This window comes from Streptomyces sp. NBC_01198 (assembly GCF_036010485.1).
Taxonomy (GTDB): Bacteria; Actinomycetota; Actinomycetes; order Streptomycetales; family Streptomycetaceae; genus Actinacidiphila.
This window is the reverse complement of sequence record NZ_CP108568.1, coordinates 7,217,675-7,322,500: the sequence shown is the minus strand read 5'-3', so window position 1 is coordinate 7,322,500 and position 104,826 is coordinate 7,217,675. Positions and strand designations below refer to the sequence as shown.

Sequence of the window (104,826 nt, the reverse complement as noted above, 5' to 3'; positions counted from 1 at the left end):
CTGCTCTCGCGGATCGCCGTCCCGTGACAGGCTGTGACGGCGTTTGTGATCTCCGCATCTAGGAGGCTTCCCTCATGACGACCGTTTCGTCTCCCCTGGCCGGCCGGGTCATCGGGCTCGCGGCAGTGCCCGACCCGGTGTTCTCCGGGGCGATGGTGGGTCCCGGTACGGCGATCGACCCGGTGCGCGAGCCCGGCGAGGCGGTGTCTCCGGTGGACGGAGTGATCGTCTCCCTGCACCCGCACGCCTTTGTCGTCGTGGACGACGCGGGACACGGTGTGCTCACGCATCTTGGCATCGACACCGTCCAGCTCAATGGCGAGGGCTTCGAACTGCTGGTGTCGAAGGGCGACACGGTGGCCCGCGGCCAGGCCGTGGTGCGCTGGGACCCGGCGGCCGTCGAGGCGGCGGGGAAGTCGCCGATCTGCCCGGTGGTCGCGTTGGAGGCCACCGCCGAGGCGCTGTCGGAGCTGGTCGACGCCGCCGACGTGGCGGCCGGCGACACCCTCTTCAGCTGGAAGTAGGGCGCGGACCGATGGAGACAACGCTGCGGGGTGTCGGTGTCAGCCACGGTGTGGCGATCGGCGAAGTACGGCATATGGGGACGGCGGTCCTGGAGCCGCCTGCCAAGCAGATCGCTTCCGGGGACACCGCCCGTGAGCAGGGACGGGCCCGGCAGGCGCTGGAGGCGGTGGCCGCGGACCTCGACGCCCGGGGCAATCTGGCCGGCGGTGAGGCGCAGGCGGTGCTCGAAGCCCAGTCGCTGATGGCGCTCGACCCGGAGCTGATGGCCGACGTCGAGCGCCGGGTCGCGGTCGGCAGCTCTGCGGAGCGTGCCGTCTACGACGCCTTCGCTTCCTACCGTGCCCTGCTCGCAGGCGCCGGGGACTATCTGGCCGGGCGGGTCGCGGACCTCGATGACGTACGGAACCGGATCGTGGCGCGGCTGCTGGGGGTGCCGATGCCCGGTGTGCCGGACAGCGACGAGCCGTATGTGCTGATCGCGCGCGATCTGGCGCCGGCCGACACGGCGCTGCTCGACCCCGCGCTGGTGCTGGGCTTCGTGACCGAGGAGGGCGGGCCGACCAGTCACAGCGCCATCCTGGCGCGGGCGCTCGGTGTGCCCGCGGTGGTGGCGCTGCCGGGCGCTGGTGAACTGGCCGAGGGGACCGTCATCGCGGTGGACGGCAGCACCGGTGAGGTCTTCGTCGAACCGAGTGCGGAGAAGCAGGCAGCGCTGAACGAGGCGGCCGCGGAACGCAAGGCGGCGCTGGCGGCGTCGTCCGGGCCGGGTGCGACGTCGGACGGGCACAAGGTGCCGCTGCTGGCGAACATCGGCGGGCCCGCGGACGTGCCGGCCGCCGTGGAGGCGGGTGCCGAGGGCGTGGGGCTCTTCCGTACCGAGTTCCTCTTCCTCGACGACTCGGCGAACGCGCCCTCCGAGGAGAAGCAGGTCGAGGTCTACCGGCAGGTGCTTGAGGCCTTTCCCGCCGGCCGGGTGGTGGTGCGCGTGCTGGACGCGGGCGCCGACAAGCCGCTGGACTTCCTGACGCCGATGGACGAGCCGAACCCAGCACTGGGTGTGCGCGGGCTGCGGTCGCTGCTCGACCACCCGGAGGTGCTCGACACCCAACTGCGCGCGCTGGCCGCGGCCGCGGCCGGACTTCCGGTGCACCTGGAGGTCATGGCGCCGATGGTGGCGGACCGGCAGGACGCAAAGGCGTTCGCGGACGCGTGCCGTTCGGCGGGGCTCCACGCGAAGTTCGGCGCGATGGTGGAGATCCCGTCGGCCGCTCTGCGGGCCCGGTCGGTTCTGCAGGAGGTGGAGTTCCTTTCGCTCGGCACCAACGATCTGGCGCAGTACACCTTTGCCGCCGACCGGCAGGTGGGTGCGGTGGCGCGGTTGCAGGACCCGTGGCAGCCGGCGCTGCTCGACCTGGTGGCGCTGGCCGCCGAGGCCGCGAAGGCCGAGGGGAAGAGCTGCGGTGTGTGCGGTGAGGCCGCGGCGGATCCGCTGCTCGCGTGCGTGCTGACGGGCCTCGGTGTCAGCAGCCTTTCGATGGGTGCGGCGTCGATTCCTTACGTGCGGGCGACGTTGGCGAAGTACACGCTGGCGCAGTGCGAGCGTGCGGCGGCGGCTGCCCGTGCGACCGACAGCGCTGACGAGGCGCGGCGGGCCGTGCAGGGCGTGCTGTCCGGCGAATAGCCGCAAGTACCTGGCGGGTGTCCGGGGGGCGGGATCGACCGGGCGGCGGCAGGTTCGTCGCCGGCTGCGGGAAGGGCGCTTCACCCCAGGGTGGGGCGCCCTTCCTGCTGTCCCGGCTCATCTCCTGCCGGGTTCGTCGCCGGGCAGCGGAGGTGGCAGCGGGAGGCCCGCGCGGTAGCGCACTCCGGGCTCCGGTGGCACGGGCTCGCCGGTGTCGAGGTCGGTGCAGTACGCGTTGAAGACCTCGGCTTCGGTGAGCGGGCGGGGGCCGTCCGGGTGCAGGGACCAGCCGTACACGGTGTCGGTCCCTTCGCTGTCGGTGGTGCGCAGGACGAGCCCGCCGGGGCGGGCGGCGACCCGGGCCGCGGCCATGACGGTGCAGAGCACGAGTGCCTCGGTGTCGGAGAGGTGCAGCTCGCCGTCGGGGTCGGCGGTGATGTGGGCGGTGGCGAGCAGCGAGCTCCCGTCGGGGGCGGGCAGGCTGCAGACGAAGTGGTGGGCGCCGGGTCCCGCGGCTTCGACGATGCGCAGCAGGGTGTGCGAGGCGAGGTCGAAGGCGCAGTGGGCCAGCGGCTCGTCGCAGTCGGGGCACTGGCCTGCGGCGGTGAGCATGTCGCCGGCGCGGTCCCAGGTGGCACGGCGGTCGGCTTCGTGGGCGAGTTGGGTGCGCAGCAGCGCCAGCGGTTGCCGGGTGTAGGGGACGGCGGCTCCCGTGGTGCTGACGGCGGCCGTGTAGTGGATGCGGGAGGCGGAGGTGTCCGGTGGCCGGCGGGTGTCGGCGCAGTGGTCGGCGTACCGGTCCGGGTCGAAGAGGGTGACGGTGACGCTGGTGCCCTGGGCGTGCAGGGAGCGCAGCAGCCCGTCCAGGTGGTGCAGATACAGGCCGTAGTCGTGGAAGGGGAAGCTCGGATACCCGGTCATGGCGGTGAAGTCGTGGTCGTCGAGCAGCAGCCCGACGACGGTGGGTGCTTCCCGGCGCAGGGCACGGCGATACGCCGTGCGCCCCGGCGGCCGGCTGCCCGCCGGGCGTGCTGCTTTCCGGTTCCGAGTGTGCTTCGGCCTGCGGGCGGTGGTGCGGCTGCCGGCACTTCCCCTGCTGCCGGTGCCGGGGCCGGTGCTGCCGTTGGTGCCGGTGTTGCTGGCGTCGCTGCTGGTGCGTGACATCATTCCCCCTGCGGACGGATCCGAGTGATCCCTACTGCTCACTGACTGTAATCGGGGCCACTGACAACGGGAGCTCGGCGGCTGCCGGGCGGGGTCCGCCGAGGCGGCGCAGGACCATGCGCCGCTGGAGGAGCGCGGAGCCGGCGACGACGGCGCCCAGGCCGATCCAGCCTGCGGGTCCTGCCGCGATCACCACCGAGGTGATCAGCAGCGGGCCGACGCAGCGGGAGGTGGACTGCGCCAGGCCGTGCACCCCGACGTAGCTGCCCTGGCCGTGTGCGGGGGCGAGGCTGACGGAGAGTTCCCAGGAGACGGCGGACTGGATCATCTCCACCACGGTGAAGGCGACGGCGGCGACCACGACGGCGGCGGTCGCGGCCCACGGGGTGTGCAGGACCGCGACGGCGGTGGCGGCGCAGGACAGCAGGAAGCACAAGGCGACCTGGCGCAGCGAGTTCGCGGCCACCCGCGCCGAGCTGCCGTAGCGGGCGAGGCGTACCTGCAGGAGGACGACCAGCACGGTGTTGACGACGAAGATCGCGGCGGCCAGTTCGTGCGGTGCGCTGGTGCGGGTGACGATCCACAGAGGCAGGCCGACCGTGAGCGCGGAGCCGTGGAGGAAGGTCACCGAGTCGAGTGCCGCGAAGCCGAGGTAGCCGGTATCGCGCCAGGGGCTGCTCGCGGCCGGTAGTGCGGTTGCGCCGGCACCGGCAGGGCTGTCGGAGGCGGTACGGACGATGACGACCCTGAGCGCGGACGGCGGTTCGGCGCACCGGGTGACCAGGAGGGCGACGAGGACGAAGGACAGGCCGTCGCCGAGGAGCAGGATCCGGTAGACAGCGGTGGTGCCCACCGCCAGGGCGGCGGAGGCGGCGAGGCCGCCGAGGGTGTAGCCGAGGTTGACGACAGTGCGCTGGACGGCCTGGTAGCGGGGCCGGTCCGGTCCGGCGACGCGGGCGGCGAAGAGTTTGGTGAGCACCGACGCGGAGCGCTCACCCAGGCTGCCGAGCGCGACGAGCGGGAGGAGCTGCCAGAATCCGTGCGCGGTCAGCAGCAGCAGGCCGGAGGTGGCGCGGACGACCTGGACGGCGAAGAGCACGCGAGTGAGCGGCAGGCGGTCGGCGAGGCGGCCCGCGATGGGTGCGCCCGCGATGCCCGCCACGCCGCCGAGGCCGAGCAGGAGTCCGGTCCTGCCGGTGTCGAGGCCCGCCGCGACGACGAAGTAGAGGGCCGTGACCGAGAGCCACAGGCCCGAACCGATCTTGTCGACGAGGTTGATCCAGAGCATCCGCCGCCCGTCGGGGCCGCCGGGTATCTCCGGGATCCTCAGCACCCGTTGTACCCGCTCCGTCATCGGTGCCCCCTGCACGGCATCACGTCCCCAGGTCGGTGGTGGCGGGCCGGCGGCCCGCGCTTGCCCCTGCTTTTGTATTGATACATAATTAATTCTGTGGCGATACAATATGCGATCCAGGGTGCGACGGCCAGGGAGATTTCCGCGTCGGCCGAACGCGCGGTCAGCGAGGGCAGGTTGCGGCCGGATGAGGCCCTGCCGCCGGTGCGTGCCCTGGCCGACGCGCTCGGGGTGAGCCCGGGCACGGTGGCGAGCGCGTACAAGGAACTGCGGCGCCGCGGCATCGTGGTGACCAGGGGGCGGGGCGGCACGGTGGTGGCGCCCGCGCCGGTGGTGACCTCGCGGCGGCCGCCACGGGTGCCCGACGGGCTGCGTGATCTGGCCGGCGGCCACCCCGATCCGGCCTTCCTGCCCGACCTGGTGCCGCCCGGGCGGCTGTCGCCCGGCGCGCGTTCCCACCGGGCGGCGCCACGGCTTGCCGAGTTGGAGGAGCTGTCCCGCGCATGGTTCGCGCGGGACGGGGTGCCCGCCGAGCAGGTGACCTTCGCGCACGGAGCACTGGACTGCGTCTCGCGCCTGCTGTCGGTGGAGCTGCGCCCTGGGGACGCGGTGGCGGTGGAGGACCCGGGGTTCCACCATCTGCTGGACCTCGTACCGGCGTTGGGGCTGCGCACGGTCGCGGTGGCGGTGGACGGCGAGGGGCTGCGCCCTGAGGGTCTGCGGTCGGCGCTGCGGGGCGGCGCGCGGGCGGTCGTGCTGTGCCCGCGGGCGCAGAACCCGTACGGCTCGCGGATGTCGGCGGCCCGCAGGGCGGAACTGCTGGCCGTGCTGGCCGAGGCACCGGAGGTGCTGGTGGTCGAGGACGACCACAGCGCGGACACCGCAGGCGGCCCGCTGCACTCGCTGGTGACCGCGGGCACGGACGGCCCTGCGCGCTGGGCGCACATCCGCACCGTCTCCAAGCACCTGGGGACCGACCTGCGCTGGACGGCGATGGCCTGTGACGCGACGACGCTCGCCCGGCACGACGGGCGGCTGCTGCTGACGTCCGGCTGGATCAGCCATGTGCTCCAGGAGACGGTGGTGCGGCTGATGACCGATCCGGCCACCGGCGTGCTGGTGGCCGGTGCGGCGAGGGCGTATCAGGAGCGGCGGGAGGGGCTGGTCGGTGCGCTCGGCGGGTACGGGATCGGCGCGCACGGCGTGAGCGGGCTCAACGTCTGGGTCCCGGTGCGGGATGAGTCCGCGGTGGTCAACGGGCTGCGGTCGCACGGCTGGTGGGTGGCGGGCGGCGCCCGTTTCCGGATCGCCGCCGGGCCCGGGGTGCGGATCACCACGGCGGATCTGGCGCTTCCCGACGCGGAGCGGCTGGCGGCTGACTTCGCCGCCGTGCTGGCCGAATCCAGCAGCACTTACGGGGGTTGACGGGACGTCAGAGGCGGAGGGTGCGGCTGTCGGCACTCTTGACGGCGGTGGCGCGGGTCAAGTATCCAGTGTGCGGGGGGCATTGGTACAGACCAAATGGGAGTCCGGTATGCGAAGATCCCTCATCCTCCTCCTCGCGCTCTTCGGCACGCTCGTCCTCTTCCTCGTCCCGACCGCCTCCGCGGCCGGCGGCGCGGGTGCCGCCTTCACCAAGACCTCCGACTGGGGCAGCGGTTACCAGGGCCAATACACGATCACCAACAGCGCTACGGCGACGCTCGGTTCGTGGAAGGTCGAGTTCGACCTGCCGGCCGGCAGCAGCGTCGGCAGCTACTGGGACGCGCTGCTCACCCAGAGCGGCACGCACTACACCTTCACCAACCGCGACTACAACGGCTCCGTCGCGCCCGGCGCCTCCGTGGCCTTCGGCTGGGTCGGCGCGGGCAGCGGCGTGCCGTCCAACTGCAAGCTGAACGGCGGCTCGTGCGCCCCGGGCGGCAGCAACGGCGGCACCACCGCGGGCACCAGCTCCGGCACGTCGACCGGCACCAGCACGGGTACGAGCACCGGCACATCGACCGGCACCAGCTCCGGCACCACCACCGGTACCACGACGGGCGGCAGCACCGGCGGCAGCAACCCCGGCACCGGCCCGATCCGCACCGCGCCTTACGTGGACATGGGCGCCTGGCCCACCCCCAGCCTCACCGCGATGTCGCAGGCCGGCCGGGTCAAGAGCTTCACGCTGGGCTTCGTCACGTCGGCCGGCTGCAAGGCGAGCTGGTTCAACGCCTATGACCCGCGCCAGGCATGGGCCAAGGACCAGATCGACGCCATCAGGGCGGCGGGCGGCGACGTGAAGGTGTCCTTCGGCGGCGCCAGCGGCATCGAACTGGCCCAGGCGTGCTCCTCGGTGGACGCGCTCACCGCCGAATACGCGGCCGTGGTGGACGCCTACCACCTCACTTACGTCGACTTCGACATCGAGGGGTCGGCGGTCGCCGAGCCCGCGTCCATCGCCCTGCGCTCCCAGGCGCTTGCCAGGCTCCAGCAGAGCCACCCGGGCCTGCGGATCTCGCTGACCCTGCCGGTGCTGCCCGAGGGCCTGACCTCGGACGGCCTCAATGTGGTGACGTCGGCCAAGAACGCCGGGGTGAACCTCGACCTGGTCAACCTGATGGCCATGGACTACTACCGCACCGGAGACTACGGCGACGCGGCGGTCCAGGCGGCCGCCAGCACCCAGGCGCAGCTCAAGTCGCTCTACCCGGCGAAATCCGACGCCCAGCTGTGGGCGATGCTCGGGGTGACGCCGATGCTCGGCCAGAACGACGACGGCCACGTGTACGACCAGGCCGACGCCCGCCAGCTGGTCTCCTTCGCCCAGGGCAAGCACCTGGGCATGCTGTCCTTCTGGGAGGAGGGCCGGGACGCCAACGCCTGCAACGGCGCGCTGTACAAGTGCACCAACATCACGCAGGCGCCCTACGACTTCTCGAAGATCTTCGCGGCCTACACCGGCTGACCGGGCTGTCACCGGCCCTGCCCGGTGGTGCTTCTACGGGCGGTCCGCGGCGCGCTCCGCGCCCAGCCGCTCGTAGAAGCGCAGCACGTCCAGGTCGTCCACCGAACCGGGGTTGACAGCCTTGTCCAGCTCGGCGCCCTGCAACAGCCGTTTGACCGGCACCTCGATGCGCTTGCCGGTGAGGGTGTGCGGGACGCCGGGCACCTCGATGATCTCGTCGGGCACGTGGCGCGGGGACAGTTGGGCGCGGATCGCGTCGTTGATCGTGGCACGCAGCCCGTCGGTCAGCTCCGCGCCCTCCGCGAGCCGCACGAACAGCGGCATCCAGTAGCCGCCGTCCGGCTCCTCGATGCCGATGACCAGGGACTCGCGCACCTCGGGAAGGCGCTCGACCACCTCGTAGATGTCGGCGGAACCCATCCGCACCCCCTGCCGGTTGAGCGTGGAGTCGGAGCGGCCGTGGATGACGACGGTGCCGCGCGAGGTGAGGGTGATCCAGTCGCCGTGCCGCCACACACCGGGGAACATCTCGAAGTAGCTGTCGTGGTAGCGGGCGCCGTCCGGGTCGTTCCAGAACCGCACCGGCATCGACGGCATGGGGTTGGTCACGACGAGTTCGCCGACCTCGTCCACGACCGGCCTGCCCTGCGCGTCCCACGCCTGCAGGTCGGTGCCCAGGCACGCGGCCTGCAGCTCGCCGATGTGCACCGGCAGGGTCGGCACGCCCCCGGCGAAGCAACTGCACACATCGGTGCCGCCGCTGACCGAGGCGATCCACAGGTCCTCAGCGACCTCGTCGTGCAGCCAGCGGAAGCCGTCGGGCGGCAGTGGCGAGCCGGTGGTGGCGACGCAGCTGACCCGCGACAGGTCGAAGTCGCGGCCGGGGTGCACCCCGGCCTTGCGGCAGGCGATGACGTAGGCGGCGGAGGTGCCGAAGACGGTGGTGCCGGTCTGCTCGGCGACCCGCCACTGCGCCTCGATCGAGGGATGGCCGGGGCTGCCGTCGTAGAGCACCAGGGTGGCGCCGACCAGCAGCCCGGACACCAGGAAGTTCCACATCATCCAGCCGGTGGAGGTGTACCAGAAGAAACGGTCGTCGGGGCCGAGGTCGAGGTGCAGGCCGGTCTGCTTGAGGTGTTCGAGCAGGATGCCGCCCTGGGACTGGACGATCGCCTTGGGCAGCCCGGTGGTGCCCGAGGAGTACAGCACCCACAGCGGGTGGTCGAACGGCACCTGCTCGTAGGCCGGTTCCGGGTCGTCGGCGACCAGGTCCCGCCACTCCAGGGCGCCTTCGGGCGCCGGCGTGCCCAGCAGCGGGATGTGCACGGTCGCGCGCAGCGAGGGCAGCCCGGCCCGGGCCTCGACGACGACGCCGGTCCTGTCGTGCTCCTTGCCGCCGTAGCGGTAGCCGTCGACGGTGAACAGCACCACGGGCTCGACCTGCTGGAAGCGGTCCAGGACGCTGCGGGCGCCGAAGTCGGGCGCGCAGGAGGTCCACACGCCGCCCACCGCGGCGGTGGCGAGCAGCGCCACAGCGGCCTGCGGGACGTTCGGCAGATAGCCGCTGACCCGGTCGCCCGGCGTGACGCCGAGCCGGCGCAGCGCCGCGGCGAGCGAGGCGACCTGCCGGGACAGCTCGGCCCAGCTGAGGATGCCGGTCTCCATCCGCTCGTCCACGTACAGCACGGCGGGCAGCTCGGCGCGTGCGGTGTCCAGGGCGGGACGCAGGGCGTGCTCGGCGTAGTTGACTGTCGCGCCGGGGAACCAGCGGGCGCCGGGCATCGAGGCGTCGGCGAGGACGGTGTCGGAAGGGGTGCCGAAGCGGACGTCGTACCACTGGGTGAGCGCGCGCCAGAAGGTGGCCGACTCCGCCACCGACCAGGCGTGCAATGCTGCGTAAGTGGCCTGCGGGTCGTCGGGGAGTACGGCCGGGGCGCCGTGCCGCTCGTGCGCCCACTGCTGGAAGCGGGTCACCGACGCCCGGGCGACGCGTTCGGGGCCGGGTGTCCACAGCGCTTCCGGCGCTCGGTCGGCTTCGGTCTTGCTGGTCATGGGGCGGCTCCAGGACGGTCCACGGCACGGCTGGTCAGGACGATGCCATGTGATCGTCCGGCGCGCCAGGGCGGCCGTCCACAGGTGCGCGGGCCGCGATGTGTGGGCCGCCGGTCGTCGCCGAAGGTGAACACCGGCTGAACGGTCGGCGTGGCGGGCGCGGGCGGTGGAAAGGTGGGGGTCATGAATGCTCGGGACCTGCTGCGGTCGGTACGGGTGGCGGGTTCCGCCCAGGGATGGCGTACGGCGAGGTCGGCATGGCGCCGCCGGCGCGCCGACGCGCGCGATCTACCCGGGCCGGTGGCCGAGCGGGCGCGGGTGCCGGGCACGGCGCTCGACGCGGCGCCGATACCGGGCGGCGGCACGGTCCGCTTCGCCCGGTCCGAACTACGGGTCAGGGTCGGGATCGGCGGGGCCGTCTTCTGCGGCTGGGACGGCGCGGAGCCCGAGCCGTCGTACGCGGTGGCCGGAACCGCGAAGTGGGGTTCGCCGCGGGAGCGGCCGGCCGGCGGCCTGCCGGAAGCGGACCCGCGGGCACTGCTCGAACCCGACCCGGACGGCTGGCGGGTGGTCTCGGAGCGAGTGACGGTGCGCGTCTCCCGGCACGGTGCGGTGGAGATCCGCACCCCGGGCGGCAGGCTGCTGCGCCGTGAGCTGCCGCCGCGCTGGTGGGACCCGGTCGGCGCGGAGGAGGGGCGGGCCGGTGCGCGCTGGGTGCAGCGCTCGGAGACGCCGGCCGACGCCCGGGTCTACGGTCTGGGCGGCCGGGCCGCCGGGCCGCGGCTGGCGGCAGGCACCTACCGGCTGTGGAACACCGACCCGGGCGGCTCGTTCGAGCCGGGGGACGACCCGCTGTACATCACCATGCCGGTGCAACTGGTGGTCGCCGACGCGGGCTGCCACCTGGTCTTCCACGACAACACCTGGGACGGCCGGGTCACGCTGCGGGACGGCGAGGAGGGCGCGGGCTCCGGCCACGACCGGGCGGGCGGCTGCGAGGTGCGGATGGACGGCGGCCCGCTGCGCTACTGGGTGATCACCGGTACGCCGTCCCGCGTACTGGCCGGCTGGACCGCGCTGACCGGGCGCCCGGCGGTGCCGCCGCGCTGGGCGCTGGGCCCGCAGCACTCGCGGTGGGGCTTCGGCAGCGAGCAGGAGGTCCGCAGGGTCGTCGCCGGCTACCGCGAGCGCGGGCTGCCGCTGTCGGTGCTGCACCTGGACATCGACCACTTCGACGGCCACCGGGTCTTCACCGTGGACCCGGCGCGCTTCCCCGACCTGCCCGGCCTGTCGCGGGAGCTGGCCGGCCATGGGGTGCGGCTGGTGTCGATCGTGGACCCGGCGGTGAAGGCCGAGCCGGGGCTCGCGGTCTACGACGGAGGGCAGGCGGCGGGCGCCTTCGTACGGGACGCGCGCGGCGAGGAGGTGCGCGGTGTCGTGTGGCCGGGCGAGACGGTCTTCCCGGACTTCACCGACCCCGGGGCGCGCCGGTGGTGGGGCGGCCTCTACGCCGAGCGGCTGGCGCAGGGCTTCGCCGGGGTGTGGCACGACATGAACGAGCCGGTGTCCTTCGCCGCCTTCGGTGACGCCACCTTGCCGCGCTCCGCCCGGCACGCGCTGGACGGGCGCGGCGGGGACCACCGCGAGGCGCACAACGTCTACGCCCTGACGATGGCCCGCGCCGGATACGAGGGCCTGTGCGAACTGCGGCCCGAGCAGCGGCCGTTCCTCTTCTCCCGGTCGGGCTGGGCGGGGATGCAGCGCTACGGCGGCACCTGGTCGGGCGACGTGGCGACCGGCTGGGCGGGGCTGCGGTCCTCGCTGGCGCTGGTGCTGGGGCTCGGCCTGTGCGGGGTGCCGTACTCGGGCCCCGACGTGGGCGGTTTCACCGGGACGCCGTCGCCGGAGCTGTATCTGCGGTGGTTCCAGCTGGGCGCGTATCTGCCCTTCTTCCGTACGCACTCGGCGATCGACGCGGGGCGCCGCGAGCCGTGGGAGTTCGGCCCCGAGGTGCTGGTGCACGCCAGGGCCGCGCTCGCCGGACGGGCCAGGCTGCTGCCCTACCTGGACACCCTCGCGCATGTCGCGCACCGCACCGGGGCGCCGTACGTACGCCCGCTGTGGTGGAACTCCCCCGGTGACCGGGCCCTGCGGGAGTGCGGGGACGCCTTCCTGCTGGGTGACTCGCTGCTGGTGGCACCGGTGTTGGAGCCGGGCGCGACGACCCGGGCGGTACGGCTGCCGCGCGGGCTGTGGTACGACACCGCCACCGGTGAGGCGCACCGCGGCCGCGCCCAGGTGCTGCTGGACGCTCCGCTCGGCCGGATACCGGTGCTGGCCAGGGCGGGCGCCGTCCTGCCGGTGGCGGGCGGGGACGGCGGGACGGAGCTGGAGGTGTGGGCGCCGCGGCAGGGACGCACCGGCGGCGGGGTGGTGGTCAGCGGCGACCCGGAGGGATGGGGCAAGCCGCGGATGGAGCGCTTCGTGTCGCGGTGGGAGGACGGCGCGGTGGTCGTCGAGCGGGACGGCGGGGCCTCGCCCGCCTACACCGTCCGGATACGCGGCGCCGGGTCGTAGCCGCCGGCGAACCAGCGGCCGGCCGCCAAGGTGTGCAGCGGGAAGCCCAGCTCCTGGGGAGAGTGCAGGAGTTGGTGGCCCTCGGTCTCGTCGGTGGGTACGGACGGCGGCAGTTGGTCGCCGTCCCGCTGCGGCAGCAGCCCGAACAGCAGCAGATAGCCGCCGGCCTCGTCGGTGAGGGCGTCGGCGAGCACCACGTCGGAGGCGGCGGCGCTGATGCCGGTCTCCTCGGCCAGCTCGCGGACGACGGCGTGCTCCCAGCTCTCGCCGTGGTCGATGAAGCCGCCGGGCAGGGCCAGCCGGCCGCGGCTGGGCTCGATGGTGCGGCGGATCACGACCAGCCCGGTGCCGTGCGGCCCGCTGACCGGCAGCAGCGCGACGGCGACCGGCAGCGGGTTGCGGTAGGCGAAGGTGCCGCAGGACGGGCAGCGGCGCGGCCAGCCGGCACCGGCCGGGTAGCGCGCCCCGCAGGCGGAGCAGTGCGAGTTCGGCGCCGGGGACTGCGCGGGGGGCGCCGTCGGGGGCGCCGTCGGGGGCTCGGGTGTGGCAGCGGACACGCCCGGACTGTATCCGATCATCTGTCGCTGCACGCCCGGGAACTGATAGGCCAGGGGCATGCCGAAACTCACTGCTTTACTGCGAGCACTCGTTCTGCCTCTCGTCACACTGGTCGCGGTCGCCGCGGGCGGCCCGGCCCAGGCGCGGACCGACCGGCCCGCGCACCAGGAGCCCAAGGCTCCGCCGCAGTTCGTCGCGCTGCGGAACGTCGATCCGACGATCATCCAGGAGATGCGGTACTACACCCCGCACAACTTCACCGGCGCCCCGATCACGGGCTACCAGGCGCCGATGTGCATCCTGACCAGGGCCGCCGCAGAGGGCCTGCACCGGGCCCAGGTGCGGCTGCTGCGCAACGGCTACTCCCTGAAGGTCTACGACTGCTACCGGCCGCAGCGGGCCGTCGACACCTTCGTCAGCTGGGCCGAGGACCTGGACGACACCACGATGAAGGCGGAGTTCTACCCGCAGGTGGACAAGACCCGGCTGTTCGCGGACGGTTACATCGCCGCGAAATCCGGCCACAGCCGCGGCAGCACCATGGACCTGACGATCGTCCCGCTGCCGGCCAGGCCCACCCGCCCCTACCGGCCCGGTGAGCCGCTGACGCCCTGCTACGGGCCGAAGGACCAGCGCTTCCCGGACAACTCGCTGGACATGGGCACCGGTTTCGACTGCTTCGACACCCTCGCCCACACCCTCGACCCGCGCATCCAGGGCGTGCAGCACGCCAACCGGATGCTGCTGAAGAACGCGATGGAGGCGCAGGGCTTCACCAACCTGCCGGAGGAGTGGTGGCACTACACCCTCAACGCCGAGCCGTTCCCTGACACGTACTTCGACTTCCCGATAGACCGCGGGTCCCTGACCCGCTGACGGGCGGGCCCTGAGGACTCCAGCAGCACGGGGGCCCCGAGCAGCGACCCGATCGCCTCGCTCCACCGGCGCGGGTCGCGGCCCGGGGTGTCCCACCGCGCGGGCGCCGCACGCAGCAGCCGTCCGGTCAGTTCCGCCTGCCGCACCAGGTCGCCGGGCGGGCCGGCCGGCAGCCGTTCGACCATGGCGCCGTCGATGCCGTAGGCGCGGCAGATCCGCAGCCCCCGGCACCGGCGGGGCGCGTCCAGGTGGGTGACGGCCAGCGCGTCCACTCCCCCGCAGACCTCGGCCGCGTAGCCGTGTGCGACCGCGTCGAAGTGGCCGATGCGGAAGTCGCCCTGCCAGCGGCCGTGGCCGTTGTGCGGTTCGGGCAGCAGCGCGGTCAGCTCCGGGTCCTCGGTGACCAGCGGCCCGGGTCCGTGCCGGGTGGTGTACGTCCGCACCACGCCCAGCCGCAGCCCTTCGCCTGCCGCGCCCGCCTCGGCCAGCAGCGTCTCGGCGTGCGCGAAGGTGGTGGTCGACCAGGTGGTGTACGGGTGGAAGCCGTGCCACTCGTCGAGCAGGACGCCCTGGGCGCCCTCGAAGACCAGCCGCCCGCGGGCGGCCAGTTCGCGCAGCCGGGTCTCGTCGGTGAGCCGTACGGCCCGGGCGAAGGCCGTATACGCCTCCGCGCAGGCCTCCACCGGCGGGGCGGAAAGCGGCCCGAGTTCGTCGGTGAGGCGGTCGCGCAGCAGCCGCAGCCGGCGCAGCAGCCGGGGGCGTGCCGCGCAGTCGCCGGCGGTCGGCGCGTCGCCCGGATGTGCCAGCGCGTAGCGGGCGGTCTCCCCCACCCCCAACCCGCACGAGCCGTGCCTGCCCTCCCCCCTGGCCTGCTCGCGCAGCCGGTTGGCGGCCGCGTGGTAGGGCGTGGTCAGCGGCGCGGCCCGGTCGACGCCGACCAGCGCGTAGGGGTCGGGCACGCCGAGCGCGCGCAGATGGTCGGCCTCGGCAGCCAGCGCGAGCGGGTCCACGGCGGTGAGACGGGACAGCTGGGTGGGCACCCCGCGCAGGGTGCCCGCGCCGAACTGGGCGAAGGTGTGGTGGCGGCCGTCTGCGGTGACGACGTTGTGCGCGGCCTGCGCGCCGCCGTTGAAGCGCACGACGGCGGCGACACCGCCGGCCTGGCAGAGCCGGTCGACGGTGGCGCCCTTGCCCGCGTCGCCGAACCCGAGGTCCACCACGAGGGTGTGCCGTGGCGTCCCGCCGTCCGCCGCCGCGGTGGCGGCCGTCACCGGCCCGACAGGGCCCGCGCGACGGTGTCCACCGCCGCCGAGCCGACGTCGGCCAGGTCGGCGAGGCCGGTGGCCAGGTCGATGGCCTCCTCGCCCAGGCCGACGGTCAGCGCGATGGTCTCGCAGACGGCGTCGAGGTCGTCCAGCTCGATCACGTTCTGCCCCAGCAGGCGGCGCCACACGGTGAGGACTTCGGGGTTGCCCGCGTAGGAGGCGCCGGCCGGGAGGATGTAGTGGACGTGGTATTTGCGCTTGAGCTCGGCGAGGATGTCCCGCACGGGTATGTCGTGGCGGATCGTCTCGCCGAGGACGGCGCGCACTTCACGCGCCTTGACCTTGCCGTAGGGCATCTCGTCGCCGATGAGGAACAGGTAGCCGCGCCGGCCTCGCTTGTCGTGGCAGTCGAGTGCGGTGTGCCGTGCCATGGCGTAGAGGGCGAGTTCGTACGACTCGGTCATCTGGCCGCCGCCCCCGCCCTCCAGCAGGATGTTGCCGAGGTCGTCGTCCATCCGGTTGTCGGACTCGAACTGGCCGAGCTGGAGCGGGACCCGGTCGCAGGTGGCGTCGCCGACGGCGCCGAAGAGGATCTGCGGGTCCTGGACGTAGCCCTTGCGCAGCAGCAGGCCGAACAGGTCGGGCAGTTTGGTCTGCAGGGTGCGCGGGACGCCGCCCATGGAGCCGGTGACGTCGAAGAGCACCGCGATGGCAAGGGAGCCGGGGTGCTCGTCGGAGTCACGGCTCTCCCGGACGGTCAGGCCGTGCGGGTCGAGCGACTGGTGTGCGCGCCAGGTGTGCCGGGGCGCGCTGTGCCGGACCTGGTCGCTGTAGGCGAAGGCGTCGGTGCCCGAGGCGGCGCGATAGCGCGCGGCGGCGTCGTAGACGTTGGTGGACCAGCTTCCGCTGCCCATGGTCGTCCCCCTTGCGGTGGTGTGGTGTGCGGTGGCTCCAGCGGGTGGCGCCGGTCGGTCACGCGGGGCGCGCGGCCGGCATCGTGAACGGCCGGAAGGTGCGCGGCCCGTAGAGCCGTTCCAGCAACTCGTCGAGTTCGGCGAGCAGTTGCCAGGCGTCCTGCGGGCGCCGGCGCTGCTCGGGCAGGGTGCAGCCGCGCAGGAAGGCGCGGATCGGCGGCGGTGCCAGGTCGCCGGTCAGCGCCCCGACGCACAGCGACGCGAGGTGGATGTCGGTGGCCGGGGTCGCCGGCAGGTGCGCCGGCGCCTCGGGCGGATAGCTGCCGACGTGCCGGTGCGGCAGGACGGGGAGGTCGGTGCCGGTCGCGGTGGCGTAGCACCAGTCGATCAGCACCAGGCCGTGCAGGCCGGGGTGGATCAGCACGTGCTCGGGGAAGACCGCGCCATGGATCAGCCGGGCGCGGTGCGCCCAGCCCAGCGCCGTCAGCAGGCGCCGCCACATCCAGGCGGCGTCCCTCGGATCGAGTCCGCCGGGGTGGGCCGCGGCGACCTCGGCGAGGGTGTGGAAGCCGGTGAGCGGCGCGAAGGCGTCCACCACCTGCTCGGTGCCGTCGCCGTGCCGCAGGCGGAAGCTCTCGATCAGGGTGGGGGCGTACGCGCGGTGCCGTGCCTCGCCGACCGTGCGCAGCCGGGTCAGCACGGCGGCCTCGTGCTCCATCAGGTCGTTGTCCCGCGGCTTGCGGGGGATCTTGAGGACGGCGTCGCGGCGGTCGCCGTCGTGACCGTAGCGGGCGGCGCGGACGAAGGCGAGGTCGCCCTCGGCGATCAACGGGCCGAGTACGTAGCGGTGCTCCCCGCCGGTGACCGTCTCCTGCCGGGGCCGCCTGGCCTCCCAGGCGGCGCTGAGCCGGGCGAAGGCCGCGGCCGCCTGGGAGGCGCGGCCCGCGGGCGCCGTGTCGGGGTGCAGCAGCAGGGCGAGGCGGTGGTAGAGCCTGGCGGCCTCCCGCGGGTCGGCGGGGAAACCGCCGCTCAGCGCGGCGAGGGCGTCGTCGAAGTCGGCGGGGCGGGGGGTGGCGGCGCCCGCCGTGGCGGGGCCGGAGGCGGCGCCGGTCATCGCACCCCCGCTTCGCGGTCGGGGCGCAGCAGCGCCGGGTGCAGCAACCGGGCGTCACCGGCCCGGTAGAGGCGGGCGCGCGGACCGCCGCGGCTGCCAGGCCGGGAGTCGGTCTCGCCGGTGGACTCCACGAAGCCCGGCACGGACAGCACCTTGCGGTGGAAGTTCCCGGCGTGCAGCGGCGCGCCCCAGACCGTCTCGTAGACCTCCCGCAGCTCGGTGATGGTGAAGGTCTCGCCGAGGAAGGCGGTGGCCAGCGGTGTGTACTCGATCTTCGCCCTGGCCCGCTCCAGCCCGTCGGCGAGGATCACGCCGTGGTCGAAGGCCAGGTTGCCGGTCGCGCTGTCAGGACCGGGCCGGCGGACGGCACCACCCCCGTAGGTCCCGGTCCGCCGACCCTGCTCGAAGGGACGCGGACCTGCCTCGTCCGGTTGCCCCGTTGGTGATATTGCCTCGACCGGCAGCCAGCCCGCGCCGGCCGCGTCTCCGCCGGCCTGCGCGTCCGGCAGTCCGGGCGCGAAAGCGAGGTAGGCCACCGAGACGACATGCATCCGCGGGTCCCGGTGCGGGCTGCCGTACGAGCCGAGCTGTTCGAGGTGCACCCGGCCGAGGGCGGCGGCGTCCAGGCCGGTCTCCTCGGCCAGTTCGCGGGCCGCGGCCTCGTCCAGCGATTCCCGGCCGGACCGGACGAAACCGCCGGGCAGCGCCCAGTGGCCCGCGAACGGCTGCCCGCCGCGCTCCACGGCGAGCACCTGCAGCCGGCCCGCCCGCAGCGTCAGCGCCACCACGTCCACGGTGACGGCGATCGGGTCGAAGGCGCGCGGGTCGTACTCGGCCAGGAAGTCCCGTTCCGCCTGCGTGCCGTGCGGCTCGGTCATGACGGGCACTGCCTTCCCACGCTGCTCAGCGTCGTCATTCTCATGATGAGTATTTCTCCCTACGAGAAGAACGTAGCACGGGGTGGCGGGAGCGTCCACGGCGGATCAGGAACTTTCCGTGGCGCACGACGGCTTGACGCTCCGTCACCGCCGGGGAACACTTCCGGCAGCGCGACGCCGGTCGGGGGGAAGGGAGTTGCGCACTCCGGCATCCGCGCACGCCCATTCCCGACACGGTCGTCACCGACCGGGCAAGGGAGCGTGACATGAGCCAGACCGTCCCGACGTATGTGGCCGCCATCGACCAGGGCACCACCTCCACCCGCTGTCTGATCTTCGACGCGGCAGGGCAGGTCGTCGCGTCGGACCGGCGCGAGCACCGGCAGATCCTGCCCAGGCCCGGCTGGGTCGAGCACGACGCCACCGAGATCTGGGCCAAGGTCCAGGCCGTGGCGTCGGGCGCGCTGGCCAGGGCCGGCCTGCGGCCCGACCAGCTGACGGCGCTGGGCATCGCCAACCAGCGTGAGACGGCGGTGCTGTGGGACCGGGCCACCGGCCGCCCGGTGCACAACGCCGTGGTCTGGCAGGACACCCGCACCGCCGCGCTGTGCTCGGAACTCGGCGGCACCTACGGGCAGGACCGCTTCCGCGACACCACCGGGCTGCCGCTCGCCCCCTACTTCTCCGGGCCGAAGGTCGCCTGGCTGCTCGACCACGTGCCCGGGCTGCGGCACCGGGCCGAGCACGGCGAGATCGCCTTCGGGACCATCGACTCCTGGCTGATCTGGAACCTCACCGGCGGCACCGCGGGGGGTGTGCACGTCACCGACGTCAGCAACGCCTCGCGCACCCTGCTGATGGACCTGCAGACCCTGGACTGGGACCCGGCGATCCTGGCCGCCATGGACATCCCCGAGGCGGTCCTGCCGCGGATCCGCCCCTCGGCCGAGGTCTACGGACTGGCCACCGGCCGGCTCGCGGGCGTGCCCGTGGCCGCCGCGCTCGGCGACCAGCAGGCCGCGCTGTTCGGGCAGACCTGCTTCGACCTCGGTGAGGCCAAGAACACCTACGGCCCGGGCAGCTTCCTGCTGCTGAACACCGGGGAGCGCCCCGTCCCCTCCGCCAGCGGCCTGCTCACCACGGTCGCCCACCAGTTGGGCGGCGAACGGCCGGTGTACTGCCTGGAGGGCTCGATCGCGATCACCGGGGCACTGGTGGAGTGGCTGCGCGACCGGCTCGGCGTGATCCGCACCGTCGAGGAGATCGAACCGCTGGCCGCCAGCGTCCCCGACAACGGCGGCGCCTACGTCGTACCCGCCTTCTCCGGCCTCTTCGCGCCCTACTGGCGGTCCGACGCGCGCGGCGTGGTCACCGGCCTGACCGCGTACGTCACCAAGGCGCATCTGGCCAGGGCCGTCCTGGAGGCGACCAGCTGGCAGACCCGCGAGGTGGTCGACGCGATGCAGCAGGACGCGGGAGTGCGGATCGGCGCGCTGCGGGTGGACGGCGGCATGACCGTCAACGGGCTGCTGATGCAGCACCAGGCCGACGTGCTGGGCGTGCCGGTGATCCGCCCGGTGGTCGCCGAGACCACCAGCCTGGGCGCCGCCTACGCCGCCGGGCTGGCCACCGGGGTGTGGGACGGGACGGACACGCTCAAGGCGCACTGGCGGGAGGACACCCGCTGGAAGCCGGCGATGTCCGGCCAGACGCGGGTCCGCGAGTACCGGCGCTGGAAGAAGGCCGTGGAGCGCAGCTTCGGCTGGCTGGACGACGACGAACCCGCGGTCCCCGCCGGCCGGGGCGGCTGAGCCGGCGGGACGACCCGCGGCGGACGGGCGCCGGCGGGGGCGGTCAGGTGGCGGCGGGCGCCCGGCGGCCGGCCGCCATCGCGGCGGCGTGCTCGACCACCGTGATCAGCACCTGCTTGGCCGACTCCCGCTCCCGCGCGTCGCACAGCACCACCGGCACCCCCGGGTCGAGGTCCAGCGCCTCGGTGACCACGTCGGGGGCGTGCAACTGGGCGCCGTCGAAGCAGTTCACCGCGACAGCGAAGGGGATGGCGCGCCGCTCGAAGTAGTCGATCGCGGCGAAGCAGTCCTCCAGCCGCCGGGTGTCGGCGAGCACCACGGCGCCCAGCGCGCCCTGCGCCAGCTCGTCCCACAGGAACCAGAACCGGTCCTGCCCCGGGGTGCCGAACAGGTAGAGCACCAGGTTCTCGCGCAGCGTGATCCGGCCGAAGTCCATGGCCACGGTGGTGGTGTGCTTGCCCTCGACGCCCGCGAGGTCGTCGACCGGGCGCCCCGCCTCGCTGAGTGCCTCCTCGGTCCGCAGCGGCCTGATCTCGCTGACCGTGCCGACCAGGGTCGTCTTGCCGACCCCGAAGCCGCCGGCGACCAGCAGCTTGAGCGCGACCGGCTCCGCAGCGGACGGCGGACGGCGGCGCTCGGCGTGGGCGATGGCCATGGTGTCTTCTACTTCCGTGCGGAGATGCGGACTTGGGGGGATTCGCAGGGGGATACCAGCAGCCTAGCGGTCGCTACAGCGCCCGCAGGCCGTTGATGACCTCGCGCAGGATGCTCTCGTCGGGCAGTTCGGCCGGCGGCACCGGCTGGTGGACCATGACGTGCCCGGCCTCCAGCAGGTCGCCGATGAGCACCCGGACGACGCCGACCGGCAGGTCGAGGTCGGCGGCGAGCTCCGCGACCGACACCGACTGCACCCGGCAGCGCTCCACGATGTCCAGGTGCTCGGGCGACAGGGTGCTGTCGTCGTCGACATCCGCGTCGGCCTCGTCGCTCCGCGCCATCACCAGGGCGATCAGGTCGAGCTTCGCCTCGGCCGCGTGGCTCGTACGCCCACGGGTCATCGCGTAGGGCCGTACCACCGGCCCTGCCGCGTCGTCGTACCAGCGGTCCGATTCAGACGTCATGTCACCCCGTCACCCCCAAGTCCGCTCGCCGGCCGTCAGCCGCTCAGTGCTGTGCCGCCGCTGTGCCTCGGCTCGGCGGCCAGATGGACCCCCACCCGCTTGACCAGCAGGGCCATCTCGTACGCCACCTGCCCGACGTCGGAGTCGGAGTCGGCCAGCACCGCGAGGCAGCTGCCGTCCCCCGCCGCCGTGACGAACAGGAACGCGTCGTCCAGTTCGACGATGGTCTGCCGGACCCGCCCGGCGTCGAAGTGCCGGCCGACGCCCTTGGCCAGGCTGTGGAAGCCCGAGGCGACCGCCGCGAGATGCTCCGAGTCCTCGCGGGTCAGGCCGTCGGAAGCGCCGGTGGCCAGGCCGTCCCCGGAGAGCACCAAAGCCTTGCGGATACTGGCCACCCGTGTGACCAAATCGTCCAGGAGCCAGCTCAGCTCTCGTGTCGGGCTCGATGCTGCAGTCATCGACCGTTCCCCTCAGGTGTCGTTCTCGGTGCTGTCGTCGATGGGTCGTCGCCGGGAGCCGCGCCGCCGTCCGGCTCGGCCTCCGCTGCTTGCCGGCCGCGCTGCCAGCCGCGCTGGATCGCGGACATCCGATCGCGTACCTCGTCGGCGGACCGCTCCCGGCCGCCGCCGCGCTCCGCGTCGTCCGGTCCTGACCGCGCCGCCTCGGCCCGCAACTGCGGTGCCAGGCTGGCCTGTCTGACCCGCTTGGGCAGCACGACACCGCCGTCCGTGCCGCCCTCGGACGGCTCGGGCGCCGCGGCGGCCGCCTCCGCCGCGCCGGCCGTCTCCTGCCGCGGGCGGGGCAGCGACGGCACGGCCGTCACCGCCCGCGGCACCTGCGGGGCCGCCGTACGGGGCCGGCGGCGCGGCAGCGGCATCGGGGCGGCGGGGGCCTGCTCCTCGGCGCCGCCGACCGGGTCGTCCGGGTCGTCCAGCGCGTCGAGGCCCCGGGCGAAGGCCGCGGTCAGCGACTCCTCGTCGTGCGAGGCGTGCTCCTTGTGCCGCTCGCCGCCGATGTCGTCCACGCCTTCGAGACCCCACTGCCGGAACGTGTGCTCGGTGTCGCCCGCCGCGTCCAGGCCCAGCGGCTGCGTGGCGCCGGGCAGTTGGGTGCCGCCGGTGTCCTCGCCGGTGTCGCTGAGCAGCGTCTCGGAGATCATGACGACGGCGGTGGTGCCGCCGTACGCCGACTGCCGCAGCGAGACCCGCACGTTGTGCCGCTGGGCGAGCCGGCTGACCACGAACAGGCCGAGCCGGTCGGTGTCGGACAGCTCGAACTCGGGCGTCTCGGCGAGCCGCAGGTTCGCTTCGAGCAGCGCGTCGGGGGTCAGGCCGAGACCGCGGTCGTCGATCTCCAGGACGAATCCGTTGGCGACCGGCTCGCCGTGCAGCTTGACGGTGGTGTGCGGCGGCGAGAACACCGCGGCGTTCTCGATGAGTTCGGCGAGCAGGTGGGTGAGGTCGGCGACCGCGGCGCCGGCGACGGCCAGCCGCGGCAGCCGGCGCACCTCGATGCGCTCGTAGTCCTCGACCTCCGCGATCGCGGCACGGACCACGTCCATCAGCTGCACGGGCTTGCGCCACTGCCGGGAGGGGGCCGCGCCGGACAGGATGACCAGGCCCTCCGCGTGCCGGCGCATGCGGGTGGTCATGTGGTCGAGCCGGAAGAGGTCGGCCAGCTCCTCGCTGTCCTCGGCGCGGCGTTCCATGGCGTCCAGCAGGGTCAGTTGGCGGTGGAGCAGCACCTGGCTGCGGCGGGCGAGGTTGACGAAGACCTCCGAGACGCCCTTGCGCAGGTCGTTCTGCCGGACGGTGGCCTCCACGACGGCCCGCTGGAGGGTGTTGAGCGCCTTGCCGACGTGGCCGATCTCGTCGTCGGCGTACTCCAGCCGCGGCACCTCGGTCTCGACGTCGATCTGCTCACCGGCCGCCAGCCGGCGCATGACCCGTGGCAGCCGGGTGCCGGAGACCTCCTGGGCCTCCCTGCGCAGCCCGGTCAGGTCCCTGATCAGGCCGCGGCCGATGCGTACGGAGACGAACACCGAGGCGATCACCGCGATCAGGCCGACGCCGCCGACGAAGGCGGCCTCGACGATCGCGGTGGTGGCGATCGGGTGGTTGCGGTCGCTGAGCCGGCTCTCCGAGGCGGCGTCGAGCCGGCCCAGATCGTCCATCGCGGTCGCGGCGACCCCGGGCCAGGACAGCTGGGCCGCGACGATCGGCGCACGGTCGACGCCGCCGGCGATCACCGCGTCCTCCGCGGAGCGCAGCGCCTTGCCGTCGCCTTGCTTCCAGTACGCGTCGTAGGGCGCGCGCTCGTCGTCGGTCAGCTGCCACAGGCTGTTGTCGTAGTAGTTGCGCTGCTCCGCCACCGCGAAGGTGTAGGACCGCAGTTCGGCCCCGCTCATGTGCCCGGTGCTGATCGCGGCGGCCATCAGCGCGTCCTCGCGGCTGACCTCGTCGCGGGCACGGCCGAGTTGGACGACGGCGCGGTGCTGGTCGTCGAGTTGCAGGTTGTTGTGCGGGTTGAGGGAGTCGAACAGCTGGAAGGCAGGTTCCGTCATCGAGTTGTACGCCTCGAAGACGTCGTTGCGGCTGATCCGGCCGTCGTCGGCCCGCTTGCGCAGCGAGGTGAGGCCCTCGACGGTGCTGAGGAAGGTGTCGAGCCGGGTGCGCGCCTCGGGCTCGAGCGAGCCGCGCACGCCGGAGGCGGCGACCCGGGTGCGCATCTTCGCGATCGACGCGTCGGTGGCCTGCTGCTGCTTGTTGTAGCCGATCCTGGCCTGGGAGTCCCGGGTGTTGGCGACGTAGATCATCGCCGCCCGGCGCTCCTGCTGGAGGCTCTGGACCGCGTCCTGACCGGGGTAGCCGACGTTGTCGACCACTCGCTGGACGTCCGGCCGGTCAAGCAGCGCGCGGCCGGTCACCGTGGCGGCGAAGGCCCAGATGACCGTCAGTGACACCAGAGGGATCAGCAGCAGCGCCACGATCTTCCGGCGGATCGTCGTACCGCGAAAGCTCATGGCCTCCCCAACGTCTCCCCCGCTGTGGGGGCGTCTGACTCGTTTAATCGGCGTGAGCCTACTACCGCCTCAGGGGTAACTCGAAAGTCTGTCTGTGGGTTGGGCAGGTCTGCGGCGAAACGTACCCCGGAATGCACCTGGGGGATTCGGGGCAGCCACTCTTCATGGACTTCCAACGGCGGACCGTATGGGTCGAAGAGACCGCCAGCCGACCGCGGATGGCCGATCCGGTGCGGGCCGCCGCGGTGCGGGCGGGACTGATCGCCGCGGTGGCCCTGGTGCAGACGATCATCGACGTGCTGCTCGCGGCCGGGCACTCCTGGCTGTCCGCGCCGGTGCTGCTGACCACGGTGCTCACCTCGGTCGTGGCCACCTGGGCGGTGCTCGACGTGTGGGTGACGCGGCAGGTGTGGAATCAGCGCAACGGTGTGGTGTCGAGCCCGAGCAGCGCCGCCCGGGCCCTGCGCCGGGAGCGGCGCAGGGCCCGGCGGCAGGCACGCAGGGCCAGGTCGCAGGGTGGCTCGGCTGCGACGGCCGGTTCGGGCCGGGCGGCGGGACGGCGGCACGTGCCGCGGCACCTGGGGGTGTGAGCGCTCAGCGCCCGGCAGGGCGGCCGGCGGTGGTGCCGTCCGGTACGGCTGAGGCCGGTGCCGCCGCCGGTTCCGGTGCGGCCGGCGGTGCGGGTGGGGTTTCTGCGGCCGGTGCCGGGGCGGCTTCCGCTGCCGCTTCGTGGGCGGCTTCCGGCGGGCGGCGGAACATCCGGGTGGCGGTGATCTCGCCGTGCACCTGCTCGCCGTGCGGGTCCTGGACCGGAAGTCCGGGCCTGAGGTGTTCCTCGACGCTGATGTATTTCAGCCCCGCCCGCAGATCCGCGTCATTGCGCAGCCTGACCACGAGCGGGAATTCGGCGAGGGCGGTCGTGTCGAATAGCCCCGTCGTGTAGATGAGCTGCACACCGAGCGCGTCGGCCACCGCCCGCTGGAGCTCCAGCAGATACGTGGCATTGGCCCGGCCGATCGGATTGTCGAGGAAGAGCGTGCCGGCGTGCCGCTGCCGGTCCCTGCCGCGGTCGTTGCTCCGCAGCGCGGCCATGGTGCAGTACAGCGCGATGGCGGCGGTGAGCAGCTGCCCGCCGGAGAACACGTCGCCCATCTGGCCGACGGGGACGCGCTCGGCCCGCAGTACCGCGTCGGGCTTCAGGATCTCCACGGCGATACCCCGCGGCTGGAGGGCCGCGCCGACCCCGCGCAGCAGCAGTGACATCCCGTCCCGCCGCAGGTCGGAGTTCTTGCGCAGCGCCGACCTGGTCGCCTCGTCGATGACCTCGCCGAGGCGCTCGGTGAGCAGCGCCTGGTCGGGGTCGTCGAAGCGGATCCGGAGGAATTCCTGGCCCGACCACTCGCCCAGGCCCTCGGGCAGCCGGGACAGCCGCTGGGCCGAGCGCAGCGTGGCGAGCGCCGACTCGACCAGGCCGCGCAGCCGGTCCACGATGATGTCCCGGTTGCGCTCCAGCTGGCCCAGCTCGTCGGTCAGCACCCGCAGCCGGGGGGCGAAGGCCGCCGCCCAGGCGGCCGCGTGCTCGGGCAGCGCCGCGCCGGGCAGCTCCCTGATCTGCTGCCTGGCCGGGGTCCTGACCTGTTCGAAGCGGACCGCGTTGGCGTGCCTGACCAGGACGTCCGCGGCCTCGCGCAGGTGGGCGTCGGCCGCCGACAGGTCGGCGGCGCAGCCGCGCAGGCCGCGCCGGGCCTCGGCGGCGGCCTGCCTGGCCGCCTCCTGGCTGCCCGGATACGGCTGCGGCTCCTCCTCGTCGGGGTGCTGCTGCGGCCCGCCGTCCCGCAGCAGGTCGCGCAGCAGCGCGGCGGTCTCGTCGAAGCCGCCGGCCGCGTCCTCGGCGGCCCGGTGGGCCGCGACCAGGTCGGCGTGCGCGGCGGTGGCCAGCTCCAGGGCCTCGGTACGGGCGGCGACCTCGGTGGTGGCCGCGCGCAGCAACTCCTGGGCGTGGTCGGCGTCGCGCGGCTGGAGGGCCTCAGGCAGCTCGGTGTGGTGCGGTGCGCCGTCGTGCGGCGCGAGGCGTTCGGCTTCGCCGCGGAGGCGGCCCAACTGCTCGCTGGCGGTGGAGGCGCGGGATTCCAGGGTCTGTACGAGCGCTTCCGCGCGCCCGGCCGCGGCCTGCCTGGACGGCCCGTCCGAGCCGTCAGGACCTTCGAGCAGCTGGGCTGCGCGGCTGCGTACCTTGTTGGTGAGCCGGTCCAGTTCGACCAGCGCGGCATTCTCGGTGCTCTCCGCCCTGGCCTGTTCGGCCCGCAGGTCGGCGCCGACGCCGACCTTCTCGTAGACCTCGGAGGCCGCGCGGTACGCCTCCCGCAGTGCGGGCAGCGACCTGGCCGTGTCCGCCTCCGGGGTGGCGGCCGCCGCGCCGTCGTCGGGGGCGCCAGCGATCTCGGACCGTTCCGCGCGCAGGACGCGGGCGGTGCGGCGGGCGTCGTCCGAGGCGCGCTGGGCGGCCCTGCGGTCCTCGTCGGCGGCGCGGGCCTGCGCCAGGCAGGCCTCGGCGCGGGCCTCCGCCTCCGCCGCGTCGGCGGACAGTTCGCGGGCCCTGCGCTGCCAGCCGGCCCGCTCGCGCAACCGGTGGGCGAGTCCGGCCAGCGCGTCGGCGGCCCGGCGGGCCTGCTCGGCGGCGGCCCTGCGGGTGTCGCTGTCCTGCGCGGCCTCCGCGGCGACGGCCTCGGCCTCGGCGCGGGCGGCGCGCGCCTCGGACAGTTCCGCCCGGGTGCGCTCGACGGTCTCCCGGGCGGCCGCGGTCTCCGCGGCCAGCTCGGCGAGCCGGCCCTGCGGGCAGGCGGCGCGCCAGGAGGCCAGCCGTGCCGCCAGGGTGCGGTCGTGGGCGAGGCGGCCCGCGAGTGTCCTGATCTCCCCCTCGCGTGCCGTCGCCCTGGCCCGCAGCGCCTGGCGCTCGCCGTCCGCGGCGAATTCGTCGTGCATCGCCGGATTCGGCGGTACCAGGAAGACGTCCGGCTCGGTGCCTGCTGCCGGCGGCGGGGCGAGCAGCGCGGCGGCGGTGCCGACGGCGACGGTGGAGCGCGGCAGCAGGGCCGCCTGGGCCAGGACGTCCCTGGCCCGCAGGTAGGTGCCGGGGTCGGTCACCACGACCCCGTCGACCAGCTCGGGGCGTGCCGCGAGCACCACGGCGTGGTCCACCGGGTCCACGGCCTGGGCGAGATAGCGCCAACCGGGCAGCGCGGGAATGCCGTGCTCGCCCAGATACTCGACCGTGGCCAGCACGTCGGGCCCCGGGGGCAGCAGTCCCCCGTCGCCGAGCGCCCCGAGGATCCGGGCGTCGTCCGCCGCGGCGGTCCGCAGCTCGAACAGCTGCCGCTCGGCGGCCGCGACGGCGTTGTCCAGCAACTCCCGCAGCGGCTCGGCGAATTCGTCGAGCATGCCGGGGCTGATCCCGCCGTCCTGCCCGGTGCCGCCGCTGCGGGCGGCCGGTGCGGCCTGACCGTGCCGGGCGGTGTCCTCCGCGGCGCCGGGGGCCGGGGCGCCATCCGACCGCTCCCCGTCGGCGGCGGCCCCCGGCGCGCTGTCGCCGGCGGGGGCCGTGCGGGCGGCCGGGACGCCGTGCGGGGCGGACGAGGCGTCGGGCGGGGCGGACGAGGCGTCGGTGCGCGGGGCGGGGAGGCTGAGCAGGGCGGTCAGGCGGGAGTCGGTGGTCAGCGAGGTGGCGGCCACGGTCGCCGCGGCCAGGGCGGACTCCGCGGTGGCCGCGGCGTCGGTGGCGCGGGCCGCGGCGAGCTCCGCGCGGGACTCGGCCGCCGCGGCCTCCCGGGCGCGGGCTGCCTCGGTGCGGGCGGCCTCGGCGGCGGCCAGGGACAGGGTGGCGGCCGACTCCTCGGCGTCGGCGGCGGCCAGGGCCGCGCGGGCCGGGTCGGCGTTCGGCGCGGAGTCGTCGAGCCAGCCGGAGCGTACGGCCTGCGCGGTCTCCTGTTCGACCTCGGCGAGCCGCTGGGCGAGGTGCCCGGTCTCGCTGCGGGCGCGCTGGGCCTCGGTGGCGGCGGCGGTCGCGTCGCGGTGCGCGGTCTCGGAGCGCGCCTGGAGCTCCGCCGAGCGCTCCTCCTCCTCGTCGGCCTGCCGTTCGGCGCGGGCGGCGGCGCCGTGCAGCGCGCGTACCAGCTCGGCGGCCGCCGTGGTGCGGGCGGCGAGCGCGGGGGCGGCGTCCCTTTCCGCCTCGCGGATGGCCGCGCTGACCCGCTGCAGCCTGTCCCCCGCGGCCCGTTGCCGCAGGACGGTCTCGGCGGCCTGCCAGGCCGCGTGCAGGGTGCGCGCGTCGCCCAGCTCGCGGCGCAGCGCGGCCGCGCCCTTGTCCGCCGCGGCCAGCGCGAGCGACGCGTGCCGGTAGGCGATCTCGGCCGCGGTCAGCGCGCTGCCGGCCCGTGCCTGCTCGGCGTCGGTGACGGTGTGCGCGGCCCGCGCCATGTCCTGCGCGATCTCGCCGGTCCTGGCGCGTTCCTGCTGGGCGCGGGCGGTCAGCCGCCGGGCCAGCGCGCGGGTGCGGCGCTCTGACTGGGCGTGCACCGCGCGGGCCCGGTCGCGGGCCTCGGCGCCGTCGACGATCCGCTCAAGCAGGTCCAGGGAGCCGGCGGTGAAGTCGCGCTCCGCCGTCAGTTCCGCCCGGCGGCCGAGCTTGCCCGCGAAGCCGTGGACCAGGTCGGCGAGGCCGTCGGTGTCGCGGGTGTCGGTGACCGCGCGCAGCAGCAGGTCGGTGAAGTCGGAGTCCTTCTTGACCGCGAAAAGGCCCGCGGCCTCGCCCTCGTCGGCGTTCATCTCCCGCTGGTAGCGGAACAGTTCGGGGTCGAGGCCGAGCTCGCCGAGGTGTTCGTTCCACCGGTCGTGGATCTCCTCCCACACCACGTCCAGGTGCGGATACGCCTTGCCCGCCTCGGTGAGCGCGTCCCTGAAGCCCTTCATGGTGCGGCGCCTGCCGCGTGCCCCCGAGACGCCCTCGACCGGCGGGCGTACCGCCGTGGACTCGGCGACCGGCAGCGAGTCCAGGCTCATCCCCGGGCCGGGCCGGAAGGAATACCAGGCCTCGGCGAACTTGCGCGGGTCGGCGGAGACCTGGCGGCCGCGCCACTCGCTGACCTTGCCGGCCACCACCAGCTCGCCGGTCAGGGTGTGCTGCCACTCCAGCGCGACATGACCGCAGTCCTCGGCCAGCAGGAACTTGCGCAGCACACCGGAACTGGCGCCGCCGAGGGTGTTGCGGTGGCCCGGCAGCATCACCGAGAAGATCAGCTTGAGCAGGACGGACTTCCCGCCGCCGTTCTCCAGGAAGAGCACTCCGGCGGGGGCCGGGCGGCGCGGCGGGCCGGCCGGCTCGTCGGCGAAGAAGTCGCCCTGCGCCGGTGCGGGCAGCGGCACAGGTTCGCCGACGCCCCGCAGGTCGAGCACCGTGTCGGCGTAGCGCGCACCCGCGGGCCCGATGGAGTAGAGGCGGAGTCGGGAAAGCTCGTACATGCGGCGGACTCTCGTGGCTGGGTAGGGGAAGTGGGCTCGGGCGGCGGCGCGTTCAGACAGAGCTGTGGAAGGGCAGTCCGGCGTCCGCGACCAGGTCCGAGCCGTCGTCGGAGGCGGCCGCGGGCAGCAGGCTCGCGGTGCCGTCGGTGACCGGTACGACGCCCAGGTCGAGAAGCTCGGCCATCGCCGCGCTGCCCGCCATGTCGCGGACCTGGAGCTGGTAGCGGGCGGTGGTGCGGTACGTGCCGCCCGACTCGTCGCCGGTGCGCTGCAGGAAGCCGGAGTCGACCAGGAAGGCGACCGCCTTGCCGATGATGCCGGTGGTCGAACTCGCCAGCCGCCTGGCGTCCTTGGTGGCGCCGGTGGCGCTGCGCCTGGTGTAGACCCGCCAGGCCGCCTCCAGGCCGGGGGCGTCGGTGGCCGGGTCGGAGTTCTCACCGGTCTCGTCGGCGCGCTCCTCCAGCCGCCGGCAGGCCTGGCGGACGAAGGCGTCCACCCCGTTGACCGTGATGCGGCCGATGTAGCCGTCGTCGGCCAGATCCTCGGGGCGCGGGAAGGCCAGCGCGGCGGCGGCCAGATGCGCCAGACCGTGCAGGAAGCGGTCGCCCGCGTCGGAGGCGGCCCGGCGGGCGTAGTCGCCCATCCGGACGGCGAAGACCGAGTCCTCGCCCGCCGCGACGGCCATACCGGCCCGCGGTGACACCTCCAGGACGACCAGGCCGAGCCCGGCGGCCACCGCGTCGGCGATCCGGGCGAAGCCGGGGTCCTCGCGGTGCCGTCTGACCAGCTCCGCGTACTCCACGTCCCGGGCGGGCAGCAGCTTCGGCTGCAGGCCGAAGCCGACCAGGCGGGCGGCGTCGGCGACGTCGCCCGCGGTCAGGGCCGCGCCGGACCGCGGGATCTCGCGCGGGTCGTGGGCGTCCCGGGGGTGGGCGCCGTCCCTGGCGTCCGTCCCGTCGTCGCGGTGGTCGCTCACGTCGTTCTCTCTTTCGGGTCCGCGGGGCTGGCGGTGAGGCGGGCGGTGCCGAGGATGAGGTCGGCGCCGCCGAAGTCGGGGTCGTCGAGCTCGGTGCCGTCGTCCACCGCGAAGAGCACCTGCGGCTCGCCCTGCCGCACCGCGGTGCCCACCGGCGGCGACGCGGCGTGCAGCGCCAGCAGCGCGACCAGATACGGCAGGTCGGGGTCCGAGCGGCGGGCCTGGGCCAGCAGTCCGGACAGCCGGCGCGGCGCGTCGTGCGGCAGGTCGAGCAGGTCGAGGGCGGACTCCAGCTGCTCGTCGGAGAAGCGGCTGTCGTCCGGGGTGGCGACGAGGTCGGGCTCGGGCATCTCCGCGCCCAGATGGTCGCGTTCGACCGGCGGCGTCAGCAGCAGGTCGACCAGGTCGGTGACCCGCACCGCGGCCGGTGTCCGCAGTCCGGTGCCACGGGCGAAGAACGCGTCGGTCACCCGCGAGGCGCGCTCCACCGGCAGCGGCAGCAGCGGGGCGACCAGCTGGCCGTACAGGTCGAGCCCGGCGCGGGCGGGCGGCGCGGCGAAGGCCTGCCGGTCCTGCTCGGCCCTGAACAGCGGCCCGGCCTCCAGCAGCCGGGACTGCAGCTGGGTGTGCCGCCGGATGCAGTCCTTGACGATGTCGACGAGCTCGGCGGCCCGCCGCTTGTGCTCGGGCTCCTCCGCCTCGTCGCGCGCCTTGCGGATGTTGGTCAGGATCGCGTTCTCGTGGCGGTAGCGGTCGGCGACGTGGTCGAGGGCCTCGGCGATCATGTCGGGGACCTGCCGCAGCCAGTCCACCGCCCGCACGTTGCGGCGGGTGGCCTCCAGGGTGCGGCGCAGCGTCTCGGCGTACTGCACCGTGCGGTAGCGCGCCTGCTCGGCGGCGAGTTGGGCGTCGGCCAGCCTGCCGCGGCTGATCAGCACCTCCAGCTTGACCTCGGCGGCGATCTGGGCGCTGGTGACGTCGGTGTCGAGGGCGCCCACCAGGACGTTGACCGCCTCGTCGGTGGTGCGCAGGTAGACGCTGCCGCCGGAGCCGGCCACCTCCTCGATCAGCTTGAAGTCGTAGTCCCGCCGCACGTAGGCGCCGTCCGCGGCGAACGTGCCGTAGACGGCCCGGAATCCGCGGTCGGCGCTGCCCACGTTGATCAGATTCTCCAGCACCCAGCGGGCCACCCGCTCGTGCTCGGCGTGGCTGCGGCCGGGGGCCTGGGCGGCGACCCGGGGCAGCACCCTGGCCACTATCTGGTCGTGGTCGGCGCCGGTGTCGAAGTCCATGTTGAGCGTGACCAGGTCGATCGCGGCCAGCGCGACCTCCGCCATCGCATACACCGAATACTCGCCCGCGAGGTTGGCCTTGCGGACGTCGAGGTCGTGCAACGGCGCGGTGCAGGCGAGTGCCTTGAGCCGGCGGGCCAGGCCCTCGTCGGCGGCGGGGCCCGGGGCCGGCCGGGCGGCACCCGGCAGGGGATACGGGACGGTGCTGGTCACGCCCCACACATTAGGCGGTGCCACCGACAACGAACGAAACGGCACGGATCGCCACGGGGCGGGCACCCGTTGTCGGTGCGGGATGCCATGATCGGAGCGCGGGCATCCTACGGCAGCGGTGGACACGACGGGCGGATCACCATGGCGGGCACGGACATCGGGGCGGGCGGCGAGGCCGAGGGCGACGCGGTCGTCGACCTCAACGCCGACCTCGGCGAGGGCTTCGGACGCTGGCACCTCACCGACGACGAGGCGCTGCTGTCGGTGGTCACCAGCGCGAACGTCGCCTGCGGCTTCCACGCCGGCGATCCGGCGACGATGCGGCGGGTGTGCGAGCGGGCCGCGGTCGGCGGGGTGCGGATCGGGGCGCAGGTGTCCTACCGCGACCTGGCCGGCTTCGGGCGCCGCTCGATGGACGTGCCGCCGGCCGAGCTGACCGCCGAAGTCGCCTACCAGATCGGGGCGCTGGAGGTCTTCGCGCGCGCGGCCGGTGCGACGGTGGCGTACGTCAAGCCGCACGGCGCGCTGTACAACCGGGCGGTGCACGACACCGAGCAGGCCGCGGCCGTCGTGGCGGGCGTCGTGCTCGCCGGCGGGCTGCCCGTGCTGGGCCTGCCCGGCTCGCAGTTGCTGTCCGCCGCCACCGCCGCGGGGCTGCGCACGGTGAACGAGGCCTTCGCCGACCGCGCCTACACGGCGCAGGGCACGCTGGTCTCGCGCCGCGAGCCGGGCGCGGTGTTGGGCGAGCCGGACGAGGTGGTGGCCCGGGCGGTGCGGATCGCCTCCGGCGACGGGGTGACGTCGGCGGACGGCCGGCCGGTACGGATCGCGGCGCGCTCGCTGTGCGTGCACGGCGACACCCCGGGAGCCGCGCGGCTGGCCGCCCGGGTGCGGCAGGCACTGGAGGCGGCCGGGCTGCGGGTGGCGGCGTTCGCATGAGGGGCGAGGTGGCGGCGGCGTGAAGTGTCGGGTGCTGGCGATGGGCCGAGGTGCCGTGCTGGTCGAGACCGAGGACGGTGAGCGTGCGCAGGCGCTGCACGCCGAGTTGCTGCGGCGGCGCGCGGCCGGGGAGTTCCCCGAGGTGCGGGAGATCGTGCCGGCGGCGCGCACCGTGCTGGTCGGCGGCCTCGCCGACCCGCGTGCCTTCGCCGCCGAGGTGACCGCCTGGGACGTGCCCCCGGTCGAACCCGGGCAGGGCGAACTGCGCGAGGTGCCGGTGCGCTTCGACGGCCCCGACATCGAGGAGGTCGCCGCCCGCTGGTCGGTGACCCCCCGTGAGCTGGCCGCCGTCGTCACCGGCACCGCTTTCCGGGTGGCCTTCTGCGGCTTCGCGCCGGGCTTCGCCTACCTGACAGGCCTCCCCGCCGGCCGGCACGTCCCCCGCCGCCCCACCCCGCGTACGGCGGTGCCCGCCGGCTCGCTCGGCCTGGCCGGCCCCTACGCGGGCCTCTACCCGCGGTCGTCCCCGGGCGGCTGGCAGCTGATCGGCACGACGGACGCTCCGCTGTGGGATCCCGGCCGCGAGCCGGCCGCACTGCTCTCCCCCGGTACCGAGGTGCGCTTCGTCCGGGCGGACCGGTGAGGGCGGTCGCGGGCCGGCGGCCCGCGACCGGGGCCTCGCGCCGGGTGTCCCGCCGCCGGGCGGCGGGCGTGGGCCGCGGCGGGCGGCTGCCGCTAGCCCGCAGCCGTTGCCGTTGCCGTTGCGGCGATGGCAGGGAGGAGCGGGCATGAGCGGGGACGTACTGCAGGTGGTACGGGCGGGGGCGCTGACGACCGTACAGGACGTCGGGCGAGCCGGCTTCGCGCACCTCGGGGTGCCGCGGTCCGGCGCGCTGGACCTGCCCGCGCACCTGCTGGCGAACCGGCTGGTCGGGAACGGAGCGGGCGCCGCCGGGCTGGAGACCACCGTCTCGGGCTGCGCGCTGCGGCCGACGCGGACGGTGGTGGTCGCGGTCACCGGCGCGGCCTGCCCCGTACGGGTCGACGGGCGCCCCGTCGCCTGGGGCGCACCGGTCCCGGTGCCGGGCGGCGCGCTGCTCGACGTGGGGGCGGCCACGGTCGGGCTGCGCAGCTACGTCGCGGTCGCCGGCGGGATCGCCGTCGACGCGGTGCTCGGCAGCCGGGCCACCGATCTGCTCTCCGGGCTCGGCCCGGCGCCCCTCGCCGACGGTGACTCCTTGCCCGTCGGGCCGGAGCGGGGCCGCGGCGTCGCGGCTGACGTCCTGCCGTACGGGTCGGCCGGTCCTGAGCTCGTCCTGCCGCTCCTGCCGGGGCCGCGCGACGACTGGTTCGCGCCGGGGGCGCTGCGCGCGCTGGTCACCGGGGAGTACACCGTCTCCCCCGCCTCCAACCGGATCGGCCTGCGCGTCCTCGGTCCCGCGCTGCACCGCGCCGCCGGGCGGGACGGCGAGCTGCCCAGCGAGGGCATGGTGCTCGGCGCCGTCCAAGTGCCGCCCGACGGGCTCCCCGTCGTCTTCCTCGCCGACCACCCGACGACCGGGGGCTACCCGGTGATCGGCGTGGTCCCCGAACAGTCGCTCGCCGCTGCGGCTCAATCCGCTCCTGGCGCCAGGGTCCGTTTCGTGGCCCTGCGCGCCACCCGGCCGGCCCTCTGACGCCGCCACCCGCTTCCCGCGGGGGGGCGGCCGTCACCGCACAGCGGTCCGTGGGTGGTTGCTCGCGCCGTTCCCCGCGCCCCCGGGGTGGTCCCGCCGTCACCACACAGCGGTCCGTGGGTGGTTGCTCGCGCCGTTCCCCGCGCCCCCGGGGTAGTCCCGCCGTCACCACACAGCGGTCCGTGGGTGGTTGTTCGCGCCGTTCCCCGCGCCCCCGGGGTAGTCCCGCCGTCACCACACAGCGGTCCGTGGGTGGTTGCTCGCGCCGTTCCCCGCGCCCCCGGGGTGGTGACGGACCGCTCCCACACCTCCGTCCGGACAGCAAGTCGCACCCACCCAGGGGCGCGGGGAACTGCGCCACCACCCACCCCGACCCGAGCGGCAGCGCTCAGTGGGGGATGGGCGTCGGGGTGACGGCACCGTGGGCTGTCAGGAAGGCGTTGACCGCCGTTGGCCAGGTGTAGAGCTCGGCGCGGTGGCGGGCGCGCTCGCGGCGTACGGTCGCGGGCACCGCGAGAAGGCGGCGGACCGCGGCCGCGTACTCGGCCGGGGTGCGGGCGGCCGTGCCGGCCGGGCCGATGAGCGCGGGCAGCGCGGAGTTGGCGCTGGCCACCACCGGCGTGCCGCAGGCCAGCGCTTCGAGGGCGGCGAGCCCGAACGTCTCGACGGGGCCGGGCGCCAGCGCCACGTCGGCGGTGGCCAGCAGCGCCGCGAGGTCGTCGCGCCGCGCGACATGGCCGAGGAAGGTCACCGGGAGCCGGTTCGCCCGGGCGCGGGTGGTGAGCCGCGCGCGCAGCGGCCCGTCGCCGGCCACGACCAGCGCGGCGTCTACCCCGTCGCGCCGCAGCCGCGCCAGCGCGTCGAGCGCGTCGTCCGGCCGCTTCTCCGGGCTGAGCCGGGAGCAGAGCACGAGCAGGACGGCCGCGCCGTGCCCGTAGCGTCCCCGCAGGGTGACGTCGTGGTGGCCGGGGTGCAGCCCGGCGAGGTCGACGCCGAGCGGTGCGTGCACGACGTTGCGGGCGCCGACGCGTTCGAACTCGGCCGCCGCCCAGGCAGTGGTGCACACCACCCGGGTGTAGGCGCGCGCGGTGCGCCGGTTGAGCGTGTCGGCGGCGCGCCGGGCGGGCCCCGCCGGGAGGCCCCAGGTGCCGAGGACGCCGTCGGCGCTCTCGTGGGACACCATGACCGCGGGCACCCGGTGGCGCCTGGCCCATTCGCCGGTCCAGCGCAAGGTGGTGCGGTCGGAGACTTCGAGCCGGTCGGGTGCGAGCTGTTCGAGCAGCGCGGCGACGGGGGCGCGGCGGGCGAGCACGCGGTAGCCGCCGGTGCCGGGGATCTCGGGTCCCGGGAGGGTGATGACCCGGCCCTGTGCGGTGTGCTCGTCGGACGCCGCGGGTCCGGGGACGACGAGGACGGGTTCGTGGCCGGCGGCCGCGTACCCCTCGCCGAGGTGGCGCAGCGCGGTGCGCAGGCCGCCGGAGACGGGGGTGACGAAGTTCGCCACCCGGACGATGCGCAGGCCGGCGCCGCTCACGCGGCGGCCACCGCTCGCTCGCCGAGCACCTGGTCGTAGTGGCCGAGGAGCTGATCGCCGACGGCCTCCCAGCTGCGGTCGGCGACGGCCGTGCGCCCGGCGGTGCCGTAGCGGATCCGCAGCCGCGCGTCGGCGTGCAGGAGCTGGACCGCGGTGCGGATCGCGAGGTCGTCGCGGGGCGGTACGAGCAGGCCGGTCCTGCCGTGGTCGACCAGGTCGAGCGGGCCGCCCGCGGCGGGGGCGACCACCGGGATCCCGCTGGCCATGGCCTCCTGGACGGTCTGGCAGAAGGTCTCGAAGGGGCCGGTGTGGCAGAACACGTCCAGCGAGGCGTAGATGCGCGCGAGGTCGCCCCCGGTCCTGCGGCCGAGGAAGACCGCGCTGGGCAGCGCCTGGCGCAGCCCCGGCGCGCTGGGGCCGTCGCCGACCACGACGACCCGCACGCCGGGCAGTTCGCTGGTGCCGGCCAGCAGCTCGACGTGCTTCTCCGCGGCGAGCCGGCCGACGTAGCCGACGATCAGCTCGCCACGTGGGGCGAGTTCGCGTCGCAGCCCCTCGTCGCGGCGGGCGGGGTGGAAGCGGTCCGCGTCCACGCCTCGCGGCCACAGGTGGACCCGGGGCACGCCCTGGCCCTCCAGCGCGGCGGCCGAGGCGGTGGAGGGGGCCAGCGTGCGGGCGGCGGCGGTGTGCACGGCGCGGATACGGCGCCAGGCGGCGGCCTCGCCGGCGTTCAGATACGTCCTGGCGTAGCCGGCCAGGTCCGTCTGGTAGACGGCGACCGCCGGGATCCGCAGCCGGGTGGCGGCGGCGAGGCCGCGTGCTCCGAGGACGAAGGGGCTGGCCAGGTGGACGATGTCGGCGCGGTGCGCGGCGATGGCGGCGGCGGTGCGGCGGCCGGGCAGCGCGACCCGGACCTGCGGGTAGCCGGGGAGCGGCAGCGAGGGGACGCGGACGACCGGGCAGGGGTCCTCGGCTTCCTGGTCGTGCGGCCCGGCGGGCGCGACCACCAGCGGCTCGTGCCCGCGGCGGGCGAGGTGCTCCGCTGTGCGCAGCGCACAGTGCGCCACGCCGTTGACGTCGGGCGGGAAGGACTCCGTGACGATGGCGACTCTCATACCGACGTTGTCGCCGTGGCGGGCGTTGGCAGGGCCACGAGGAGCTTGCCCGAAGGGGAACGCCCCGTGAGCGTTGGACCGCGGCCCCGCCCTGCTACCCGGACATCCGTGACGCAATGCCCTCTTCCGCCCCGCCGGGTTGCGGGGCGGTGCCGGAGCCCCCGCGCGTCAGCGGGGCGTGCCGCCGGAACTGAGGCGGCCCCGGACGGCCGTCTGGACCTCGGCCTCCTCCGCGGGATCGGCGGCGAGGCGGCGCAGCTGGGTCAGCACCCGGACGTCGCCCGAGGTGGCGTGGTGCGCGGCCAACTCCCTGGTGGCCTCCTCGCAGTCCCACAGGCACTCGACGGCGAAGCCGGCCGCAAAGCCGGGGTCGGCGGGCGCCAGCGCGCGGGCGGCGGTGCCGCGCAGCTGGGAGGAGGACGTCTCGCGGTAGAGGTGCCGCAGCAGGGGCGCGGCACGGCAGGCGGCCAGCCGGCCGACGCCCTCGACGAGCGCGTCGAGGCCTTCCGCGTCGGCGCCGCCGGCCTGCACGGTGCGGCGCAGGGCGGCGAGTACGAGGTCGGCGTCCCCGGGGCCGCCGTGCCGGGCGAGCATCCGGGCGGCGGCGGCGCCGAGCGGGTCGGTGCGTACGGCCCAGCCGCGGGCACGGGCCATGGCGACGTCGTCACGCATCCGCTCGAAGGACTCGACGGCGGCGCGCACCACGCGCTCGTCGACGGCCTCGGCGGCGTTCTCGATCAGGTCGAGGCCGCGCGGGTCGCGGCGGTCGCACAGGTGGCGCAGGGCGGCGGCGCGGGCGGCGGACGGCCCGTGCAGGGCGGCGGCCAGCAGCGCGGGGCGGTCCTCGGGGCCGGCGACGGCGGCCAGGCAGCGGGCGGCGGGCTGGTCGCGCTCGACCACGGGGTGGGCGTCGGAGCCCTGCTCGGCCCACTCAAGGACGGCGCCGACGCTCCAGCCGGGGGTGGGTCCCGCCGAGCGCAGCTGGCGCTGCCAGCGGTCGAAGCTGACCTGTTCCGTGGCCCGCCTGACCCGTTCCGCGGTGCCGGGGTGCGTGGTGTCCTCGGCCCACAACTGCCACGGGCGGGGTTCGTAGGCCTCGCGGACCGCACGGGCGAGGGCGGCGTCGCCTTCCGCGGTCAGCGGGAAGCGGGCGACCACGGCCGGCCCGAGCGAGCGCAGGCCGCTCTCGCCGTCGCGTACGGCCAGTTCGTCCAGCGCCCATTCCCAGCAGCCGCCGCTGGCGGCGTAGCGGCGCAGCAGGCGCAGTGCGTCCCGGCGGCCGTACCCGGCCAGGTGGCCAAGCACGGACAGGGCCAGGCCGCAGCGGTGCTCGTCGGGGGCGATCAGGTCGTCGGGGCCGAAGAGGTGTTCTTCGATCCCGTCGAGCGGGCCTTCCAGGTCCGAGTAGAGCCGCGCGTAGTAGAGGGAGCGGGACTCGACCCGCCAGTCGAGCCGGGGGTCGCGCAGCACGCAGTGCTCCAGGGCGGCGAGTGCGTCGGCCCGCGGCGCCGCGAGGGCGTGCAGGGGACCGTCTCCGCGCCCCCGCTGGAGGAGGCCGAGAAGGGTGCCGCTGGGCGCTATGTCTGGGTCGAACATGAGGTCAGCATCCGGTGCGGGGGGTTCCATGGCAACGGGATTTCCGCTGCTGATGCCCGGCATCCTTACCGATCACCGGGCATTTCACACCTGGCGGCGGGGGCGGATCCCGTGGGGACGGGCGGCGGCAGCCTACCGACTCGCGGGTTGCGGTGTCGCTTCCTGACTGCTCGGAAGTGGGGCAGGATGACCCCCGGTGATGGAGAGGCGTCCGGCCGGGGGGTGCCCCGCACCGCCGGAAACCCGCCGGGCTGTCGGCATATGCCACAAGCACCACCGGATCGGGTATCGCGGAAACCCTTACGACCCATCGCTCCCTGTGCAACAGTCGTTACCGGCCCCTTCCGTCCGCCACGGCCGTTGAGAGCCCGCCAGCAGAGACCCTCGGAGTGCGTCATGCCGTCCCCAACGCACGCGGATCACACCACCGCGCAGTCCCCGGACCCCGGTGCGGTCGAGGCGCTGATCTCCCAGGCCCGCCAGCTCAGGACCCGGGTCGACGCGGTACTGCGGGACGGCGACACCGCCGGCGACCCGCAGCTGCGCTGGCAGCGCGCCCTGTGCGACCTCGCGGTGCACCAGCTGGACGACCTGGGCGCCCACCTCGGGCAGCTCAGGGACGGCCTCGACCCGGCGGACCTGCCCCCGGACGGGCTGCTGCTGCTCGATGTGCCGCTGCAGCCCACCGGCCCGGACGCGGCCGCGGTGGGCGCGCTCGGCCGGGCCGGCAGCGCGCAGTGGGATCTGCTCACCGACGCGGCACAGTGGTCGGACGAGCTCTTCCGCATCTTCGGCCGCACGCCGCAGGACGGCCCGCTGACCCTGGACGAACTGCCGTCCTGGCTGTTCGCCGAGGACCAGGCGGTGCTGACCGAGCTGGTGACCGGCTGCCTGGTCGACGGGCGGCCGATCGACGGCGAGTTCCGTATCGTGCGCGCGGACGGTTCGGTGCGCACCGTGCACATGGTCGGCGAGCCGGTACTCGGGGCCGACGGCGGCACCGAGTCGATGTGGGCGGTGCTGCGGGACGTCAGCGATCTGCGGCGCAGCCAGCGGATGCTGCGGGAGACCAGGGAGTCGCTGCAGCGTCAGCGGCAGATCGCGCAGACCGCGCGACGGATGGCGGTCGAGCTGCAGGAGGCCGTGCTGCCCCCGTGGCGCGGCGCCCAGCGCTTCCCGCTGGACGGGGGGCCGACCACGATGGACCTGGCCGCGCACTATCTGCCGTCCGCGACCAGCGCGCTGATCGGCGGCGACTGGTACGACGCGATGCAGCTGCCGGACGGTGCCTCCTTACTCACCGTCGGCGATCTCACCGGCCACGGTGTGACCGCCACCTCCGGCATGGCGATGCTGCTCGGCGCCCTGCGCGGGATGGCCGTCGCCGGCCTGCAGCCGGGCCCACTGATGGGCTGGCTGAACGAGCTGCTCGACACCTCACCGCAGCCCGCGCTCGGCAGCGCCCTGTGCTGCCGCTACGAACCGACCGCCCGGGTGCTGCACTGGTCGCAGGCCGGCCACCCCGCCCCGCTGCTCTTCCGCAACGGGACGGGGCGGACGCTGGATCCGCCGGACGGCGTCCTGCTCGGCGCCACCTCGGGCGCGCAGTACGCCCAGGCCCGCGAGCAACTGGCGCCCGGTGACCTGCTGGTGCTGCACACCGACGGGCTGGTGCCGCGCCGCGCGGTCACCGACCGCACGGCGGCCGCCACGGCGGACACCGACGGGGGCGGCCACCGGCTGCTGTCGATGGCCCCGCGCTTCGCCGCCGCCAGGACCGCACAGGACTGCGTACGGCTGGTGGCAGAGGAGTTCGGCACTCCGGACCGCGAGGACGACGCCTGCGTGCTGATCGCCAGGATCCTCTGAGGCGAAGGCGATCCCCCGGCCGGCGCGATCCGCCGGCCGCCGGTCCGTGACACCACCCCCTCGCGTGACCCCGTCGCGCAGCCCGCCCGCGCGACCCCACGAACTGCTGTCCGACCCGTTCGGCGGCGGGGCGGTGACAGGTCGTACGGCGGTGGCCGGAGGTACGGCCGCGGGCCTGCTCGGGTGCGGTCAGACCTCGCGGTAGCGGGGAACCGCGCTCTTGCGCACCTTCGGCAGCGTCGACTCGATCTCCTGGCGCAGATCCTGGACCCGGCTGTGGTCGGAGTAGCGCCCGGTGAGGCGGTACATCTCGCGCAGCCGGTCCCAGGTGCGGTGCGAGGAGGTCTGGCCGATGGTCAGCAGCGCCATCCGGGCGTAGCGGTCGGCCTGCTCCGGATCGTCGGCGATGAAGCAGGCGGACGCCAGCGACAGGTAGTCGAAGATGGTCGACCGCTCGTGGCCGGACGTGCGCAGGCTGATCGCCTGTTTGGCGTGCAACTGCGCCTGGACCGCGGCCGCCGGGTCGTGCTCGGCCAGGGTGCGGTAGGCGAGGGCCTGCATGCCGTGCAGGTCGGCCTCGTCGAAGTTCTGCATCCAACTCGGCGCGGGCACATCGCCCTTGTCCGACACGAATAGGTCCTCGGCCTCGCCGAGCGTCCGCCGCATCGCCTGGCCGCGGCCCATGGACGCCTGCGCCCACGCCTCGATGGTGTGCAGCATCGCCTGCGTACGGGGCAGGGTCTGTTCCCCCGAACCGGACTTGGCGAGCTGCATCAGGTCCAGGGCCTGCTCCGGCTTGCCGAGGTGCACCATCTGCCGGGCGGCCCGGGACAGCGCCTCGCCGGCCCGCGGCCGGTCACCGCCCTCGCGGGCGGCGTGCGCGGCGATCAGGAAGTACTTCTGGGCGGTGGGTTCGAGCCCGATGTCGTGCGACATCCAGCCGGCCAGGACCGCCAGGTTGGCCGCCACTCCCCAGAGCCTGCGGTGCAGATGGGCGGGATGGCGGTAGGAGAGCATGCCGCCCACCTCGTTGAGCTGGCCCACGACCGCCTTGCGCTGGAGACCGCCGCCGCGGGCGGCGTCCCAGGCGCGGAAGACCTCGACCGAGCGCTCCAGCGACTCGATCTCCTGGGAGCCGACAGGTACCGCCTCGTAGCGGGCGTAGTCGGCCTGGTCGGCGTACAGCGGGTCGTCGAGCCTCGGTGCGTCGGCCGCGAGGGCCGGGTCGGTGTTCAGCCAGTCCTGCATGGCGCTGCTGATTACGGTGCCTGAGGCGAGCGCGGCGCCCGCGCCCACCAGACCGCGTCGGTTGAGCATGAGGTCCATTCCCGTGAATTCGGTGAGGACCGCGGCTGTTCTTTCCGGCGGCCACGGGAGGCCGTCTCCGGTCTGTCTGTTTCCCGTCTGCCGGCGCCGGTCGAAACCGAGATCCTCAATGGTCACGACACGGCCGAGACGCTCGGTGAACAGCGCGGCCAATACCTTCGGCACGGGTTCGCGCGGCGACTCACCGGTGTCGATCCAGCGGCGGACCCGCGACGTGTCGGTCGCCAGCTGCGGGTGGCCCATGGCCGCCGCCTGCCGGTTGACCAGCCGCGCGAGTTCGCCCTTGGACCATCCGGTGAGACCGAACAAGTCCGCGAGTCGGGTGTTGGCCTCATTGCCCACGTCAAGCCCCCAGGTTCCTCGGCGCTGTTGACACTATTCCCCCCGACATTCGCCCCGCGACTATTCGCCAGGGTTCGCCAGGGTCCGCCAGATGGTCTGCCATGGGGCACCGGGTGTCAGGTAGGAACGCGCCACCCCGTCCCGGCGCCGCATTCCCCAGGGTGCGGTTGCCAGGCCGGGGTCGGCGCCCCTGAACTCGTAGGCACGCGAAGGGATCTGCTTCTTCCCATGTATTCGGCATCGTCCTCCGTGTCCGCCCCACCCCGCCCCGCGTACCCTGCCGTCGCGGAGCCGGCCGTCAGAACCCGTCCCGCAGCCGCTCTGCGGCGCGGGACGCTCGGCGGCGCCCATCCGCTCAGCGGGAGACTCGACTTGACCGGCCCGCAGGGGACCCAGCTTCGCACCGCGGTCGCCGCGGTGCAGCGGATCTGCCCCGAGTTCACCCCTGTGCAGCTGCTGCGCCGCGGTGGCCGTACGGCACTGCTGATCGGCACCTCGGGGCGCTCACCCGCGGTGGCGAAGTGCCTGCTGGACCACTCACCGGCGTGGGCGGATCGTTTCCGCCACGAGATAGCGGCCTACCGGACCTTCGTCCGGCACCGGCCGCCGGTGCGGGTACCGCGGCTGATCGCCGCCGACCCGGACAGCTGCGTCCTGGTGATGGAGCGGATGCCCGGACGTGTGGTCTCGCCGCAGCGGCACCCCTCGCACCCGCCGAGCCGGGGCGATGTGCGGGCCGCCCTGTCCGCGTACGCGCGGATCAACATGTGGCGCCCGCCGCCCGGTTCCTTCGACGCTCCGATCGACTACCCGTCCAGGATCAGCCGTTACCACGAGCTGGGCCTGCTCACCGACCGCGACATGGGCGACCTGCAGAAGCTGCTGCACGGACTGGCGCACGCCCAGGGGCAGTTCTGCCATGGCGACGCGCTGCTGTCCAACGTGCTGCTGTCGCCGGCCGGCCCGTCACTGGTCGACTGGGAGCACGCGGGCTGGTATCTGCCCGGCTACGACCTCGCGGTGCTGTGGTCGGTGCTGGGTGACGACGAGGCGGCCCGCCGCCAGATCAGCCAGCAGGCGCAGGCCGCCGGGCCCGCGGCCCGGGACGCCTTCCTGGTCAACCTGATGCTGGTGCTGACCCGGGAGATCCGTACCTACGAGACGGCGGTCCAGCGCACCATGCGGTCCACCGGGCCGGTGCCGCCGGGTGCCGTCGAGACCGGCGAGGAGCAGCGGCTGCTGCTGCGCAGGCTGCACGACGACTGCGGGCTGGCCCGCAGGGCGGTCCGCGCCGCGGTCGGCACCCGCTGAGCGGGGGCGGGCTGAGCGCGGGGGCTCAGCCGGCCGTCCGTACCCGGTACGGCGGCGCACCCGGTCCGCCGGGAGCGCCCGCCACGCCCCAGCGCCGGTCTCAGCCGGCCTGGAACATCGCCGCGGGCAGCGGCTTGAGCAGCTGGTAGAGGTCGTCGGTGATCGGCCGGTCCCAGGTGGCGATGGTCACCTGGACGCCGTCGCTGCGGTCGAACTGCGCGCAGGCCACCCGCGACTCGGAGATCTTGATCCGCCGGACGATCAGCAGGCCGTCGCCCTGCCACACCGGTGTGTCCTCGACCTCGGTGACCTCGGCGGGCTCGTCGTTGCCCAGCGCGGCGAGCAGCTGCGCCACCTCGAAGGGCACCTGCCCCTCGTTCAGCTCGCGCGCGGGCGAGCCCTCCGGCAGGTTGCCGATGAGCATCGCGGGTCCGCGGCCGCCGAAGAGGTCGTAGCGCAGGTAGATCCCCTCGCACCGCCCGTCGGGCCCCGGCAGCAGTCCGGCACCCAGGTCGCCCGGCCAGTCCCCCGGGTCCATCGCGAGTACGTCGAAGTCCGGCCCGGTGGGCGTGGCTGCGCTGCGGCGGCGGAGGAAGGACATGCCGCCATGGTAAGGGGTGGTCTGCGCGCCGGGGACCCGGCGAACGCCTGGCGGCCCGCGGCGGGACCGCCGCGGACCGGTCAGCCCGACGTGGCGTTCGGAGCGGTGGTCAGCGCCAGTTCGGTGCGGGCCTGCTCCGCCGTGCCGTCGGCGGCGCACTGCAGGGCCGTCTCCAGGCCGCGCCGGAGGCGGTCGGCGGCTTCCTCGGGGCGGCCGGCCGCGCGCAGGGCGACGCCGTGGGCGACCAGGGCGCGGGCGCGCTGGTAGGCCGACGGGGACGCCTCCAGGTGGCTGACCGCCTCGCCGAGGAGTTTCAGCCGTTCGGGTCCGCCGGAGACCTCCGCGGCGACCAGCAGCGCGTGGCCGATCGTGGACCTGGCGCCGTACTGCCGCGCCCGGATGACGGCGTCGAGCGCCGTGTGCCGGGCGCGCTCGGGCGCCACGTGGGACTCGGCGAGCGCGAGGTGCAGCTGCCAGGGGCACCAGGCCGGGTTGCGCATGCCGCGCCCGTCGAGACGGCGGCCGACCGCGGCCAGTTCCGCGACGGCCCGCTCGTGCAGGCCGCGGGCGAGCAGCAGTTCGCCGTGCACGGCCTGGGCGTCGGGGAAGGTGACGGCTGCCGGGAAGGGCTCGCGGAAGGCGTACTCGGCGGCGAGCTCGGCGGCTTCGCCGGTGCGGCCGCGGGCCAGCAGGATCTCGATGAGGACGGCGACGGAGTACCACTGCACGGGGGTGCCGCGCCCGACGCGCTCGGCCAGCCGCAGCCCGTCGCGGGCCAGCTCCTCGGCCTCGGCGAGCCGGCCCTGGCGGTAGCGGACGTAGCCGAGCAGCAGCAGCCCGAAGGACAGGTGCGCGCCGCGCCATCCCTGGCGTTCGAAGTCGGCGATCCCGACGGCGAACAGCTCCTCGGCCCGCTCCGGCCGGTCGCCGTACATGTATGTCATCGCGACCAGCGCCGGGACCTCGAAGCCCCAGTTCTCGTCGGCCCACGGCAGCCCGCCGTCCAGTGCGCGGTCCGCGTGCCGCAGCACGGTGGAGGTGTGCTCGCCGCGCAGGGTGGCGTCCCAGGCGCGCAGTCCGATGATGTAGCGCTCGGTCAGGTCGCGGCCGGTGAGCCGGTCGGCGAGGCGGGTCAGCCGCCGGGAGCGGCCGGGCGAGTCGGGTTCGTCGGCACGGAAGGCGTCCCACATGAACTGCTCGGCCTGCATCCGCAGCCGGGTGCGCGCGCTGGTGGCGGTGCGGGCGGCGTGCGCGACGACCTCGGCGGCCTCGCTGAGCCGGTCGCTGTGCGCCAGTGACTGCGAGAGCCGGAAGACGATGCCGTCGCGCATCGCCGGGTCGCTGATCGGCTCCTCGAGCGCCGCCCGCAGGTGGTTGACGGTGACGGAGGGTTCGAGGAGCTGGGAGGAGCAGCCGAGCTCGTAGAGCACCGCGGCCCGGTCGCCCTCCCGCGGGGGTTCGCGCAGCGCGCGGCCGAGGTAGCTGCGGGCCGACTCCGGGGCGCCGGCCCGCAGGGTCTCGCGGGCGGCGTCCCGCAGCCGGGCCACCACCCACGGGTCGCCCTCGGGATGCGTCTCCAGCAGGTGCCGGGCGGCGACCGAGGGCCCGAGCCCGGCGTCCATCACGGACCAGGCCGCCTGGCCGTGCAGGCCGACCCGTACGGCGGCCGGTATCGCGTGGTAGACGGCGGTGGCGATCAGCGGGTGGGCGAACTCCAGGGTGCGGCTGCGGGTGAGGATGCGGGCCTCGCGCAGCCGGTCGGCGCAGTCGGCGGCCTCCTCCCGGCCGAGCCCGGCGACGTCGGCGGCCAGCTCGGGTGGCACCTGGGTGCCCAGGACGGCCGCCGCCCAGGCGAGCCGGACCGTGGAGGGGCCCAGCCGTTCGAGCCGGCTGACCAGGCCGCGGCCCTTGGTGGCGGCGGCGAGGTCGCGCAACAGGTGGGTGCTCGACTCGTCGGGGGTGACGCCGCGGTCGCGGAGCTTGGCGGTCAGCTCGACGGCCTCGAAGGGATTCCCCGAGGTGACCGCCCAGCACTCCCGGCAGAAGGCCTCGTCGGCGTGCTCGCCGACCGAGTCGCGTACCAGGCGGCCGACGGCGGCCGCGGTGAGCGGTTCCAGGCCGATGGGGCGGTGGCCGGCCCTGCCCGGCAGGCCGCGGAAGGACTCGGCGCCGGCCGGGAGTTCGTCGGGCCGGTAGGCGACGACGATGAGCAGCGCCAGGTCGTCTGCGCGCGGCGCGAAGGCGGCCAGCCAGTTGAGCGACTGGGGGTCGGCCCAGTGGGCGTCGTCCAGCACCAGGACGGCCGGGGCGCGCTGCACCGCGAGGTGGGTGAGCACCCAGTCGAGCCCGTCGCGCAGACCCTGCGGGTCGGGCGCGGGGCCCTCGGCGGTGCACAGGCCGAGCGCGGGCCCGACGATGCCGTACCAACTGCCCAGCGTGGCCTTGATCTCGGCCTCGGGCACACCCGCGAGCTGCGGTTGCAGCAGCTGCCGCGCCACGTGGAAGGCGACCTGCTGCTCCTGGTCGCCGCCGCGCGCGGACAGCACCGTGCAGCCGTGGTCCGCGGCGCGCCTGCGTACTTCGGCGAGCAGCGTGGTCTTGCCGAGCCCCGCGGAGGCGGCGAAGGCGAGCAGACCGCCGCGCCGCCGCGCGCCCGGGTGCCCGGTGCCGTCCGGGCGCAGCCCGCTGAGTTCGCTCAGCGCCTCGTCGACGGCGACGAGTTCGGCCTCGCGTTCGAGCAGCGCGCGCCTGCTGTGCGTCTGGCGCTGCGGCATGGTGCACCCCCTGGCGGCCGGACGGCGCACGCCCGGCGCACGCCGTGCCATGCGGACACCCGTCCGGTGGCCTCACAGCGTACGCCGTCAGGTGCGGTGCGTGAGCATGAACAGCGGTGCCGATCATGCGTGTGCGAGCATGAACGGCCGTGCCGGTCGGCCACTGGCAGGGGACTCGGCCGGCACGGCGCTGGGGCGGCGGCCTGCGGGGAGGGACGCTCCCGCGCGGCCGGCCTGCGCGGAGCCTGTCACGGCGGCTGTCCGCCCGGCCAGACCCCCACCGGCCACGCGCCATGCCTGTTCTCCCGTGCGCCCCGGATGCGCCCCCGTTACCGCCCGTATCCCCCGTCGCCGCCGCCGGCAACACGCGTCAGGCCGGGTCGGCCCGCGTCAGGTCGCTTCAGCCCGCGTCAGGTCGATTCAGCTCGCGTCGCCGCCGTTGCCGGCGGCGCGCTGTCTGGCGTGGTGGCGGGCGACCCGGGCGCGGTTGCCGCAGGAGGGCTTGCACCACTCCTGGCGGGCGTGCTCCTTGACGAAGTAGCGCACGCAGCGCGGCGCCGGGCAGGCGCGCAGCAGGTCCCGGTCGGGGCCGGTCAGGAAGCCGATGGCGTGCCGGGCGAGCGCGGCAGCGAGCAGGTCGGCGGCGGAGGGGCTGCCGACGACCGTGCGGGCCGAGGTGGGGGCGCCGTCCTGCGGCCAGTCCAGGTACGGGCTGACGGGGACCAGGGCCGCTGCCGCGTTGAGCCGGTCCAGGGCCTGCCGGGCGGTCGGCAGCCGGTCGGCGTCGGCGGAGCTGGGCCGTCCTGGAAGCACCGCGCGGGCGAAGAGCGAGCGGACCGCGGTGCGCACCTCGACGGCCGCGCCGAGCACGGCCGCGTCGGCGGTGAAGGTCGCGGCGGTGTGCGGCCAGGACGCCAGGTCGGCGCGCAGGGCGCCCGCGCGTGCGCGCACCCAACTCGTCAGCGCCGACGGGTCGGTGAGGTCGTCGGCGACACCGCCGTGACCGTCGTGCCGGATCGTGACGGCGAGATCCAGCGCGAGATGATCAACGGACATGGGCTAATGCTATCGTCACCGCATACCATTACACCTGAGGGGGTGCCTGTGTCCGATCTCCGCGAACTGCTGCGCGGACTGGACGTGTTCTCGGGCGATCTGCCGGAGTTCGACCTCGACGCGCTGCCCGCCGACCCGCGGGAGCTGTTCCTCGACTGGCTGCTCGACGCCGTACGGGCCGGGGTGCGCGAACCGCACGCCATGACCCTGTCCACGCTCGGCGCCGACGGCGATCCGTCGGCCCGGGTCCTCATCGTCAAGGACGTCTCCCCCGACGGCTGGCATTTCGCCGCCGACGCGGGCAGCCCCAAGGGGCGCGAGCTGGCCGGGCACCCGGCTGCGGCGCTCACCTTCTACTGGTCCCCGCTGGCCCGCCAGGTCCGGGTACGCGGCCGGGTCACCGCGGGCGCCGGCGACACCGGCGCGGCGGACTTCCTGGCCCGCTCCCCCGGCGCCCGCGCCGAGGCGCTGCTCGGCCGGCAGAGCACCCCGCTCCCCGACCTGGCGACCAGGGACGCGGCCGTCCGCGCGGCCGCCGCCCGGATCGCGCGCGAGCCGGGCCGGGTCGCACCCGGCTGGACGCTCTACACCCTGCGGCCGGACAGCGTGGAGTTCTGGCAGGGCGACCGCGACCGCCGGCACACCCGGGTCGACTACACGCGCACGGACGACGGATGGAAGCGGGGACTGCTGTGGCCGTGACGGATCAGACGCACACCGAACACGTCGACCTGCAGGCCGCGCTGGCGGCCGGCCAGGCCGGCCTGCGCGCGCTGCTCGGCGGCCTCACCGAGGACGCCGCCCGCGCCCCGAGCGCGCTGCCGGGCTGGACCCGCGGCCATGTGCTCACCCACATCGAGGGAGTCGCGCGGGCGCTGGCCCGGCAGGCGCGCTACGCGCTGCGCGGCACGGTGGTCGACGTCTACGACGGCGGCCGGCCGGCCCGTGACGCGGCGATCGAGGCCGGACACGGCCGCAGCGCTGCGCAGTTGGCCGCCGGGGTGGAGGACGCGCTGGACGAGGCCGAGGCGTCCTGGTCCGGTGTCGGACCCGACGACTGGCAGCGGCCGGTGACCTACCGCGACGGCACCCTGCGCACCGCGGGGCTGGCCTGGTGGCGGGAAGTGGAGATCCACACCTCGGACGCGCTGCTGGGCGCCGGCCCCGACCGCTGGCCGCCGCAACTGTGCTTCCACCTGCTGGACTTCCTGTCCGTGCGGGTGCCGTACGGGACCGCGGTGACGTTGACCGCGGTGGACGCGGACCGCTCCTGGACGCTGGGCGAGGGCCGGCCGGTGGCGGTCGGCGGCAGGCTCACCGATCTGGCGGCCTGGCTGGCCGGGCGGCCGCCGCAGCAGCCGCTGACCGGCGATCCGCTGCCAGTGCTGGGCAGTTGGCCGTAACGGCCTTCCGCCGACGGCCGAGGCCTGCCGGGCGTACGGCGGATACCGTGTCGTACGCCCGGGGCCGCTCGTCAGGTGAGGTCGAACTCGCCGTCCCGCGCGCCGAGAACGAAGGCACGCCACTCGGCGGGGGTGAAGATCAGCGCGGGACCGTCGGGGTGGCGTCCGTCCCGCATCGCGATGTAGCCCTCGACGAAGGCGATCTGCACATCTCCGGTGCCCTGGCTGCTGGACAGCCAGTCCGCATCCGTCAGATCCAGTTGGGGCTTCTTCCCGTTGGCCAACGGCTGTCCTGTGGTGCTATCCGCCACGTCCGCTCTCCTCCCGCATCGTCCTTCCCGTCCAGCCTATCGGCCGTGGCGCACGCCGACACAAGATGACGGAAGCCGCCCGCCGCCCGCCCGTTCGTGATCGTCAGGGGGCCGGTTCCGCGACCGGTCGCGAGCGCGCCTGCACCCTTGTGAACACCGGGCGGACGGCCCGGCCCTGCGGGTAGGGTCCGGTCATGACAGCACATGATCACGAACGGGGAGCCGGGCCGGCGGCGGGTCCTCACGCCGGGCCCGCGGCGGCCGCCCGGCCGGCCCGCGAGTCGCCGCTCGCCCCCGGCCTCGACCCGGCGCGCACCGCGCTGGTGATGATCGACCTCATGGACCGGATCGTGGCCTTACCCCTCGCGCCGCTCCCGGGCCCCGCGGTGCTCGCCGCCGCGACGGACCTGGCCGGCGCCTTCCGCCGCGCGGGCGCCCCGGTGGTGGCCGTCCGCGGGCAGCGCCCCGGGCCCGCCGAGCAGCCGGCCGGCAGCGGCCTGGCCGAAGGGGTCGTCCACGACGGCGACATCGTCGTCGTCAAACACACCATCGGCGCCTTCCAGGGCACCGACCTGGACGAGCGGCTGCGCGCGCTCGGCGTCGACACCCTGGTGATGGCCGGTGTCGCCACCAACCTGGGCGTGGAGTCCACCGCGCGGGCCGCCGCCGACCTCGGCTACCGGCTGGTCTTCGCGGAGGACGCCATGTCGGGTCTGACCGCGGCGGAGCACCGGGCCGCGGTCTCGCTGGACTTCCCGCGATTCGGCACTGTGGTCACGGCGGCGGAGGTGGAATTCGCCGCCGCGTGAGTCCCCGGCCGGCCCCCGGCTGCCGCCGGAACGGCCTGCGTACGGCCGGGACAGCGGGCCGCCTCGGCCCACCGGTGGTTCCTGTACCTACTAGTATGTACAGTAGTGGCCATGGAGACGTCGGAACGGTTGATCGAGAGCGCCCAGGAACTGCTCTGGGAGCGCGGCTACGTCGGTACCAGTCCGAAGGCCATCCAGGAGCGGGCCGCCGCCGGGCAGGGCAGCATGTACCACCACTTCCGCGGCAAGCCGGACCTCGCGGTGGCGGCGATGCGCCGCAGCGCCGCCCAGCTGCGCGCCCAGGCCGAGGCCCAACTGACCACCGGCCGCACGGCGGTGGAGAAGGCCACCGGCTATCTGCTGCGCGAGCGCGACGCGCTGCGCGGCTGCCGGGTCGGGCGGATGGCGATGGACCCCGACGTCGTCGCCAGCCCGCAGCTGCGCGAGCCGGTCAGGGAGACCTTCGACTGGCTGACCGGCCGCCTCACGGCGGTCATCGCCGACGGCATCGAGAGCGGCGAACTGCGGCCGGGCATCGAGCCGGGGGACACCGCCGCGATGATCGTCGCCGTCGTCCAGGGCGGTTATGTCCTGGCCCGCGCCGCCGACGCGCAGGAGCCCTTCGACCGGGCGGTGCGCGGCGCGGTGGCACTGCTCGCCGCGCAGGCCGTGACCCCGGCCGAGGCTGATGCCGGAGCCGCGCGCGCCTCCCGGCCGACCGCCGACGCCTGACCGGCCCCGGCCCTCGGCCGATTCCCGGCGCCGCCCGACTCCCGGCGCCCGCCCGACTCCCGGTGTCCCGTCCGTACGCCCGTCATATCCCCGTGGGAGCAAGCACCCGTGCATGCGATGAACTACCGGATCACCCTGCCCGCCGACTACGACATGACGATCATCCGCGACCGGGTGGCGGCCAAGGGCCACCTGCTGGACGACTTCCCCGGGCTCGGCCAGAAGGCCTACCTGATCCGGGAGCGGGGCGTGCACGGTTCGCCGGTCAACCAGTACACGCCCTTCTACCTCTGGAACACCGCGGAAGGCATGAACAGCTTCCTGTGGGGACCCGGATTCCAGGGCCTCGTCAACGACTTCGGGCGTCCGGTGGTGGAGCACTGGACAGGCGTCGGCTTCGTCCGCGGCCCGTCCTTCCGGGCCGAGCCACGGGCGGCGGCCCGCCGTTCCGAGCCGGTCGCGCCGGGCGAGGACCCGGCGGCGGTGATCTCCCGGGCCCTGGCGGAGCTGACCGCCACGGCCACCCGTCCCGGACTGCACTCGGCCGCGCTGCTGGTCGACCCGCGGCACTGGGAACTGCTGCGCTTCACGCTGTGGCAGGACGCGGCACCCGAGGCTGCCGGCGAGGAGCGGCACGAGGTGCTGCATCTGTCCAGGCCGGGACTGGACGACATCAGGACGGGACGGCACTGGTGATGGAGAAGGCGGCGATCGACCGCGAGGCGGGCTACCGGCTGATGGGGCAGCTCGCGGGCCCGGAGACCGTCGAGCGCACGCTCGCCGCGCTCGACGCCCTGGCACCCGGCTTCCCCGACTGGATCGTGACCAGCCTCTTCGGCGGCACCTACCAGCGCGACGGGCTGGAGCTGCGGGACCGGCAGATCGCCACCCTGGCCGCGCTCACCGCCCTCGGCGGGGTGGAGCTGCAGCTGGAGGACCATGTGCGCAACAGCCTGCGGATCGGCGTCGAGGCACGGGAGATCGTCGAGGTGATGGTGCATCTGGCGCCGTATGTCGGGGTGCCGAAGGCGCTGGCCGGGCTGCGGGTCGCGGCGGCGGTGCTCCGCGAGCAGCAGGAGCCGGCATGAGCGCGGTGCGCACGGTGCTGGGCGACGTCGACCCCGGGGCGCTCGGAGTGTGCGACGTCCACGACCACCTCTTCCTGCGCAGCCCCGCGCTGCCCGGGCCGCCGCTCGACGACCCGGCGGAGGCCGCCGGCCGGCTCGGCGGCTTCCGCGCGCTCGGCGGCGGGGCGCTGGCGCAGTGGACGCCGTTCGGGATGGGGCGGAGGGTCGCGGAGGTCGTCGCCGCCTCGCGTGCCACCGGGGTGCACCTGATCGCCGCGACCGGGCTGCACCAGGAGGTCCACTACGACCCCGAGGTGCTGCGGCGGCTGCGCGGCGGCGACCGCCTGGCGGCCTTCTTCGTCGCGGAGCTCACCGAGGGGATGATCGCCGGGGACGATCCGGACGGCCCCCGGAGCGCTGTCCCGGCGGGGATGATCAAGGTCGCCGGGATGTTCCACACCCTCGACGACCACACCCGGTGGGTCATGACGGCGGCGGCGCAGGCACATCACGCCACCGGGGCGCCGATCGGCATCCACCACGAGCTGGGCACCTCGGCGGTGGACGTGCTCGCCCTGCTGCACGGTGATCTCGCAGTGCCCGCGCGGAGCCTGCTGCTCGGCCATCTGAACCGCTTCCCCGATCCGGGGGTGCACCGGGAGCTGGCCGCCGCCGGGGCGTATCTGGCCTTCGACGGGCCGAGCAGGGCGTATCACGCCACCGATCCCTGGCTGGTGGACAGCCTGGTCGCCCTCGCGGCCGCGGGCCACACCGAGCAGCTGCTGCTCGGCGCGGACACCACGTCGCCGGGGGCGGGCCCCGGCGCGCCCTACCTGCTGCGGACCCTGCGCCCCCGGCTGATCCGCGAGCTGGGCGAGGGCCCGGCCGACACCGTCTTCCGCGCGAACCCGTCCCGGGCCCTGTCCGCACCATGGCCCACGCCGGGCGCCCCGTCGTGAGAGCCCCGCTCTAGGACCGGAGGAATTCGCGGACGGTGGACAGGTACTCCGCCGGGCGCGTGTCGTGGATCATGTGGCCCGCCTCGATCGTGGTGAGTCGCGCGCCCGGGATGCGGACGGCGACCTGGGCGAGCTGGTCCTGGCGGAGGTGGCTGCTCGGGCCGCCGGCGATGAGCAGGGTGGGCGCGGTGATCTCCGCCAGGCCGTCCCAGTGCCGCGCGGCGGGCGCGTTGCGCTGCCGGGCGACGTCGGCGACGACCCGCCAGTCGTAGGGAACGGGGTCGGGGCCGGGTCCCGCGGGCACCTCGCGGGGCGGCTCGGCGGGGAAGGGCAGCGGGCCCTCCTCCAAAACCAGGCGCCGCACGGCCGAGGGCCGGTCCATCGCGACCAGCGAGGCCGGGAACGTGCCGAGCGAGTGGGCCACGATGTCGACCTCGTCGATGGCGAGCGCGTCGAGCAGCGCGCAGACGTCGTCCCGCATCGCCTCGAACGCGTAGTCGCCCGGGTGGTCGCTGTCGCCGTGGCCGCGCAGGTCGGGAGCGACGGTGCGCCGGCCGTCCGCGGCCAGGGCGGCGGCGACCGCCGACCAGGAGCCGCGGTTCTCGCCGAGCGCGTGCAGGAGCAGCAGCGGCGGACCGCCGGCGGGGCCCGCCACGTCGCAGACCAGCCGCAGCCCGTTGACCTGGTATTCGTGCACGTCACTCATGACGGCGACAGTAGCGGCCGGCCGCCGCCGGGAGCCCGGCTGTTCGCGGTGGGCCCAACGGCGGGGCCGTCACAGACGCTGCGGGCCGTTCTGCTGGGCGGCGACGCGGTCGTAGAGGATCTGCGCCTCGGCGCTGCGGCCGAGCTGCTCCAGGCACTGGGCCTCGTCGTTGCGGCTGGTGAGGGTGTCCGGGTGGGCAGCCCCGAGGACCTGTTCGCGTGCGTCGGCGACCTCGTGGTAGACGGTGAGCGCGCCGGCCCAGCGGCCCAGCCAGCCCAGGCCCACGGCGATCTCCCGCTTGCTGACCAGCGTGTCCGGGTGGACGTGGCCGAGGACGCGCTCGCGCACCGCGGCCACGTCACGGGCCTCGGCGAGCGCCCGCTCCCAGTGGCCGAGCCGCCCGAGGTTGACGCCGAGGGCGTGCCTGGCGCGCAGCGTCTCGGCGTCGGCGGAGCCCGCGGTCCTCGTCCTGGCCTCGACCAGGGTCTCGTAGAGGGTCAGCGCCTCGGCGCTGCGGCCGAGCCGGCCCAGGCAGATGCCGATCTCGTAGTCCACCGCGAGCGTGTCGGGGTGGTCGGCGCCGAGCACCCGGGTCCTGACCGCGGCCACCTCGCGGTAGACGTCGAGCGCCTCCGCCCAGTGGCGGGACGTGCCGAGCATGTGGCCGACCTCGAAGCGGGTGACCAGGGTCTGCGGGTGCTCCGCGCCGAGCACCCGGGTGCGGGCCTCGGCGACCTCCACGGCCATGGCGTGCGCCTCGGCGGTACGGCCGAGCCGGCCCAGGTTGAAGGCGAGGTTGTGCTTGCACTGCAGGGTGTCGGGGTCGTCGGGGCCCGCGGTGCGGATCCTCGCGGCCAGCACCTCGGCGTACTCCTGGTGGGCCTCCAGGTGGCGGCCGAGCACGCCGAGCGCGTACGCGGCCTCGTGCCGGGCGGCCAGCGTGTCGAGGTGGTCGGGGCCGAGCACCCGGGCGCGGGTCTCGCCGACGTAGGCGTAGAGCTGCAGCGCCTCCTCGGTGCGGCCGAGTCCGGTGAGGCAGTACGCGGCCTCGTAGCGGCTGTCCAGCGTGTCGGGGTGGTCGGTGCCCTGGGCGTGGTCACGGGCGGCGGCGACCGCGGTGTGCAGGTCGTAGGCCTGTCGCCAGTTCCCGACCCGGGCGAGGTCGATACCCTCCGCGTGCCGGTCGGCCAGCTCGGTGAGCACCCCGGGGCGCGGCTCAGCCTGCAGGCCGCGGGTGGACCAGGCTCCGGTCAGCTCGTGGCGGGGCGCGTTCACGGTGTGCCGGGGGCGGGTCGAGGCGGCCGCCGTGCCCGTGGTCAACTGCCGCGCCCAGCCGGGCAGTTCCCCGGACCGGCCGGCTGTGCCCGCCGCGGGGGCCGCGCCGGTGGCTTCGTGCAGGCTGCTCGTGCCCGCCAGCAGCGCCTTGAGCCGGCCGCCGACGTCGGCGGCGTCCTGCGGGCGGTCGTCGGGTGCCTTGGCGAGCAGGTCGAGGATGAGGCGCTCCAGGTCGACCGGCAGCTCCGGCCGCCGGGCCCGCGGCGGCTCCGGCACGTTGTCACGGTGGCCGACCAGGATCGCCCATGTGTCGCCGAGGTCGAACGGCGGTGCGCCGGTGGCGAGTTCGTAGAGGACGCAGCCCAGCGAGTACAGGTCGCTGCGGTGGTCGACCTCACCGGAGGCGCCGATCTGCTCGGGCGACATGTAGTGCGGGGTGCCCATGGCCACGCCGGTGCCGGTCAGCCGCGAGGTGAAGCCGATGTCGTGGCCGAGCCGGGCGATGCCGAAGTCGCAGATCTTCACCGCGCCGTCGCTGAGCCTGACGATGTTGGCCGGTTTCAGGTCGCGGTGGACGATGCCCTGGGCGTGGGTGTACGCGAGGGCGGAGGCGACCTGCTCCGCGATGTCGATGATGTCGGGGACGGGCAGCGGGTGCCGGCGGGCGTCGTCGAGCACCTGGAGCAGATTGCGGCCGTCGAGCAGCTCCATCACCAGGTAGAGCACGCCGTCGTGCTCGCCGAAGTCGTGGACGACGGTGATGCCGCGGTGCTGCAGTGCCGCGGCGACCCGGGCCTCGCGCCGGAAGCGCTCCTGCAGGATGCGGGTGAATCCGGCGTCCCTGGCCTGCCCCGCGGGTTTGAGGCACTTCACCGCGACCCTGCGGCCCAGCGACTCGTCCAGGGCGCGCCAGACCTCGCCCATGCCGCCCCGCCCGATCAGCTCATGCAGCCGGTAGCGGCCCTGGATGAGGGTGCTGTGCTCCGCCGCCGCGCCGTCCTGCTCCTGGTGGTTCCGGTGATCTCCCGCCGCCATCGCGTGCCGCCCCCGTGGTCATCGGTGCTTCCCCGCACCCAGTATGGCCGCGCCGGGCGGCGCACGGCACCTCGCATCAGGGCATAACGCCTCAGGGACCGCCGGCGGCGCCACAGCCCAGGCCCCGCACCGGAAGTCTGGCCTCCGGGCCGCTCGCGACCGGCCTCGGGGACAGGACGGGCGGCCGCCCCATGGTGCCCGCCGGCCGCCGGAAACGTACGCTGGAGATCTCCATGCGTCGTGCGGACGGAGTAGCCGATGAAGATGCTGATCAACGTCGCCGAGAACGTGGTCGCCGATGCGCTGCGCGGTTTCGCCGCCGCACATCCGGACCTGACCGTCGATGTCGAACGCCGGGTGATCGTGCGGCGCGGTGCGCCGTACGAGGGCAAGGTCGGACTGGTCTCCGGCGGAGGTTCCGGGCACGAACCCCTGCACGGCGGATTCGTCGGCAAGGGCATGCTGGACGCGGCCTGTCCCGGTGAGGTCTTCACCTCACCGGTGCCCGACCAGATGGTCAGGGCGGCGGCGGCCGTGGACAGCGGCGCCGGAGTGCTCTTCATCGTGAAGAACTACACCGGTGACGTGCTGAACTTCCAGATGGCCGCCGAGCTGGCCGAGGACGAGGGCGTGCAGGTCGTCAGCGTCCTGGTGGACGACGACGTGGCCGTCACCGACAGCCTCTACACCGCGGGCCGCCGCGGCACCGGCGCGACGCTCTTCGTGGAGAAGATCGCCGGCGCGGCCGCGGAGGAGGGCGCGCCGCTGGACACGGTGGCGTCGCTGGCCCGCCGGGTGAACGCCGCCTCCCGCACCTTCGGGGTGGCGCTCAGCGCGTGCAGCACCCCCTCCAAGGGCGGCCCGACCTTCGACCTGCCGGACGGCGAGCTGGAGCTGGGCGTCGGCATCCACGGCGAGCCCGGGCGCGAGCGGCGGGCCATGATGACCTCAGGCGAGATCGCCGACGTCACCGTGGAAGCGGTGGTCTCCGACCTCAAGCCGGACGGCCCGGTGCTCGTCCTGGTCAACGGGATGGGCGCGACGCCGCTGCTTGAGCTCTACGGCTTCAACGCCGAGGTGCAGCGGGCGCTCGCCGAGCGGCGGGTCCCGGTGGCCCGCACCCTGGTCGGCAACTACGTGACCTCGCTGGACATGGCGGGCGCCTCGGTGACGATCTGCCAGGCCGACGAGGAACTGCTGCGGCTGTGGGACGCCCCGGTCTCGACCCCGGGCCTGCGCTGGGGCTGCTGACGCCCTCCCCGCCGGCGCCTACCGCGCCGGCGGCGGACCGGCACGTATCCCGTACCACCGGTGAAAGGACCGCGCGACCGCGATGAACGCAAACCCCGACCCCGAGACACCGGTCGACGCCGCCTTCCTGCGCCGCTGGCTGGAGCTGGCCACCGGCAGCCTGGAGCGGGAGTCGGCCCGGCTGACCGAGCTGGACTCCCCCATCGGTGACGCCGACCACGGGACGAACATGCGCCGCGGCTTCGTGGCGGCCCGCAAGGCGGTCGAGCAGGAGCCGCCGGAGACGCCCGGCGCCGTGCTGGTGCTGATGGGCCGGACGCTGATCAGCACGGTCGGCGGCGCGTCAGGGCCGCTGTACGGCACGCTGCTGCGGCGGGCCGGCAAGGACCTGGGCGACGAGCAGGCGGTGTCGGCGGCCCGGCTGCGGGACGCGCTGCGGGCCGGCGTCGACGGGGTGGCGGCGCTGGGCGGCGCGGTGCCGGGCGACAAGACCATGCTGGACGCGCTGCTGCCGGGCCTGGACGCGCTGACCGGCGCCCTGGACGCGGGCGGCGGTGCGGCGGAGGCCTTCGCCGCCGCGTCGGCCGCGGCCGACGAGGGCGCCACGGCGACCATCCCGCTGCGGGCCCGCAAGGGTCGCGCGAGCTATCTGGGCGAGCGCAGCGTCGGGCACCAGGACCCGGGGGCGACCTCGTCGGCGCTGCTGCTCGCGGCGCTGGCCGACACCGCGCGGGGGGACGGATGAGCGCCCCGCTGGTCGGAGTGGTGCTGGTCTCGCACAGCGCCCAGGTCGCCTCCGCCGTCGCGGACCTGGCGGTGGGCCTCACCGGGGGCGCTGGCGACGTCCCGGTGGCCCCGGCGGGCGGCGGACCGGACGGCGGCCTCGGCACCAGCTCCGACCTGATCTCCGCCGCGGCCCGCTCGGTGGACCGCGGGTCGGGCGTGGCGGTGCTCGCCGACCTGGGCAGCGCCGTCCTCACCGTCAAGGCGCTGCTGGCCGACGACGAACTCCCCGCGGGGGCACGGCTGGTGGACGCCCCCTTCCTGGAGGGCGCGGTCGCCGCGGTGGTCACCGCCTCGACCGGCGCCGACCTGGACGCGGTGGCCGCGGCGGCTGCGGACGCGTACACCTACCGCAAGACCTGAGCCGGCACGCCGACGGCCCCCTCCCACGGGCGGGTTCTAGCGATCCCCGCAACACCCTGTAGTTCAGGGTGTTGCGGGGATCGTGGATTTTGGGGACTTGAAGGCAAGGTTCTTCGAAGCGCTGGGCCGGGAGAACGGCAGTATCTCGGGTGCGGCTCGCGTGGTCGGGGCGAACCCTCACACGGCGGCTGCGTGGGCGCGGAAGGCCGGGGTCCGTGGTCGCGGGAAGCCCGGTACGGAGGGGCATCCGGGGCGGGCGGAGTACGACCGGCTTCGTGCGTCCGGGGTCCGGCGGCGGGAGGCCGCCGCACAGGTCGGGGTCCACGGACGCACTGCCCGGGACTGGGACCGGGGTATCTGGAAGATCGGCAACGCGCGCCTGCACCCCGATGGGCGCAGGATCGACTACACAGCGGGCATGACCAGCACCGTCGCCGCCACGTTAGCGCCGTCTCCTGCGGCGGTCGAGGCCGAGCTGCACCCGCGGTTCCTGACGGTGGCCGAGCGGGAGTTGATCGCCGACATGCGTCGTGAGGGCCGGTCGCTGCGGGCGATCGGACGGGCGCTGGACCGGCAGGCGTCCACCGTCAAGCGCGAGATCGACGCACGTGCTGTCGACGGTGTCTATCAGCCGCATCGGGCCCAGCGGGCGTGGGCGAAGAGCCGGTCGCGCCCCAAAGGGTCCAGGCTCGCCCAGGACGGTCCGCTGCGCGAGTTCGTTGCGGACAGGCTGCGGGAGAAGTGGTCGCCCGAGCGGATCTGCCACGCTCTGGTCATCGAGTTCCCCGACGACGAGAGCATGCGGGTGAGTCCGGAAACGATCTACCAGGCGATCTACGTCCAGGCCCGTGGCGGGCTGCGCCGCGAGGTCGCCCTCGCGCTGCGCACCGGGCGCACCCGCCGCACGCCACACCGCAGCCCCGAGCAGCGCACGCGCCGGTTCGTCGACGAGATGGTGATGATCTCCGAGCGTCCTGCCGAGGTCGGGGACCGGGCGGTGCCCGGTCACTGGGAAGGCGATCGTGCGACACGAAGTTGCACGAATTTGAGTGGACTGACCGATTGGAGAGGCGGTTGATGAAGCCGTAGGTGCAGTCACGGGTCCGTGTCCGTATGACCCGTCCCCGCCCTTGACGTGCGATGCCGGTAACGGCGTGGTGCGAAGCTCAGGGGAAAGCCCAAGGACTTCCGTTCCATCCGGGAGTTACCGGCAAGGGGAAGACCGGACGGGTGAAGTACATGAACTCCCGACGATGCCTCGCGATCCCAAGTCCCGCCGATGGAATGCGTGAGTGGGGTGCATGGCTAGCCGTTGAGAAGCGGCAGGCGCTGGCCGGTAGAGGTCACTCCGGCCAGGTCGACACCGTCGCCTCGGGGTAAAGGGAGCACCCACCCCGGTCGTATCTCATTCGTGTGGAACGTGGAAACCCCGTTGGGGTCCGGGCCGCTTTGGCTCGGTCGGCCGACCACAAGGAAGGCTCAACTCCCCAGCGGGAACAGGACGGCCCAACAAGCTAATGCCGGAAGCCGAAAGGAAGCGGGAACCCGGGGCAGCACGACGACCGGCCTCTCCGCCGGTCGCCCCGCATAACCGTCCGGATACGGGTGCTGCCCGACCCGAAAGGGTGCTGACGTGGGCCGGGTGAGCCTGTGCGGAATCACTGAGCAAAGACGACGGAACCGAGGGGCAAGTTGGGCACTTTGCAGATCGTGGACGGATCGGCCTCGGCCCTTCCTGCTGCTTCTGTTCCGGTGAACGGACCCGAGGGCGAAGACTTGGACTGGGCGTCGGTTCACTGGCGGCGGGTCGAGGAAGACGTACGGCGTCTGCGGCAGAGAATCTTCACGGCATCGCAGGCAGGGGATCTGAAGAAGGTCCGCAATTTGCAGAAGTTGATGCTCCGGTCCCGCTCGAACACGCTCGTGAGCGTGCGGCGGGTTACGGAGATCAATGCTGGACGTGCGACGGCGGGAGTCGATGGAAAGGTGGTGCTGCTTTCCCAGAGCAAGGCCGCATTGGCCCGTACCGCACCAGCACGGGGCTGCCGCTTTGCGCACTCCCGGCATCTCTGCCGGCGGTGTAATAGCGGACCCCTGCGGCTTCCTCCATTCCGTGCAAGGCCACGTTGAAGAGCAATGGGCTGATCACCCCACCCTGCGGAGTTCCCTCCTCGGTCGGGGCAAACCGACCGCGATCCACGACCCCGGCCTTCAGCCACTGACGGACCAGTCCCCGGGCGGGGAAGGTGCCGAGTGCGGCCATGAGCCGGGCGTGGTCGATACGGTCGAACGCCGCCGTCAGGTCCGCGTCGAGTACCCACACACGCTGCGGGTTCTTCCCGTTGAGCGTGGAGTAGATGGCCCCGATCGCGTCGTGACAGCCGCGGCCGGGCCGAAAGCCATAGGACTTCGGCTCGAACCGCGCTTCCCACTCGGGCTCCAATGCTCCCAGCGCCACAGCTTGCAGACACCGGTCGACAATCACGGGAATCCCGAGTCCGCGCTTCTTCATGGTCCCCGGTTTGGGGATGAACACCCGCCTGACGGGCTTGGGAATCCACGGCCGGGCACGGTGCTGAACCCACTGGCAGATGATTTTGTCGCGATGTGCATCAGCCGTGAACAGGCCGAACAGGTCAAGGAACGGCTGGCTGCATGGCTGACGCCCAGGGGACTCGCCTTCCACGAGGACAAGACACGCATCGTCCACGCGGAGACCGGGTTCGACTTCCTGGGGTTCAACGTCCGCCGCTATCACGGCAAATTGCTAATCAAGCCGAGCAAAGCGGCTCAGAGACGGATCCGGGAACGGCTCAGCACCGAAATGGTGGCCCTGCGAGGGGCCAACGCCGGTGCGGTACTCAAGAAGATCAACCCGATCGTGCGGGGTTGGTCGGCCTACTACCGGACGGTGGTGTCCAGCGAGATCTTCACGGCGCTGGACAATCACATGTGGAAGCTCGCTTACAAGTGGGCCAAACACAGTCACCCGAACAAGCCGAAGCACTGGATTTCCGACGAGTACTTCGGCCGGTTCAACAGGACCAGGAACGACCGGTGGGTGTTCGGTGACCGCGACAGCGGCGCCTACCTGCTCAAGTTCTCCTGGACGAAGATAGTCCGGCACCAGTTGGTCAAGGGGAAGGCGTCCCCGGACGACCCTGCCCTGGAGTCATATTGGGCTCAGCGGCGCCGCAAGGGAAACCCTCTACCGGTCGATGCTATGACCGTGCGTCTGCTACAGGCACAGCGCGGCCGTTGCTCGATCTGCGGAGGACTCCTACTGCACGCCGATCACCCGCCGCAAAGCCCACAAGAATGGGAAACGTGGCGGGCCGTCATCCGGAAAGCGATCTCCAAGAAATACATCGCGTTCCCGGACGAGAGCGCGCAGGACGGTTAACGAATCCGTCTCCTCCACACCCATTGTCAACGGCGGAATGGAGCCGCCGCGATGAGAAGTCCAGCACCTTTGTCTGCCGACGAGCTTTTGGGGGCTTGCTTGAGCCGTGTGCGGTGAAAGCTGCTTGCACGGTTCTGAGGGGGCGGGGACGCAGTAATGCGTCCCCGCTACCCGACTCATCATCGGCCCCCGCAGCGAGAGCGCGATCGTCACCCCGGTCGAGCGCTCCACCCGCTACGTCATGCTCGGGCATCTGCCCGGCGGGCAGACCGCCGAGGAAGCCCGCGACGTGCTGGTGCCCCTGATCCAGACCCTGCCCGGGCACCTGCGAGGCTCGCTGACCTGGGACCAGGGCTGCGAGATGGCTGCACACAAGCAGTTCACCGTGGCCACGGGAGTGCCGGTCTACTTCTGCGACCCGCACTCACCCTGGCAGCGCGGATCGAACGAGAACACCAACGGTCTGCCGCGGCAGTACTTCCCCAAGAGCACCGACCTGTCCGCGCACAGCCCCGCAGACCTCGAACACGTCGCCCAGCAACTCAACGGCCGACCACGCAAAACGCTCGGCTGGAAAACTCCAGCCGAGCGCCTGCGTGATCTACTGACGACCACGTAAGCCATCAGGTATTGCGAGGACCCCAAGAACCCGCCCGGGCAGCGGGGGCCGTCGGCGTGCCGGTCAGCGCCCGTAGACCAGCAGGGTGCGGACCATGCGGCAGGTGGTGTCGGACGGCTGGTGGACGCCGATCCGCTCGGCGGTGTCGCGGATCCGCTGGTTGCCGGCCTGGGCCGGTTCGTAGACGCCGGCGTCGAGCAGGGCGATCACCAGACGCATGGTCTTCAGCCGCCGGTTGTGGGCGACATACCAGGCGCGCGGGCGGCCGGCGGGGAGTGGCTTCCTGGGGAGTGGGGACTTCGGCGCGGACAGTACGGCAACGGCCATCGGCATCCTCCTGCGGCGTCGGCCGACCCTGACGAACCCTGACGAACACTGTCCATTTTACCGCCAGGCACTGACAAAGTCCGCTGGCCAGACGGCATTTGGCGAATACGTGTACGACCGGCGCCCCGGTCAGCCGGGGGACCCGCCGAGCAGGGCGACCGCGTGGTGCGCCGCGGCGAAACACCGCGGGTCGGGGTGGTCGGCGAATTCGCGGCGGGCCGCCTCGGAGATCTTGATGGCGTGCTCGTCGCCCAGCTCGACGGCGGCGTCGAGCACCCGCTGCTGGACGCCGGGGTCGGCGCCGTCCACCGCGGGCTCGGGACGGTCGTCGGGCCCGCCGGGGGCGAAGAGGTTCAGCAGCGTCCCGCAGACCTCGCGGATCGCCTCGTACGACGGCGCCGCCAGCTCGGCGGGCAGCTGCGGCAGCACCAGGCGCAGCGCGGCGGGCGCGGTCACGGTGTGCACGGCAGGCACCGGGACCCGGCCGGACACCGTCAGGTAGCGGCCCGCGCTGATCGCGGCGAGTTCGGCGAGCGCGGCGTCCACCGACTTCTCCAGCAGGGCGTCGGCGTCGGCGAACAGCCGGTCGGCGGGCCGCCTGCCCAGCGTCCGTACGGTGCCGATGGCGCGGGCCCCACGGGCCATGGCGCTGCTGGGCAGCTGGTACATCGCGGCCCAGAACGCCAGCCCGTTGGCGACCTCGTGCAGTTGCAGCGGGCTCGGCTCGGGTACGGCCGCCACGCTGCGTACGGCGTGCGCGGTACGGATCAGACCGTGCGTCAGACCGGCCATGATGCCGGGGGTGAGCCGGGGCCACCAGGTCACCAGCGTCTCGTGCCAGCCGGCCTCGTCGATGCCGTGCCGGAAGAGGGTCGCCCAGTCCGCGAGCCGCCGGGTCTCGCCGAGCGCGACCTGCCAGGACGCCGGATCTGCGGGGTCGATCGGTTCGAACGGGTCGGGCGGCGCGCCGAAGCCGCGGCGGACGGCGTAGCCGTCGACCCAGTCGGGCACCAGCTCCCCGTGGCCGAGCACGGCGAGCGCCTCGGCGCCCATCGGGGCGTGGATGGCGAAGCCGCGCAGCTGGTTCCCGGCGCCACCGGCGCCGAGGAAGAAGCCGGCGTGCTCCAGTCGTTCCAGTGCCTCGTTGATCGCGGTCTCGTACGGGACGTCGGGCATGGCGGGGACTCCCCTCGCGTCGGGGTGCGGGCGCACGCACAGCTGAGCGGGTCCGCCCCTGCCCCGGCGCAGGGTGCGGTCCCCTCCAGTGTGCACCACGGTTGTGCCGTACAGCCGTACCGTCAGGTGGCCGCGGGTGCGCCCCTGTTGCCCCGCCGCGGCGGGCTCAGGGCGCCTGGTAACCGCGGTCGGTGAGCCCGGGGACGGGCGCGGGGGCGAACCAGGTGGGGTCGTTGCGCAGCGCCAGTTCGATCCGGCCGCGGGCGATCGGCCCGAGCGGCGGCAGCTCGTCCAGCGCGAACCACCGCACGTCGAGCGACTCGTCGTCGTTGACCCGCGCCTCGCCGCCGACCGCCCGGCAGCGCAGCACGATGTCGATGTACTGCGCCCGGTCGCCGTTGCCGTAGACCACCGGCTCGTTGGTGAAGACGCTCAGCACCCGCTCCACGAGCGCCGCGACACCGGTCTCCTCCTCGATCTCCCGCACGGCCGCCTCCGCGGGCTGCTCGCCGGGGTCGGGGATGCCGCTGATCAGTGCCCACTTCCCGGTGTCGGCCCGGCGGTTCAGCAGCACCCGGCCGCGGTCGTCGAACACCACCATCACCACCCCCGGCATGAGCAGCAGTGTGTCGCCCGCCTTGGCGCGGATGTCCAGGATGAATTGCGGAGTCGCCATGCCGCGAGCCTACGAGAAGCCGGGTGAACGCCACATCCGCACCAGGTTTCCCAACGACGACCTCGTTGCCGCACAGGTGTCCACACCGGCTCCATCAGCCGTTACGGTGGCCCGACAGGTAGCGCCCATGCGGGGAACGCGGGTGTGACGGCACCCCGTCGCGTCCGCGTGGCGTCAGGGGGTGGCGGGGGCATGGACACGACGGCCGGCGGCACGCCGGGCGCCACTCGCGCGGGCCGCGGTGACGGTCCGCCGCAGGACCGTGCCGCCGCGGGGCGCGACCGCGCCGCAGTGGTGGACGCGGTCGGTATCACGCTGCTGGCCTGCTGCGCCGTCTGGGCACTGGTCGCCGCCGCGGGGCGGTCGGCCCGGCCCGAGGGGACGCTGCTCGCGCTGCTCGCCGTCACCGCGGGTTACGCGCTCGGCCGCATCCTGGGCGCGCTGCTGCCTGTCCTGGCGCCGGCGGCCGCGGCGGCCGCCGTACTGTCCCTGGTGCTCATACCGCCGACCCGGCTGTCCGCGCACCCGGACGCGCCGCCGCTGGGCTACCCGAACGCCGACGCCGCGCTGCTGGTGCTGGCCGCCGGCGCCGCCTGCTGCGCCGCCGGGGCCGCCCGGGGCAGGGCCTGGCGGATCGTGCTGCGCTGCGTGGGCGCGGGCGCGGCCGTGACGGCGCTCGCGCTCGGCTCGGCGGCCGGGTTCGCCGCGGGCGTCGCGATCGTGCTGTGCTCGCTGGCGGCGGCCCGGATGCGCGGCCGGCTGCTCGGCCTGGCGGGATTCGCGCTGGCGGCGGCCCTCGTGGCCGGCGGCAGCTGCGCGGTGGCCGCGGACGCGCTGCCGGCCGGCCTGTCGGAATCCCTCACCGGCCAGCTGACCCAGCCCCGCGTCGACCTGTGGCACCAGGCGGTGGACCTCGCGGAACGGCACCCGCTGCGCGGTGTAGGCCCCGGGCGCTTCGCCGACGAGGCCACGCCCGCGCCCGAGCCGGCCCCGAGCTCCGAGTCCCCGCAGTCCGCCCCGCTCCAGCTCGCCGCCGAGCAGGGCATCCCCGGCGTGGCCCTGCTCGCCGCCGCCTTCTGCTGGGTCCTCACGGCCCTGTGGCGCTCGCCCCGCCCGACGCCGGTGGTCCTCACCGCCGCGGCGACCCTGACCGGCCTGGCCATGCTCGCCACCGTCGACCACGTGCTGAGCTACGCGGTCGTGACGGCCGGCGCGGGCTTCCTGTCCGGCCTGGCCACCGCGCACCCGTTTCCCGCGGATCCCTTCCCGCCGGCGGACTGAGCGCCCGGGCGGGCCGGCTCAGCTGCCGGCCAGCGTCCTGGCCCGCAGCCGGAGCCACTCCCCGATGGCCTGTACGGCCCCTTCCGGGTCGTCGACCGTGACGGTGAAGCGGTGCCCGGCGCCGAGGTCGATGATGATGCCCGGTCCGCGGCGCACGATGACGGCCGTGCCCTTCTCCGGGCGCCAGCGATACCCCCAGCCGCCCCAGCTGCGCGGGCTGATCAGCGGGACCAGCCTGGCGCCGCTGACGTCGGCGAGCGGAATGCGCCGCCGCGGCAGCCCGATGTGGCCGCAGCGCACCTCGACGCACTCCCGGTCGACCTGGACCTTGACATGCGTGAAGGCCAGCGTGCCGAAGATGATCAGCAGCCCGATCGCCAGGCAGCCCACCACGGACATCACCAGCGGGGCCAGATCGGTGGTGGCGGGCTGGTCGACGGCCAGTTCGATACCGAGCGCGAGACAGGCCGCGCCCACTGTGGCGAGGACCCACTGCATGCGGTTGCTGGCGCGGCCCGTCCACACCTGGGGCGCGACGGACTCCGGTCGGGGAGCGTGCGTCATGCTCGAAGCGTACTCATACGGCACGCAATGGGCAGCCCTGTGACGTCAGGCCGTGGCGGGCGTCACGGCCAGCGCCGCGCCCTCGGCGTAATCCGTCGCCACGGCCGGCAGCGCGGCGGCGCGCCCGTTGAGCAGCACTTCTAGGCCGCCGTGACCGGTGGACACGGCGTCCGAGGGTGCCCGGAAGGCCGGGGTGTCCGGGGAGTCCGTCACCGCGGCGATCCTGCGCAGGGCCTGCGTGGCCACGGCGTCGGCGGAACAGAACAGGGCGGCGCCCGGCACGGCCGCCGCGATCCGGTCGGTGACCAGCTCGTAGTGCGTACAACCGAGGACGACCGCGCGTACGCCCACCGGGGTCAACGCCGCCGCCGCCGCGATCGCCGCGGCCACCGCCGCGGTGTCGCCGGCCTGCACCGCGGCCGCCAGACCGGGACAGGGGACCTCGGTGACCTCCGCGCCGCCGCCGAACTCGGCGATCAGCGCGCGCTGGTAGGCGCTGCCCGTGGTGGCCGGGGTCGCCCAGATGGCGACCGCGCCGCCGCCCGCGGCGGCCGGCTTGATCGCGGGCACCGTGCCCACCACCGGCAGGGCCGGCTCCAGGGCGGCCCGCACTGCGGTGAGCGCGTGCACCGACGCGGTGTTGCAGGCCACGATCAGCGCGTCGGGGCGGCGCTCCGCCGCTGCCAGCGCGCACCGCAGCGCGCGGTCGCTGACGTCCTGCGCGGTCCGCGGTCCCCAGGGCATGCCCTCCGGGTCGCACGAGAGCACGAGATCGGCGTCCGGCCGCATCCGCCGTACGGCCGCGGCGGCGGCCAGCAGTCCGATACCGGAGTCCACGAGTGCGATCTTCACCCCCTCACCCTATGCGGCGCGGCGACCGCACCACCGCCCGGCACCCGGCGTGCGGCAGACTGCGGCGAGTGACGGTGATGACAGTGATCGCAGGGCTGTCCCTGCTGGTGTGGGTGTGGCTGCTGCTGGGACAGGGCTTCTTCTGGCGCACGGACGTACGGCTGCCGCGGCACACCGCCGAGCCGGCCGCCTGGCCGGCGGTGGCCGTCGTGGTGCCCGCGCGGGACGAGGCCGCGGTGCTCGGGCTGAGCCTGCCGTCGCTGCTCGCGCAGCGGTATCCCGGCCGGGCCGAGGTCTTCCTGGTCGACGACGGCAGCACCGACGGCACCGGGGAGACGGCCCGCGGACTGGCGGCGGGGCACGGCGGGCTGCCGCTGACGGTCTCCTCCCCCGGCGAGCCGCCGGCGGGCTGGACGGGCAAGCTGTGGGCCGTACGCCACGGTGTCGCGCTCGCACGCGAGCGCACCGGGGCGGAGTTCCTGCTGCTCACCGACGCGGACATCGCACACCGGCCGGAGAGCCTGCGCGCGCTGGTCGCGGCGGCGGTCGGCGCGGACCTCGACATGGTGTCGCAGATGGCCAGGCTGCGGGTCGAGACCGGGTGGGAGCGGCTGATCGTCCCGGCGTTCGTCTACTTCTTCGCGCAGCTCTACCCCTTCCGCTGGATCAACCGCCCGCGGTCCAGGACCGCGGCGGCGGCCGGCGGCTGCGTCCTGATCCGCGCCACGGCCGTGGACGCGGCGGGCGTCCCCGACAGCATCCGGCAGTCCGTCATCGACGACGTGGCCCTCGCCGGTGCGGTACGGCGCTCGGGCGGCCGGATCTGGCTCGGCCTCGCCGACCAGGTGGACAGCATCCGGCCCTACCCGCACCTCGGCGAGCTGTGGCGGATGGTCTCGCGCAGCGCCTACGCCCAACTCCGCCACAGCCCGGCACTGCTGGCCGGCACGGTGGCCGGCCTGGCGCTGATCTACCTCGTCCCGCCGGTCGCAGCCGTCGGCGGCGCCGCCGACGGGGCCTGGGCCGTGTGCGGCCTGGGCGTCGCCGCGTGGGCGGTCATGACGGCGACGTATCTGCCGATGCTGCGCTACTACGGCCAGCGGTGGTGGCTCGCCCCCACGCTCCCCTACACCGCGGCGCTCTACCTTTTGATGACGGTCGACTCCGCCGTCCAGCACTACCGCGGCCGCGGTGCGGCCTGGAAGGGCCGCACCTACTCCCGCCCCGACCTGACCTGACCCCTGGGCCGCCCCTCCCAAGTGGCACCCCGCCGGGGCAGCGGACGCAGGACGTGCGGGCTCCTCGCGACCTAGACATCGGCCGGGGTCCAGACCAGACCCCAGCCGTAGGCGTAGTCCACGATCCGCTGCGGGCTGACCCCCCGCCGCACCGCGAGGTGCCGCGCCTCGCGCCGGACGCGCAGGGCGTCCTCCTCCCCGGTGAGAAGCAGCAGTACGCAGGCCGTCGAGTCGGGCCCTCCGGGGTCCAGGGCGAAGTCCTGCGGCGGCCCGTGGTCGGGCCGCACCGTGACCGTGCCGCGCACGTCCGCGAAGCTGCGCCCCGCGCCGCGCAGCGTGAGGAAGACCAGGACGCGCCGGAACCGCTCCGCCTGGTCGAGGTTGACGGTCAGGCTGTCGTCGTCGAGCCGGACGTACGGCGGCAGCCGCAGCGCCCCGGCGGCGCCGCCGAGCGGCTGGACGACCCCCTTGCGGCCGTCCGCGAGTTCGAACAGCGCGCACAGGTCGACGTCCTCGCCCGACCCACCCTCCGCGCGGAAGCCGATCCGCAGCAGCCCGGGCCCGACGCACGTGCCGGCGGTGGGCAGCCCGACGGGTGCGGGCGGCGCGTGCCGCGGCGCCGACGGGAGCAGCGGGGCGGTCAGGGTGACCGCGCGCAGCCGCCACCGGCCGCCCTCCGCGTCGCGGTAGCACTCGCCGACGACCAGCATCCGCCCGCCGGTGACCCCGCCGCAGTCCAGCCGCACCGGCCGCACGCCCTCGGCCAGCGCCCGCAGCCGCAGGGCGGGGATGCGGCCGAGCGGTCCGCCCTCGGCGCGTATCACCACGAGCACCGCGGTGACGGCTCTTTCGAGTGACGCGAGATCGAGGACGAGGGTGTCGAGGACGCCGCCGTCGCCGGCGCTCTCGCGGCGGTGGGTGACCGCCCCCGACTCGTGCCGCGGCACCTCGGCGTCCACGAGATCACCGGCGCCGCGCGGCGCCCGGCCGGCGAGCAGAAGCGCGCACATGTCGGCCCGGGGTATGCCAGGACCGGTCCCCCGACCGAACTCCAATCGGACTTCGGCGGTCGGCAACCGGACACTCTCCCCCCTGCGAAGCAACATGACGATCCCTCCCCCGGTGCGTCACGACCCCCCTGCGACCCTGCGGACGCACGCCTTTTACCTGATCACACCATGCCGACCTGACCGGTTTCCGGGGATTCGCTCATATTGGGGACTTGACGTCACTCCCCGACCGTCAAACAACCCTCTAATCGGTCTCCCCAACGACCACATCGTGGGCTTAACTTATGGCTCATGACCACCCCCCGCGGTTCGTACGGTGGCGGCTACGGCGGCTACAACCCCTCGTCCTCGTCCTTCCCCGACACCCCGATCTACGACAGCCTGGTGGCCGAGCGCGGCACCCCGCAGATCGCCCCGATCCGCGTACCGTCGCCGTACTCCGGTTACGACACGGGTCTGAGCAACGGGTACAGCGGAGGAAGCAACCTGCCGGCCCTGCCCGCGCTTCCCGCGCTGCCGTCGGGACCGTCATCGCCGTCGTACCAGCAGCCGCAGCCGGCGCAGGGCGGCTACCCGGGCGGCGGGTACCAGCAGCCGCCGGCGCCGTACATCCCGCAGCAGGCCCCGCAGCGCGGCGGCTACGGCAGCAACGGCAGCAACGGCTACCCGAACGGGAACGGCGGCGGCAACGGCTACCCGGCGATGCCGCCGCAGCCCTCGCCCAGCGGCTACGAGGCGGCCCGTCCGGTGCCGCCGCGTCCGGTACCGCCGCGCCAGGTGCCCGGCGGACACCCCGAGGAGCAGTACCCGAGGCGCAACCTCGGCCAGGGCGGCGGAGGCTACTACCAGGGCTGATCCCACCACGGCGGCTGGCAGGATGGCGTCATGACCACGCCCCGGCTCAGCGCGCTGAGCATCTACCCGGTGAAGTCGCTGCGCGCTGTCGACGTGCACCAGGCGGTCGTGGAGCCGTGGGGGCTCGCGGGGGACCGCCGATGGATGCTGGTCGACGCCGAGACCGACACCGCACTGACACAGCGTGAACAACCACGTCTGACGCTGCTCGCCGCACTGCCCGTGGGGGGTGGCGGCCTGCGGCTGACCGGGCCCGGACAACCGCCGCTCACCGTCGTGCCGCCCGCCGCGGGGCCGCTGCGGACGGTGCGGCTCTTCTCCGGGAAGATCGACGTGCTGCCGGCCGGCTACGAGGCCGACGCGTGGTTCTCCGGCTTCCTCGGTACGCCGGTCCGGCTGGTGCATCTGGACGACCCGGCGGTCCGCCGGCCGATCGACCCGCTCTACGCGTCGAACGGCGAGACCGTCAGCCTCGCCGACGGCTATCCGCTGCTGATCACCACTACCGCCTCGCTCGACGCGCTGAACGCGCTGATCGCCGCGGGCGACCGGGCGGTGGAGGGCCCGCTGCCGATGAACCGTTTCCGGCCGAACGCGGTGATCGACGGCACCGGCCCCTGGACGGAGGACGGTTGGCGGCGGGTGCGGATCGGCGAGGTGTCCTTCCGCGTGCCCAAGGCCTGTGCGCGCTGCGTGGTGACGACCACCGACCAGGGCAGCGGCGCCCGCGGCAAGGAGCCGCTGCGCACCCTTGCCCGGCACCGCAGGATCGGCTCGGGGCTCATCTTCGGCCAGAATCTGATTCCCGAACATTCCGGAACCCTGCGCGTGGGCGATCCGTTGACCACACTGGAGTAACGCGTCGATGCGTCATCCCCCGCGGCCCCAGGGGGGATGGATGCCGGACCACACGCATGAGTCGCGCCGTTTGCGGTAGTTGAACGGGTGAAGGGGGTGGTCGGCCATGGCTCGTCCCACAAGGCTCACCAAGCGCGGGTGGCGGTGGCGGCGCAATCCGCTGCGGCGGCGCTCCGACGTCGTGGAGGCGTGGCTGGGCGTGGTCACCGCCCTCCTGCTCTGTACCGTCCCGCTGATCGGCTGGTGGGCGGGGCAGTCCGTCGACCGCACCCTGCAACGGGTGGTGCGCACGCAGCGCGTCGAGCGCAGCCTGGTGCCCGCCGCCGTGGTGCAGTCCCCGGCCGCGGCCGGCGCCGGCGTGGCACCCGGGTCGTCGAAGGCGGCAGCCGCCGTGGCCGCGGCCGGCGCCGACTCCGATCCGCGCCACGGCGACGAGCTGCACTGGATCGCCCCCGACAACTCGCCGCACACCGCGAAGGTGCCGGTCGGCCTGGAGGTCTGGCACGGCGACCAGCTGCTGCTGTGGACCGACCGGGCCGGCACGCTCGTTCCGCCACCGATGGACGACGCCACCGCCTCCACGCACGCCATCCTGGCGGGCGTGGCCACCGGCTCCGCCGTCGGCGGCCTGCTGCTGATGTCCCGGCAGCTGCTGGTGTGGCGGCTCATGCGGCGCAGGATGGACTCCTGGGAGCGCGAATGGGCCAGGGTCGGCCAGGACTGGGGCCGGGCCGGCGCAGGCGGCTGAGCGGCCGCCCAGGCCGCCGCGGCGGCCCGCGGTGTCCACCTGACGGGTTGTCGTCAACGAGCGGCCTCCGCGCGCGCTACGGTTGATCCCCCGGTCGGCAGACGCAAGAGGTGGGGGCAGAGCAGCCCGATGGCACATGGCGTGGTGCAGGTCACGAACCCGAGCAGTTCGCGGTGGCGCCGCCGCACAGGTGAGTACGGCACCGTGGCGGCCGCCCTGGAGGCGGCGGGCGACGGCGACGTGCTGTCGGTGTCCCCCGGCACCTACCGGGAGAATCTGGTGATCGACCAGGCGGTCACCCTGCGCTGCGCGGAGGGGCCTGGCACCGTCCGTATCGCGCCGGCCTCCGGCGTGGCGCTGACCGTACGCGCGGCGGCCGGCGTGCACGACCTGCTGGTCGAGGGCCAGGACAGCACCGCCGCCGCCCTGCTGGTGGAGGCCTGCGCCCCGGAGCTGACGGGCCTGCGGATCAGCACCCGCTCCGCGGTCGGCCTCGAAGTGCGGGACGGCGCGCGCCCGACGGTGCGGCGCTGCACGGTCGACAACCCGGCGGGTCTCGGCATCAGCGTGCTGGACGAGGCGGGCGGCCTCTTCGAGGACTGCGAGGTGGTCTCGGCCGGCCAGAGCGGTGTCTCGGTGCGCGGCGGCGGCAGCCCCCGGCTGGAGCGGTGCCGGGTGCACCACGCCTCGGGCTCGGGTCTGTCCGTCACCGGCGAGCACAGTTCGATCGAGGCGCTGGGCTGCGAGATCTACGAGATCCACGGGACCGGGGTGCATCTGTCGCAGCGGGCGTCGGGGCACCTCACCGACTGCCAGGTGCACCGCAGCACCGGCGACGGCGTCTCGCTCGACACCGACGCGGTGCTGGCGATGTCCGACTGCGACATCCACGACATCCCGGAGAACGCGGTGGACCTGCGGGCCCGCTCGGTGCTGACGCTGACCCGCTCCGCCGTCCGCCGCTTCGGCCGCAACGGCCTGTCGGTGTGGGACCCGGGGACCAGGGCCGACGCCAACCAGTGCGAGATCCACGACAGCACCGGCGACTACCCGGCGGTGTGGGTCAGCGACGGCGCGGTGGCGATACTGGACGCCTGCCGGGTGCACGACGTGCCGGACGCGCTGTTCGTCCTGGACCGCGGCTCCCGCGCGGACGTCGTGGACAGCGACTTCACGCAGATCCGCAACACGGCGGTGTCGGTCAGCGACGGCGCCAACGTCCAGCTGGACGACTGCCGGATCAAGGAGGCCGCGACCGGCGCCTGGTTCCGCGACCACGGCAGCGGCGGCACGTTCGCGCAGGTGACCATAGACGACATCGCGACCGGCGTGATCGTCACCAAGGGCGCGGACCCCGCGCTCGACCGCTGCACGGTCACCAACGCCACCGAGTCGGGCATCTACGTGTCGGCCGAGGGCCGCGGCACCTTCACCGGTTGCCGGGTGACCGGCAGCAAGGGCTACGGCTTCCACGTCATCGACGGCTGCAGGTCCACGCTGACCCGCTGCCGTACCGAGCGCTGCGCGCGCGGCGGTTACGAGTTCGCCGAGCCCGGCCCGGTCACCGAGGGCTGCACCAGCGACCGTACCGCCGAGCCGGAACCCGCCCCCGCGCCCGTCCCGATGCCCGCCGCACCCGACCGGCAGCCCGCGGCGCAGTCGTACGGCCTGCTCGGCGGGGTGCCGCAACAGCGCCCCGCGGAGGCCGAGACGGCGGTCGTGCCGGCGGCCAGGGAGAGCGACGAGGTGCTCGGCGAACTGGACGCCCTGGTCGGCCTGGACAGCGTCAAGCGCGAGGTGCGCACCCTGATCGACATGATCGCGGTGGGCCGTCGCCGCCAGCAGGCCGGGCTCAAGGCGCCGTCCCCGCGCCGGCACCTGGTCTTCACCGGCTCCCCAGGCACTGGCAAGACGACGGTGGCCCGGCTGTACGGCGAGATCCTGGCCTCGCTCGACGTGCTGGAGCGCGGCCATCTGGTGGAGGTGGCCAGGGTCGACCTGGTCGGCGAGCACATCGGGTCCACCGCGATCCGGACCCAGGAGGCCTTCGAACGGGCGCGCGGCGGGGTGCTGTTCATCGACGAGGCCTACGCGCTGGCGCCGGAGGACGCCGGGCGGGACTTCGGCAGGGAGGCCATCGACACCCTGGTGAAGCTGATGGAGGACCACCGGGACGCGGTGGTGGTGATCGTGGCCGGCTACACCGCGGAGATGGAGCGCTTCCTGGCGTCGAACCCGGGTGTGGCGTCGCGTTTCTCGCGGACGATCACCTTCGGCGACTACACCTCGGAGGAGCTGCTGAGCATCGTGGAGTCGCAGGCCACCGAGCACGAGTACCGGCTGGGCGAGGACGCGGGCGACGCGCTGCTCAAGTACTTCACCGCGCTCCCCAAGGGCCCGGCCTTCGGCAACGGCAGGGCGGCCCGGCAGACGTTCGAGGCGATGGTGGAGCGGCACGCGATGCGGCTCGCCCACGTCGCCGAGCCGACCCACGACGAGCTGCAGCTGCTCTACCCGGAGGATCTGCCGGAACTGCCCTGAGCGGTGGCGGCCCCGCCGCCGGACGGACGCTGCGACCCGCGGCCCGGCATACACCGCACGGCGCGGTGCGTGGAAGGATGAGCGCAGCGCGCCGGCAGACGGCATCGCACACAACGAGACGGACGATACGAGGTCACGGGTGAGCGACAACCAGAACCTCCTCGCGGAGCAGCGCCGTGCACTGATCCTGGACGAGGTACGCCGGCGTGGCGGGGTCCGCGTCAACGAGCTGACCCGCAGGCTCAACGTCTCGGACATGACCGTGCGCCGCGACCTGGACGCACTGGCCCGGCAGGGCGTGGTCGAGAAGGTGCACGGCGGCGCCGTGCCGGTGGTCGAGGCGAGCAGCCACGAGCCGGGCTTCGAGGCGAAGTCCGGGCTGGAGCTGGGCGCCAAGGAGGCGATCGCGACGGCGGCGGCCGCGCTGGTCCCGCCGGGCAGCGCGATCGCCCTGGCCGGCGGCACGACCGCCTACGCGCTGGCGCACCATCTGCTGGACGTCCCCGACCTGACCGTGGTCACCAACTCGGTGCGGGTCGCCGACGTCTTCCAGTCCGGCCAGCGCCGGGCCGGCGCGAACCACGCGGAGGCGACGGCCACCGTGGTGATCACCGGCGGGGTGCGTACGCCCTCGGAGACGCTGGTCGGCCCGGTGGCCGACCGGGCCATCCAGGCACTGCACTTCGACCTGCTCTTCCTCGGCGTGCACGGCATCTCGGTGGAGGCGGGCCTGTCCACGCCGAATCTGGCGGAGGCCGAGACGAACCGGCACTTCGTGCGCTCCGCGCGCCGGGTGGTGGTGATCGCCGACCACACCAAGTGGGGCACCGTCGGCCTGAGTTCCTTCGCCGCCCTGGAGGACGTGGACACCTTGGTGACCGACGCCGGCATCCCCGAGGTGCTCAGGGCCGAGATCTCCGAGCACCTGTCGGACCTGATCGTGGCGGGCGAACCCACGGAGGGCTGACGCCCGAGCTCCCGGAGTGGTCGGCCGAGGCACGAGGCCGCCCGCGCAGGGAACGAGGAGGAAGACCGACCGACAAACACGCCAGCTGACGCCTGGGCGGCCTCTGCTCAGTACGGCAGGGCGTCAGTGCGTCATCCAGGACCAGGCGCGGCCCGGGGCCAGGACGAGGAGGACCACCGCGACCACCGCGACGATGCCGGCCAGGGCGCGGAGGCGGCGGACCGTGGGCGACATGGGGGGCCGGGGCGGGGGGTTGTCGGGGCGCCAGGCGGCGGCGGCCTGGGAGGGGGTGTGCGGCGGCTGCGGGCGGCGGCGCACCCAGCGGCGCGGCTCCGCCTCCGCGGCCCGCTCGTCCTCCTCTCGCAGCCGGCGGGCGACGATCCTGGCGCGGGCGGATGGCTCCTTGGGGGCGGTGGCCCGTATCGCACGCTCCGAGTCGTTGGCGAACTGCTCCCATACGTCGTCGGGCAGCGACGGCTCCTCGGCCGCGGGTGAGGGTTCGGTGGTCACGGTCTGCGCTCTCGTCCCGTCCAGGCAGGCCGGGGCGGCGAGCTGCACGCGGTCCCCCACCGGCGAATCGATACTTCCCGCCACTTCTACCTGCCGCGCACCGCACGTGACAAGTACGGTCCCAGCCGTACCTGGCTGCTTCAGCGGTATTCGGCGAGCCGCGGACGTACGCCGAGCAGCACCAGCACCGCGGCCAGGCCGAGCGCCCCTGCGGGGATCGCGGGCCAGCCGTCGAGCGCGTGCCGGGCGTCGCCGGCGTGGGTCGTGAAGTCGTCCAGCTGCCGGCCCGCGAGGACGTCGAGGGTGGTCGCGAAGTCCCAGAAGTCGAAGGCGACGTCCCCGCGGCCGACCTCGGTGAGCACCGCCGCGGCCTCCTCGGTGCGGCCGGCCCGCTTCAGCGCCCGCAACCTGTCGTCGTCAGCGCGGAAGTGGCCGTAGCGGGCCAGCACGTCCTGGTAGGCGGGGCGCTCGGCGGCGGTGGCGTAGCCGTCGGGCGTCAGCAGGGCGTCGAGCCGCTTGGTGAGGGCGTCGAACTGCCGCTGGTCGGCGGCGCCGAACGCCGAGTCGTGCACGAACCAGCGGCTCTCGGTCGCGGCTGCCTGCGCGGCGACCGCGCGGGCCTCGGCCAGCCTGGTCCACGGCCGCAGTCCCTGCTCCCCCGCGGTGTTCACGGCGCCGGCGGTGGCGGTCAGCGCGAGCCCGCCGGCCAGCGCGACGACCAGGGCGGCGGCGGTCGCCGCCAGCAGCGCCGGGTTGAACCGCCTGCGGTAGTCGCGGGCCATCTGCCACTGCCACCACAGCAGCAGCGCGACCGTGGCCAGGCCGAGACCGCCGACCGCCAGACCCCAGCGGAGCGCCGCGTCGTGGGCGGCGGTCCGCTGCGCGTCGGCCTGCCGCTGGTAGGCCGCGGACAGGGCGTCGGCGGCGGGCAGCAGCTGGTCGTGCATGATGTCGCCCGCCTGGACGTTCAGGGCCACCGCGAAACGCGGCGGGTGGCCGGCGACCTGGTCGGGGTCCTGCTCGGCGACGTAGGCGGCGCGGCCGCTGAGGTCGTCGTAGCGGCCGAGGCCGTCGAGCAGCTGCGCCACCCGCGCGCCCTGGTCCCGGTCGGCGCCCAGCTGCCTGAGCAGGTCGCTGACGTGGGCGCGGCGCTGCTGTGCGGTGATCAGGGCGTTGAGCTGGTTGCCGACGATGACGTCCCGGTCGGTGGCGGAGCGGCCGGGCGCGAGGGTGTCGGCACGCTGGGCGTCGAGGTCGGCGAGCTCGAAGCGCAGCTGCGCGGCAGCCGCGGCGCGGTCGCCGACGGTGGTGCCGAGCCGTCCGGCGGCGTGCCGTACCGCCACCGCGCCCAGCACGGCGACCGCGCACAGCGCGCCGAGGACCAGCAGCGCGGTGACCGTGCGAAGGCCGAGCCGCCGGGGGCCGGCCGCCAGCGGCCGCGGGCGGCGCGGCCGGTACGCCTCGGGCCGCGGCGCCGGGGCGGTGGCGGCCCCCGCCGCGGCCGTGACCTCCTGCGCCGGCGGGGCCGTCTGAGACGTCGTCATGATGCGAAGCTAGGCGCGCACCGCGAAACGCGGGTGACCCGGGGGCGACCGCCGGGTGTCCTGGCCGTAACAGAACTGCCGCGAAGCCGGTGTGGGCGGCGGCGGTTGACGGCCGGTCAGGTGCCTTCCGCGGGCGGGTCCTGCGGCGGCTCGGGCTGCCACAGCGGGTGTTCCTCGCGCGCCCACCAGCGCGGTACGTATCCCGTACGCAGCCCGCGCCGCGCCTCGGGGTCCTTGCTGGCGAACCAGACGTGCCCGGTGATCACGGCGGCGAAGCCGAGGGCGAGCCAGTCGTGCACGAACGTCGATCCGGTGCGCCACACCAGCGGCGAGAGCCGCGGGAACCACATCAGCAGCCCGGTGCCTGCCATGATCAGCAGCGCGCCGGTGGCGAAGGCCGCGTAGAGCTTCTGGCCCGCGTTGAACTTCCCCGCCAGGCTCGGCTCCCGCCTGCGCCGGCGCAGGGCGACCCGCAGCCAGCGCCAGTCGTGCGGGAAGAAGCGGCCCAGCCGGCCGAGGTCGCGGCGGAAGGCACGGGAGACCAGCCCGAGCAGCACCGGCACGGGGACGGCGATCCCGGAGTATTCGTGCAGGGTCACCACGGTCCTGCGGCGGCCGACGATCTCGGCGAGCGGCGGGAAGTACAGGCAGGCGCCGGTGAAGACGCAGATCCCCAGCAGCCAGCTCACCGAGCGGTGCACCCAGCTCTCGGCGCGGGTGAAGCGGCGCAGTCCGGTCGGCACCGGGGCGTCATGACGTGGGGTCATCGCCGCGGCCGTTCGACTTGCCGACCCAGGCGTCCACGTCGTAGCCGTAGCGCTCCCAGTAGCCGGTCTCCACGTCCTTGGTCACGGTGATGCCGGACAGCCATTTCGCGGACTTGTAGAAGTACATCGGCGCCGCGTAGAGCCGGACGGGGCCGCCGTGCGCGGCGGTGACCGGCTTGTCGTTCATGGTGAGGGCGACCAGGATGTCGGCGCGGCGGGCCTGGTCGAGGGTCAGGCTCTCGCTGTAGACGCCGTCGAAGCAGGTGAAGTGGATCGCGGTGCCGCCGGCCCGTACCCCGGCCGCGTCCAGCAGCGTGGACAGCCGGACCCCCGAGAAGGCGGTCTTCGGCACCCGCCAGCCCGTGACGCACTGCACGTCGCGCACCAACCGGGTCTGCGGCAGGGCGCGCAGGTCGGCGAGGCGGTAGCCGGCCGGCTTGTCGACCAGGCCGCCGACGGTCAGCCGGTAGTCGCTCTCGCCGCGGTGCGGGATGGAGTTGGACACCGAGTAGAAGCGGAATCCGCCGCCGCCGGGCAGCAGTCCCGTCACGCCCGTGGGGTCCTCGGCGCTGACCGAGGCCAGCAGGGAGTCCAGCTTGCCCTGGACGGCGCCGCCGACGCCCACGCCGACCGCGCCGAGCCCGAGCATGCCGAGCACCACCCGCCGTCCGACGGGTGCGCCCCGTCCCTCCTCCGAAGGCCCGGGCGGGAGGGTGGGGGGCTTCTCCGGTGCCCTCACCGGTGGCGTGCGGTCGTCCATGGATCGATTCGAGCACGCCTGAGCCCATCTGACCAGGGCCAGTCCTGCGACGTCAGAATTCCGTCACATCTTCGGTGCCGCCGGGGCCGGTGTGACCTGCCGTACGGTCGCGAGCAGGGCGGCCAGCGCCTCGTTGAAGACGGCGGGGCGTTCCAGGTTGGGCAGATGCCCTGCGCCCTCGATGACGGCGAGCCGGGCGCCGGGGATGCGGCGGTGCAGGAACTCGGCGTCGGCGACGGGGGTGAAGACGTCCTCCCTGCCGACCACGATGAGGGTTGGCACGGCGACGGCCGGCAGCATGGCGGTGTAGTCGGGGCGCTGCGCGCGCCCGCGCAGCGCGGCGGCGGCGCCCTCGGGGGGTGCGGCGAGCATCATGCGCAGCACGTGCCCGGCCACTTCCGGCAGGTTCGCGACCGTCGCAGGCGAGACCATGGAGTCCAGGACCTGGTGCGCGTAGCCCGCCATGCCGTCCCGCAGCAGCTGGTCGGCGCGCTCGTTGCGTTCCTGCCTGCCCTGGTCGGTCTCGGCCTGCGCGAAGGTGTCGGCGAGGACGAGGCCGGCGACCCGGTCGGGGAAGAGCCGGTGGAACTCCAGCACGATCTGCCCGCCCATCGACAGCCCGCACAGCACCGCCCGCTCCACGTCCAGCCGGTCGAGCAGCGCCGCGAGGTCGCGGGCGAAGGTGTCGAGCGGGGTCACGCCGGGGACGACCTGGCTGCCGCCGTAGCCGCGCAGGTCGGGGGTGATCACCCGGTGGCCGGGCGCCGCGTGCTGCTGCGGGCGCCACATGGTGCGGTCGAAGGGGTGGCCGTGCACCAGCAGCAGCGCCTCACCGCCGCCGCCCGTGTCGTCGTAGCTCATGCTGACGCCGTTGACCAGAGCAGTGCTCACCTGCGGTTTCCCCCTCTTCAGGCCGACGTCCCGATGCTAGGTGCGGAGCATTCACGAGGGCAATGACCGGATTTGATCTCGGTGCAATAAGCTCGCGTGGGCAGGACCTGACGGCGGGGGCGGGGACATGGCGCGGGACTTCAGGCGGGCCGCCGACGCGGTGGCGGCACAGATCAGCGCGGGGCGGCTGCGGCCGGGCGACCGGCTGCCGACGCAGCGGGCGTTCGCGCGGCGGCACGGGATCGCCGAGTCCACGGCGAGCCGGGTCTACGCCGAACTGGCCCGCCGCGGCCTGGTCACCGGCGAGGTGGGCCGCGGCACTTTCGTACGGGCCGCCGCGCCCGCGGCGGACCCGGCCCTCGCGGAACCCACCGCGGCACGGGTGGATCTGGAGCTCAACTACCCGGTCACCGCCGGACAGTCGGAGCTGCTCGCCGCCGGGCTCGCCCGGCTGGGCAGGCCCGACGTGCTGGCCGCGGCGCTGCGCCCGTCCGGCGCCGCGGGCACGCCGGCGGCCCGTGCGGCGGTCGCGGGGCTGCTCGGCGGGCCCTGCTGGGCGCCGGACCCGGAGGCCGTGCTCTTCGCAGGCAACGGCAGGCAGGCCGTCGCGGCCGCCCTCGCGGCGCTGCTGCGGCCGGGCGGACGGCTGGGCGTCGAGGCGCTGACGTATCCGGTGGTCAAGGCCGTCGCCGCCCGGCTGGGCATCACCCTGGTGCCGCTGGAGTGCGACGGGGACGGCCTGCTGCCCGGTGCGCTGCTCGCCGCGCACCGCGCGGCACCGCTGGGCGGCGTCTACCTCCAGCCGACCCTGCACAATCCGCTGGGCGTCACGATGCCGGGCCCGCGCCGGGCCCAACTGGCCGCAACCCTCTCGGAGGCCGGGCTCACCGCGGTGGAGGACGCGATCTGGTCCTTCCTGCGCGAGGACGCGCCGCCGCCGCTCGCGGCCTACGCGCCCGAGCGGGTGATCCTGGTGGACAGCACCTCCAAGCGGCTCGCGCCGGGCCTGACGGTGGGCTTTGCCGTCGCCCCGCCCGGGCTGCGCCCCGCGGTGAGCGCCGCGCTGCGCTCCGGCGGCTGGGCGAGCGCCGGCTACGCCCTTGCCGCGGCGACCGGTTGGCTGACCGACGGCACCGCCACGACGATCGCCGCCGCCAAGCGGGCCGACGCGCGCCACCGGCAGCAGATCGCGGCGGAAGCCCTGGCCGGCCTGGCGACGAGGTCCGGGCCGGGATCGTACTTCTGCTGGTGGGAGCTGCCCGCCCCGTGGCGTGCCGACACCTTCGTGGCCGCCGCCGCCCGGCACGGCATCGCGGTCACGCCGGCCGCGTCCTTCGTGGTGGGGCCGCACCGCACGCCGGCCGCCGTCCGGATGGGGCTCGCCTCACCCCCGCCGCCGGTGCTGCGCCGCGCACTGGCCACGCTGGCGGACCTGGCACGGACCGGCCCCGACGATGTCGCGCCGGAGTAAGGACCCCGCCGGTCGGCGGTGCGGCCCGGCGTCCCCGAATTCCGCGTCGGCCCGCGGCGGGCGGCGAAAGGCCTGGTCCCGGCCGTCCTACGCGACGAGTTGCGAGATTCGCCACATCGGGTGACGCTGATATCGCATCACGGAGTGTCGTAGCAGTCACTCTACGCATTTTCGCTCAGGTGTTCCCATCGGAGCGGCGCAAGGCGGAACCCCGCATGTGCGAGGCCCGGCCCAGCCGCGGAGGGAGTCGCAGCCGTGATCATGCAAGCCGATCAGACCGACAGGACCGACCCGACCCACCGAACCGAACGCGAGTGCACTCTCGAACTCGAAGCGCACCCGTACCGGATCCAGCAGATCCGCCGCATCGTGTCCGCGCAGCTGCGCTACTGGCGCCTCGATCCGCTGGTCGAAGCCGCCGCGAGCGCCACCAGCGAGCTGCTGGCGAACGTGCACCGGCACGCCAAGCCGGACAAGAAGTGCGGTGTACGGCTGACCCTCGCCGGCGACCGCCTCACCGTGGCCGTCACCGACCACGACCCGCGACTGCCGCAACTGCGGCCGGTGGAGCCGATGGCCACCACCGGGCGGGGTCTGACGATGGTCGAGGCGATGAGCGACAGCTGGGGCACCGACCTGCTGCCGGAGGAGACGGGCAAGGTCGTGTGGTTCGTCCTGCGCACCCCGCTCGCGGTGCCGACGCTCCTTCCGCTGCGGACGGCCCGGCCCTTCGAGCGAGCGCTGCCCGAGCCCGAGCCGGTCGCCGAGCCGATCGCCGTCGCCGCTGCGGCCTGACCGCCGCACCTGCGGCGCGTTCGCCGAAGCCACCCGCAAGCAGACTGCGGGCCGGGCGCCGCCTCCCTGTCAGGGAGGCGGCGCCCGGCCGTGCGGACAGCGGTCACTCGGTCGCGATGGCCCGCAGGATGTCCAGCCGCGCCGCACGCCTGGCCGGGCGCCAGCCGGCCAGCACGCCTGCGGCGACACCCACGAGCAGCACCACGGTCAGCGGCAGCGGCGGGATCGCGAAGGCGCCGGTGGCCGAGCCGTCGGTGGCCTTGACCAGGGCCCAGCCGAGGAAGGTGCCGAGCCCCAGGCCGCCCGCGGTGCCGAAGGCCGCCACCACGACCGACTCCCAGCGCACCATCGCCCGCAGCTGGCCGCGGGTCTGCCCGACCGCGCGCAACAGGCCAAGCTCCCGGGTCCGTTCGTGCACCGCGAGAGTGAGGGTGTTGGCGATGCCGAGCAGCGCGATCAGCACGGCGAGCACCAGCAGGGCGTAGATCAGGGTGAGGAAGGTGTCGACCCCTGCGGCCGACGACGTGGCGTACTCGCTCCTGGTCTGCACGTCGGGCGACCCGAAGGCCTTCACCGCCCTGGTGACCGCCGCCTTGCCCGCGGAAGTGGACACGCCGTCCCTGAAGCCGATGGCGACGAGCGTGTCCTTGTCCTGGACCCGGTGCGGCTCCCAGGCGGCCCGGGTGATCAGGTAGTCGCCGGCCAGGCCGGCCTGGCCGTAGACCGCGCCGACGGTGAGGGTCACCCGATCGCCGTCGGAGAAGGTGAGCCGCACGGTGCTGCCGGTGGTCAGGCCGCGCCGGTCCGCCTCGTCCTCGGACACCGCGATGGCACCGGTGCCGAGACCGGTGAGCGAGCCGCGCACCGCACCGAGGTCGAGCAGCCGGGACAGCGCCGCCGGGTCGGTGACCGTGAGCCTGCGCCCCGCGCCGTCCACCTCGGCGACGCCGCTGCCGAGGCCGACCGCGTCCTGGACCTCGGGCAGCCTCGCCACCGCCGGGGCGAGTTCGGGGCTCAGGCCGCTGCCGCCGGCGCCGTAGAGCTGGGCGCTGATGGCGACGTCACCGGCGAAGGAGCGGTCCGCGGTCTGGTGCAGCGTCGCCTTCATCGAGGCGCCGAGGACCGTGAAGAGCGACACCACGGCCACCCCGATCATCAGCGCGGTGGCGGTGGCCGCGGTTCGCTTGGGGCTGCGCAGCGCGTTGCGGCGGGCCAGCGAGCCCGTCACCCCGCGCAGCCGGCCGACCGGCGCGCCCAGCACCCGCACCGCGACCGAGGAGGCGACCGGGCCGAGCACCACGAAGGCCGCGAGTGTCAGGACCGCGCCCAGCGCGGTGAGCGGCAGGCTGGGGCCCGCCGTGGCCCCGGCGGCGGTCAGGGCGACCCCCGCGACGGCGGTGCCCAGCCCGGCGGCCGCCCGGCGGCGGGACGCGCCCGAGGCGTCGGTGGCGCTCTCCCGCAGCGCGGCGAGCGGCGCGGTGCGGCCCGCACGGACGGCGGGCGCCACCGCCGAGCCGACGCACACCAGCAGGCCCACGGCCGGCGGCAGGGCCATGGCCGGCGCGTGGATCCGCAACGCGCCCTCCGGGAAGGGGAAGCCGACCGCCGGGAAGAGCGCCTGCAGCCCGGCCGCGATCCCGATGCCGCCGAGCAGCCCGGCGAGCGAGGCCAGTACGCCCACGGCGGCGGCCTCGGCCATCGTCGAGCCGAGCACCTGGCGCCGGGTCGCGCCCAGCGCCCGCAGCAGGGCGTTCTCCCGGGTGCGCTGGGCCACCACGATCGCGAAGGTGTTGTGGATGCTGAAGGTGGCCACCAGCAGGGCGATGCCCGCGAAGACCGTCAGCAGGGTGGTGAAGATGTCCAGGAAGGCGCCCGAGGTGGCCTGCTGGGTATCGTCGCTCGCCCGGGTGCCGGTGATCGCCTCGTAGCGCGCGGGCAGCACCCGGGCGACCCGCGCGGTGAGCTGCTCCTGGCTCAGCCCGGATCCCGCCCTGACCTTGATGGTGGTGGCCCTGCCGGGCTCGGGCATCAGATACCGCTCGGCGTCGGCCCTTGTCATACCGGCGTACGTGGTCTGGCCCTCGCCGTCCTCGCTGCCGAAGGTGGCGACGCCCACCACGGTGACGTGCACCGGGTCAGGGGTGCGCAGCAGCGTGCGGTCGCCGAGCTTCAGGCCGCCCTTGGTCGCCGCGCCGCGGTTGATGACGATCTCGCCCGGCGCGCTGGGCGCGTGGCCCCGCACGAGCTTGTACGGGTTCAGGTCGGGTTCGTCGATCCAGTTGCCCGCGACGGTGGGGCCCCTGGTGTCCAGGGACTTGCCGTCGGCCTTGACCAGCTCGCCCGCGCCCTCGATGTCGGGGGCGACGGCCGCGACACCGGGCACCTGCCGGATGGCGTCGATCAGGCCGGTGGGCACCGGCTCGCGGATGCCCTGCCCGAGACCCGGCGCCTTGATCTCGTCGGCGCCCCGCACGACGGTGTCCGTACCGCTGTTGGCGTCGGCGAAGAGCCTGCCGAAGCTGGCCCGCAGCGTGTCGCCCGTCACCATGGTGCCGGCCAGGAAGGCGACGCCGAGGAAGACGGCGACGAAGGTGCCGGCGAAGCGGCGCTTGTGGGCGCGCAGCCCCGCGAGCCCGAGGCGCAGCGACGCCCGGCCCGCGCCGGTCGCGGTACTCACGACGACGCCCCTCCCCCGGCGGCCGGGCGGCCGTCGAAGGCCTTCATCCGGTCGAGCACCAGGCCCGCGGTGGGCGCGGCCATCAGGTCCACGAGCCGGCCGTCGGCGAGGAAGACCACCTCGTCGGCGTGGGCGGCCGCGACCGGGTCGTGGGTGACCATCACCACGGTGCGGCCCATGTCGTGCACCGCCCGGCCGAGCAGGTCGAGGACCTCGCCGCCGGAGCGCGAGTCCAGGTTGCCGGTCGGCTCGTCGGCGAAGACCACCTCGGGCCGGCCGGCGAGCGCCCTGGCCACGGCGACCCGCTGCTGCTGGCCGCCGGACAGCTCGCCGGGGCGGTGCCGCAGCCGGTCGCGCAGCCCGACGACGTCGATCAGCGCGTCCACCCACTCGGCGTCGGGGCGCCTGCCCGCGAGGTCGAGCGGCAGGGTGACGTTCTCCGCGACGGTCAGCGTCGGGACCAGGTTGAAGGACTGGAAGACGAAGCCGATCCGCTCCCTGCGCAGCAGCGTCAGCTGCCGGTCGCCGAGCGAGCCCAGCTCGGTGTCGCCGATCCACGCGGTGCCCGAGGTGAGCGAGTCCAGGCCGGCGGCGCAGTGCATCAGGGTGGACTTGCCGGAGCCGGAAGGCCCCATGATCGCGGTGAAGCGGCCGGCCGGGAAGCCCACCGTCACGCCGTCGAGGGCCCGTACGGCCGTGTCGCCGGTGCCGTACACCTTGGCCGCGTCCACGACCCGGGCCGCGGTGCCGCTGCCTGGACCGGGGCCGCCGTCGCCCTCGCGCTGGCGCTCGCTGCCGGAGCCGTTGCCGTTGCCTTTGTCGGGGCCTTTGTCGGGCCCCGCGCTCCCGTGAGGCGCCGTCACCTCCTTCACAGCGCGCCGCCCTTGCCGCCGCGGGGGCCGCGCGGGTCACGGGCGAAGTGCTCCTCGAGCACTGACATCCGGCGCCAGTATTCCTCCTCGTCGATCTCGCCGGCCGCGAACCGCCGCCCCAGCACCGCCATCGGGCTGTGCTCGCCGGTCGCCGCCGACCTGACCTGCCACGGCCCGCCACGGCCGCGCCACACCGTGCGGCGCAACACGGTGACCACGGCGGCCACCGCGAACACCCAGATCAGCGGGAAGAACAGGATCCACGGGCCGGGCCCGCCGTCATGCCAAGCCAGGGTGTTCATCGTCCGTCATCTCCTCGGTCGTGCCGGGTTCTCCCGACACCACGAGCCTGGCTTCCCCCGCCGCCGAAATCGTCGTACGGCCAGCGGCAGCGGGGCTGCTCCGCGGGGAGTACCCGACGGCCCGCGGACTGCGCCCGCCGCGCCGGCCGGCGGCGGGCGGGACCCGGGGAGGAGGGCGGGCGTGACCGGCCGCCCGGGGCGGAGGGCGGACGACGGCCGGCCGGAGCGCCCGTCCGTCCCGCGCGGCCGGTCAGCCGCCGAGCGCCGCCAGCGGGTCGTCGAGCACCGGCTGCCAGGCCAACTCGGCAGCGCCGACAAGGCTGTTGTGGTCGAGGGCGCAGGCCAGCACCGGTACGCCGCCGCTGCGGCCCCACAGGCTGTGGTCGGCGACCACCGCGCGCAGCGCCTCGGGGTCGGCGTCCAGCAGATGGCGGTGCAGGCCGCCGAGCAGGATCAGGTCGGGGTTGAGCACGTTGACCATCCCGGCCAGCCCCCGGCCGAGCCGGTCGATCAGCATGTGCGCCGCGGCCTTGACGGCCGGGTCGGCGTACTCCGTGCTGAGCAGGTCGCGGCACTGTTCGAGCAGCGACACCTCCGGCCCCGGCACCCGGCCCGCCGCTTCGAGGAAGGCCAGCGGGTCCGCCTCGACGTCGAGGCAGCCGCGGCTGCCGCAGTGGCAGGGGCGCCCGTCCGGCTGCACGGTGAGGTGGCCGACCTCCAGCGCGAGCCCCGAACTGCCGGTGTGCAGGCGGCCGTCGAGCACCAGCGCGCCGCCGACCCCGCGGTGCCCCGAGGCGACCACCAGCAGGTGCTGCGCGCCGCGACCGGCGCCGTGCCGGTGCTCGGCCAGCGCGGCCACGTTGACGTCGTTGCCGACGAAGGACGCGACCGGCTCCCCGTCGGGGCCGAGAATGCCCACCCGGGCGATCTGGCTCGCGAAGACCTCCCGCACCGGGGCGCCCGCGGGCCAGGCCAGGTGCAGCGGGTTGAGCGCGGTGCCCTCGGGCTCCGCCACGGCGGACGGCACCGCGAGGCCCGCCCCGACGCACACCCGCCCGGACTCGCGCAGCAGTCCGGTACCGGCCTCCACGACCGCGCCCAGCACGTGCGCGGGATCGGCGGGTACGGTCATGTTGCCGGCACTGGTGGCCACGATCTCCCCGCCGAGCCCGACGAGCGCGGCCCGGAAGCCGTCCGCGTGCACCTGCGCGGCGAGCACGACCGGTCCCCCGGGCGCCACGTCGAGCCGGTGCGAGGGCCGGCCCTGCGCCCCGGACGGGCCGCTCGGCCGGGTGTCCACCCGGATCAGCCCCAGTGCCTCGAGCTCCGCGGCGACCGCGCCCGCGGTCGCGCGGGTCACGCCCAGTTCAGCGGTGAGCAGTGCGCGGGTCGCCGCGCGGCCGGTGTGCACCAGGGAGAGCGCGGGACCGAGTGCGCCGCGACCCCGCTCAAGCCTTGTCCGAATCTGTGTCACCCCCCTATTCTGACTTTGTGCCGACGCTAAACAAAATAGGGACGGCCCTGGGCCGATCCCACCACACTCCCGCCACCGACCCCGCCCTGCGCCGCCTGCGCATCGCCCTCACCGTCTTCTTCGCCGTCGACGGCTTCCTCTTCGCCGGCTGGGTGGTCCGCATCCCCGCCATCAAAGCCCAGGTCGGCGCGTCCGCGGGCCAGCTGGGACTGGCGCTGCTCGGCGTGTCCGCGGGCGCGGTGGCGACGATGGTGCTCACTGGCCGGCTGTGCCGCCGCTTCGGCAGCGACCGCGTCACCGTGGCCACCGCCGTCGTGCTCTCGCTGAGCATCGCCCTGCCGCCACGGACGCACTCGGCACTCGCGCTCGGCCTGGTCCTGCTGGTGTTCGGCGTATCGTACGGCGGTCTGAACGTCGCCATGAACAGCGCCGCCGTCGAGCTGGTCGCCGCGCTGCGCCGCCCGGTGATGTCCAGCTTCCACGCCGCCTACAGCCTCGGAGGTCTGATCGGTGCCGGGCTGGGCGGACTGCTGGCACCCCATCTGTCGGCGGCCACACATCTGCTGGTGCTCACGGCGGTCGGCCTGCTCACCGTCTGCTTGGCCGGACCCGTACTGCTGTCCCACCCGATCGGGGTACCGCGGGAGCGCGTCGCGGCAACCGAGCCGGCGGCGCCGGTTCCCGGATCCGCCGCCGTGCCCGACCGCGTGCGGCGCACCGGGCCGCTGGTCGCCGTCTTCGGCCTGATCGCGGCCTGCACGTCATACGGTGAGGGCGCGCTGGCCGAATGGGGGCCGCTGCACATCCAGCAGGACCTGCACGGCGGCCCGGGGATCGCAGCCGCCGGATACGCGGCGGTGGCCGCCGCCATGACACTGGGCCGCCTGTCGGGCACCGCACTGCTGGAACGGCTCGGCCAGACCCGGGTGCTGGTGCTCGGCGGCCTCACCGCGGCCGCGGGCATGCTGCTCGGCGCACTCGCGCCGGTGATCCCGCTGGTGATCCTGGGTTTCGCGCTCACCGGCCTCGGCCTGGCCAACAGCTTCCCGACCACCATCGCCAGGGCGGGCGCGCTGACCGGGCCCAGCGGTGTGGCCGCCGCGTCCACGCTCGGCTACGGGGGAATGCTGCTCGGGCCGCCGTCGATCGGCTTCCTCACCGACGCGGTGGGCCTGCCGATCGCGCTGACCACGGTCTCAGGGCTGGCGGCGGTCGCGGCGGCGATCGCCTACGCCGTGCGCAACACCGGCCGTCAGGGCTGACGCGGCCACAGCGAAATACGCGAGGTCACCCGCGAAGGAGGCTCACACTTCGGCGGGCTTGGCGAGCATCCGCTCCAGGACGGCACGGTGGCCGGGGCGGGCCTGCTCGAAACGCCGGCGGCCGTCGTCGGTGATCCCCACATAGACACCGCGGCGGTCCTCGCTGCAGATGCCGCGGTCGACGAGGCCTTCCTTCTCCAGCCTGGCGACCAGCCGGGACAGCGCGCTCTGGCTGAGGTGCACCCGGTCGGCCAGTTCCTGCACACGGAAGGTGCAGCTGCCGTCCTCCGGGTCGCCCGCGAGGACGTCGAGCACTTCGAAATCGCTCGCGCAGAGCCCGTACTGATGGAGCTCCCGGTCGAGTTCGCACGCGGTCCGCGCGTGGATGGCAAGGATCTCCCGCCACTCGCGCTCAAGCGCCCGCTCACTCCTGTCCACGGCCATGTTCGCAGGGTAGCAGGAAACGGACCCTGATGCATGGACATTAAATGCACTTGCATCAGATGCGCGTGCATGTAATCTACCGACCATGACCTCTCCGTCTCCCACCGTCCCCCGTACCGAGGAGCGTTGGAGCGCCCTGCAGTGGGGCACGCTCTTCGTGCTCTGCGGCGCGCTCTTCCTCGACGCGCTCGACGTCTCGATGGTCGGCGTGGCGCTCCCGTCGATCGGCGACGACCTCGACCTGTCCACCAACTCGCTGCAGTGGGTCGTCAGCGGCTACATCCTCGGCTACGGCGGCCTGCTGCTGCTCGGCGGCCGGGCGGCCGACCTGCTCGGCAGGCGCCGCGTCTTCCTGATCGCGCTCGGCGTGTTCGCCGTCGCCTCGCTGCTCGGCGGCCTCGTCGACTCGGGCTCGCTGCTGATCGCCACCCGCTTCATCAAGGGCCTGAGCGCCGCCTTCACCGCGCCGGCCGGCCTGTCCATCATCACCACCACCTTCGCCGAGGGCCCGATCCGCAACCGCGCCCTGACCATCTACTCCAGCTGCGGCGCCACCGGCTTCTCGATGGGCCTGGTGCTCTCCGGCTTCCTCACCGAGGCGGGCTGGCGCTGGACGATGCTGCTGCCCGCGCCCGTCGCGCTGATCGCGCTGATCGCCGGCCTCAAGCTGATCCCCAGGACCCCGAGGGAGAGCACGGAGGGCAGAGGCTACGACCTGCCCGGCACCTTCACCGGCACCGCCTCGATGCTGCTGCTGGTGTTCACCGTGGTCTCGGCGTCCAGCGCCGGCTGGGCCTCGGCCCGCACGCTCGGGTCCTTCGGCGCTGTCGCGGCGCTGCTGGTCGCGTTCGTCGCCATCGAGCACCGCTCGTCCCACCCGCTCATCCGGCTGGCCGTGCTCCGCTCCTCCCACCAGGTCCGCGCCAACCTCGGCGGCGCCACCTTCTTCGGCTCGTACATCGGCTTCCAGTTCCTGGTCACGCAGTACCTGCAGAACGTGCTCGGCTACAGCGCCATGCAGACCGCGCTCGCCTTCCTGCCCGCGGGCTCGCTGGTCGCCATCCTGTCCACCCGGATGGGACCGATCGTCGACAAGTTCGGCACCCCGCGGGTGATCGCGGCCGGCTTCGCGTCGCTGGTTGCCGGCTACGCGCTCTTCCTGCGGATTGACCTGCACCCCGGCTACGCCGCCGTCATCCTCCCGTCGATGCTGCTGCTCGGCGCGGCCTTCGCGCTGGCCTTCCCCTCGCTCAACATCCAGGCCACCAACGGCGTCAGGAACGAGGAGCAGGGCATGGTCTCCGGCCTGCTCAACACCTCCTTCCAGGTCGGCGGCGCGATCTTCCTCGCCGTCGTCACCGCGGTGGTCACCGCCCACACCGACGGCCACGGCGGCGGCAAGCAGGCGGTGCTCGACAGCTACCGGCCGGCCCTGTGGGTGGTCACCGGCATCGGCGTGGCGGGTCTGCTGCTCACACTGTCGGGGCTGCGCACCCGGCGGCCCTCGTACGGGATCCTCGTCGCGTCCTCGGCCGAGGACGAGGCGCGGCGGGCCGCGCAGAGCGACGGCGGCACACCGGTGGCCGCGGTCGCGCCTGCCGCTGCCTCGCCCGCCTCGCCGTCCGTGACGCCCTCCGGGGCCGGAGGCACGGACCGCACGACCGAGTGACCACGCGCCCGCGGGCGCGCCTCCCGCGCCGGCCCGGCCCCGTACGTTCCTCGTACGGGGCCGGGCCGCCGGCGCACGGGCGCGGGTGGTCGGCTCCGCGATACGGGCGCGGCCGGCGGTGGGCTGCGGGGCTCGGCGGGACGGGGTCAGCCGAGCCAGCCGGGGCGTACCAGCCCGGACTCGTAGGCCATCACGACCAGTTGGGCCCGGTCGCGGGCGCCGAGCTTGACCATGGCCCGGCTGACGTGGGTCTTCGCGGTGAGCGGGCTGACCACCAGGCGGCGGGCGATCTCGTCGTTGGACAGGCCGATGCCGACCAGGGCCATCACCTCGCGTTCACGGTCGGTGAGCTGGTCCAGGGCGCTCACCACCGCCGGCTCCTTGGAGCGGGCGGCGAATTCGGCGATCAGCCGGCGGGTGACACCGGGCGAGAGCAGCGCGTCGCCGCCCACCACGGCGCGGACCGCCCGCAGCAGTTCGGCCGGCTCGGTGTCCTTGACCAGGAAACCGGAGGCTCCGGAGCGGATCGCCTCGAAGACGTACTCGTCCAGCTCGAAGGTGGTCAGGACGACCACCTTCACCGCTTCGAGGCCGGCGTCCTCGGTGATGCGGCGGGTGGCGGCCAGGCCGTCCATCACCGGCATGCGGATGTCCATCAGCACCGCGTCCGGACGCAGTTCACGCACCGCGTGCAGCGCCTGCTGCCCGTCGGCCGCCTCGCCGACGACCTCGATGTCGCTCTGCGCGTCCAGCAGCGCCCGGAATCCCGCCCGCACCAGCACCTGGTCGTCGGCCAGCACAACTCGGATCATGGACGCTCCTCAGCGGCGGTCATGCCGGCCGCGGGATCCGCGCTGCCGCGGTCCCGCCCGGTGACAGGGGGGCCACCCTGGTCGGGCCCGGGGGTGCCGTGAGCCCGCCGGGCTCCGGGGGCGCGGTCGTGGCAGGCCGGATCGGCGGCCGGGGAGGGCTCGCCGAGACCGGCGGCCGGGGCGGCGTCGGGTACTGACGTCGGTTCCGGGTCCGCGAGGGGGCGACCGGGCGGGTGGTCCGACGGGGCGTTCGGACCGGGCTCGCCACCGGCTGCCGGGCCGGGCCGGAGGGGAGGCAGCGGGGCGCCGAGGGGCAGCCGGGCGCGTACGCGGAAGCCGCCGTCGGGGCGCGGCCCGGCCTCGACCGTGCCGCCCAGCGCGGCAGCGCGTTCGCGCATGCCGACCAGCCCGTTGCCGCCGCCGCTGTCGCCGCTGGCCACCGCCGGCCCGTCGTCGTCCACCTGGACCTCGACGCAGCCGGGCAGGTGGCCGAGCCGGATCCGCGCGGCGCGCGAACCGGAGTGCCGCACGATGTTGGTCATCGCCTCCTGGACGATACGGAAGGCGGCCAGGTCGGCGCCCGGGGCCAGCGGGACCGGGTCGCCCTCGACGGTCACCTCGGCGTGCAGTCCCGCGGCGGCGGCCTGCTCCAGCAGTTCGGGGAGCCGGTCGAGGCCGGGCGCCGGAGCTCGCGGCGCCTCGCCGGGTGCCCGCAGCGTGCTGAGCACCTGCCGCACCTCACCCAGCGCCTCCTTGCTCGCCGCCTTGATGGTGGTCAGCGCGGTGCGGGCCTGCTCCGGCCGCTCGTCGATCAGCTCCAGTGCGACTCCGGCCTGCACGTTGATCACCGAGATGCTGTGCGCCAGCACGTCGTGCAGCTCGCGGGCGATCCGCATCCGCTCCTCGTCCACCCGGCGGCGCTCTTCCTCGGCCCGCTCCCACCGCTCCCTGGCGACCTGCTGGCGCCGCACCCGGAAGAGCTCCGCCCCTGCCAGCACCGCCAGCAGCCAGGCCGCGGCACCCGACAGCTCCTGCCAGGACGTCCGGCCGTCGCCGGAGGGCGGCAGCCAGCGGTAGAGCCACTCCCCGACCAGCGCGTGGGCGGCGAACGCGCTGCCGGCCACGATCAGCACCGCTCGGCGGTGTCCGGCGGCCACCGCGCTGAAGGCGGCCACCACCAGGCTGGCGAAGACCGGCCCGTAGGGATACCCCAGAACGACGTAGAGCACCGTCACCACGGCGGTGCCCGCGGCCACCGCGACCGGACGGCGGCGGCGCAGCAGGAGCAGGGCCGGGCCCGCGAGCAGCAGCAGACAGCCGAGCCAGTCCAGGTCGACGCGTAGGGTCTGATGCCGCCCGGCCACGCTGGAGCCGACCACCTGGACGAAGGCCAGGGCCAGCGCGGGCACCCAGAGCGAGGGCCGTCCACGGTGGCCCCGGCCTGCGGGGAAGCTCCCCTGCTGCGGCCCCGGCTGCACCTCGTACGTCATGCGTCCACGCTAGACCGCTGCCCGCGGCAGCGGCGTCCGCTGCTCGGGGGCACCGCGGCTACTCCGCCGGGAGTACGCCGCCGGGGGTGCCCGCCGCGGCGGTCAGCGGTATCGGACCGTCCGCCGCATCCGCGCCCGTCCGCAGCCCCACCTGCTCGGCCAGCGCGGCCGCGGCCTGGTCGAAGAACTCGTCGCGGGCCTCGACGACCTGGTTGAACTGGCCGAAGACCTCGAAGCTGACGATGCCGAAGACCTGGGCCCAGGCGGCGATCAGCGCGGCGATCGCCCGGATCGGCAGTTCGGGGGCCAGTTCGGCGGCGAGCCGGCCGGCGTCGGCGCGCACCGGACCGGCCAGCGGCCGGCCGGCGGGCTCGCCGAGCAGACCGGCCGCGTGCGCGTCGCGGGCCACCGAGACCAGCGTGAGACCGACCCGGGAGGCGGGCCCGACGGTGTCAGCGGGCGCCGAGTAGCCGGGCACCGGCGAGCCGTAGATCAGGGCGTATTCATACGGGTGGCCGACAGCCCAGTCGCGGGCCGCGCGGCACACCGTGACCCAGCGGTCGACCGGCCTGGCGGCGGGGAGCCGGGCGTCGAGGGCCGCCAGGGCCTCCTCGGCGTCGGCGCCTATCGCGTTGTAGGCGTCGATGATGAGGGCGGTGAGCAGGTCGTCGCGGCTGGGGAAGTAGCGGTAGAGGGCGGATGACGCCATGCCGAGCTCGCGGGCGACCGCGCGCAGCGACAGACCGGCGGGACCGTGCGCGCCCAGCTGCCGCGCCGCCTCTTCCTTGATGGCGGCGGTGATCTCCGCCCTGGCCCGTTCCCTGGCTCCTCTGATCGCACTCATGGGGTCCAGTGTGCCAGCTCCAAGAGCGATGCCCAAGAACGCGAGCCCTGGAAAAAAAAGAGAGCGGTGCTCTTGCTTTTGAGCGAGCAGGTCGGTCACACTGTTCTCAAGCGAGAGCACCGCTCACAGATTCGGTTCACAGATTCGGGAGAGGTCATCATGTCCGAGCAGGTACCGCAGGATCAGCAGGCCCCGCACGTGCAGAAGCCCGGCTGGATCACGGTCAACGTCTCCAACCGCCTCGTCGCCTTCATGACCCGCCGCGGCGTCAGCGTCTGGGGCTCACGGGTGCTGGCCGTCCGGGGCCGCAAGAGCGGCGAGTGGCGGACCACCCCGGTCAATGTGCTCACGCTGGACGGCGAGCGCTATCTGGTGGCGCCACGCGGCCACGTCCAGTGGACGTACAACATGCGGGCGGCGGGCGGCGGCCGGCTGCTGCTGGGCAAGACAGTCGAGGAGTTCACCGCGGTGGAGGTCGCCGACGACGGCAAGGCCCAGATCCTGCGCGGCTACCTCAAGCGCTGGAAGGCCGAGGTGGGCGTCTTCTTCGGCGGCGTCGGACCGGATTCCACCGACGAGGAACTGCGGGCGATAGCGCCCAGGCACCCGGTCTTCCGGATACGGCAGGCAGGCGAGGTGGACGGTGCCCCGGCGAGCGCCAGCAGCGGCGAGTGACGGCGCCGGGGCGCCGGACGGCACGCGACGCCCGGCGCCGGGTTGTCACCCGACGCCTGACGCCTTCCCACCAGCGCCGCTCCGGCGGTCAGGCCCGGCTCACGCTGTCCAGCGCGCGGCGGGCCATCGGGTGGGTGCGGACGAGGTCGGCGAGCGTGCTCTTGCCGCGGGTGATGCGCCCGAAGGCCCGCCAGGCCGGCGGGAAGGTGGTGAGCGCGGCGTGCAGCAGCCCGGGGCGCCGCTCGAAGAGGGTGAGCATCCGGCGGCCGACGCCCATCTCGACGCCGAGGCCGGCCTTCACGGCGAAGGCGTAGTTGAGGGCCTGCCGCCGGGCGTCCACCGCGTCGTGCGACTCGGCGATGCGCACCGCCCACTCCCCCGCGAGCCGACCGGAACGCAGTGCGTAGGAGATGCCCTCACGGGTCCAGGGTTCGAGCAGGCCCGCCGCGTCACCACAGACCAGCACACGGCCGCGGGACAGCGGGGAGTCGTCGGCGCGGCAGCGGGTGAGGTGCCCGCTGGAGACGCTGGGCTCGAAGCCGGCCAGGCCGAGGCGGGCGATGAAATCGTCCAGGTAGCGCTTGGTGGCGCCGCCGTCGCCGCGGGCGGAGATGACGCCCACGGTGAGGGAGTCGCCCTTGGGGAAGACCCAGCCGTAACTGCCGGGCAGCGGGCCCCAGTCGATGAGCACCCGGCCGGTCCAGTCCTCCGCCACCGCGGGCGGTACCGGGATCTCCGCCTCCAGGCCGAGGTCGACCTGGTCGAGCTTGACCCCGACGTGGGCTCCTATCCGGCTGGCGCTGCCGTCGGCGCCGACCACCGCGCGGGCGTAGATGATTTCTTCCTCGCGCTTGCCCGCCGCTGCCCCGCTGCCGGTCACTATCACCGCCACCGTGCGCCGGTCGGGGACACCGGGGCCGTGCTGCTCCACCCGGGAGACCGTCACGCCGGTGCGCACCTCGGCGCCGGCCTCACGGGCCGCGTCGACCAGGGCCGCGTCGAATTCGGGCCGGTTGATCAGCCCGAAGAGCATCTGCCGGGAGCGCTTGGTCCTGGACAGCCGGCCGTTGAGGCTGAAGGTCACCGCGTGCACCCGGTCGCGCAGCGGCAGTTCGAAACCGGGCGGCAGCGCGTCCCGCGACGGGCCGATGATGCCTCCGCCGCAGGTCTTGTATCTGGGGAGTTCGGCCTTCTCCAAGAGCAGGACCCGGCGGCCGGTGACAGCCGCCGCATGGGCCGCCGACGCTCCCGCGGGGCCCGCACCGATCACCACGACGTCCCACACCGTCGTCGCCTCGTCGTCGCCCGCACCGCTGTCCTGCGCCGCCTGCTCACCGCTCACGTCTGATTCCGCTCCCGCTCGGCCCGTCCGGCTGTCGTCGCCCCTGCTCAGGGCATCCTATTGCGCCCGTCGGGGTCGGCTCGCTGTGGCACCATCGGCAGCGACCCTTTGTCGGCACCAACGACCACAGCAGTCCCCCGATTCCTGCGAGGAGCAGCCCATGCCGTCCGTTCCGCTGTCCGAGACCGTGACCTCGCTCATGCCCCGTGCCCGCACCGAACTGGCAGAGCTGGTGTCCTACGCATCGGTGGCCGACGAGCGGCAGTTCCCTCGCAGCGAGAGCGAGAAGGCGGCCGCCTGGGTGGCCGGCGCGCTGCGGGACGAGGGTTTCCAGGACGTCGCCCTGCTCGACACCCCGGACGGTACGCAGTCGGTCTACGGCCTGCTGCCGGGCCCCGAGGGCGCGCCGACGGTGCTGCTCTACGCCCACTACGACGTGCAGCCGCCGCTGGACGAGTCGGCGTGGCTCTCCCCGCCGTTCGAGCTCACCGAGCGGGACGGCCGGTGGTACGGCCGGGGCGCCGCGGACTGCAAGGGCGGGGTGCTGATGCACCTGACGGCGTTGCGTGCGCTGCGCGAGCACGGCGGTGCGCCGGTGACCGTCAAGGTGATCGTGGAGGGTTCGGAGGAGCAGGGCACCGGCGGGCTTGAGCGGTACGCGGAGGCGCACCCGGACCTGCTCACCGCCGACGCGATCGTGATCGGCGACGCGGGGAATTTCCGCCTCGGGCTGCCCACGGTGACCTCGACGCTGCGCGGCATGGTGCTGCTGGAGCTGCGGGTCGCCACTCTTGAGGGCAATCTGCACTCGGGCCAGTTCGGCGGGGCCGCCCCCGACGCGCTGGCGGCGCTGATCAGCATCCTCGGTTCGCTGCGGGACGCTTCGGGGGCGACCACCATCGAGGGCCTGGACGGCTCCGGTGCGTGGACGGGGCTGAGCTACCCGGAGGAGGACTTCCGCCGGGACGCCAAGGTGCTCGACGGCGTGGAGCTGGTCGGTACCGGCAGCGTCGCCGACCGCATCTGGGCCCGCCCGTCGGTGACGGTGGTGGGCATCGACGCCCCGCCGGTCATCGGCGCCACGCCGTCCGTGCAGGCCACGGCCGGCGCGCTGGTGAGCGTGCGGGTCCCGCCGGGCGTGACGGCGGATCAGGCCGCGGCGGCGCTCACGGCGCATCTGCGGTCGGCGGCGCCCTGGGGCGCCCGGGTCCAGGTGACGCAGCGCGGCAGCGGCCAGCCCTTCCACGCCGACACCTCGAGCCCGGCCTATGCGGCGATGGCCGAGGCCATGCAGGAGGCATACGGGCAGGAGCTGGCGATCGCCGGCCAGGGCGGCTCGATCCCGCTGTGCAACACGCTGGCGACGCTGTATCCGCAGGCGGAGATCCTGCTGATCGGGCTGAGCGAGCCGGAGGCGCAGATCCACGCGGCCAACGAGAGCGTGTCGCCGCAGGAGTTGGAGCGGCTCGCGCTGGCCGAGGCGGTCTTCCTGCAGCGCTATGCGGCCTCGAAGGCGCCCGCTTCGGCCGGCTGACCGGCCTGGCCGCGCTCGCGTGGTCCCGCCCCGCGGTCGGCGGGGCGGGACCGGCGGCGGGTCATTCCGCGGGGTGACCGGCTTCCAGATTGAGGGGGTGGCCCTGCTCGCGGGCACGCAGTGCCCAGCGCAGCCGGTCGAGCCGGACCGGTGGCAGCAGGTCGGCGGCCTCGTCCTCGGTGACGAAGCGCCAGTCGCGCAGTTCCGCGGGCGGCAGCAGCAGCCGGTCGATGTCGGCGGTCGGCACCCGGCCGCCGTCGAAGAGCAGCCGCAGCCCGCCGTGGCCCGGCGGGTGCGGCGGTTCCCAGTCGACCACCAGGAGTTCGAGCCCGCCGGTCAGCTCGATGCCCAACTCCTCGGCGACCTCGCGGCGTCCGGCCCGCGCCGGTGACTCGCCGCGCTCGACGACGCCGCCGGGGAACTCCCAGCCGGGTTTGTAGGTGGGGTCGACCAGCAGGACCCGGTCGGCGTCGTCGAAGAGCAGCACGCCGGCCGCCACCGTCTCGGCCCGCGGTTCCGGGGTCTGGACGATGCCGCAGGCCCCCGCGCCGCTGCCGACCGCTTCGGCGAGCCGCAACGCCGTCTCCCGCGGCGTCAGGCCGTCCGTACGGAGCACCTGGGCGTCCTGCGCCAGCCAGGGCAGCGCGTCGAGGTAGTCGGGTATGCGTTCCAGTGCCCAGCGGCGGGCGGCGTCGCCCACCGGGGAGCGGTCGGGGTATTCGGTCCAGTGGGCGATCCGGGCTCGCAGGATCGTTTCTCCCGGGTCGAGCAGCAGATGCCGGACCTCGATCCCGCGCGAGGCCAGCCCGCCGAAGATCTCGTCGCGGTACTGCTGCCGCAGCAGGGTCATCGGGACCACGAGGACCCCTCCGACCTCGGCCAGCAGCGCGGCGGCGGTCTCGATCACCAACCGCCGCCAGATGGAAAGCTCTTGGTAGTCGGTGACCTCCTGGAGCCGCTTTTCCGGCAGTAGTTGCCGCAGACAGCTCCCGATCGCGTCGGGGTCGTACAGGGTGCTTTCCGGTACGAGGTCGAGCATCTCCCGCGCGGCGGCGGTCTTGCCGGCGCCGAACGCCCCGTTCACCCAGATGATCACGGTGCCCCCTTCTCCGTAGACCCCTACGAATTGCCCGGATCCTCGCCCCCGGCAAACGCGCCGCCCGCGGCAGCGCCCGCACCGGCGGGACGGCGCTGCCCCCTCGGCGCCGCGAGGGCAGCGCGACCGGGAAGCGCATCGCGATGCCGGCGGGGCCACCCGCGCCACCCGCGCGGCGGGCAGCCACCGCTCGTCGCCGGCCGGGTGCCTGCCGCCTCTGAGCGTGGCGACAAGAGGGTCCCGCGTGCGCGGACCGTACCGAGTCCTCCCGGGACAGCCTGCCGGCAGCCCGGGGTGCGGACCCCGGGCGACCGATACCCGCGACCCGCGGTCCTGTACGGTCAGCCGGCCACGAAACCGGCGAGCCCGAGCATCTGGGCGGCCGCGGCGGCCGCGCCCACCAGGCCCGCGTCGGTGCCCAGTTTGGCCGGGACCACCTCGACGCCCGCGGCGAAGGAGAGCGTGGCGTAACGGGTGAGGTGATCGCGCAGCGGGTCGAAGAGCACGGGCCCCGCGCCCGCGACGCCGCCGCCGATCACCGCGACGTTGATTTCGACCAGGGTCGCCGTGGCGGCGATCCCGGCCGCCAGCGCCTGGGCGGCGCGGTCGAAGGACGCCACCGCGAGCGGGTCCCCGGCCCGCGCGGACTCCGCCACGGCCGCCGCGGTGGGCTCCGTGCCGGCCGGCGGCAGCCAGCCAGACTCCAGGGCGCGGCGGGCGATGTTGGGGCCGCTGGCGAGCCGCTCGACGCAGCCCCGGGAGCCGCAGGGGCACAGGTCGCCGTCCAGGTCGACGCTGATGTGGCCGATGTGGCCGGCGTTGCCGGTCGGCCCGGGCAGCAGGGCGCCGCCGAGCACCAGGCCGCCGCCCACTCCGGTGGAGACGACCATGCACAGCGCGTTGTCGTAGCCGCGGGCAGCGCCCTGCCAGTGCTCGGCCGCCGTCATCGCCACGCCGTCGCCGGTGAGCACCACCGGCAGGCCGCCGGCCGCCTCGCCGACCCGCGGGACCAGCGGGAAGTCCCGCCATCCCGGCACGTTGACCGGGCTGACCGTGCCGTGCAGGGCGTCCACCGGACCCGCGCTCCCGATGCCCACCGCGACCGCGGCCGGCCACTGCGGAGCAGCGCGCAGCTCCGCGACGACCTCGGCGACGGCCCGCATCACCGTCTCGCCGTCCCGGCCCGCGGGAGTCGGCCGCAGGGACCGCGCCACGGGGCGGCCCTCGGTGTCGACGAGCGCGCCGGCGATCTTCGTACCGCCGATGTCCAGTGCGGCCACGAGTGGACCGGTCGCGCCGTGGGGGTGCATCGTTCGGGGGTCTCCTTCGTCGTTGTGTCGCCCGGGTTCCGCGACGGCGGCCCCGAGGGTAGTCTCGCCTGACCGTGACAACGTTGTCCATCTCTTGCCGCAGGGAATACTACGACCGTGACCCATACTCCTGGACGTGTTCCCCGGCCCACCATGAAGGATGTCGCCGCCCGGGCGGGCGTCGGACTCAAGACGGTCTCCCGGGTGGTGAACGAGGAGCCGGGCGTGACGCCCGACACCGTGGCCCGCGTTCAGTCCGCCATCGACGCCCTGGGCTTCCGGCGCAACGACAGCGCGCGGCTGCTGCGCACCCGCAGGACCGCGAGCGTCGGGCTGGTGCTCGAAGACCTCGCGGACCCCTTCTACGGGTCGCTGAGCCGCGCCGTGGAGGACGTGGCCCGGGCCCACGGAGCGCTGCTGTTCACCGGTTCCAGCACCGAGAACCCGCGCCGGGAGCAGGAGCTGGTGCTGGCCTTCTGCGCCCGCCGGGTCGACGGCCTGGTGGTGGTGCCCGCCGGTGACGACCACCGCTATCTGACCCCGGAGATAGACGCGGGGGTGGCCACGGTGTTCGTGGACCGGCCCGCGGGGCGGATCGACGCGGACGTCGTCCTCACCGACAACGCGGGCGGCACCCGCACCGGCGTCGCCCACCTGATCGCGCACGGCCACCGCAGGATCGGCTTCATCGGCGACCAGCCCGGCATCCACACCGCCGCCGAGCGGCTGCGCGGCTACCGCGAGGCGATGGCCGACGCGGGGCTGCCGGTACGCCCCGACTGGTACGCGATGGGCCCCACCACGCCCGAGCGGGTCAGGGCGGCGCTGGCCACCATGCTCACCGGGCCCGAGCCGGTCACCGCGCTCTTCGCGGGCAACAACCGGGTCACCGTCACCGCGGTCCGCGTGCTGTCCGGCCGCCCGCAGCCGGTGGCGCTGGTCGGATTCGACGACTTCGAGCTCGCCGACCTGCTCGACCCGCCGGTCACCGTCGTGGCCCAGGACGCCCCGGGCCTCGGCCGCAACGCCGCGCAGCTGCTCTTCCGCCGGTTGGACGGCGCCACCTCGGAGGAGCCCAGCCGGATCGAGCTGCCGGCCCGGCTGATCCCGCGCGGCTCGGGCGAGATCCCGCCACCCGCCTGACCTGGCGGACCGGGCAGACCGGAAGGCCTGCCCGGACCCGGCGGCGTCAGCGGCCGGACAGCGCGTCGAGTTCGGCACGGGTCAGCCCGGTGCGGTCGGCGACCTCGGACGGGTCCACGGCGCCGCAGTCCAGGCCGCGCAGCAGGTACCCGCTGAGCGCGCGGGCCGTGGCCGGCTCGTCGAGGACCGCGCCCGCGGTCCCGGCGACGTAGTCGGCCAGCCGACCGGCCGCCGCGTCCAGACCCTCGCGGTAGAAGGCGTAGACGGCCGCGTAACGGGTCGGCAGCTGCGCGGGGTGCATGTCCCAGCCCTGGTAGTACGCGCGGGCCAGCGAGCGCCGTACGAGCCCGTGGTGCAGCCGCCAGGCGGCGTGCACCGCCGGGGTGTGGCCGACCGGGAGCACGTTGGTGGAACCGTCCGAGAGGCGTACTCCGGTGCCGGCCGCGGCCACCTGCATCACGGCCTTGGCGTGGTCGGCGGCCGGGTGGTCGGGGGCCTGGTGGGCGGCGCTGACCCCGCAGGCGGCGCTGTAGTCGAAGGTGCCGTAGTGCAGCGCGGTGGCCCGGCCGGCCGCCGCGTCGATGAGCCGGGGCACGGTGGCGGTGCCGTCCGGGCCGAGGATCGCCTGGGTGGTCTCGATCTGGATCTCGAAGCCGATCCTGCCCTCGGGCAGTCCCGCGGCCTGCTCGAACTGCCCGCACAGCGCGGCCATGGCGGCGACCTGCGCGGGGAAGGTCGCCTTGGGCAGCGTGAGCACCAGCCCGTCGGGGAGTCCGCCGCCGTCGAGCAGGGCGGTGAGGAAGAGGTCGAGGGTGCGGATGCCGCGCTCGCGCACGGCCGCCTCCATGCACTTCATGCGGATGCCGATCCACGGCGGCGCGGCGCCGTCCGCGGTCGTCTCGGTGACGGTGCGCGCGGCGGCCAGCGCGGCGGCGTCCTCCTCGGCGTCGGGCCTGGCGCCGTAACCGTCCTCGAAGTCGATCCGCAGGTCCTCCACCGGTTCGCGGCGCAGCTTCTCGCGCACCCGGTCGTGGACCTCGCGGGCCAGCGGCCCGGGCAGCCCGAGCACCCCGGCGAGCGTCCCGGCGTCCGGGGCGTGCTCGTCGAGGGCCGCCAGCGCCCGGTCGCCCCACTCCCGCACGGTCCGAGCGGTGAAGGCGTCGGCGGGCACGTAGACGGTGTGCACCGGCTGCCGGGTACCGGGGTCGCCGGGGTAGCGGCGGGCGAGTTCGGCGTCCGTGGCGGCCAGCGACGCGCCGATCCCGGCGACGTAGGAGTCCGCGAGTGTCGTACCGGCCGGCTGCCGCATGGGCCACCCTCCCAGGCTTCAACAAATCGTTGAAGTGACGCTAGCCCGGGGCCTTCCGTCGGGTCAACACCCGCAGGGCGCATGCCGCGGCCCCCGTACGCGGGGCGTACGGGGGCCGGGCGGCGGCGCTGCGGGGGAGGTCAGCCCTTGCGGGCCTTGACCTCCTCGGTGAGCTGCGGGACGACCTGGAAGAGGTCGCCGACCACGCCGTAGTCGACCAGGTCGAAGATCGGCGCCTCTGCGTCCTTGTTGACCGCCACGATGGTCTTGGAGGTCTGCATACCGGCCCGGTGCTGGATCGCGCCGGAGATGCCGTTGGCGATGTAGAGCTGCGGCGAGACGGACTTGCCGGTCTGGCCGACCTGGTTGGTGTGCGGGTACCAGCCGGCGTCCACCGCGGCGCGGGAGGCGCCGACGGCCGCGCCGAGGGAGTCGGCGAGCTCCTCGATGACCGAGAAGTTCTCGGCGCCGTTGACCCCGCGGCCGCCGGAGACCACGATCGCGGCCTCGGTCAGCTCGGGGCGTCCCGTCGACTGGCGCGGGGTGCGGGCGACGACCTTGGTGCCGGTGGCCAGCTCGCCGAAGGTGACCGCGAGCGGCTCCACGGTGCCGGCCGCGGGGGCCGGTTCGACCGGCGCGGAGTTCGGCTTGACGGTGATCACCGGGACGCCGCGGCTGACCCGGGACTTCGTGGTGAAGGCGGCCGCGAAGGCCGACTGGGTGGCGACCGGCCCATCGTCGCCGGCCACCACGTCGGTGGCGTCGGTGATGAGGCCGGAGCCGAGGCGCAGCGCGAGGCGGGCCGCGACCTCCTTGCCCTCGGCGGAGGACGCCACCAGGACGGCGGCGGGCGACACGGCGGCGGCCGCGGCCTGCAGCGCGTCCACCTTGGGCACCACCAGGTAGTCGGTGAACTCGGGCGCGTCGGCGGTGAGCACCCTGAGCGCGCCGTGCTCGGCGAGCACCGCGGCGGCCGCGTCGGCGCCGGGGCCGAGGTGGACGGCGACCGGGTCGCCGATCCGGCGGGCCAGGGTCAGCAGTTCGAGGGTCGGCTTGCGGACGGCACCGTCCACGTGGTCGACGAGGACGAGGACTTCAGCCATGGGAATCGTTCTCCTGCGGAAAGTGAGGGGCGGGGGCGGGCCTGCGGTCGCTGCCCGGCCCTGGCGCGCGGCGCCGGGCTGGGCCGTTCATCAGATGAACTTCTGCTCCGCGAGGAAGGCAGCGAGCTGCTTGCCGCCCTCGCCCTCGTCCTTGACGATCTGTCCTGCGGTACGCGGCGGGCGCGCGGTGGCCTCCTGCACGGCGGTCCAGGCGCCGCCGAGGCCCACCTGGTCCTCCTCGATGCCCAGGTCGGACAGGCCGAGGGCCTCCACCGGCTTCTTCTTGGCGGCCATGATGCCCTTGAAGGACGGGTAGCGGGCCTCGCCCGACTGGTCGGTGACCGACACCAGCGCGGGCAGTGACGCCTCCAGCTGCTCGCTGGCCGCGTCGCCGTCGCGCCGCCCGGTGACCTTGCCGTCGGCCACCGCGACCTCGGACAGCAGCGTGACCTGCGGGATGCCCAGCCGCTCAGCGATCAGCGCGGGCACCACACCGGCCGTGCCGTCGGTGGAGGCCATGCCGGTGACGACCATGTCGTACCCCGCGCGCTCGATGGCCTTGGCCAGCACCAGCGACGTACCGAAGACGTCGGTGCCGTGCAGCGCGTCGTCCTCGACGTGGATCGCCTTGTCCGCCCCCATGGACAGCGCCTTGCGCAGCGCGTCCTTGGCGTCCGCGGGACCGACCGTCAGCACGGTGATCTCCGCCTCGTCGGCGGCGTCGGCAATCTGCAGCGCCTGCTCGACGGCGTATTCGTCCAGCTCCGACAGCAGGCCGTCGACCGCGTCGCGGTCGGTGGTCAGGTCATCGGCGAAGTGACGGTCGCCGGTGGCGTCGGGCACGTACTTCACAGCGACTACGATCCTCAAGCTCACGCCTGCTCTCCTACTGCTTCGTCCTGCACGTCTTCGTCAACTGCACCGG

The 104,826-nt window shown here is 74.3% G+C and carries 89 protein-coding genes and 3 pseudogenes; 41 read left to right on the top strand and 51 right to left on the bottom strand.

The features are described 5' to 3' along the window. The first annotated feature begins 74 nt into the window (after positions 1-74). Together OG702_RS32735 and ptsP are read left to right on the top strand one after the other, a co-directional pair. Positions 75-524 carry a PTS sugar transporter subunit IIA gene (locus tag OG702_RS32735; protein WP_327292571.1) on the top strand — a complete coding sequence of 150 codons (450 nt, stop codon included), beginning with the start codon at positions 75-77 and terminating at the stop codon, positions 522-524. Between the two features lie 11 nt (positions 525-535). After that, on the top strand, positions 536-2,206 hold the full coding sequence (ptsP, locus tag OG702_RS32730; RefSeq protein ID WP_327292570.1) for a phosphoenolpyruvate--protein phosphotransferase: 1,671 nt from the start codon (positions 536-538) through the stop codon (positions 2,204-2,206). 117 nt (positions 2,207-2,323) lie between these two features. On the opposite strand, the gene OG702_RS32725 is transcribed toward ptsP, so the two are convergent. Then, positions 2,324-3,373 (bottom strand): hypothetical protein, encoded by a 1,050-nt coding sequence (locus tag OG702_RS32725; RefSeq protein WP_327292569.1) that lies wholly within the window; start codon positions 3,371-3,373, stop codon positions 2,324-2,326. 28 nt (positions 3,374-3,401) lie between these two features. After that, complete coding sequence (locus OG702_RS32720; RefSeq protein ID WP_327292568.1) at positions 3,402-4,724, bottom strand: MFS transporter; 1,323 nt, start codon at positions 4,722-4,724, stop codon at positions 3,402-3,404. A 96-nt stretch (positions 4,725-4,820) separates the two neighbouring features. Here OG702_RS32720 and OG702_RS32715 point away from each other — a divergent pair, with 96 nt between their 5' ends. Then, positions 4,821-6,149, top strand: coding sequence for an aminotransferase class I/II-fold pyridoxal phosphate-dependent enzyme (locus OG702_RS32715; protein ID WP_327292567.1), 1,329 nt, complete (start codon positions 4,821-4,823; stop codon positions 6,147-6,149). Positions 6,150-6,258: 109 nt separating this feature from the next. Further along, the gene (locus tag OG702_RS32710; RefSeq protein ID WP_327292566.1) at positions 6,259-7,674 is read left to right on the top strand and encodes a cellulose binding domain-containing protein; all 1,416 of its coding nucleotides are present in this window, start codon (positions 6,259-6,261) and stop codon (positions 7,672-7,674) included. A 33-nt stretch (positions 7,675-7,707) separates the two neighbouring features. On the opposite strand, the gene OG702_RS32705 is transcribed toward OG702_RS32710, so the two are convergent. Then, the gene (locus tag OG702_RS32705; protein WP_327292565.1) at positions 7,708-9,726 is read right to left on the bottom strand and encodes an acetoacetate--CoA ligase; all 2,019 of its coding nucleotides are present in this window, start codon (positions 9,724-9,726) and stop codon (positions 7,708-7,710) included. Between the two features lie 183 nt (positions 9,727-9,909). On the opposite strand from OG702_RS32705, the gene OG702_RS32700 reads away from it, so the two are divergent. Continuing rightward, positions 9,910-12,303, top strand: a complete 2,394-nt coding sequence (locus tag OG702_RS32700) for a glycoside hydrolase family 31 protein (RefSeq protein ID WP_327292564.1) — start codon at positions 9,910-9,912, stop codon at positions 12,301-12,303. Here the strand turns inward: OG702_RS32700 and OG702_RS32695 are convergent. Then, a complete protein-coding gene (locus OG702_RS32695) occupies positions 12,270-12,881 on the bottom strand; it encodes an NUDIX domain-containing protein (RefSeq protein ID WP_442814657.1) in 612 nt (203 codons plus the stop codon). The genes OG702_RS32700 and OG702_RS32695 overlap by 34 nt on opposite strands. Before the next feature lie 37 nt (positions 12,882-12,918). Between OG702_RS32695 and OG702_RS32690 the strand changes: the two genes are divergently transcribed. Continuing rightward, entirely contained in the window at positions 12,919-13,737 is an 819-nt protein-coding gene (locus tag OG702_RS32690; protein ID WP_327292562.1) for a M15 family metallopeptidase, read from the top strand. Here the strand turns inward: OG702_RS32690 and OG702_RS32685 are convergent. The 4 genes from OG702_RS32685 to OG702_RS32670 are packed head-to-tail and all read right to left on the bottom strand — an operon-like array spanning position 13,662 to position 17,908. Continuing rightward, positions 13,662-15,008 (bottom strand): adenylosuccinate synthetase, encoded by a 1,347-nt coding sequence (locus tag OG702_RS32685; protein WP_327292561.1) that lies wholly within the window; start codon positions 15,006-15,008, stop codon positions 13,662-13,664. The two genes, OG702_RS32690 and OG702_RS32685, sit on opposite strands and share 76 nt — an antisense overlap. Further along, the gene (locus OG702_RS32680) at positions 15,005-15,916 is read right to left on the bottom strand and encodes a hypothetical protein (RefSeq protein WP_327292560.1); all 912 of its coding nucleotides are present in this window, start codon (positions 15,914-15,916) and stop codon (positions 15,005-15,007) included. The genes OG702_RS32685 and OG702_RS32680 overlap by 4 nt, the downstream gene beginning before the upstream one ends. A 58-nt stretch (positions 15,917-15,974) precedes the next feature. Beyond that, entirely contained in the window at positions 15,975-17,030 is a 1,056-nt protein-coding gene (locus tag OG702_RS32675; RefSeq protein WP_327292559.1) for a molecular chaperone DnaJ, read from the bottom strand. Further along, positions 17,027-17,908: an NUDIX hydrolase gene (locus OG702_RS32670; RefSeq protein ID WP_327292558.1), complete on the bottom strand. Its 882-nt coding sequence runs from the start codon at positions 17,906-17,908 to the stop codon at positions 17,027-17,029. Before OG702_RS32670 ends, OG702_RS32675 begins: the two co-directional genes overlap by 4 nt. A gap of 266 nt (positions 17,909-18,174) precedes the next feature. Between OG702_RS32670 and glpK the strand changes: the two genes are divergently transcribed. Continuing rightward, positions 18,175-19,719: a glycerol kinase GlpK gene (glpK, locus tag OG702_RS32665; protein ID WP_327292557.1), complete on the top strand. Its 1,545-nt coding sequence runs from the start codon at positions 18,175-18,177 to the stop codon at positions 19,717-19,719. Between the two features lie 43 nt (positions 19,720-19,762). Here glpK and OG702_RS32660 read toward each other — a convergent pair whose 3' ends face one another. The 4 genes from OG702_RS32660 to OG702_RS32645 all read right to left on the bottom strand — a co-directional run bounded on the left by OG702_RS32660 (position 19,763) and on the right by OG702_RS32645 (position 23,862). Then, positions 19,763-20,374 carry a GTP-binding protein gene (locus tag OG702_RS32660; protein WP_327292556.1) on the bottom strand — a complete coding sequence of 204 codons (612 nt, stop codon included), beginning with the start codon at positions 20,372-20,374 and terminating at the stop codon, positions 19,763-19,765. Between the two features lie 73 nt (positions 20,375-20,447). Further along, complete coding sequence (locus OG702_RS32655) at positions 20,448-20,840, bottom strand: DUF742 domain-containing protein (protein ID WP_327292555.1); 393 nt, start codon at positions 20,838-20,840, stop codon at positions 20,448-20,450. A gap of 35 nt (positions 20,841-20,875) precedes the next feature. Continuing rightward, positions 20,876-21,298, bottom strand: a complete 423-nt coding sequence (locus OG702_RS32650; protein ID WP_327292554.1) for a roadblock/LC7 domain-containing protein — start codon at positions 21,296-21,298, stop codon at positions 20,876-20,878. Next, entirely contained in the window at positions 21,295-23,862 is a 2,568-nt protein-coding gene (locus tag OG702_RS32645) for a sensor histidine kinase (RefSeq protein ID WP_327292553.1), read from the bottom strand. The genes OG702_RS32650 and OG702_RS32645 overlap by 4 nt, the downstream gene beginning before the upstream one ends. A gap of 164 nt (positions 23,863-24,026) precedes the next feature. Between OG702_RS32645 and OG702_RS32640 the strand changes: the two genes are divergently transcribed. Further along, the gene (locus tag OG702_RS32640; protein WP_327292552.1) at positions 24,027-24,452 is read left to right on the top strand and encodes a hypothetical protein; all 426 of its coding nucleotides are present in this window, start codon (positions 24,027-24,029) and stop codon (positions 24,450-24,452) included. Between the two features lie 4 nt (positions 24,453-24,456). Here the strand turns inward: OG702_RS32640 and OG702_RS32635 are convergent, their stop codons facing one another. The 3 genes from OG702_RS32635 to OG702_RS32625 form a co-directional block, all read right to left on the bottom strand. Beyond that, a complete protein-coding gene (locus OG702_RS32635) occupies positions 24,457-29,376 on the bottom strand; it encodes a hypothetical protein (protein ID WP_327292551.1) in 4,920 nt (1,639 codons plus the stop codon). Positions 29,377-29,428: 52 nt separating this feature from the next. After that, on the bottom strand, positions 29,429-30,277 hold the full coding sequence (locus OG702_RS32630) for a hypothetical protein (protein ID WP_327293456.1): 849 nt from the start codon (positions 30,275-30,277) through the stop codon (positions 29,429-29,431). A gap of 71 nt (positions 30,278-30,348) precedes the next feature. After that, positions 30,349-31,857, bottom strand: coding sequence for a hypothetical protein (locus OG702_RS32625; RefSeq protein WP_327292550.1), 1,509 nt, complete (start codon positions 31,855-31,857; stop codon positions 30,349-30,351). Between the two features lie 141 nt (positions 31,858-31,998). On the opposite strand from OG702_RS32625, the gene OG702_RS32620 reads away from it, so the two are divergent. From OG702_RS32620 to OG702_RS32610, 3 genes are all read left to right on the top strand, one after another. Continuing rightward, positions 31,999-32,796 (top strand): LamB/YcsF family protein, encoded by a 798-nt coding sequence (locus tag OG702_RS32620; RefSeq protein WP_327292549.1) that lies wholly within the window; start codon positions 31,999-32,001, stop codon positions 32,794-32,796. 40 nt (positions 32,797-32,836) lie between these two features. Then, a complete protein-coding gene (locus OG702_RS32615) occupies positions 32,837-33,439 on the top strand; it encodes a 5-oxoprolinase subunit B family protein (RefSeq protein WP_327293455.1) in 603 nt (200 codons plus the stop codon). Positions 33,440-33,584: 145 nt separating this feature from the next. After that, complete coding sequence (locus tag OG702_RS32610) at positions 33,585-34,472, top strand: biotin-dependent carboxyltransferase family protein (protein ID WP_327292548.1); 888 nt, start codon at positions 33,585-33,587, stop codon at positions 34,470-34,472. 388 nt (positions 34,473-34,860) lie between these two features. On the opposite strand, the gene OG702_RS32605 is transcribed toward OG702_RS32610, so the two are convergent. The 3 genes from OG702_RS32605 to OG702_RS32595 all read right to left on the bottom strand — a co-directional run bounded on the left by OG702_RS32605 (position 34,861) and on the right by OG702_RS32595 (position 38,717). After that, positions 34,861-36,006: a glycosyltransferase gene (locus tag OG702_RS32605; RefSeq protein WP_327292547.1), complete on the bottom strand. Its 1,146-nt coding sequence runs from the start codon at positions 36,004-36,006 to the stop codon at positions 34,861-34,863. Further along, positions 36,003-37,121: a glycosyltransferase family 4 protein gene (locus tag OG702_RS32600; RefSeq protein ID WP_327292546.1), complete on the bottom strand. Its 1,119-nt coding sequence runs from the start codon at positions 37,119-37,121 to the stop codon at positions 36,003-36,005. The genes OG702_RS32605 and OG702_RS32600 overlap by 4 nt, the downstream gene beginning before the upstream one ends. 168 nt (positions 37,122-37,289) lie before the next feature. After that, positions 37,290-38,717 (bottom strand): HEAT repeat domain-containing protein, encoded by a 1,428-nt coding sequence (locus OG702_RS32595; RefSeq protein WP_327292545.1) that lies wholly within the window; start codon positions 38,715-38,717, stop codon positions 37,290-37,292. Between the two features lie 396 nt (positions 38,718-39,113). Here OG702_RS32595 and OG702_RS32590 point away from each other — a divergent pair, with 396 nt between their 5' ends. Beyond that, entirely contained in the window at positions 39,114-40,586 is a 1,473-nt protein-coding gene (locus OG702_RS32590; RefSeq protein WP_327292544.1) for a PP2C family protein-serine/threonine phosphatase, read from the top strand. Positions 40,587-40,775: 189 nt separating this feature from the next. On the opposite strand, the gene OG702_RS32585 is transcribed toward OG702_RS32590, so the two are convergent. Then, positions 40,776-42,254, bottom strand: coding sequence for a DNA-binding protein NsdB (locus tag OG702_RS32585; protein ID WP_327292543.1), 1,479 nt, complete (start codon positions 42,252-42,254; stop codon positions 40,776-40,778). A 228-nt stretch (positions 42,255-42,482) separates the two neighbouring features. Here OG702_RS32585 and OG702_RS32580 point away from each other — a divergent pair, with 228 nt between their 5' ends. Continuing rightward, positions 42,483-43,565, top strand: a complete 1,083-nt coding sequence (locus OG702_RS32580) for an aminoglycoside phosphotransferase family protein (RefSeq protein WP_327292542.1) — start codon at positions 42,483-42,485, stop codon at positions 43,563-43,565. Positions 43,566-43,665: 100 nt separating this feature from the next. On the opposite strand, the gene OG702_RS32575 is transcribed toward OG702_RS32580, so the two are convergent. The 3 genes from OG702_RS32575 to OG702_RS32565 form a co-directional block, all read right to left on the bottom strand. Next, positions 43,666-44,166, bottom strand: a complete 501-nt coding sequence (locus OG702_RS32575) for a hypothetical protein (RefSeq protein WP_327292541.1) — start codon at positions 44,164-44,166, stop codon at positions 43,666-43,668. Positions 44,167-44,246: 80 nt separating this feature from the next. Further along, complete coding sequence (locus OG702_RS32570) at positions 44,247-46,940, bottom strand: ATP-binding protein (protein ID WP_327292540.1); 2,694 nt, start codon at positions 46,938-46,940, stop codon at positions 44,247-44,249. Positions 46,941-47,360: 420 nt separating this feature from the next. Next, positions 47,361-47,996 carry a CGNR zinc finger domain-containing protein gene (locus OG702_RS32565; protein ID WP_327292539.1) on the bottom strand — a complete coding sequence of 212 codons (636 nt, stop codon included), beginning with the start codon at positions 47,994-47,996 and terminating at the stop codon, positions 47,361-47,363. 48 nt (positions 47,997-48,044) lie between these two features. Between OG702_RS32565 and OG702_RS32560 the strand changes: the two genes are divergently transcribed. Both OG702_RS32560 and OG702_RS32555 read left to right on the top strand, forming a co-directional pair. Beyond that, the gene (locus OG702_RS32560) at positions 48,045-48,698 is read left to right on the top strand and encodes a pyridoxine/pyridoxamine 5'-phosphate oxidase (RefSeq protein WP_327293454.1); all 654 of its coding nucleotides are present in this window, start codon (positions 48,045-48,047) and stop codon (positions 48,696-48,698) included. After that, positions 48,695-49,399, top strand: coding sequence for a maleylpyruvate isomerase family mycothiol-dependent enzyme (locus OG702_RS32555; RefSeq protein ID WP_327292538.1), 705 nt, complete (start codon positions 48,695-48,697; stop codon positions 49,397-49,399). Before OG702_RS32560 ends, OG702_RS32555 begins: the two co-directional genes overlap by 4 nt. 71 nt (positions 49,400-49,470) lie before the next feature. Here the strand turns inward: OG702_RS32555 and OG702_RS32550 are convergent, their stop codons facing one another. After that, positions 49,471-49,710, bottom strand: a complete 240-nt coding sequence (locus OG702_RS32550) for a DUF397 domain-containing protein (RefSeq protein WP_327292537.1) — start codon at positions 49,708-49,710, stop codon at positions 49,471-49,473. A 326-nt stretch (positions 49,711-50,036) separates the two neighbouring features. Between OG702_RS32550 and OG702_RS32545 the strand changes: the two genes are divergently transcribed. From OG702_RS32545 to OG702_RS32525, 5 genes are all read left to right on the top strand, one after another. After that, positions 50,037-50,519: an isochorismatase family protein gene (locus OG702_RS32545; protein WP_327293453.1), complete on the top strand. Its 483-nt coding sequence runs from the start codon at positions 50,037-50,039 to the stop codon at positions 50,517-50,519. Positions 50,520-50,630: 111 nt separating this feature from the next. Beyond that, a complete protein-coding gene (locus OG702_RS32540; protein ID WP_327292536.1) occupies positions 50,631-51,251 on the top strand; it encodes a TetR/AcrR family transcriptional regulator in 621 nt (206 codons plus the stop codon). Between the two features lie 108 nt (positions 51,252-51,359). Beyond that, entirely contained in the window at positions 51,360-51,947 is a 588-nt protein-coding gene (locus OG702_RS32535; RefSeq protein ID WP_327292535.1) for a DUF4865 family protein, read from the top strand. Further along, positions 51,947-52,339: a carboxymuconolactone decarboxylase family protein gene (locus tag OG702_RS32530; RefSeq protein WP_327293452.1), complete on the top strand. Its 393-nt coding sequence runs from the start codon at positions 51,947-51,949 to the stop codon at positions 52,337-52,339. Before OG702_RS32535 ends, OG702_RS32530 begins: the two co-directional genes overlap by 1 nt. Then, a complete protein-coding gene (locus OG702_RS32525) occupies positions 52,336-53,277 on the top strand; it encodes a phosphotriesterase family protein (protein ID WP_327292534.1) in 942 nt (313 codons plus the stop codon). The genes OG702_RS32530 and OG702_RS32525 overlap by 4 nt, the downstream gene beginning before the upstream one ends. Positions 53,278-53,287: 10 nt before the next feature. On the opposite strand, the gene OG702_RS32520 is transcribed toward OG702_RS32525, so the two are convergent. Together OG702_RS32520 and OG702_RS32515 are read right to left on the bottom strand one after the other, a co-directional pair. Beyond that, positions 53,288-53,983, bottom strand: a complete 696-nt coding sequence (locus OG702_RS32520) for an alpha/beta fold hydrolase (RefSeq protein ID WP_327292533.1) — start codon at positions 53,981-53,983, stop codon at positions 53,288-53,290. Between the two features lie 69 nt (positions 53,984-54,052). Beyond that, positions 54,053-56,293 carry a serine/threonine-protein kinase gene (locus OG702_RS32515; protein ID WP_327292531.1) on the bottom strand — a complete coding sequence of 747 codons (2,241 nt, stop codon included), beginning with the start codon at positions 56,291-56,293 and terminating at the stop codon, positions 54,053-54,055. Positions 56,294-56,551: 258 nt separating this feature from the next. Here OG702_RS32515 and dhaK point away from each other — a divergent pair, with 258 nt between their 5' ends. The 5 genes and pseudogenes from dhaK to OG702_RS32490 all read left to right on the top strand — a co-directional run bounded on the left by dhaK (position 56,552) and on the right by OG702_RS32490 (position 60,820). Then, a complete protein-coding gene (gene dhaK / locus OG702_RS32510; protein ID WP_327292530.1) occupies positions 56,552-57,544 on the top strand; it encodes a dihydroxyacetone kinase subunit DhaK in 993 nt (330 codons plus the stop codon). Positions 57,545-57,626: 82 nt separating this feature from the next. Next, on the top strand, positions 57,627-58,289 hold the full coding sequence (dhaL, locus tag OG702_RS32505) for a dihydroxyacetone kinase subunit DhaL (RefSeq protein WP_327292529.1): 663 nt from the start codon (positions 57,627-57,629) through the stop codon (positions 58,287-58,289). Continuing rightward, entirely contained in the window at positions 58,286-58,690 is a 405-nt protein-coding gene (locus tag OG702_RS32500) for a PTS-dependent dihydroxyacetone kinase phosphotransferase subunit DhaM (RefSeq protein WP_327292528.1), read from the top strand. The genes dhaL and OG702_RS32500 overlap by 4 nt, the downstream gene beginning before the upstream one ends. A gap of 82 nt (positions 58,691-58,772) precedes the next feature. After that, positions 58,773-59,711 (top strand): annotated as a pseudogene (locus OG702_RS32495) (IS30 family transposase); the annotation flags it as partial. Positions 59,712-60,400: 689 nt separating this feature from the next. Further along, entirely contained in the window at positions 60,401-60,820 is a 420-nt protein-coding gene (locus tag OG702_RS32490) for a reverse transcriptase N-terminal domain-containing protein (protein ID WP_442814753.1), read from the top strand. On the opposite strand, the pseudogene OG702_RS32485 reads toward OG702_RS32490, so the two are convergent. Then, positions 60,714-61,283, bottom strand: a pseudogene (locus OG702_RS32485) (reverse transcriptase domain-containing protein); the annotation flags it as partial. The gene OG702_RS32490 and the pseudogene OG702_RS32485 sit on opposite strands and share 107 nt — an antisense overlap. Between OG702_RS32485 and OG702_RS32480 the strand changes: the two are divergent. Together OG702_RS32480 and OG702_RS32475 are read left to right on the top strand one after the other, a co-directional pair. Continuing rightward, entirely contained in the window at positions 61,263-62,093 is an 831-nt protein-coding gene (locus tag OG702_RS32480) for a group II intron maturase-specific domain-containing protein (protein ID WP_327292527.1), read from the top strand. The pseudogene OG702_RS32485 and the gene OG702_RS32480 overlap by 21 nt on opposite strands. 175 nt (positions 62,094-62,268) lie before the next feature. Next, positions 62,269-62,712, top strand: a pseudogene (locus OG702_RS32475) (IS30 family transposase); the annotation flags it as partial. 63 nt (positions 62,713-62,775) lie between these two features. On the opposite strand, the gene OG702_RS32470 reads toward OG702_RS32475, so the two are convergent. The 3 genes from OG702_RS32470 to OG702_RS32460 form a co-directional block, all read right to left on the bottom strand. Then, complete coding sequence (locus tag OG702_RS32470) at positions 62,776-63,039, bottom strand: hypothetical protein (protein ID WP_327292526.1); 264 nt, start codon at positions 63,037-63,039, stop codon at positions 62,776-62,778. A 129-nt stretch (positions 63,040-63,168) separates the two neighbouring features. Further along, the gene (locus tag OG702_RS32465) at positions 63,169-64,215 is read right to left on the bottom strand and encodes a hypothetical protein (protein WP_327292525.1); all 1,047 of its coding nucleotides are present in this window, start codon (positions 64,213-64,215) and stop codon (positions 63,169-63,171) included. A 166-nt stretch (positions 64,216-64,381) separates the two neighbouring features. Continuing rightward, positions 64,382-64,891, bottom strand: coding sequence for an NUDIX hydrolase (locus tag OG702_RS32460; protein WP_327292524.1), 510 nt, complete (start codon positions 64,889-64,891; stop codon positions 64,382-64,384). 192 nt (positions 64,892-65,083) lie between these two features. Here OG702_RS32460 and OG702_RS32455 point away from each other — a divergent pair, with 192 nt between their 5' ends. Continuing rightward, on the top strand, positions 65,084-66,172 hold the full coding sequence (locus OG702_RS32455) for an O-antigen ligase family protein (protein WP_327292523.1): 1,089 nt from the start codon (positions 65,084-65,086) through the stop codon (positions 66,170-66,172). Positions 66,173-66,190: 18 nt separating this feature from the next. Here OG702_RS32455 and OG702_RS32450 read toward each other — a convergent pair whose 3' ends face one another. Further along, entirely contained in the window at positions 66,191-66,736 is a 546-nt protein-coding gene (locus OG702_RS32450) for a hypothetical protein (RefSeq protein WP_327292522.1), read from the bottom strand. A gap of 45 nt (positions 66,737-66,781) precedes the next feature. Continuing rightward, on the bottom strand, positions 66,782-67,588 hold the full coding sequence (locus OG702_RS32445; RefSeq protein ID WP_327292521.1) for a glutamate racemase: 807 nt from the start codon (positions 67,586-67,588) through the stop codon (positions 66,782-66,784). 77 nt (positions 67,589-67,665) lie between these two features. On the opposite strand from OG702_RS32445, the gene OG702_RS32440 reads away from it, so the two are divergent. Further along, positions 67,666-68,826, top strand: a complete 1,161-nt coding sequence (locus OG702_RS32440; RefSeq protein WP_327293451.1) for a glycosyltransferase — start codon at positions 67,666-67,668, stop codon at positions 68,824-68,826. A gap of 71 nt (positions 68,827-68,897) precedes the next feature. Here OG702_RS32440 and OG702_RS32435 read toward each other — a convergent pair whose 3' ends face one another. Next, the gene (locus OG702_RS32435; RefSeq protein ID WP_327292520.1) at positions 68,898-69,836 is read right to left on the bottom strand and encodes a Tellurium resistance; all 939 of its coding nucleotides are present in this window, start codon (positions 69,834-69,836) and stop codon (positions 68,898-68,900) included. A 291-nt stretch (positions 69,837-70,127) separates the two neighbouring features. On the opposite strand from OG702_RS32435, the gene OG702_RS32430 reads away from it, so the two are divergent. The 5 genes from OG702_RS32430 to OG702_RS32410 all read left to right on the top strand — a co-directional run bounded on the left by OG702_RS32430 (position 70,128) and on the right by OG702_RS32410 (position 75,805). After that, a complete protein-coding gene (locus tag OG702_RS32430; protein WP_327292519.1) occupies positions 70,128-70,691 on the top strand; it encodes a DUF6643 family protein in 564 nt (187 codons plus the stop codon). Positions 70,692-70,721: 30 nt separating this feature from the next. Next, the gene (locus tag OG702_RS32425; RefSeq protein WP_327292518.1) at positions 70,722-71,549 is read left to right on the top strand and encodes an MOSC domain-containing protein; all 828 of its coding nucleotides are present in this window, start codon (positions 70,722-70,724) and stop codon (positions 71,547-71,549) included. A 106-nt stretch (positions 71,550-71,655) separates the two neighbouring features. Further along, positions 71,656-72,297, top strand: coding sequence for an Rv1733c family protein (locus tag OG702_RS32420; RefSeq protein ID WP_327292517.1), 642 nt, complete (start codon positions 71,656-71,658; stop codon positions 72,295-72,297). A 129-nt stretch (positions 72,298-72,426) separates the two neighbouring features. After that, positions 72,427-74,838 carry a right-handed parallel beta-helix repeat-containing protein gene (locus OG702_RS32415; protein ID WP_327292516.1) on the top strand — a complete coding sequence of 804 codons (2,412 nt, stop codon included), beginning with the start codon at positions 72,427-72,429 and terminating at the stop codon, positions 74,836-74,838. Between the two features lie 139 nt (positions 74,839-74,977). After that, positions 74,978-75,805, top strand: coding sequence for a DeoR/GlpR family DNA-binding transcription regulator (locus OG702_RS32410; protein WP_327292515.1), 828 nt, complete (start codon positions 74,978-74,980; stop codon positions 75,803-75,805). A 123-nt stretch (positions 75,806-75,928) separates the two neighbouring features. On the opposite strand, the gene OG702_RS32405 is transcribed toward OG702_RS32410, so the two are convergent. The 5 genes from OG702_RS32405 to OG702_RS32385 form a co-directional block, all read right to left on the bottom strand. Further along, positions 75,929-76,375 carry a hypothetical protein gene (locus OG702_RS32405; RefSeq protein ID WP_327292514.1) on the bottom strand — a complete coding sequence of 149 codons (447 nt, stop codon included), beginning with the start codon at positions 76,373-76,375 and terminating at the stop codon, positions 75,929-75,931. An 80-nt stretch (positions 76,376-76,455) separates the two neighbouring features. Then, positions 76,456-77,859 (bottom strand): hypothetical protein, encoded by a 1,404-nt coding sequence (locus OG702_RS32400; RefSeq protein WP_327292513.1) that lies wholly within the window; start codon positions 77,857-77,859, stop codon positions 76,456-76,458. 116 nt (positions 77,860-77,975) lie between these two features. Then, on the bottom strand, positions 77,976-78,626 hold the full coding sequence (locus tag OG702_RS32395) for a cytochrome b/b6 domain-containing protein (protein ID WP_327292512.1): 651 nt from the start codon (positions 78,624-78,626) through the stop codon (positions 77,976-77,978). After that, positions 78,610-79,386, bottom strand: coding sequence for a molybdopterin-dependent oxidoreductase (locus OG702_RS32390; RefSeq protein WP_327292511.1), 777 nt, complete (start codon positions 79,384-79,386; stop codon positions 78,610-78,612). The genes OG702_RS32395 and OG702_RS32390 overlap by 17 nt, the downstream gene beginning before the upstream one ends. A gap of 63 nt (positions 79,387-79,449) precedes the next feature. Beyond that, positions 79,450-80,277, bottom strand: coding sequence for an alpha/beta fold hydrolase (locus tag OG702_RS32385; protein ID WP_442814651.1), 828 nt, complete (start codon positions 80,275-80,277; stop codon positions 79,450-79,452). A 127-nt stretch (positions 80,278-80,404) separates the two neighbouring features. On the opposite strand from OG702_RS32385, the gene OG702_RS32380 reads away from it, so the two are divergent. Together OG702_RS32380 and OG702_RS32375 are read left to right on the top strand one after the other, a co-directional pair. Further along, positions 80,405-81,748: an aminotransferase-like domain-containing protein gene (locus OG702_RS32380; protein ID WP_327292510.1), complete on the top strand. Its 1,344-nt coding sequence runs from the start codon at positions 80,405-80,407 to the stop codon at positions 81,746-81,748. Between the two features lie 261 nt (positions 81,749-82,009). Continuing rightward, positions 82,010-82,543 carry an ATP-binding protein gene (locus OG702_RS32375; RefSeq protein ID WP_327293449.1) on the top strand — a complete coding sequence of 178 codons (534 nt, stop codon included), beginning with the start codon at positions 82,010-82,012 and terminating at the stop codon, positions 82,541-82,543. 103 nt (positions 82,544-82,646) lie between these two features. On the opposite strand, the gene OG702_RS32370 is transcribed toward OG702_RS32375, so the two are convergent. The 4 genes from OG702_RS32370 to OG702_RS32355 all read right to left on the bottom strand — a co-directional run bounded on the left by OG702_RS32370 (position 82,647) and on the right by OG702_RS32355 (position 87,868). Then, positions 82,647-85,220: an ABC transporter permease gene (locus OG702_RS32370; RefSeq protein WP_327292509.1), complete on the bottom strand. Its 2,574-nt coding sequence runs from the start codon at positions 85,218-85,220 to the stop codon at positions 82,647-82,649. Further along, the gene (locus OG702_RS32365; protein ID WP_327293448.1) at positions 85,217-85,951 is read right to left on the bottom strand and encodes an ABC transporter ATP-binding protein; all 735 of its coding nucleotides are present in this window, start codon (positions 85,949-85,951) and stop codon (positions 85,217-85,219) included. Before OG702_RS32365 ends, OG702_RS32370 begins: the two co-directional genes overlap by 4 nt. 137 nt (positions 85,952-86,088) lie before the next feature. Beyond that, positions 86,089-86,394, bottom strand: a complete 306-nt coding sequence (locus tag OG702_RS32360) for an SHOCT domain-containing protein (RefSeq protein ID WP_327292508.1) — start codon at positions 86,392-86,394, stop codon at positions 86,089-86,091. A gap of 250 nt (positions 86,395-86,644) precedes the next feature. Beyond that, positions 86,645-87,868 (bottom strand): ROK family protein, encoded by a 1,224-nt coding sequence (locus OG702_RS32355; protein WP_327292507.1) that lies wholly within the window; start codon positions 87,866-87,868, stop codon positions 86,645-86,647. 17 nt (positions 87,869-87,885) lie between these two features. Between OG702_RS32355 and OG702_RS32350 the strand changes: the two genes are divergently transcribed. Next, positions 87,886-89,130 carry an MFS transporter gene (locus tag OG702_RS32350; protein ID WP_327292506.1) on the top strand — a complete coding sequence of 415 codons (1,245 nt, stop codon included), beginning with the start codon at positions 87,886-87,888 and terminating at the stop codon, positions 89,128-89,130. Between the two features lie 42 nt (positions 89,131-89,172). Here the strand turns inward: OG702_RS32350 and OG702_RS32345 are convergent, their stop codons facing one another. Further along, a complete protein-coding gene (locus OG702_RS32345) occupies positions 89,173-89,574 on the bottom strand; it encodes a MarR family winged helix-turn-helix transcriptional regulator (protein ID WP_327292505.1) in 402 nt (133 codons plus the stop codon). Between the two features lie 85 nt (positions 89,575-89,659). Between OG702_RS32345 and OG702_RS32340 the strand changes: the two genes are divergently transcribed. Further along, on the top strand, positions 89,660-91,243 hold the full coding sequence (locus OG702_RS32340; RefSeq protein ID WP_327292504.1) for an MFS transporter: 1,584 nt from the start codon (positions 89,660-89,662) through the stop codon (positions 91,241-91,243). A gap of 146 nt (positions 91,244-91,389) precedes the next feature. Here the strand turns inward: OG702_RS32340 and OG702_RS32335 are convergent, their stop codons facing one another. From OG702_RS32335 to OG702_RS32325, 3 genes are read right to left on the bottom strand one after another with little or no spacing between them, the layout of a single operon-like run. Continuing rightward, positions 91,390-92,055: a response regulator transcription factor gene (locus tag OG702_RS32335; RefSeq protein ID WP_327292503.1), complete on the bottom strand. Its 666-nt coding sequence runs from the start codon at positions 92,053-92,055 to the stop codon at positions 91,390-91,392. After that, positions 92,052-93,545: a histidine kinase gene (locus tag OG702_RS32330; RefSeq protein ID WP_442814649.1), complete on the bottom strand. Its 1,494-nt coding sequence runs from the start codon at positions 93,543-93,545 to the stop codon at positions 92,052-92,054. Before OG702_RS32330 ends, OG702_RS32335 begins: the two co-directional genes overlap by 4 nt. Before the next feature lie 58 nt (positions 93,546-93,603). Further along, a complete protein-coding gene (locus OG702_RS32325; RefSeq protein WP_327292502.1) occupies positions 93,604-94,389 on the bottom strand; it encodes a TetR/AcrR family transcriptional regulator in 786 nt (261 codons plus the stop codon). A 159-nt stretch (positions 94,390-94,548) separates the two neighbouring features. Between OG702_RS32325 and OG702_RS32320 the strand changes: the two genes are divergently transcribed. After that, on the top strand, positions 94,549-95,064 hold the full coding sequence (locus OG702_RS32320; protein ID WP_327292501.1) for a nitroreductase family deazaflavin-dependent oxidoreductase: 516 nt from the start codon (positions 94,549-94,551) through the stop codon (positions 95,062-95,064). 88 nt (positions 95,065-95,152) lie between these two features. Here the strand turns inward: OG702_RS32320 and OG702_RS32315 are convergent, their stop codons facing one another. Then, entirely contained in the window at positions 95,153-96,406 is a 1,254-nt protein-coding gene (locus OG702_RS32315) for a geranylgeranyl reductase family protein (RefSeq protein ID WP_327292500.1), read from the bottom strand. A gap of 160 nt (positions 96,407-96,566) precedes the next feature. Between OG702_RS32315 and OG702_RS32310 the strand changes: the two genes are divergently transcribed. After that, positions 96,567-97,940, top strand: coding sequence for a dipeptidase (locus OG702_RS32310; protein WP_327292499.1), 1,374 nt, complete (start codon positions 96,567-96,569; stop codon positions 97,938-97,940). A 61-nt stretch (positions 97,941-98,001) separates the two neighbouring features. Here OG702_RS32310 and OG702_RS32305 read toward each other — a convergent pair whose 3' ends face one another. Both OG702_RS32305 and OG702_RS32300 read right to left on the bottom strand, forming a co-directional pair. Next, complete coding sequence (locus OG702_RS32305; protein WP_327292498.1) at positions 98,002-99,036, bottom strand: NUDIX hydrolase; 1,035 nt, start codon at positions 99,034-99,036, stop codon at positions 98,002-98,004. 341 nt (positions 99,037-99,377) lie between these two features. Beyond that, complete coding sequence (locus OG702_RS32300) at positions 99,378-100,346, bottom strand: ROK family protein (protein WP_327292497.1); 969 nt, start codon at positions 100,344-100,346, stop codon at positions 99,378-99,380. Positions 100,347-100,499: 153 nt separating this feature from the next. Here OG702_RS32300 and OG702_RS32295 point away from each other — a divergent pair, with 153 nt between their 5' ends. Further along, a complete protein-coding gene (locus OG702_RS32295) occupies positions 100,500-101,489 on the top strand; it encodes a LacI family DNA-binding transcriptional regulator (RefSeq protein ID WP_327292496.1) in 990 nt (329 codons plus the stop codon). Between the two features lie 46 nt (positions 101,490-101,535). Here the strand turns inward: OG702_RS32295 and OG702_RS32290 are convergent, their stop codons facing one another. The 3 genes from OG702_RS32290 to OG702_RS32280 all read right to left on the bottom strand — a co-directional run bounded on the left by OG702_RS32290 (position 101,536) and on the right by OG702_RS32280 (position 104,777). Beyond that, positions 101,536-102,798 carry a DUF6986 family protein gene (locus OG702_RS32290; protein ID WP_327292495.1) on the bottom strand — a complete coding sequence of 421 codons (1,263 nt, stop codon included), beginning with the start codon at positions 102,796-102,798 and terminating at the stop codon, positions 101,536-101,538. Between the two features lie 140 nt (positions 102,799-102,938). Next, on the bottom strand, positions 102,939-103,901 hold the full coding sequence (locus OG702_RS32285) for an electron transfer flavoprotein subunit alpha/FixB family protein (protein ID WP_327292494.1): 963 nt from the start codon (positions 103,899-103,901) through the stop codon (positions 102,939-102,941). A 90-nt stretch (positions 103,902-103,991) separates the two neighbouring features. Next, the gene (locus OG702_RS32280) at positions 103,992-104,777 is read right to left on the bottom strand and encodes an electron transfer flavoprotein subunit beta/FixA family protein (protein ID WP_327292493.1); all 786 of its coding nucleotides are present in this window, start codon (positions 104,775-104,777) and stop codon (positions 103,992-103,994) included. Positions 104,778-104,826 lie beyond the last annotated feature (49 nt).

What these genes read in the sequence shown, in the direction of transcription:
- OG702_RS32390 (WP_327292511.1), bottom strand. Translation starts at nt 79,386, where the DNA reads ATGGACGACCGCACGCCACCGGTGAGGGCACCGGAGAAGCCCCCCACC.
- OG702_RS32430 (WP_327292519.1), top strand. Translation starts at nt 70,128, where the DNA reads ATGACCACCCCCCGCGGTTCGTACGGTGGCGGCTACGGCGGCTACAAC.
- OG702_RS32395 (WP_327292512.1), bottom strand. Translation starts at nt 78,626, where the DNA reads ATGACCCCACGTCATGACGCCCCGGTGCCGACCGGACTGCGCCGCTTC.
- OG702_RS32635 (WP_327292551.1), bottom strand. Translation starts at nt 29,376, where the DNA reads ATGTACGAGCTTTCCCGACTCCGCCTCTACTCCATCGGGCCCGCGGGT.
- OG702_RS32615 (WP_327293455.1), top strand. Translation starts at nt 32,837, where the DNA reads ATGGGCCGAGGTGCCGTGCTGGTCGAGACCGAGGACGGTGAGCGTGCG.
- OG702_RS32345 (WP_327292505.1), bottom strand. Translation starts at nt 89,574, where the DNA reads ATGGCCGTGGACAGGAGTGAGCGGGCGCTTGAGCGCGAGTGGCGGGAG.
- OG702_RS32440 (WP_327293451.1), top strand. Translation starts at nt 67,666, where the DNA reads ATGACAGTGATCGCAGGGCTGTCCCTGCTGGTGTGGGTGTGGCTGCTG.
- OG702_RS32450 (WP_327292522.1), bottom strand. Translation starts at nt 66,736, where the DNA reads ATGACGCACGCTCCCCGACCGGAGTCCGTCGCGCCCCAGGTGTGGACG.
- OG702_RS32580 (WP_327292542.1), top strand. Translation starts at nt 42,483, where the DNA reads ATGTATTCGGCATCGTCCTCCGTGTCCGCCCCACCCCGCCCCGCGTAC.
- OG702_RS32620 (WP_327292549.1), top strand. Translation starts at nt 31,999, where the DNA reads ATGGCGGGCACGGACATCGGGGCGGGCGGCGAGGCCGAGGGCGACGCG.
- OG702_RS32595 (WP_327292545.1), bottom strand. Translation starts at nt 38,717, where the DNA reads ATGTTCGACCCAGACATAGCGCCCAGCGGCACCCTTCTCGGCCTCCTC.
- OG702_RS32570 (WP_327292540.1), bottom strand. Translation starts at nt 46,940, where the DNA reads ATGCCGCAGCGCCAGACGCACAGCAGGCGCGCGCTGCTCGAACGCGAG.
- OG702_RS32300 (WP_327292497.1), bottom strand. Translation starts at nt 100,346, where the DNA reads ATGCACCCCCACGGCGCGACCGGTCCACTCGTGGCCGCACTGGACATC.
- OG702_RS32565 (WP_327292539.1), bottom strand. Translation starts at nt 47,996, where the DNA reads ATGTCCGTTGATCATCTCGCGCTGGATCTCGCCGTCACGATCCGGCAC.
- OG702_RS32425 (WP_327292518.1), top strand. Translation starts at nt 70,722, where the DNA reads ATGACCACGCCCCGGCTCAGCGCGCTGAGCATCTACCCGGTGAAGTCG.
- OG702_RS32610 (WP_327292548.1), top strand. Translation starts at nt 33,585, where the DNA reads ATGAGCGGGGACGTACTGCAGGTGGTACGGGCGGGGGCGCTGACGACC.
- OG702_RS32650 (WP_327292554.1), bottom strand. Translation starts at nt 21,298, where the DNA reads ATGACTGCAGCATCGAGCCCGACACGAGAGCTGAGCTGGCTCCTGGAC.
- OG702_RS32590 (WP_327292544.1), top strand. Translation starts at nt 39,114, where the DNA reads ATGCCGTCCCCAACGCACGCGGATCACACCACCGCGCAGTCCCCGGAC.
- OG702_RS32705 (WP_327292565.1), bottom strand. Translation starts at nt 9,726, where the DNA reads ATGACCAGCAAGACCGAAGCCGACCGAGCGCCGGAAGCGCTGTGGACA.
- OG702_RS32640 (WP_327292552.1), top strand. Translation starts at nt 24,027, where the DNA reads ATGGACTTCCAACGGCGGACCGTATGGGTCGAAGAGACCGCCAGCCGA.
- OG702_RS32435 (WP_327292520.1), bottom strand. Translation starts at nt 69,836, where the DNA reads ATGTGCGCGCTTCTGCTCGCCGGCCGGGCGCCGCGCGGCGCCGGTGAT.
- OG702_RS32670 (WP_327292558.1), bottom strand. Translation starts at nt 17,908, where the DNA reads ATGACCGAGCCGCACGGCACGCAGGCGGAACGGGACTTCCTGGCCGAG.
- OG702_RS32735 (WP_327292571.1), top strand. Translation starts at nt 75, where the DNA reads ATGACGACCGTTTCGTCTCCCCTGGCCGGCCGGGTCATCGGGCTCGCG.
- OG702_RS32645 (WP_327292553.1), bottom strand. Translation starts at nt 23,862, where the DNA reads ATGAGCTTTCGCGGTACGACGATCCGCCGGAAGATCGTGGCGCTGCTG.
- OG702_RS32465 (WP_327292525.1), bottom strand. Translation starts at nt 64,215, where the DNA reads ATGCCCGACGTCCCGTACGAGACCGCGATCAACGAGGCACTGGAACGA.
- OG702_RS32285 (WP_327292494.1), bottom strand. Translation starts at nt 103,901, where the DNA reads ATGGCTGAAGTCCTCGTCCTCGTCGACCACGTGGACGGTGCCGTCCGC.
- OG702_RS32690 (WP_327292562.1), top strand. Translation starts at nt 12,919, where the DNA reads ATGCCGAAACTCACTGCTTTACTGCGAGCACTCGTTCTGCCTCTCGTC.
- OG702_RS32335 (WP_327292503.1), bottom strand. Translation starts at nt 92,055, where the DNA reads ATGATCCGAGTTGTGCTGGCCGACGACCAGGTGCTGGTGCGGGCGGGA.
- OG702_RS32575 (WP_327292541.1), bottom strand. Translation starts at nt 44,166, where the DNA reads ATGTCCTTCCTCCGCCGCCGCAGCGCAGCCACGCCCACCGGGCCGGAC.
- OG702_RS32325 (WP_327292502.1), bottom strand. Translation starts at nt 94,389, where the DNA reads ATGAGTGCGATCAGAGGAGCCAGGGAACGGGCCAGGGCGGAGATCACC.
- OG702_RS32470 (WP_327292526.1), bottom strand. Translation starts at nt 63,039, where the DNA reads ATGGCCGTTGCCGTACTGTCCGCGCCGAAGTCCCCACTCCCCAGGAAG.
- OG702_RS32460 (WP_327292524.1), bottom strand. Translation starts at nt 64,891, where the DNA reads ATGGCGACTCCGCAATTCATCCTGGACATCCGCGCCAAGGCGGGCGAC.
- OG702_RS32360 (WP_327292508.1), bottom strand. Translation starts at nt 86,394, where the DNA reads ATGAACACCCTGGCTTGGCATGACGGCGGGCCCGGCCCGTGGATCCTG.
- OG702_RS32375 (WP_327293449.1), top strand. Translation starts at nt 82,010, where the DNA reads ATGCAAGCCGATCAGACCGACAGGACCGACCCGACCCACCGAACCGAA.
- OG702_RS32710 (WP_327292566.1), top strand. Translation starts at nt 6,259, where the DNA reads ATGCGAAGATCCCTCATCCTCCTCCTCGCGCTCTTCGGCACGCTCGTC.
- glpK (WP_327292557.1), top strand. Translation starts at nt 18,175, where the DNA reads ATGAGCCAGACCGTCCCGACGTATGTGGCCGCCATCGACCAGGGCACC.
- OG702_RS32290 (WP_327292495.1), bottom strand. Translation starts at nt 102,798, where the DNA reads ATGCGGCAGCCGGCCGGTACGACACTCGCGGACTCCTACGTCGCCGGG.
- OG702_RS32600 (WP_327292546.1), bottom strand. Translation starts at nt 37,121, where the DNA reads ATGAGAGTCGCCATCGTCACGGAGTCCTTCCCGCCCGACGTCAACGGC.
- OG702_RS32415 (WP_327292516.1), top strand. Translation starts at nt 72,427, where the DNA reads ATGGCACATGGCGTGGTGCAGGTCACGAACCCGAGCAGTTCGCGGTGG.
- OG702_RS32515 (WP_327292531.1), bottom strand. Translation starts at nt 56,293, where the DNA reads ATGGCGGCGGGAGATCACCGGAACCACCAGGAGCAGGACGGCGCGGCG.
- OG702_RS32330 (WP_442814649.1), bottom strand. Translation starts at nt 93,545, where the DNA reads ATGACGTACGAGGTGCAGCCGGGGCCGCAGCAGGGGAGCTTCCCCGCA.
- OG702_RS32310 (WP_327292499.1), top strand. Translation starts at nt 96,567, where the DNA reads ATGCCGTCCGTTCCGCTGTCCGAGACCGTGACCTCGCTCATGCCCCGT.
- OG702_RS32500 (WP_327292528.1), top strand. Translation starts at nt 58,286, where the DNA reads ATGAGCGCCCCGCTGGTCGGAGTGGTGCTGGTCTCGCACAGCGCCCAG.
- dhaK (WP_327292530.1), top strand. Translation starts at nt 56,552, where the DNA reads ATGAAGATGCTGATCAACGTCGCCGAGAACGTGGTCGCCGATGCGCTG.
- OG702_RS32720 (WP_327292568.1), bottom strand. Translation starts at nt 4,724, where the DNA reads ATGACGGAGCGGGTACAACGGGTGCTGAGGATCCCGGAGATACCCGGC.
- OG702_RS32675 (WP_327292559.1), bottom strand. Translation starts at nt 17,030, where the DNA reads ATGACCGGCGCCGCCTCCGGCCCCGCCACGGCGGGCGCCGCCACCCCC.
- OG702_RS32400 (WP_327292513.1), bottom strand. Translation starts at nt 77,859, where the DNA reads ATGACGACGTCTCAGACGGCCCCGCCGGCGCAGGAGGTCACGGCCGCG.
- OG702_RS32340 (WP_327292504.1), top strand. Translation starts at nt 89,660, where the DNA reads ATGACCTCTCCGTCTCCCACCGTCCCCCGTACCGAGGAGCGTTGGAGC.
- ptsP (WP_327292570.1), top strand. Translation starts at nt 536, where the DNA reads ATGGAGACAACGCTGCGGGGTGTCGGTGTCAGCCACGGTGTGGCGATC.
- OG702_RS32700 (WP_327292564.1), top strand. Translation starts at nt 9,910, where the DNA reads ATGAATGCTCGGGACCTGCTGCGGTCGGTACGGGTGGCGGGTTCCGCC.
- OG702_RS32695 (WP_442814657.1), bottom strand. Translation starts at nt 12,881, where the DNA reads ATGATCGGATACAGTCCGGGCGTGTCCGCTGCCACACCCGAGCCCCCG.
- OG702_RS32455 (WP_327292523.1), top strand. Translation starts at nt 65,084, where the DNA reads ATGGACACGACGGCCGGCGGCACGCCGGGCGCCACTCGCGCGGGCCGC.
- OG702_RS32380 (WP_327292510.1), top strand. Translation starts at nt 80,405, where the DNA reads ATGGCGCGGGACTTCAGGCGGGCCGCCGACGCGGTGGCGGCACAGATC.
- OG702_RS32655 (WP_327292555.1), bottom strand. Translation starts at nt 20,840, where the DNA reads ATGACGTCTGAATCGGACCGCTGGTACGACGACGCGGCAGGGCCGGTG.
- OG702_RS32525 (WP_327292534.1), top strand. Translation starts at nt 52,336, where the DNA reads ATGAGCGCGGTGCGCACGGTGCTGGGCGACGTCGACCCCGGGGCGCTC.
- OG702_RS32545 (WP_327293453.1), top strand. Translation starts at nt 50,037, where the DNA reads ATGATCGACCTCATGGACCGGATCGTGGCCTTACCCCTCGCGCCGCTC.
- OG702_RS32680 (WP_327292560.1), bottom strand. Translation starts at nt 15,916, where the DNA reads ATGGGCAGCGGAAGCTGGTCCACCAACGTCTACGACGCCGCCGCGCGC.
- dhaL (WP_327292529.1), top strand. Translation starts at nt 57,627, where the DNA reads ATGAACGCAAACCCCGACCCCGAGACACCGGTCGACGCCGCCTTCCTG.
- OG702_RS32660 (WP_327292556.1), bottom strand. Translation starts at nt 20,374, where the DNA reads ATGGCCATCGCCCACGCCGAGCGCCGCCGTCCGCCGTCCGCTGCGGAG.
- OG702_RS32540 (WP_327292536.1), top strand. Translation starts at nt 50,631, where the DNA reads ATGGAGACGTCGGAACGGTTGATCGAGAGCGCCCAGGAACTGCTCTGG.
- OG702_RS32320 (WP_327292501.1), top strand. Translation starts at nt 94,549, where the DNA reads ATGTCCGAGCAGGTACCGCAGGATCAGCAGGCCCCGCACGTGCAGAAG.
- OG702_RS32295 (WP_327292496.1), top strand. Translation starts at nt 100,500, where the DNA reads ATGAAGGATGTCGCCGCCCGGGCGGGCGTCGGACTCAAGACGGTCTCC.
- OG702_RS32520 (WP_327292533.1), bottom strand. Translation starts at nt 53,983, where the DNA reads ATGAGTGACGTGCACGAATACCAGGTCAACGGGCTGCGGCTGGTCTGC.
- OG702_RS32530 (WP_327293452.1), top strand. Translation starts at nt 51,947, where the DNA reads ATGGAGAAGGCGGCGATCGACCGCGAGGCGGGCTACCGGCTGATGGGG.
- OG702_RS32725 (WP_327292569.1), bottom strand. Translation starts at nt 3,373, where the DNA reads ATGATGTCACGCACCAGCAGCGACGCCAGCAACACCGGCACCAACGGC.
- OG702_RS32420 (WP_327292517.1), top strand. Translation starts at nt 71,656, where the DNA reads ATGGCTCGTCCCACAAGGCTCACCAAGCGCGGGTGGCGGTGGCGGCGC.